Origin of the sequence: Clostridium sp. (assembly GCF_029267215.1) — a bacterium.
Classification (GTDB): Bacteria; Bacillota; Clostridia; order Clostridiales; family Clostridiaceae; genus Sarcina.
In genome coordinates this window covers 1-94,013 of record NZ_JARIDH010000026.1, presented here as the reverse complement: position 1 = coordinate 94,013, position 94,013 = coordinate 1, and the positions used below count along the sequence as shown (strand labels likewise).

At 26.8% G+C, this 94,013-nt stretch carries 70 protein-coding genes and 2 pseudogenes; 65 read left to right on the top strand and 7 right to left on the bottom strand.

Going from position 1 to position 94,013, the window contains the following annotated elements; translation table 11 throughout:
* The 8 genes from Q1K13_RS04200 to Q1K13_RS04165 all read left to right on the top strand — a co-directional run.
* Positions 1-362, top strand: a 362-nt coding sequence (locus tag Q1K13_RS04200; RefSeq protein WP_300347914.1) for a DUF5692 family protein, incomplete at its 5' end; no start/stop codon positions are given.
* A 370-nt stretch (positions 363-732) separates the two neighbouring features.
* Positions 733-2,820 carry an efflux RND transporter permease subunit gene (locus Q1K13_RS04195; protein ID WP_300347913.1) on the top strand — a complete coding sequence of 696 codons (2,088 nt, stop codon included), beginning with the start codon at positions 733-735 and terminating at the stop codon, positions 2,818-2,820.
* The gene (locus tag Q1K13_RS04190) at positions 2,813-5,398 is read left to right on the top strand and encodes a phage tail tape measure protein (RefSeq protein WP_300347911.1); all 2,586 of its coding nucleotides are present in this window, start codon (positions 2,813-2,815) and stop codon (positions 5,396-5,398) included. The genes Q1K13_RS04195 and Q1K13_RS04190 overlap by 8 nt, the downstream gene beginning before the upstream one ends.
* 509 nt (positions 5,399-5,907) lie before the next feature.
* On the top strand, positions 5,908-7,089 hold the full coding sequence (gene fliB / locus Q1K13_RS04185) for a flagellin lysine-N-methylase (RefSeq protein WP_300347910.1): 1,182 nt from the start codon (positions 5,908-5,910) through the stop codon (positions 7,087-7,089).
* A 206-nt stretch (positions 7,090-7,295) separates the two neighbouring features.
* Positions 7,296-8,294, top strand: coding sequence for a TRAP transporter substrate-binding protein (locus Q1K13_RS04180; RefSeq protein ID WP_300347909.1), 999 nt, complete (start codon positions 7,296-7,298; stop codon positions 8,292-8,294).
* A 22-nt stretch (positions 8,295-8,316) separates the two neighbouring features.
* Positions 8,317-8,835 (top strand): TRAP transporter small permease, encoded by a 519-nt coding sequence (locus tag Q1K13_RS04175; RefSeq protein WP_300347908.1) that lies wholly within the window; start codon positions 8,317-8,319, stop codon positions 8,833-8,835.
* An 18-nt stretch (positions 8,836-8,853) separates the two neighbouring features.
* The gene (locus tag Q1K13_RS04170) at positions 8,854-10,161 is read left to right on the top strand and encodes a TRAP transporter large permease (protein WP_300347906.1); all 1,308 of its coding nucleotides are present in this window, start codon (positions 8,854-8,856) and stop codon (positions 10,159-10,161) included.
* A 355-nt stretch (positions 10,162-10,516) separates the two neighbouring features.
* A complete protein-coding gene (locus tag Q1K13_RS04165) occupies positions 10,517-17,584 on the top strand; it encodes a hypothetical protein (protein ID WP_300347905.1) in 7,068 nt (2,355 codons plus the stop codon).
* Positions 17,585-17,726: 142 nt separating this feature from the next.
* Here the strand turns inward: Q1K13_RS04165 and Q1K13_RS04160 are convergent, their stop codons facing one another.
* On the bottom strand, positions 17,727-19,091 hold the full coding sequence (locus tag Q1K13_RS04160) for a DUF4317 domain-containing protein (RefSeq protein ID WP_300347904.1): 1,365 nt from the start codon (positions 19,089-19,091) through the stop codon (positions 17,727-17,729).
* A 736-nt stretch (positions 19,092-19,827) separates the two neighbouring features.
* On the opposite strand from Q1K13_RS04160, the gene Q1K13_RS04155 reads away from it, so the two are divergent.
* From Q1K13_RS04155 to hisJ, 8 genes are all read left to right on the top strand, one after another.
* Positions 19,828-20,325 (top strand): hypothetical protein, encoded by a 498-nt coding sequence (locus Q1K13_RS04155; protein WP_300347902.1) that lies wholly within the window; start codon positions 19,828-19,830, stop codon positions 20,323-20,325.
* A 48-nt stretch (positions 20,326-20,373) separates the two neighbouring features.
* Positions 20,374-21,303, top strand: a complete 930-nt coding sequence (locus Q1K13_RS04150) for a 2-dehydropantoate 2-reductase (RefSeq protein WP_300347901.1) — start codon at positions 20,374-20,376, stop codon at positions 21,301-21,303.
* Positions 21,304-21,626: 323 nt separating this feature from the next.
* The gene (locus Q1K13_RS04145; RefSeq protein ID WP_300347900.1) at positions 21,627-22,718 is read left to right on the top strand and encodes a glycerol dehydrogenase; all 1,092 of its coding nucleotides are present in this window, start codon (positions 21,627-21,629) and stop codon (positions 22,716-22,718) included.
* Positions 22,719-22,855: 137 nt separating this feature from the next.
* A complete protein-coding gene (locus Q1K13_RS04140; protein ID WP_300347899.1) occupies positions 22,856-23,773 on the top strand; it encodes a phosphotransferase enzyme family protein in 918 nt (305 codons plus the stop codon).
* Positions 23,774-24,010: 237 nt separating this feature from the next.
* A complete protein-coding gene (fliB, locus tag Q1K13_RS04135; protein ID WP_300347898.1) occupies positions 24,011-25,255 on the top strand; it encodes a flagellin lysine-N-methylase in 1,245 nt (414 codons plus the stop codon).
* Between the two features lie 88 nt (positions 25,256-25,343).
* The gene (locus Q1K13_RS04130) at positions 25,344-25,973 is read left to right on the top strand and encodes an HAD family hydrolase (protein ID WP_300347897.1); all 630 of its coding nucleotides are present in this window, start codon (positions 25,344-25,346) and stop codon (positions 25,971-25,973) included.
* A 63-nt stretch (positions 25,974-26,036) separates the two neighbouring features.
* Positions 26,037-26,507, top strand: a complete 471-nt coding sequence (locus Q1K13_RS04125; RefSeq protein WP_300347896.1) for a hypothetical protein — start codon at positions 26,037-26,039, stop codon at positions 26,505-26,507.
* Positions 26,508-26,572: 65 nt separating this feature from the next.
* Positions 26,573-28,420, top strand: a complete 1,848-nt coding sequence (hisJ, locus tag Q1K13_RS04120) for a histidinol-phosphatase HisJ (RefSeq protein WP_300347895.1) — start codon at positions 26,573-26,575, stop codon at positions 28,418-28,420.
* Between the two features lie 51 nt (positions 28,421-28,471).
* On the opposite strand, the gene Q1K13_RS04115 is transcribed toward hisJ, so the two are convergent.
* Both Q1K13_RS04115 and Q1K13_RS04110 read right to left on the bottom strand, forming a co-directional pair.
* On the bottom strand, positions 28,472-29,866 hold the full coding sequence (locus tag Q1K13_RS04115; RefSeq protein ID WP_300347894.1) for a DUF4179 domain-containing protein: 1,395 nt from the start codon (positions 29,864-29,866) through the stop codon (positions 28,472-28,474).
* A 1-nt stretch (position 29,867) separates the two neighbouring features.
* Positions 29,868-30,404, bottom strand: a complete 537-nt coding sequence (locus Q1K13_RS04110) for a sigma-70 family RNA polymerase sigma factor (protein WP_300347893.1) — start codon at positions 30,402-30,404, stop codon at positions 29,868-29,870.
* Positions 30,405-30,745: 341 nt separating this feature from the next.
* Between Q1K13_RS04110 and Q1K13_RS04105 the strand changes: the two genes are divergently transcribed.
* The 4 genes from Q1K13_RS04105 (at position 30,746) to Q1K13_RS04090 (ending at position 34,111) form a co-directional block, all read left to right on the top strand.
* Entirely contained in the window at positions 30,746-30,940 is a 195-nt protein-coding gene (locus Q1K13_RS04105; RefSeq protein WP_300347892.1) for a hypothetical protein, read from the top strand.
* 324 nt (positions 30,941-31,264) lie between these two features.
* Entirely contained in the window at positions 31,265-32,557 is a 1,293-nt protein-coding gene (locus tag Q1K13_RS04100) for an L-cysteine desulfidase family protein (protein ID WP_300347891.1), read from the top strand.
* Positions 32,558-32,840: 283 nt separating this feature from the next.
* Positions 32,841-33,398 (top strand): tetratricopeptide repeat protein, encoded by a 558-nt coding sequence (locus Q1K13_RS04095; protein WP_300347890.1) that lies wholly within the window; start codon positions 32,841-32,843, stop codon positions 33,396-33,398.
* 149 nt (positions 33,399-33,547) lie between these two features.
* Positions 33,548-34,111: a hypothetical protein gene (locus Q1K13_RS04090; protein WP_300347889.1), complete on the top strand. Its 564-nt coding sequence runs from the start codon at positions 33,548-33,550 to the stop codon at positions 34,109-34,111.
* A gap of 191 nt (positions 34,112-34,302) precedes the next feature.
* On the opposite strand, the gene Q1K13_RS04085 is transcribed toward Q1K13_RS04090, so the two are convergent.
* Positions 34,303-37,095 (bottom strand): endo-beta-N-acetylglucosaminidase, encoded by a 2,793-nt coding sequence (locus Q1K13_RS04085; protein ID WP_300347887.1) that lies wholly within the window; start codon positions 37,093-37,095, stop codon positions 34,303-34,305.
* A 363-nt stretch (positions 37,096-37,458) separates the two neighbouring features.
* On the opposite strand from Q1K13_RS04085, the gene Q1K13_RS04080 reads away from it, so the two are divergent.
* The 25 genes from Q1K13_RS04080 to uhpT all read left to right on the top strand — a co-directional run bounded on the left by Q1K13_RS04080 (position 37,459) and on the right by uhpT (position 68,056).
* Positions 37,459-38,286, top strand: a complete 828-nt coding sequence (locus Q1K13_RS04080; RefSeq protein ID WP_300347886.1) for an HAD family hydrolase — start codon at positions 37,459-37,461, stop codon at positions 38,284-38,286.
* A 156-nt stretch (positions 38,287-38,442) separates the two neighbouring features.
* Positions 38,443-38,967, top strand: coding sequence for a hypothetical protein (locus Q1K13_RS04075; protein WP_300347885.1), 525 nt, complete (start codon positions 38,443-38,445; stop codon positions 38,965-38,967).
* Positions 38,968-39,157: 190 nt separating this feature from the next.
* A complete protein-coding gene (locus tag Q1K13_RS04070; protein WP_300347884.1) occupies positions 39,158-39,505 on the top strand; it encodes a hypothetical protein in 348 nt (115 codons plus the stop codon).
* A gap of 138 nt (positions 39,506-39,643) precedes the next feature.
* Entirely contained in the window at positions 39,644-40,588 is a 945-nt protein-coding gene (locus Q1K13_RS04065) for a polysaccharide deacetylase family protein (protein ID WP_300347883.1), read from the top strand.
* A gap of 281 nt (positions 40,589-40,869) precedes the next feature.
* Positions 40,870-41,889, top strand: coding sequence for a spore photoproduct lyase (gene splB / locus Q1K13_RS04060; RefSeq protein WP_300347915.1), 1,020 nt, complete (start codon positions 40,870-40,872; stop codon positions 41,887-41,889).
* A gap of 194 nt (positions 41,890-42,083) precedes the next feature.
* Positions 42,084-42,983: a hypothetical protein gene (locus Q1K13_RS04055; RefSeq protein WP_300347882.1), complete on the top strand. Its 900-nt coding sequence runs from the start codon at positions 42,084-42,086 to the stop codon at positions 42,981-42,983.
* Between the two features lie 332 nt (positions 42,984-43,315).
* Positions 43,316-45,016 (top strand): FAD-dependent oxidoreductase, encoded by a 1,701-nt coding sequence (locus Q1K13_RS04050; RefSeq protein ID WP_300347881.1) that lies wholly within the window; start codon positions 43,316-43,318, stop codon positions 45,014-45,016.
* 100 nt (positions 45,017-45,116) lie between these two features.
* Entirely contained in the window at positions 45,117-45,752 is a 636-nt protein-coding gene (locus Q1K13_RS04045) for a Crp/Fnr family transcriptional regulator (protein WP_300347880.1), read from the top strand.
* Positions 45,753-45,956: 204 nt separating this feature from the next.
* Entirely contained in the window at positions 45,957-48,371 is a 2,415-nt protein-coding gene (locus tag Q1K13_RS04040) for a glycoside hydrolase family 2 protein (RefSeq protein ID WP_300347879.1), read from the top strand.
* 598 nt (positions 48,372-48,969) lie between these two features.
* Positions 48,970-50,466, top strand: coding sequence for a glycine betaine uptake BCCT transporter (locus Q1K13_RS04035; RefSeq protein WP_300347878.1), 1,497 nt, complete (start codon positions 48,970-48,972; stop codon positions 50,464-50,466).
* 281 nt (positions 50,467-50,747) lie between these two features.
* On the top strand, positions 50,748-51,497 hold the full coding sequence (locus Q1K13_RS04030; protein WP_300347876.1) for a hypothetical protein: 750 nt from the start codon (positions 50,748-50,750) through the stop codon (positions 51,495-51,497).
* A 17-nt stretch (positions 51,498-51,514) separates the two neighbouring features.
* Positions 51,515-52,252, top strand: coding sequence for a bactofilin family protein (locus Q1K13_RS04025; protein ID WP_300347875.1), 738 nt, complete (start codon positions 51,515-51,517; stop codon positions 52,250-52,252).
* Positions 52,237-52,866, top strand: coding sequence for a DUF4004 family protein (locus Q1K13_RS04020; RefSeq protein ID WP_300347873.1), 630 nt, complete (start codon positions 52,237-52,239; stop codon positions 52,864-52,866). Before Q1K13_RS04025 ends, Q1K13_RS04020 begins: the two co-directional genes overlap by 16 nt.
* A gap of 75 nt (positions 52,867-52,941) precedes the next feature.
* Positions 52,942-54,756, top strand: a complete 1,815-nt coding sequence (locus Q1K13_RS04015) for an ABC transporter ATP-binding protein (RefSeq protein WP_300347872.1) — start codon at positions 52,942-52,944, stop codon at positions 54,754-54,756.
* Positions 54,756-56,546 (top strand): ABC transporter ATP-binding protein, encoded by a 1,791-nt coding sequence (locus Q1K13_RS04010; RefSeq protein WP_300347870.1) that lies wholly within the window; start codon positions 54,756-54,758, stop codon positions 56,544-56,546. Before Q1K13_RS04015 ends, Q1K13_RS04010 begins: the two co-directional genes overlap by 1 nt.
* Positions 56,547-56,716: 170 nt before the next feature.
* Positions 56,717-57,220 carry a PH domain-containing protein gene (locus Q1K13_RS04005; RefSeq protein WP_300347869.1) on the top strand — a complete coding sequence of 168 codons (504 nt, stop codon included), beginning with the start codon at positions 56,717-56,719 and terminating at the stop codon, positions 57,218-57,220.
* A 2-nt stretch (positions 57,221-57,222) separates the two neighbouring features.
* On the top strand, positions 57,223-58,839 hold the full coding sequence (locus tag Q1K13_RS04000) for a PH domain-containing protein (protein ID WP_300347868.1): 1,617 nt from the start codon (positions 57,223-57,225) through the stop codon (positions 58,837-58,839).
* A 340-nt stretch (positions 58,840-59,179) separates the two neighbouring features.
* Positions 59,180-59,464, top strand: a complete 285-nt coding sequence (locus Q1K13_RS03995) for an ArsR/SmtB family transcription factor (RefSeq protein WP_300347867.1) — start codon at positions 59,180-59,182, stop codon at positions 59,462-59,464.
* Positions 59,465-59,505: 41 nt separating this feature from the next.
* Positions 59,506-59,904, top strand: coding sequence for an arsenate reductase ArsC (locus tag Q1K13_RS03990; protein WP_300347866.1), 399 nt, complete (start codon positions 59,506-59,508; stop codon positions 59,902-59,904).
* A 357-nt stretch (positions 59,905-60,261) separates the two neighbouring features.
* Positions 60,262-61,584 (top strand): MATE family efflux transporter, encoded by a 1,323-nt coding sequence (locus Q1K13_RS03985; protein ID WP_300347865.1) that lies wholly within the window; start codon positions 60,262-60,264, stop codon positions 61,582-61,584.
* A 109-nt stretch (positions 61,585-61,693) separates the two neighbouring features.
* The gene (locus Q1K13_RS03980) at positions 61,694-62,362 is read left to right on the top strand and encodes a response regulator transcription factor (RefSeq protein WP_300347863.1); all 669 of its coding nucleotides are present in this window, start codon (positions 61,694-61,696) and stop codon (positions 62,360-62,362) included.
* A complete protein-coding gene (locus Q1K13_RS03975; RefSeq protein ID WP_300347861.1) occupies positions 62,359-63,369 on the top strand; it encodes a sensor histidine kinase in 1,011 nt (336 codons plus the stop codon). The genes Q1K13_RS03980 and Q1K13_RS03975 overlap by 4 nt, the downstream gene beginning before the upstream one ends.
* A gap of 271 nt (positions 63,370-63,640) precedes the next feature.
* Complete coding sequence (locus tag Q1K13_RS03970; protein ID WP_300347860.1) at positions 63,641-64,408, top strand: ABC transporter ATP-binding protein; 768 nt, start codon at positions 63,641-63,643, stop codon at positions 64,406-64,408.
* Complete coding sequence (locus tag Q1K13_RS03965; protein WP_300347859.1) at positions 64,398-66,443, top strand: FtsX-like permease family protein; 2,046 nt, start codon at positions 64,398-64,400, stop codon at positions 66,441-66,443. The genes Q1K13_RS03970 and Q1K13_RS03965 overlap by 11 nt, the downstream gene beginning before the upstream one ends.
* Before the next feature lie 191 nt (positions 66,444-66,634).
* Complete coding sequence (gene uhpT, locus Q1K13_RS03960) at positions 66,635-68,056, top strand: hexose-6-phosphate:phosphate antiporter UhpT (protein ID WP_300347858.1); 1,422 nt, start codon at positions 66,635-66,637, stop codon at positions 68,054-68,056.
* A gap of 198 nt (positions 68,057-68,254) precedes the next feature.
* Here the strand turns inward: uhpT and Q1K13_RS03955 are convergent, their stop codons facing one another.
* Positions 68,255-68,557, bottom strand: a complete 303-nt coding sequence (locus Q1K13_RS03955; protein ID WP_300347857.1) for a Dabb family protein — start codon at positions 68,555-68,557, stop codon at positions 68,255-68,257.
* A 755-nt stretch (positions 68,558-69,312) separates the two neighbouring features.
* Between Q1K13_RS03955 and Q1K13_RS03950 the strand changes: the two genes are divergently transcribed.
* On the top strand, positions 69,313-72,390 hold the full coding sequence (locus Q1K13_RS03950) for an alpha-mannosidase (protein ID WP_300347855.1): 3,078 nt from the start codon (positions 69,313-69,315) through the stop codon (positions 72,388-72,390).
* A gap of 111 nt (positions 72,391-72,501) precedes the next feature.
* Here Q1K13_RS03950 and Q1K13_RS03945 read toward each other — a convergent pair whose 3' ends face one another.
* Complete coding sequence (locus Q1K13_RS03945; RefSeq protein WP_300347854.1) at positions 72,502-72,918, bottom strand: helix-turn-helix domain-containing protein; 417 nt, start codon at positions 72,916-72,918, stop codon at positions 72,502-72,504.
* A 265-nt stretch (positions 72,919-73,183) separates the two neighbouring features.
* Here Q1K13_RS03945 and Q1K13_RS03940 point away from each other — a divergent pair, with 265 nt between their 5' ends.
* The 17 genes and pseudogenes from Q1K13_RS03940 to Q1K13_RS03860 all read left to right on the top strand — a co-directional run bounded on the left by Q1K13_RS03940 (position 73,184) and on the right by Q1K13_RS03860 (position 90,859).
* Positions 73,184-75,184, top strand: a complete 2,001-nt coding sequence (locus Q1K13_RS03940; RefSeq protein ID WP_300347853.1) for a beta-galactosidase trimerization domain-containing protein — start codon at positions 73,184-73,186, stop codon at positions 75,182-75,184.
* Positions 75,185-75,383: 199 nt separating this feature from the next.
* Positions 75,384-76,262: an ROK family protein gene (locus Q1K13_RS03935; RefSeq protein ID WP_300347852.1), complete on the top strand. Its 879-nt coding sequence runs from the start codon at positions 75,384-75,386 to the stop codon at positions 76,260-76,262.
* A gap of 278 nt (positions 76,263-76,540) precedes the next feature.
* Positions 76,541-77,515: a glycosylasparaginase gene (locus Q1K13_RS03930; protein WP_300347851.1), complete on the top strand. Its 975-nt coding sequence runs from the start codon at positions 76,541-76,543 to the stop codon at positions 77,513-77,515.
* Between the two features lie 119 nt (positions 77,516-77,634).
* Entirely contained in the window at positions 77,635-79,005 is a 1,371-nt protein-coding gene (locus Q1K13_RS03925) for a Sapep family Mn(2+)-dependent dipeptidase (protein WP_300347849.1), read from the top strand.
* 663 nt (positions 79,006-79,668) lie between these two features.
* Positions 79,669-80,043 carry a hypothetical protein gene (locus Q1K13_RS03920; RefSeq protein WP_300347848.1) on the top strand — a complete coding sequence of 125 codons (375 nt, stop codon included), beginning with the start codon at positions 79,669-79,671 and terminating at the stop codon, positions 80,041-80,043.
* 24 nt (positions 80,044-80,067) lie between these two features.
* Positions 80,068-80,280, top strand: a complete 213-nt coding sequence (locus Q1K13_RS03915) for a sugar diacid recognition domain-containing protein (protein ID WP_300347846.1) — start codon at positions 80,068-80,070, stop codon at positions 80,278-80,280.
* Positions 80,281-80,284: 4 nt separating this feature from the next.
* A pseudogene (locus Q1K13_RS03910) lies at positions 80,285-80,810 on the top strand (cysteine hydrolase family protein).
* A gap of 440 nt (positions 80,811-81,250) precedes the next feature.
* A complete protein-coding gene (locus Q1K13_RS03905) occupies positions 81,251-81,475 on the top strand; it encodes a hypothetical protein (RefSeq protein WP_300347845.1) in 225 nt (74 codons plus the stop codon).
* Positions 81,476-81,749: 274 nt separating this feature from the next.
* The gene (locus Q1K13_RS03900) at positions 81,750-82,658 is read left to right on the top strand and encodes a hypothetical protein (protein ID WP_300347844.1); all 909 of its coding nucleotides are present in this window, start codon (positions 81,750-81,752) and stop codon (positions 82,656-82,658) included.
* Positions 82,659-82,846: 188 nt separating this feature from the next.
* Positions 82,847-83,470: pseudogene (locus Q1K13_RS03895) on the top strand (IS607 family transposase).
* On the top strand, positions 83,448-84,572 hold the full coding sequence (locus tag Q1K13_RS03890) for an RNA-guided endonuclease InsQ/TnpB family protein (RefSeq protein WP_300347843.1): 1,125 nt from the start codon (positions 83,448-83,450) through the stop codon (positions 84,570-84,572). The pseudogene Q1K13_RS03895 and the gene Q1K13_RS03890 overlap by 23 nt, the downstream one beginning before the upstream one ends.
* 167 nt (positions 84,573-84,739) lie before the next feature.
* Positions 84,740-85,861: a glycerate kinase gene (locus Q1K13_RS03885; RefSeq protein ID WP_300347842.1), complete on the top strand. Its 1,122-nt coding sequence runs from the start codon at positions 84,740-84,742 to the stop codon at positions 85,859-85,861.
* A 46-nt stretch (positions 85,862-85,907) separates the two neighbouring features.
* Positions 85,908-86,639 carry a YybI family spore inner coat protein gene (locus tag Q1K13_RS03880; protein WP_300347840.1) on the top strand — a complete coding sequence of 244 codons (732 nt, stop codon included), beginning with the start codon at positions 85,908-85,910 and terminating at the stop codon, positions 86,637-86,639.
* 192 nt (positions 86,640-86,831) lie between these two features.
* Positions 86,832-88,268 carry a DEAD/DEAH box helicase gene (locus tag Q1K13_RS03875; protein ID WP_300347839.1) on the top strand — a complete coding sequence of 479 codons (1,437 nt, stop codon included), beginning with the start codon at positions 86,832-86,834 and terminating at the stop codon, positions 88,266-88,268.
* Positions 88,269-88,338: 70 nt separating this feature from the next.
* Positions 88,339-88,605 (top strand): hypothetical protein, encoded by a 267-nt coding sequence (locus Q1K13_RS03870; protein WP_300347838.1) that lies wholly within the window; start codon positions 88,339-88,341, stop codon positions 88,603-88,605.
* A 385-nt stretch (positions 88,606-88,990) separates the two neighbouring features.
* Positions 88,991-90,367, top strand: coding sequence for an MATE family efflux transporter (locus Q1K13_RS03865; protein WP_300347837.1), 1,377 nt, complete (start codon positions 88,991-88,993; stop codon positions 90,365-90,367).
* Between the two features lie 318 nt (positions 90,368-90,685).
* Positions 90,686-90,859 (top strand): small, acid-soluble spore protein, alpha/beta type, encoded by a 174-nt coding sequence (locus tag Q1K13_RS03860; protein ID WP_300347836.1) that lies wholly within the window; start codon positions 90,686-90,688, stop codon positions 90,857-90,859.
* Between the two features lie 97 nt (positions 90,860-90,956).
* Here Q1K13_RS03860 and alr read toward each other — a convergent pair whose 3' ends face one another.
* On the bottom strand, positions 90,957-92,117 hold the full coding sequence (alr, locus tag Q1K13_RS03855) for an alanine racemase (protein WP_300347835.1): 1,161 nt from the start codon (positions 92,115-92,117) through the stop codon (positions 90,957-90,959).
* A 246-nt stretch (positions 92,118-92,363) separates the two neighbouring features.
* Here alr and Q1K13_RS03850 point away from each other — a divergent pair, with 246 nt between their 5' ends.
* Both Q1K13_RS03850 and Q1K13_RS03845 read left to right on the top strand, forming a co-directional pair.
* Positions 92,364-92,858: a DUF1648 domain-containing protein gene (locus tag Q1K13_RS03850; RefSeq protein WP_300347833.1), complete on the top strand. Its 495-nt coding sequence runs from the start codon at positions 92,364-92,366 to the stop codon at positions 92,856-92,858.
* A 215-nt stretch (positions 92,859-93,073) separates the two neighbouring features.
* The gene (locus tag Q1K13_RS03845; protein ID WP_300347832.1) at positions 93,074-93,988 is read left to right on the top strand and encodes a hypothetical protein; all 915 of its coding nucleotides are present in this window, start codon (positions 93,074-93,076) and stop codon (positions 93,986-93,988) included.
* Positions 93,989-94,013 lie beyond the last annotated feature (25 nt).

Sequence of the window (94,013 nt, the reverse complement as noted above, 5' to 3'; positions counted from 1 at the left end):
CTTATACTTATAACTGTATATCAGATCACTCAATTTACTGTGGAGTTGCATTATTACTTTCATGTACTATACCAACTTTCTTTATAAAAAAAGGAGCTTGGTTACAACATAGAGCTCAAACATTAGCACTTTGGATTATGTTTGTTATGACTATTCCACAATTTGCTGATAGAATAGCACCAGTTCATACAACACATAATAAGACTGCTTTCTTTGTAGTAAGTTTAATATCTTTAATTGCAAATGCTTCTTTAGCAATTTATCAACTTAATAAGATAAGAAAGAATAAACTTAATCCATTAAAAGATGAAATTTACAAAGATACTAAGGTATATAAAGATTTAATTTTAGAAAACAAATAGAGATTAAATTTAATATTAAAAGTTGAATTTTTTAGACTGCATTGAAAACTTTAAACTCAATTTTATTATGAGTTTTATAAGTTTTCAATGCAGTTTTTTTCATAAAAATTTATTAATATAAATATATTGTAATATTATTCCAAATTAAAATGGAGAAAAATGCATTATAATCTGTTAAGTTTTTTGAAAATTTTTTAGCTAATAAAATTAGTATTTATTTTAATTTCATATAAGCTTGGTAAATATTTTTTTAAAATTAACACTCTCTTAAAACATAGCCCAATTTTAATTTTATTGTATTTTAAAAGATTTAAGAGGAAAATATTCATTTAACTTAACGGATTTAGTGAAATGAAAGGAGGGAATATTTATGAAAAAATTATCACAAATGATAACTAAAAATAGAGTTATTGTAATAGTATTATCATTAATCTTATTAGTGCCTTCAATCTTTGGTTATTTTAAAACAAAAGTAAATTATGATATATTAAGTTATTTACCAAGGGATTTAGAAACAAGACAAGCACAAGCAATTTTAAAAGAAAAATTTGGTTGTGGATCCTTAGCCATGCTTATGGTGGATAATATGGAGAATAAGGATGTAGAAAAACTAAAGAAAAAAGTAGAAGGGGTAGAGGGAGTAAATGAAGTTATATGGATAAATAATTTTTTAGATATTTCAGTTCCTATGGAAATTTTACCTTCTAGCCTTAAAGATATGATGTTTTCTGAAAATTCAACCCTTATGATTGTTAAATTAAATGAAAGTGATGCAGATATATCTACTCAAAATGCTATACAAGAGATAAGAGATATAACTGGAAAGCAAGCTTTTTTAAGTGGAATAGCAGGAGTTATAAAAGATACTAAGGACTTAGCAGACAATGAGGCACCAATATATATACTAATAGCTGTAATTCTTTCATTGATAATTTTGGCATTAACTATGGAGTCTTTCTTAACACCAGTAATATTTTTAACAAGCATAGGAATAGCAATTGTATATAATATGGGAACTAACATATGGTTTGGAGATATTTCCTATATTACAAAGGCTTTGTCAGCAGTATTGCAACTTGGTGTGACAATGGACTATTCAATATTTTTACTTCATAGATATGAGGAGGAAAAATTAATTGAGAAAGATAATGTAAGTGCTATGGCTATTGCTATAGAAAAAACAATTGGCTCAATTTCAGGTAGTTCACTAACTACTATAGCTGGATTTTTAGCTTTATGTATTATGCAATTATCCTTAGGTAAAGATATTGGCTTTGTTATGGCCAAAGGGGTTATATTGGGATTGATATGTACAATTACAGTATTACCAGCATTTATATTAGTATTTGATAAATATATTAATAAGTTTAAACACAAGACGTTATTACCTAAGTTCAATAAATCATCAAGTTTTATTATAAAACATCATAAAATTATTGTTTTATTTGGAGCTTTATTATTAATACCTTCATTAATTGGATATAAAAATACAGATGTATATTATAACTTAGATGATTCACTTCCTAAAGATTTACCATCTATAGTGTCTAATAATAAATTAAAAACAGAATATAATATGATGTCTACAAATATTATTCTTATAAATGAAGATTTACCTTCTTATAAAGTTAATGAGATGATTAAAGAATTAGAAGAGGTTAAGGGGGTTACTTCTGTAATTGGACTTGAGAAAATAGTAGGAGCAAGAATACCTGAAAGTTTCATTCCAGATGAGTTTTTAAAGAAAATTAAAAATGGTGGATATGAAGAAATAATGCTTAACTCAGAGTATAAAGCAGCCTCTGAAGAAGTTACTATTCAACTTAAAGAAATTAATAATATTGTTAAAAAGTACGATAAAGAAGGGTTAGTTGGTGGAGAGGCCCCATTGACTGATGATTTAATAACTATAGCAGATCGTGATTTTAAGATGGTTAGCATTGTATCAATAATAGCAATATTTATAATCATATTAATAATATTCAAATCTCCCACAATACCTGTGATTTTAGTTTTAGCTATAGAGCTTGCAATATATATAAATCTTGGAATTCCATATTACACTAAGACAAGTATTCCATTTATAGCATCCATAGTAATTGGGACTATACAATTAGGTGCAACAGTTGATTATGCAATATTATTAACTTCAAGATTTAAAGAGGAACTAGCTAAGAATAAAGATAAATATGAAGCAATGAAAATATCACTTCAAGGATCAACAATATCAATTGTAACAAGTGCTTTAACATTTTTTGGAGCAACAGCAGGAGTAGGAATTATTTCTGACATGGAAATGATTAGTTCTTTATGCACATTAATGGCAAGAGGGGCCATAATCAGTATGTTTGTTATATTGTTTATACTTCCAGGAATTTTGTTGATTTGTGAAAACTTAATAGTTAAAACAAGTAAAAGCTTTGTTGAATGTGTTGAAGGAGGAAAACACAATGAATAGAGGATTATCAAAAAAAATTATATGTTTAGTAGCTTTATTAACAACCACAACATCAGGAATTGTATTTGCAAAAGATATTAAAAAGGATGAAACGGTTTATGTAATATTAGATGAACAAGGAAATCCAAAGGAACAGATAGTTAGTGATTGGATAAGTAGTGACAAAAATTTAGGAAGTTTTAATGATAAATCAAATTTAGAAAATATTAAAAATGTTAAGGGAGATGAGAAACCTACAGTAAGTGGAGAGGAATTAAATTGGAATATAGATTCTAATAATCTTTATTATCAAGGGGAAACAAATAATAAATTACCAGTATCCTTATCAATTAAGTATGAGTTAAATGGAAAGGAAGTAAATCCTAAGGAGATTTTAGGAAAGTCAGGTTCTTTTAAAATAACATTGAGACTTACTAATAATGAACATAAGACTAAATCTATAAATGGAAAGAATAGACTTTTATACACTCCATTTTTAAGTGCTACAGAATTAATTTTATCTAATGATAATTTTTCAAATATCAAAGTGAATTCAGGGAAAATTATAAATGATGGAAATAATTCGCTAATAACTTTTATTTCTTTGCCAGGACTTAAGGAATCTTTAGATTTAGATAATTTAATTGATAGTAAAAATATAAATTTAGATTTAAAAGATTCCATAGAAATAACTGGTGAAACAACAAATTTTGAAATTCCAGCAGTTATGATGGTTGTAACAACTTCAAGTGAAGGGTTAGAAACACTTAAAGGGGCAGACACTTTAAATGATTTGAAAAATTCTTTAAATGAGCTTAAAAATGGTGGGGAAGAACTTTTATCAGGAAGTAAAAAATTATTAGAAGGACAAAAAGATTTAGCAAGTAATTATAAAGCTTTTCATAATGGAGTTAATGATTTATCAGGGGGAGCTAATAAATTAAATGAGGGAATAAATCAATTATCTAGTAAAGTTCCTGAATTAATTAAGGGAACAAATTCTCTAAATGATGGAGCAGGAAAAATAAAAAATAATTATGAAGTATTTAATGAAGGTGTATCATCCTTATCAGAGGGAGCAACATCTTTAAATAATGGAGTAAATAAATTAAATAATAGTGTTTCATCCTTAGTAAATGGTTCAAAACAATTAGGTGATGGTTTAGGAGAAATTAAAAATAATTACGAAGCATTTAATGAAGGAGTTTCTAAAACATCAAAGGGTATGAATGATTTAAATGATGGATTGGCTAATTTAAGCAAAGATGCACCAACTTTAATCCAAGGAATATTAGATTTAAATAAGGGGCTTGGATATTTAGAAAAAAATAAACAAGCTATTATTAATGGAGTAAATGAATATGTTGATAATTCAGTTAAAATTCAAGGGGGATATTCTAAGTTAAATGAAGGAATAGGAGAAGCTTCTTTAGGTGCAAAAAAATTAAGCGATGAACTTTCAAAAGGAAGTAATGGGGTAGAAAACTTAATTAATAGTACAGGAAATTTAGATGGACTTTCTTCTAATTTAAACTCAATAATAGAAGGCCTTGGAGATTCTAATCCAGAATTAACAGAATCACTAAAAAAAATAAGTGGAGGAATATCTAAGGTATCAGAAGGTCAAAAAAATGGATTGAAGGCTTTGGAAAATAATTTAGGCGTGGCAGCTAATTCAGCTAATACATTGTCAGGAACATTAAACAAGGCTTCACAAAGTTCTCAATATTTAAACAATCAATTTGAAATCTTAGTTAATAATGGAGAAAATTTAAAATCAGGAGTAGATAATATGGCAAAAGGCCTAGGTGCTGCTTATTTAGGTAGCAAAAAATTAGCTGATTCTACTGGAACTTTAGAAAATGGAATTTCAAAGTTGAAAAATGGAAGTGAGACTTTGTTAGCTGGAACAAATGAATTGAATTTAAATTCTGGGAAAATAAATAAAGCTTTAGGTGATTTATATAAAGGAAGTACAAAGTTATCCTTTGGAACAAAAGAATTACAAGAAGGAACGGAAGTATTAAAAGAAGGTAGCAATAAAGTTTCTAATGGGGCTAATGATTTGAGTGTTAATTCTAAGAAGATAAATCAAGCAGTTGGAGATTTATATAATGGAACTACTAAATTAAAAGAGGGTGGATTAGCTTTAAGTGAAGGGGCTAGAGAATTAGCTAAGGGAGGAAATATTTTAGCAGAAGGTACAAATTCTTTAAAAACATCATCAGCTAAAATATTAAAAGGAACAGAAAAATTAGAAAATGGTACTAGTGATTTATATAAAGGTGTTTCAAAGCTTAAAAAAGAAGGCTTAGATCAAATAAGCAATAAAGGAAATACTGCCTTAAATTCTATAGAGGGATTTTTAGAAGTTAAGGATGAATTGATTAAAATGTCAAAAGATTATGGAGTATATTCAGGTTTATCTGATGATATGGATGGTACAGTAAAATTTGTTATGAGAAGTAATTCAGTTAAAAGTAATAAAGAGAATAAAAAGTCTGAAGTAAATTCAACTGATATTAATGAGGATAATAAATCAAAAGCAAATACTAAAAAGGATACTATTTTAACAAAAATAAAAAATTTTTTTAGTTAAATGTTATCTTCGGCAATTACTACATTTGTAAGTCAAAATATTGGTACTAAAAAATTTGAAAGAGTAAATTATTTTCTACTATCCTTCTCACATTGTTTATCAGGGGTTTTAAGATGGGCTGGAAAGTCAAAGATACCTATGTTAACAATGTTGAGTTGTTTTTGTATAATACGTGTTTTATATATAAATATTGTTACAAGTTTAGTACATGATATAGCATTAGTATTTTGGGCATATCCTATTACTTGGTTTTTAAGTTCTATTATGTTTTTTATATATTATAAAAAATCTAATTGGTTTGAAGATTTTGAAAAGAAAAAATTATTAAATTAGTAGATTTAAATATAAAATTAGTTGAATTTTGGGTTTAAATATAAATTAAGACTAAATACATTTTAATCTTAATAAATTAAGGTTTAATATTATAAAAATTATATAAGTATATATTGTGATAAAATAACAATGAAATAAGATGGCTAGAATAAAATATGGAGAGGGGAAAAAAAAGTTTGGAGAAAAACAAAGGTGAAAAGAATGAGTTTTTTATAGATAAAAGGATGACAGGGTATGATGAGTTTTCATGCATAGCAGATAAATGTAAGTTTACCTGTTGTTCTGGATGGGATATTAATATTGATTATGATACTTATAATAAGCTTAAAAAAGAGGGAGATGAATGTAAGTATATTCTTGACAAGTTAAAAATTATTGAAGAAGAAGAAAATATAATAATTGATAAAGAAATAAGGGATGCGTGTCCTTTTTTAGATAATAAAGGACTCTGTAATATTGTTAAAAATCATGGAGATGATTATTTATCAAAAATATGTAAGACTTTTCCTAGACTTGAAAATATATTTGAAGGGGTAAGGGAGCTTACATTATCTTGTTCATGTCCAGAAGTTGTAGATATTGTAGAAAAAATTAAAGGAGAAGTAACATTAAAATCCTTTCATAAAGAAGATGAAGAAAATATAAATAATTTGTCAGTAGAATTTAAAATAAGAGATACTATTATAAAAATAATTAAAGAAAAGGATATAAAATTTGAAGATAAACTTATTATAAGTTATGGTATGATACTTAATATTTTAAATAGTGATGAACTTACAGAAAAGTTTGTTTTAGAAGAAATTAATAAGTATAATAACAGAATTTATATTGATGACTTAAAAAATCAGTTAAGAAAAAATGTTGATTATAATAAATCAATTAAAACTATTAATAATTTATTTTTAGATATTATAGAAAACTATAAAAATGTTCCTGTATTAAAAGAGGCTTTAAAAGATATTTCAAATATTTCTATGAAAATTTATAAAGGAAAAATAAAAATAAATGAATTAGTAGGGCAGATAGAAATTTTTAATGAGTATTTAAATAATTATAATTCATTAATTGAGAATTGTATTGTGGTTAAAATTTTAGGGGACTGTCTTAATGAAGATATTGAGGAAATAGCAATATCACTTCAATTAATATTATTAGAATATTTATTGGTGAAATATAGTTTGTTTTTAAAGATGTTTTTAGGAGATAAGGGTAATTTTGCACAAAATATTAAGGATTATATAGTTGTTTTCTCAAGAATCATAGGGAATAATTCTGATGCAGTTATTGAATTTATTGAAGAAAAATTTGGAGATATATTAATTACAGAAGAATATTTAGAGTTAATTTCAGTCTTATAATTTATTTATATGAAAAAGGTCTGTGTCATTATGATACAGACCTTTTGGGTTTATATAGATGAATTATTTTTTTATGAAAATCTACAATAATTTTGAAAAAATGTAATATATATTGTTTTGGCGGGAAAGATATGCTAGTATACTAGTATATAAATAATTTATTAATGTTATTGTAAATTGAAAAATTGTAGGGGGAGGGTTTATAGATGAGAAAATTTATTAAGATGATTTTTTTTACATCCATAATAAGTTTAATTTTATCAGGATGTAGTAATGCTAAAGACAATGATGTTAGAGTAATGAGAGTTGCTCATAATCAAGGAGAAAGTCATCCAATACATTTGGCATTAAAAGAGTTTGAAAATATTGTTGAAAAAAACACTAATAGTAGAATTGATATACAAGTATATCCAAATGAATTACTTGGTGGACAACGAGAAGTTGTTGAACTTACTCAAACTGGAGCTGTTGATATAGCAGTAGGAAGTATAAGTTTGTTGGAAAGTTTTAATAAATTATATAGTGTATTTAACTTACCATATTTATTTGATAGTAAAGAGCATTATCATGCTGTAATGAATGATGATGAAATAATGAATGAAATATATGAGTCTACTAGAGAATCAGGATTTGTTGGTCTTATCTGGTTTGATGCAGGATCAAGAAATATGTACACCACAGATAAGCCAATAATGAAACCAGAAGATTTAAAAGGTAAAAAGATAAGAGTTCAACAAAGTCCAACTAATATAAGAATGATGGAATTATTAGGTGGAGCAGCAACTCCAATGAATTTTGGTGAAGTTTATACAGCGCTTCAACAAAAAGTTATAGATGGGGCAGAAAATAATGAGTTAGCATTAACTAATAATAAGCATGGTGAGGTTGCTAAGTATTATTCATACAACCAACATGCAATGATACCAGATATATTAATAATGAATTCTAAATTATTAGATAATTTAAATGAAGAAGATAGAAATATAATATTAGATGCAGTTGATAAAATAAATAAATTTGAAGTTGAAGCATGGGAGGAAAAGGTGGAAGAAGCTAAAAAACAATCAGAAAAAATGGGTGTTGAATTCTATTATCCAGACTTAAAACCTTTTAAAGAAAAGGTTTTCCCTCTTCATGAAGAACTTATTAAAAATCAAAGGTTGAAAACTCTATACAATAATATACAAAACAAAGGAAGTAAGTAAATATTATTATGGAGGAAGCGATATGAAGAAATTAAGAATTTTACTAAACAAAACAATAGAAATCATATGTATGACACTAATGGGATTTATGGTTATTTTAGGAACTTGGCAAATAGTAACTCGATATATATTAAATAATCCAAGTACAATATCAGAAGATTTATTAATATATTCATTTGTATGGATGTCTTTACTTGGTTCATCTTATGTATTTGGGAAAAAAGATCATATGACTATGGTATTTTTTAGACAAAAATTAGAGAATAAGAGTCCTAAAGCTAAATTTATATTAGGTTTAATTACAGAAATAGTGGTATTAATATTTTCATTATTAGTATTGGTTTTAGGTGGATTACAAATAAGTAATCTAGCAATGGGACAGATATCACCAGCATTAGGGATACCAATGGGATATATATATATAGCTTTACCATTATCTGGAATGATAACTATAGTATACAATATTCTAAATTTAATTGATTTGAAAAGAAATTTTAAAAGTAATTCAATAAAATCAAGTAAAGTTATAAATAATAATTAATCTAAGGGAGAGAAGATTATGGGATTAGCATTTCAAGCAGGTATGTCTATAGCGATTGTATTTCCAATATTACTTTTATTAGGAATACCAATATCTATAACAATAGGAGTAGCATCTATATTTGGAATATTAACTACATTGTCATTAGATGTAGCAGTATTAACTGGAGCACAAAGAATATTTACAGGAATAAGTAGTTTTTCATTGCTTGCAATACCTTTTTTTGTTTTAGCTGGAATTATAATGAATAACGGTGGTATAGCTTTAAAATTAGTGAATTTTGCTAAGGTTTTAAGTGGTAAATTACCAGGTTCATTAGCACATACAAATGTAGTTGGAAATATGTTATTTGGGGCTGTAAGTGGATCCTCAGTGGCAGCTGCGGCGGCAATAGGAGGAACTATGGCACCTCTTCAAGAATCAGAAGGATACGATAAAAATTATAGTGCGGCAGTTAATATTGCTTCCGCTCCAACTGGATTGTTGATACCTCCAAGTAACTCACTTATAATATATTCATTAGTAAGTGGAGGAACATCTGTAGCAGCTTTATTTATGGCAGGTTATATACCAGGTATATTATGGGGAATATCTATAATGGTAGTTGCATTTATATTAGCAAAAAAATATAAATATTCATCTAAATATAAAATAACTTTTAAAGAAGCAATGAAAATCTTTATAGATGCACTTCCAAGTTTATTATTAATTTTTATAATAATAGGGGGTATAATAGGAGGAATATTTACAGCTACAGAGGGAGCTGCGGTTGCTGTTGTATATTCATTCATTTTATCATTTTTCTTTTATAAGTCTATAAAATTAAAAGATATACCAAAAATTTTATTAGAAACAGTAGAAATGACAGGAATAATAATTTTCTTAATAGGAGTTTCATCAATAATGTCTTGGGTTATGGCATTTACAAATATACCAAATGCTATAACTGAATTATTATTAGGAATATCTTCAAATCCGATTATAATATTATTAATAATGAATTTAGTCTTATTGATAGTTGGTACTTTTATGGATTTAACACCAGCTATATTAATATTTACTCCTATATTTTTACCAATAGCTAAAAATTTTGGTATGAATTCTGTACAGTTTGGTATAATGCTTATATTTAATTTATGTATAGGTAATATTACTCCACCTGTTGGAAATACTTTATTTATTGGATGTAAAGTAGGGAAAACTAGTATAGAAGAAGTTATAAAATATTTATTACCATTTTATTTAGGAATATTAATAGTACTTATTTTGGTAACATTCATACCAGAGATAAGTTTATTCATTCCTAAACTTATGGGAATTATATAAGGAATTAAATTGTTTAAATTCAAATTAGGATTAAGTGTTTTGTAAGGGTAATTTAAAGAAGTAGTTAAAAATATTTATTATAATAAGTATTCTTAAGATATACTTTATGAAAAGGAGTCTGTGTCATTTTGACACAGACTCCTTTTCATAAAGTAAAATTCATAATTATGTATGGTAAACATTATCTTAAATAAAAATAATTTTTGAAATCTGTTCATAAAATGTACATAATTATGATATAATGGATTAATTGCTAGAGATTATTAATAGGTTAAAAATGTAATTTATAAGAGAATTATATCAAAAAACTATGTAAGACAGAGTTTTATATAGTTTATATATTAAGAGGTGAAATATGAATAAAAAGAAAACTGCAGGTGCTTTAGGAATTGCTATGATAGCTAATTGTATAGCTACACCTTCTATTAATGTATTTGCAGAGAATATAAATCATAAAGAAAGTCAAGAAATTAATATTCAAGATAAAGTTGAAGTTAATAAAGTACAAAACAAACCTAATTCAGATTTAAATAAAAATAATGAAAATAAATTAACAAATGACAATAAAAAGAGTGATAATTCAAAGAAAGAAGTATTAAAAAGTGAAGAAATAACTTCAAGTAGTAAAAATCCTAGTAATTTAGAGATGAAAACAGATAAAAACTTAAATAATTCTAAGGAATCTAATAATTTAAGTTCAAATAATAAAGAAATTAAACCTAGTGTATTAATTGCCTCTAAAGAATCTAAAACTTCTGAAATAGAAAGTCTTTTAGATAAGGCTTCTATATCAATTAATAATGTTTGGTGGCAACATATAGGAACATTAACATTCAATTCAAAAACAATGAAAATGGGATTTTCAAAAAGTTGGGCAGAAACGAATCCTTATGCAAGTAAAAATGATCTTTTATTTTCAGTTTCATTAATCAATAAAGATGGAACTATAAATAAGACTATAAATATACATGGAGGAGGAGAGCATCCTCAAAATGAACTTTATAACCAATTAAATAATTTAAGTTTTGATTATGGAGAGAAGATAGTAATAGATTATAAAAAGTCTTCTAGATTAGCCATAAATGGATTGTTAAATAATGGGGAAATTCAAAAATCATATAATGTTAATAAAAGAACTATACTTAATATTGAAAAATCAGGATTAACTTTATTTACTAATGAAAAATTAAGTGTAGACCCACTTCCAATTGAAGGGGTTTCAAATAAGGTTACATCTTGTACTGTAAAAGGTATTACAACTCCAGAGTCTTTAGTAACAGTTTTTCTTAATGGAAAGAAGTTTACTAGTCAGTCAAATTATGTTGGAACTTTTGAAATTCCTGTAAAGGATGAAAATGGAATAAAAGGAAGTACCCCTATAATAGTTTGTGTAGCAGGACAAGCCCCTGTAACAGTTTATCCAACATCAGCACCTAACCTTGGTATAAGTAAAGCAAGTGTAGTTACAAGTTATAATGCAGGTTTAACAGGAGAAAATTTAAAATTTGATACATCTAAGCTTAGTATTAAAATTAGTAAAAATGGAGCAGATCAATTCTCAGCAAATCTTATAAATAATGAAGGAAAACCAGTAGCAAAGGCAGAAAATACTTATTTTAATGGATTTTCAGGAGAGAAAAACTTAAATGGAGCAAACTTTGAATATGGAAATATTTTAAGTGTATATCAAAGTAAAAAATCACAAATAAACTGGAACAATCCAACTGTTAATACAGGTAAAGATTCAAAAAAATTAGAGCCTGAAAATTTTTATTATTATAAAATAACAGTTGATGGTTTAGTACCTATTTCTAATAATAATTTAAAGGTTAATAAAGCTTCTTATGATGGAGATTCAACAGTTGATATAACAGGAAAAACTACTCCTAACACCTTTGTTACAGTAAGTGGAGGAAGTTATAGCAAAAAAGTCAAATCAGATTCTACTGGAAATTATTTAGCTAAGATTCCAGAAGAGGATGTAAATGTTGGTGATGTTATATCTATATATGTTAATGAGGATAATTTTAAGCAGATAATATATAATTATTCAAAAAGTTATGATTTAGGAAATAGCAAAATTCAGGTGTCAAGCCAATATACTCAGCCAATTTTTTATATTGGATTTAGTCCAGAATCTAAGAAATTAATAGCTAAAAAGAATATAATATACAACAATTATTCTGGAAGTCCTGTTTCAGGAAATAGTGTGGGTACATTCTATACTAATAGGTTTAAATTTAGCGTAATAGATTCTAAAACAGGGGATTATAAATACAGTGTTTCAACGACAAAATTAAATGATAGTAATTATTTTGTTAATAACATAAATGGAAAGAGTTTTGTAAATGGAGATATTATAGAACTTACATATAATCCATCACTTATAAATGTTGGCATTGAAAATGGAGAAAAAAGTATAGGAAATCAAGAACTTGGAACTCAATATTTTGAGGTAACTGACAAAGGACTTTTAGATGTTAATAATAAATTTATAAGCATTAATCCTGTAAACATATTAGGAAGTGGGATAAATAAAACAACTATACAAGGAAATGTTAAACCTAATGAAAATGTAAATATAAATTTAGATGGAAAGAATTTTTCAGGAAAAGCAGATTCACAGGGAAAATTTAGTGTTCCTATAACTAATTCAACTAATTTTAATAAGAATACAAAGATTATTGTTTCATCAGAGGGATATATACCTACAAGAATAAAGCTAGGATATGAAAGTCAGATTAATCTTCAAAATAGTCATATTAACTTTTACAATAATTCTTGGGCTTTAGATTCAATTCAATCAAGTATTGGTTTTGATATAACTAATATGAAGTTTACTGTTCAAAATTATATGGATAGCTTTGGAAATGGGAAAGAATCATATTTTACTTTAGGAGTCTATGGAAGTGATGGAAAGACAATCATAAACCCTAAAGATATTAAAAATGGGGAAACAGAGGAAGTTTCTAAATTACTAAATGGAAAATCATTTAATTATGGAGATATAATAAGTCTTTCTTATAATTCTAAAATATCTATACCAGCAATTATTAATGGAAATACTGTTTTAGGTAATGTTGATGGAAAGGCAGAATATTTTAAAATTACAAAGCATGGGCTTGAAAAAGTTAATTTTGGAGAGAAAGCTTATACAAATAATCTTACTTGGAGTAATGGAGAATTAAGTATAAAACTTGGTCTTGCTACAGGAAATACTTTAAGTTTAGAAAATGGTCTTATTGAAATAGTTGATTCATCTAATAAGGTAGTTTTAACAGGAAAGATTTCTAAGGGATTAGCTTTAATAGAGGAAAAAGAACTAGATAAACTAAAAAAAGATGAAAGTTATACTTTTAAAATTAAGGTGAATAACAAAGTTATACCACTATGTATTTCATCTAATACTGAAAGCTATGGCACTTATAAATTGTTTGGAGATAGTTATAATAACCTTTGTATAAAAGTAGAAAAACCTAAAGTTAAAATAAATAATGAAAATGATATAAAGTCTTATAGTGAAGTTGTTAATGATGAAATATCAAAGAAGATTACAAGCGATGAAGAGATAGTAGATTCATTAACTAATGAAAAGATGATGACTGATATTATAGCAAATGCATTTATAAATAGATTTGGACTTGAAAATATTCAAACTTTTTATAAAAATAATAAAAATAACACAAAATTTATAAGCTGGTTATTAAATAATGATGTTGCAATGAGTGAATATTTACAAGCAACTAATATTTCAGAGAGTAATATTAATGGCCTTCAAATATGGTCTGATATTTGGAATACATACACAAACTCACATTATGGATTTAATTTAAAGCTTGCAATGGCAACGGCTCTTGCTACTCAAACAAAAATAACTGACTGTTTTAATGGTAAACCTATTGGAAGTTCTGTTGAAAGATATAATATTTTTGAAACTTTAAATGAAGAAGGTGGAATGGTTCAAGGGTTTGAAAGTCTTAATGTTAAGCTTTTAGAGGCTGTAGTAAATGTTCCAATAACTAATCCACAGATTAGAGAAATGAGAGCTTTAATTCTTCAAAATCATAATAATCTTGTTAGTGGAAATCATCTGCCAACTGCAGACTATACAATAAACTACAACTTTAGGAATCCATATAATGGAGCGATTATATTTGGAAGTTGGGCAGATTTTTATGGAAAAGATGAAACTGTTGCTGATGTATTTAAAATAGGAGGAGTTTGTGGTTCCATATCAAGGATTGGATCAATAGCTTGTAGAGTGTTTGGACAACCAGCTCATCAAATGGGTGAACCAGGACACGATGCCTTTTATAGCTATAACATACAAAGTGGAAATTGGTCATCACAATATGGAGAAACTGTGGTTGCTAATGCTTCAGGATTTGATGTTAGCAATTGGTCAAAAGGATTGGCCTTAAATGGAAATGTAGTTACTTACACAGATTTGTATGCAGCTGCTAATAATGAAAATCTAGTAAAATCAAATAAATATTTATGGGTAGCAAGTTCATCTATTCCATATGATTTAAAATTAAAAGCAATAAATGAGGCAATAAAAACTCAACCATTAAACATTGAAGCTTGGCTTTTTAAAATTAATTTGTTAAATAATAATGAAAATGTTAGTGCAAAAGATTATATAGATTTATCTAATGACATAATGAAATCATTAAAAGACTATCCAGAGCCTATGTTTGATTTACTTGTTAAGTTTAATAGAAATATGCTTCAAGTTTCTACAACAAGTCAATATAATGACTTTGTAAAGAAGGTTAAAGAGGAATTAAATGATATAAATAAAAATGGAAATGCTAATGAAAAAGTTCAAGCTAATAGAATTTTAACAGGTGGATATTTAGAAAAGTATGGATTTGTAGAAAATCAAGCTAAAATACTTGGTAAAATTAATATTAATAGTTGGAATAGAACTTCACCTACAGATTCTCTTACTTTTGAAAGTAATGGAAATATAAAAGTGGATGCCTTACATACTTGGATTGGAACAAATGAAAGAAATAGTGGAATAAATATTAAAATATTCTCTTCAAATATGGAACAATTAAAAGAGGTAAATACATCAGGAACAGAGTTTGGTACAAATAAAATAGCTAAATCCTTTAACAACAGTAAGTTTAATATTGGAGATATAATTGAGATTATTTATAAACCAGGATTAGCATCAAAAGGATATTTAACTCTTGAAAATGATCTTCTTAAAACATCGAAGGTATCTAATACTATAGCAGTTCAAATTACAAAAGATGGATTAAAAGTATTAGATGGAAAATATACATCACCAAATGGTAAAGAGTATAATTTCCATAGTGGATTTTTAAAAGATTCAAAGGGAACTAAGTATGAGATATTTGGTGAAGCTCAAAAAGGAATGCAGTTTATAGATAATAAAGAGTATTATTTTAATGAGGATGGCTTAATGGAAAAAGGTCTTCAAAATATAGATAATAATGGATATTATTTTAATAATGATGGAGTTCTCCAAACTGGATGGCAAAATATAAATGGAGAAAAATATTATTTTTCAGAGAATGGGAAAGCTACTCCAGGATATAAAACAATAGATGGGAAAAAATATCTTTTTGCTAATAATGGTTTAGAGATTCAAAATATAATTCCTAATTCACAAATGAAAATTGTGTCATATTCAACTGAACAAAATAAAAAAGAATACTCAGCTAATAATATTATTGATGGAAAATTAAATGATAACTGGCAAAATATTTGGAATAGATCAGATAAAAATCCATATGTAACCATAGAATTAGATCATCCTTATAATTTAAATGAACTTTTATGTTTCCCAAGACAAGATGGTGGATGGAATGGTGATATTGAAGAATATAAAATATTAGTGAGTATGGATGGAAAAAACTTTAAGGAAGCGACATCAGGAAAGTGGATATACTCAACATCAAATGAATCTCAATATGCCAATTTAAATGGAGTTAAAGCTAAGTATATAAAGATAGAAAGTAAAAAAGGAATATATAACCTTGCAACAATTGCAGAGGTAATTCTTAGTGGAACTGATATAAATAAAACAGGTCTTGAAGATGAAATAACAAAAGCAAAAGAAAAATTAAATAAAGTTAATGGCTACACAGAAGAGAGTATAAATAATTTAAAAGACGCTATTTCAAAAGGAGAAAAGGCCTTAAGTAATAAAAGTTTAACTCAAGAGCAAATTAATAGTTTAATTAATAATATAGAAAATTCAATAAAAGACTTAAAAGCTGATAAAAGTGGACTTCAAGAAGCATTAAATAAAGCTAAGGATATTATGAAAAATAAAGATCAATATACAGAATCAAGTATTAAGCCTTTAAATAGTTTTATTACAGCTGGAGAAAGTGTTATGAATAATAATAAGGTAACACCAATACAAGTTAAAGCTGCTACAATTAGTATTTTAAGTGGAATAAACGGACTAGAAGCCAATAAAGATGGACTTCAGTCTGAAATAAATAAGGCAAAGGATGTCTTAAAAAATTCAGATTCTTATACTAAAGAAAGTGTAAGTAAGCTAAAAGAAAGCCTTGAAAAGGCAGAAAGTCTTATGAATAATAAGAAAGCAACTCCGAAAGAAGTTAATGGTTGCATACAAGGCTTATCACAGGCAATTAAAGGACTTAAAAAATTACCAGTAGTTGTGAAACCAAAGGAAAATAAAAATACTGATAAAGATAAAAATTCTGGAAATGAAAATACAGGAAAAGTAGTGGATAATACTAGGTATAAAAATGGTGAAAATATTAATTCTAAAAATAATAGCCAGGATTCACAATCAAATACTCTAGAAAAAAATGATTCAACTTCAAAAATACCTAATAATACTTTAAATTCAAGTGATTCTAAGGAAGGTATTTCTTCTTCAAATAGTGTAAAAGATAAGAAATCAAATTCAAATGAGAAGAGTAATACTAGCTCACAATCAGTAGAAAATAATAAAGTTGAGAAAAGTAAAAATATTTCTAAAACTGATAATAAAAAATCAACTATCATAAAAAATAATGAGGATTCAGGAAAAAGTGGAAGTTATAATACTAAATCAAAAAATAACAATATTTCAAGTAGAGTTGTTAAAAAGGATTCAAATAATGTAGAGGGTAGTAGTGAAGCTAAAACTTTAAATAACAGTAAAAAAGACTCTAGTTTACTTAATGAAGTAGAAAATAAGATTAAAAATACATTTAATAGTGATAATGATAAAAATGAAAAAGTATCACAAAGTGATAATAAAGCGAAAGTAGCAGATAAAGAGAAGGATAATTTAAATAAAAAAGATTCTTTAAATACTAATTCTCATATTTTAAAAAGCAAAGGTGTTTATGGAATTTTTGGATTCTTAGTAGCTTTTGTTGTAGCTATAGCAGTATTTTTAAAATTTAAAAAGAAAAAATAAAAGAGATTTTTAACAAAGTTAATAATAAAAAATAGAAGTGTTTTTGTTTTTACAAAAGCACTTCTATTTTTTATGAATTAATTTCCTTTTTAGTAGGGGAAGTTTGTCAAGGAAAAACATTTGTTTAAAATAGACAATAATTTTAAATTAAATCATCTATTCCATTAACAGTGGCCTGTTCATCCTCTTCAATAGGAATTATTATGCACTTTTTGCCATCAATTATTTGTGATTTCACTTGTGATATTTTTTCTGGTTTTACATGAAGGACAACATCATAATTATTATTAGCTTGAAGTTCTTCTTCTAAAACTTCTTCTAGAGCTTCCTCTAAGATTTCAGTATCCTCATCAATTATAATATCTTCTATTATTTCGCCATTTTCATCAATAGATAATTCTTCAGTGTTTTCACTGTTTAAAGAAGTTTCTTGTTCAAATTCTTCAATTCTAGCCTTTAATACCTGTACTTGCTTTTCTAAACGTTCTTCTTTTTTTCTTTGTTCATTTGCTTTAAGTACTTTTTTATCAATTAAGCTTTCTGCCAATGGAACATCTTCATTAAAGTTTTCTGAATAGTTTTTTTCAATTTGTTTTGCCACATCTTCAGTAACTCCATTTTCTATTAATATGTTTTCAACATCCTTGTTTGTTAATAACATAGGTTCCTCTTCTAGAGTATCTTCATACATAGAATTATGCTCTTCAACCATATTATTTAAACTTTCTTGAACTTCCATAAATACTTTTTCAGCTTTTTCTTCATTAACAAAGGAATCCTTAATTATTGATTTGAAAGTTTGTTTTTGAATAGTGGCAGTTTGTTTTTCAGGACATCCTAATATATTTTCCATTAATTCAGGATGAGTGTCTTTAGTATTTTTAGTGTAATACATAACAGAGTTAATATCTGTACTACGATTAATAAATGCTGGGAATACAAAACCATTAGATGGGTTTTCAACAACCCAATCTCTAATACGAGCTTTTATTGAGTTTTCCTCTTCAAAATATCTAAGTCCTGGTTTTGAAAGAGAAACTGGACATATTGCACATAAAATATATTCATAAACTTCCTCTGATTCATCAACTTTAAGATTATCCTTAGTTTTAGTAATAACATCATAAGCATCATGGAAAAGAAGAATTAAAAAGTTACCTGTATAATCGTAATTTTCTATAACTGAATTATAAAATTCATCAAGAATAGTATCATCTTTTAACTTGCTATTTTTTAGTTTAACAAGAGAAACTTGTTTTTCATTTACTGAGAATTCGTTAAGTGGAAAGTTAAGTTCTAAAATATTATTTCCTATTGTTCCAGACATAACTTTTTTAGCAATTTCTAAGTATTTAAAGTATTCATCTTCTTCTAAATTTAAGAAAGTCTCCCTAAACTTTAAAATTGTATTTTTCTCTCCATTAACATAGCACCCACACATTTTAGTGAAAGTACAATAATCTTTCTTTAAACGCTTTTTTAGTTCTAGTATATCTTTTTTTTGCATGTATAAAAAACCTCTCATTTCTAATCAAATTAACAAATTACAATATTAAGTATATTATTTTTTTTAGGTTAATTAAAGAATTTCTAAGTAATAAATTAATTATATATTAAAATAGAAGTAGGTTTTTCAAATACTTTTTACAAAATTTCCACTCAATAAATTAATTATACATATGAAAAATCTTTGAAACTTATATTTTTCTTATTAAGTTAGGAATGCAAAAATAATTGTAGCAGTATCTATTTATATTTAGTGGTGATATAATAAACTTAATAAAGTTATTTGATAAAATACAAATAAAACTCAGAAAGGTGAACTACTCACCACTTAGCTAAAGCTTGAAGTGTGAGCTTCTTTGTTAATATAACTAATGTTATAAGTTCACCCAAAATAACCTAGTTTTACTAAGGGGGTTTTTTAGTAAAAACAACTTAAAAAGATATTAAAAGAATAGTTAGTCATAGATATGAAATGAATAAATTTGAAAGTGAGGTGAAAAACCGTTGTCAATTTTAAAAGACTAACAATGTTGTAAAGTTTGAAATAGATATATTAGATTGCTTATAAAATTTAATATGATGAACAAGGAATTAAAAAAATTATAAATTTTTATAAAGTTTTGGCAACGGAGAGGCTACTATATAAAATATCACTAGGCTATAATAATAATTTTAAAAAGAAGTGAATTTTATTATGTTAATACGCTTAAGAATATTTTTAGTAGCAACATTAAATTATGAAAGAATTACATATAAAACATATGACAGAAGAAGAATTTAAGGAAAAATTTAAAATAGATAAATTAGAAAATGTTGCTCATCATGAAATAAGTGAATTAAAAGAGCTTGTTAAAAAAGCAGAAGGTGAATATTATTATTTAGTCACTGACCTATTATTTGAAGATCCAAGTGCTGATTATGATGAGGAAGATTTATCAGAGGAAGAAATTAAAACTATTGAAGATTTAAATGATGAGTTTAGAGATTCTTTAATAGAATTAAGAGAATTTTTATGCCATAATAATGGATCATTGGATTCAGAAAAGGCTAAAGAACTTCAAATTTCAATGAATAAAAATATAAAAGAAGCTAAGGAAATACTAACTAAACATAATATTTCTAATAAAGAAGAACTTAAAAAAATGAGTAATAAATTCTTTATGCCAGACTTTTTGAATGGAGTATTTGGAGAGGAAGAATATAATATTGAAAATGAAGTAGATTGTGGATTATAAGAAAATTTATTAATATCTTAACTTAAGATAAAAGGAGAGTTGATTTTAATGAAAATTACAATTGTTGGCGCAGGAGCCATGGGATCACGTTTTGGATATATGCTACATGAATCAGGTAATAATGTTCAGTTAGTAGATGGATGGAAAGATCATGTAGATGCTATTAATGAAAAAGGATTGTGCATAGAAGAAAATGGGAATTTAAAATATGTAAAAATTCCAGCAATGTTACCTAAGGATGCTAAAGAAATTCCTGAATTAATAATATTATTTACTAAGTCAATGGGATTAGAATCAATGTTAAAATCAGTTGAGCATATAATAGGAAAAGAAACAAAGGTATTATGCTTATTAAATGGATTAGGACATGATGAAACACTTGAAAAATATATAGACAGAAAAAATATTCTTATGGGAGTAACTTTATGGACAGCTGGATTAAAAGGTCCAGGTCATGCTCTATTAAGTGGTGGTGGAAGCTTAGAAGTACAAAACTTACATAAAGATATGGAATCTGAAGCAAGAAAAGTATGTGAGGTATTAAGTGAAGCTGGATTAAATGCTCATTATAGCGAAGATGTAATATTTTCAATATGGAGAAAAGCTTGTGTTAATGGAGCATTAAATAGTACTTGCACAATATTAGATTGTAATATAAAAGAGTTTGGAGGATTAAAAGAAGCTTCAGAACTTATACGTAATATAATAAAAGAATTTTCAAAAATAGCTGAGAAATTTAATGTTACATTAAATGTAGAAGAGGTTGCAAAAGTAATAGAGAAGACATATGATCCAAGTGAAGCTGGAGAGCATTACCCTTCAATGCATCAAGACTTAATTCAAAATCATCGTCTTACTGAGATTGATTATATAAATGGGTATGTATCTAGAAAAGGTAAAGAGTTTAACATAAGCACACCATATAATGATTTACTTACAACTTTAGTACATGCTAAAGAACAATTATTAATAAAATAATTGCTTCTATAAGATGTAAAATATAAGTTTATAAAATGTTATTAATTTTATAAAGCAATAATTTATCAAAATGTTGATAAAACAAACCAGTATAATTTTCATACTGGTTTATTTTATTTTAGAATATAAAACTTATATTTAAAAAGTTAGCCAAAATATATTGAAATTTATTGATAAAAAGTTAATTTAATTTTGTTTATAATAAGTTTGTATTTTCTTTAAAATATTTACAAATTTAATAAAAAAATATATAATTTTATATGTTGGATCATTTTTCATAAACACTTAAGAAATACAAAAATAAATTATTTGGAGATGATTAAATGCTTAAAGTTATGAGAGCGCCTTCAAGATATGTACAAGGTGAAAATGCAATTTTAGAATTAAAAGATCATGTTAAAACACTAGGCGAATCTTTTCTTGTTTTAGCTGATTCATTCGTTATGAATATGATGAAGGATACTGTTGAAAAATGTTTTGAAAACTCTGGGAAAAATATTTTTTTTGAAACATTCAATGGTCAAAGTACTAAAAAAGAAATTGAAAGACTACAAAAAGTTATAAAAGATAATAAATGTGATTCAATAATAGGTATTGGAGGAGGAAAAACTTTTGATACTGTTAAAGCTGTTGCATATTTTGAGAATATACCAGTTATTATAATACCAACAATAGCAGCCACAGATTCCCCTTGCACTGCACTTTCAGTTGTGTATACAGAAGAAGGAGAGTTTAGTGAATATCTATTCTATCCAAAAAATCCAGATCTTGTATTAGTCGATAGTACAATAATTTCTAAAGCACCGGTTAGATTTTTTGTAGCTGGGATGGGAGATGCACTTGCAACATTTTTTGAGGCGAGAGCTTGTTTAAATGCAAAGTCACCTAACCTTGTTTCAGGTGAGGTTTCACAGGCAGGTTATGCTCTTTCAAAACTTTGTTATGAAATGTTAATAAATTATGGATTAAAAGCTAAGTTAGCTGTTGAAAATTCAGTATCTGTTCCTGCGGTTGAAAAAGTTTTAGAAGCAACAACTTATTTAAGCGGAGTTGGAGCAGAAAATGGTGGTCTTGCTGCAGCACATTCAATATATAATGGATTTACTGTTCTTAAAGAATGTGAAAAATATATGCATGGAGAAATCGTTGCATTTGGTACATTAGTACAATTAGTATTAGAAGATAGTCCGATGGAAGAAATAGAAGAAGTTATAAACTTCTGTTTAGATGTAAATCTTCCTATAACTCTTGGTCAAATTGGATTAAAAGAAATTAATAAAGAGGATATAATGAAAGTTGCAATGGCAGCTTGTGCTGAAGGAGAAACTATACATAATATTTTAGGAGACGTTAAAGTTGAAGAAGTATTTAATGCTATACTTACAGCTAATTCATTAGGAGAACAATATATTTAAAATTATAGAATTTATAAATAGAGCGTCGATGAAAATCGATGCTCTTTCTTTTATATTAATTAAAAGATAAGTAATTTTAAGAAATAAAATTAATTCTTCAAATTTACTTATTTATTTTAAAGGAGTAATAAAAAATTATGACTTATATAAAAGACATAAAGAATATAGTAAGTAAACATACTAAGTCTAGTTGTAATATTAATATAGAACCTATAGGGAATCATGAAATAGGAAGACATTTAGTTTATAAAACTGAAGAGGGTAAAAACAAGTATGTATTTAAAAGTTATTATAGAAACGATAAAAGAGAAAGAGAATTAAATTCTTTAGAGTTTTTAAAAAACTGTGATGTTAATGTTCCTAAAGTAATAGATTTTGGTGAATATAATAATCATCAGTGGATTTTAATGGAATATATAGATGGCGAGGTTTTTGAACATATATATTTAAATTTAGACATGCATAGTAAATTAAAGTTGTTTAGTAATCTTGGAGAATGTTTAGGAAAAATACATTCTTATAAAATTTTTGATTATGCCTTGGATTGGAACAAAAGTATTAGAAAAGAAGAGTTCAAATTAAATAAGATTAAAAAGTTTGAAGAGAGAGTAATTGAAATTGAAAAGCAAAATTCACCTTATAAGGAACTTTTGTTTAGTATAATGGAAGAAATACGAAAAAACTTTGAAGAGTTATTTTCTATAGAAAGATTTAGATTTACTCATAATGATTTTGATGGAAGAAATGTTTTGGTTAAGAGTGAAAAAGGTGTTTATATTGTTCAGGCTATAATAGATTTTGAACAGAGTTATCCAGATGATTATTGTAATGATTTAGCTAATTTATATTTTAAATATTTTATGGAAAATAAAGATTATGAAAAAGCATTTTTACATGGATATAATAAATATATGACTTTAGATAATAAGTTTTATGATATTTTAAGAATATATTTAATGCTTATGATTGTAGAACATTGTAGTTGGTCTTATGAAAAGGCTAATGATTATTATATGGAAAATATAGAATTCTTAAAGAGGTTTTTAATAAAATAAAAGCTTATAAAAAATATATAATTTTAATTAAGTGAAGTTATGAATTTAATTTTACTTATTGGCTCTGTTTTAAACTAGTGTTGATTTTAGATATAACTTTGTTAAATTAGGTAGGTTTGTGAAGGAATAGCTAAAATCAACACTTTATTAAAATATAGATAAATATTAAGTAGAAAAATTAAAAAGTTATTGTAAAATATATGAGTGAGTTAAATAAAGAGAAAAGGAAGTAATTTAATGAGTAAGAGTGTTAAAATGAGATATCTAAAATACTTAAAAGAATTTAAGTGTATTGGTGGAACTTGTGAAGATAGTTGTTGTATAGGATGGGATGTTGACATTGATAAGTTTACTTTTCAGCAATATGAATTTCTTGAAGAAGGAGAAATGAAAAATATTCTTAAAAGTAATCTTATGAAAAATAAAAATTCTCAATGTGATGAAATAGATTTTGTGAAGGTTAAGCTTAGAGAAGATAAGAGGTGTCCATTTTTAGATTGTGATAATTATTGTATTATTCATTCTAATTTAGGAGAGGGATATCTTTCAAATGTTTGCACATCATTTCCAAGAATGCTTAATAAAATTGATGGAATATATGAAATGTCTCTATCAGTAGCTTGTCCTGAAGCAGCCAGAAATTTTCTTTTAAAAGAAGAGGGGATTGACTTTAGTGAAAGTGAGGAGATTTTAGGAAAGCATATAGTTTCTAGTGAGGTAAATACTGCATTTTTAAAAGAACAAGCACTACCTATAGAATTTTTAAAGGAAATTAGAGAAGTAAGTATAAATATAATTAAAAATAGAAAATTTACTTTAAGTAAAAGATTATACATATTAGGTGAATTCATAAATGGATTAGAAGAGGAGTATGATAACAATAAAGAAGAAATATTAGAATATATAAAGTCATATGATATAGATTCTATAAAAGAAGAGTATTTTGAAAATCCACTTAATTATGCTATTCAGGTTGATTTCTTTAAGAAAATATTTACTATGCTTAGGGTAGAAAAAGATGTAGATAGTGAAAGATTTAAGGAATATTCAAGGGAAGTAGTAGAAGGATTTAGTTTAAATGAGGAAGATTATCTACAAAAAAATATTCAAAGGTTTGTAAAGGCTTTTGAAGAATATGAAGAGAAATTCTTAGAGCCTAATAGCTACATATTTGAGAACTTCTTAGCAAACTTTATGTATAGTAATCTATTCCCATTTTGTGAGATAAAGTCAGTTTTTGATAGTTATATAATGCTGCTTATAAGATATACATTTATGAGATTTTACTTAGTTGGAATATATCTTAATAATGAAAATAATGAGGAAAATAAATCACTTTCAAAAGAAGAAGTAGTAAGATTTATTCAATGCTTTGCAAAGAGTGTTGAACATCACAAAACATATCTTAAAGATCTTTTAAACTATATAAAAAGCCATGATTATAACAATTTAGAGTTTGTAAAAACATTATTAGCTAAATAAAAATTCTATTTATTAAAGTATTATTTAAAAGGTTCCTAAAATATATTTAAAGATAAGTAGCAATATTAAAAATAGAAGGGAAAATAGTGTGAAGGATTATAAGTATATAATATGGGATATAGATGGAACGCTTTTAGATACTATAAGTATAAATGTTAATACTTTAATGAGGATAGTAAAAGAGGAATTAGGAGAGGATAAGTCGTATGAAGAATTAGCTAAATATATGAGTTATCCTGGGAAAATAGCATTAAAAGTCCTTGGAATAGAGAATGTTGATGAGGTTCATAAAAGATGGGTTAAATATGTTAATGAGGATGAAATTGGAGCATTACCATATGAAGGAATAAAATATGTTTTAGATAAATTATTAGAGAATGGATATATACAGGCTGTTACTAGTTCAAAAACTAGAGCGCAGTACGAGATAGATATGGTTAGAAATAATCTTCACAAATATATGAAAGCTAAAGTTCTTTTTGAAGATATAGAAAATAGTAAACCACATCCAGAACCTCTTATAAAAACAATGAAAATTTTAAAGGCAAAACCAGAGGAATGCTTATACATAGGAGATATGAAATCAGATTATCTTTGTGCTAAGGCTTCTTCTGTTGATTTTGCCCTAGCACTTTGGGGGTGTTTAGATAAAGAGGGAATAGAAGCTCAGTATGAATTAGAAAAAGCCATAGATTTATTAAACATAGTAAGCTTTTAGATGTTTACAAAAAATCTTTAAATTGATAATATTTAAGTGTGATTTAAAGTTATGGAGGAATTTATGAAAGCTTACGAAAGAAAATTAAAAATAGAAATACTAACTTTTATGGTTACAATCTCATATTTTTTTATGATAAGAGATGATAATACCCTATTAGAAAGCAGTGTTTTATTAGGATTATTTACATTATGGACATTATTTGCTTTAGGTTATCATATTTGGGATTTCAAAAGCAGAGGACTAAGCTTTAAAACATGGAGTATTGGTTTTAAGGAAAAGTGTAAGAATGGACAATCAGATATTTCAAGAGTATATAAATATTTTAAGGTTATAGCTATAGTTTTTTCTGTGTTAGTTTTATTATTAGCCATTACAATACTTTTGGTTGGTATTTTTGAAAAATCAAGAATAGTTGATTTAAGTATTGTTATAATAAGTATTATTATAGGATTAATTGCATCCTTAGAATGCTTAGCTTTTTTAATAGCATGTTTTGCTAGAATAAATCAAAAATATAAAAATTTAGATTAATTATTTTAAAATGCTTCACAAAGGTGGAGTGTTTTATTTTTATAATTGTATTAACTGGAGGTCTAATGAAAAAAGAGTATTTATATAAGTCATTGGAGCATAATGAAAATTATAGAGATGATTCTTTAAATATAGAGTGGAAAGAATATTTGGAAGATTTAGAAAATAAATCTTCTATAAATAATATTAAGATGAAAAACTCAATTAAATATATAAAAAAGATTTTAAATCAGTATGAAATAATTTTTAATGGAACTCAGGATGCTTTATTTTTAGTACAAATGCTTGAAGATGGAAATTTTTTATATATAAAAAATAATGATTCTTATCTTGAAAAATTTAATTTGAAAAGAGAAGATATTATAAATAAAACTCCTTTTGATGTCTTTGGTGATGAGTTAGGTAAGAGAGTGTCAGACCATTATAGAGAGTGTATTTTAAGTGAGAAAGTTATTATTTTTGAAGAAGAGTTAGATTTGCCAATTGGGAGAAAGGTACTTTTAACAAAGCTTACACCAATAATAGATGAGGAATATGGAAAGTTTGTAGTTGGTTCTAGAAGTGATATTACAGATATAAAAGAAATGGAATTAAAATTAAACCAAATGGCAAATTATGATAAGCTAACAAGGATTCCTAACAGAAGAATGTTCTTTAAAGAATTTAATAGAGTTTTAGAAAAAGCTAAGATGAAAAATAAAAATTTCGCAGTTTTATTTATGGATTTAGATTCCTTTAAAGAGGTAAATGATACATATGGCCATGAGGCTGGAGATAAAGTACTTGTTTCTATAACTAAGAGGATAGAATCTTGTATAAGGGAAAGTGATATTTTAGCTAGATTAGGTGGAGATGAGTTTGCAATTATACTGGATAACATAAGGAATAAAGAAGATATAGAGAGAATTATTAATAGAATTCAGTCTGAAATAAAAAAAGATATTAAACTTTTTAATGGATATTCTTGTAATGTAGATTCATCAATAGGGGTAGCTTTATATCCTGTTGATGGGAATAATATGAAAATTCTCATGAAAAATGCAGATGTTGCCATGTATAAAGTTAAAAATAATACTAAAGGAGGATATAAATTCTTTAGTAATATAGATGAATATAAGTTTAAAAGTAAAGATGGACACGTACATACTTCATATTGTCCACATGGAACAGATGATGAAATGGAAAGTTATATAATAGAAGGAATTAAATTAGGATTAAGTGAAATAAGTTTTACAGAGCATTTACCTCTACCAAGAAATTTTGATGATCCATCTCCTCTTAAGGATAGTGCTATGGATTTTAATGACTTACAGCCTTATTTAGATGAATGTGAAGAATTAAAGCTAAAGTATAGTAGTAAAATTAAAGTTAACATAGGTGTTGAAGTTGATTACATAGAGGGATATGAAGAGGAGATTAAAAAAGTTTTAGATGATTATGGTTCTTTTTTAGATGATGGTGTATTATCTGTTCATATGATTAAAGGAAGAAAAGATAAATATTACTGTATAGATTTTAGTGCTGAAGAATTTCAAAAAATTATTGATGATTTAGGTTCCTTAGAAGAGGTTTATAATAAATACTATGATACATTAATTTTAGCCTTAAATAAGGATTTAGGAGAGTATAAGCCAAAAAGAATAGGACATCTTAATTTAATAAGAAAGTTTAATAAAAATTTTCCTTATGACTATAATAAGTTTCTTCCTAAGATTGAGAATATATTAGATATTATAAAAGAAAAAGGATATGAGTTGGATTTTAATATATCAGGTTTAAGAAAAGAGGAGTGTGGAGAGCTTTATGTAGAAAAAGAAATACTTAAGCTAGCTATGGATAAGAAAATACCAATGATTTTAGGAAGTGATTCCCATTCATCAAAATATATTAAAACATTAAAAGATTTTTTGTAGATTATGATGGAGACTAAAACAAATAGTAAGTAGTAAAAAACTACTTACTATTTATTTTATTTTTATTTCTTGTAAAAAATCATATTGATTTGAAAAAATTCCATGATTTGAAATTGAAACATTAAGATCATCACTAATATTAGAGAATTCAATTATATATTCATTTTCAGAATTAGAATTTAAATAAACTTCTGGGTAATAAAGAACTTTCCCTTCATTTGTAGTAGCTATTATATTTGTTAATAAGTTTATATCAGAAGAATCACTAAGTTTAGCATGTAGCTTTAATGTTTTGTTTTTTCTTTCTAGGTTATAGAATTCTATTTTTCTATCATTAAATAATTTCAGGGTTTCATAGTAAGAAACACCATTAGTTGAGACTTTATTAGTTGAAGATTCATTAAATTCTATTAATTTTTTACCTTTTTCACTTTCATATATTTCCGAAATATCTTTTTGTGAATATTTAGGTTTAAAAACACTTAAGCCTATATTTTGGATATGATCAAAATTAGATGTCTTAAGTCCATTAAAACTTGTGGAAAATTCTCCATAAGAAATAATATTGCCTAAACTTGAAAGGGATAATGATGAAACTCCACCATACATTTTCCCATCAACAGAAAGAATAAAATTTAAATTCATAGCTGAGTCAATATAATCTTCAGAATCTTTAAATGTGAAAATATCTCCTAATATTTCACTTCCAAGAATACTTGAGTTTAATTCTTTTAATTTTATTCCATATCCTTTTAACCTTCCATTTTTTATAGGAAGATAATCAAATTCTGAGTAGCTTTTACCAAAATCAACTTTAATGTTAAAGTTACCTTCTCCAAAATCTAAAGGGGTTTCACTATCACCCAATTCATTAATATTTATATTAACAGGTGACTTTTTAGGAATTTTAGAGCTATATTTTCCCTCTATAACTTGAATTATATTATGGTCATCTATTTTATAGATTGATGAGTAGGAACTTTCTAAATATGAATTTCCAATTGAGGAAGAGATAGAAAAATTAGTATCATTCTCTTTAATAGGTTTATCACCTGTTATCTTTATGGCAATTAGTGATTTATAAGGTGTTATAAGGATTTCTTCTAAGGTATATTTTCCACCTTTAACCTCTATGGAATCTCCAATATATTTACTATAGCTAATATACTCATCATATCCTCCAAGCATTTCATATATATTACTTAAAATAGGAATATCATTAGCTTTTACTTTGGAAGTATAAAATAGAGAAGTTCCAACAAATAAGGATAATCCAGCAATTATGGCTACTTTTTTTAATTTATATTTATGAGTTTTAATATTCTTTCTATAGGTTTTTCTAATACGTTTTTTTTCTAAATCATTTAATTCTATATCTAAATTATCAAATTCATTTTCATCAACATCTAAGTTTTCTAATGCTTTAAGAAGTTCTTTGTCAGTCATTTTAAAAATCCTCCTTTTTAAAAAGATCTAAAAGTTTAATTTTACCTCTACGTATTCTATTGCTTATGGCATTTTCACTTATACCAGTTGATTTGCTTATATCTCTTATAGAGTAATCAAGAAAAAATCTTTTAAAGAATATATCTTCATTTTCTTTATTAAAGCTTTTTATTGCAGAAAGGAGTTTATCCTTAATTTCTTTATTTTCTAAGTTTGATTCTAAGTATGTTGATTTTTCTTCTTGAGCTTCAAAATGGACTGTATTTCCATGTTTTTTTTCTTTTCTAAGTAAATCTATAGCTGTATATTTTGTTATAACTATAATCCAAGCTTTAAATTTTTCATTCCCTTTATTAAAAGTATTTATATTTTTCCAGATTTTCATTAGTACATCATTTACACATTCTTCACTGAGTTCTCTATTATTTAAAATAGTATAAGCAACTTTAAAAATTAAATTTCCGTATTTATCAAAAACATAATCTAAAGCCTTAGGATTTTCTTTTTTTAGTTGTTCTATGAAATTATCATCTTGCATAAGAGAATATCCTCCTTTATTTATTAGAAAGTACATTCATAAAGTAAGTCGTAAAAATAACAAGAAATCTTTTGCCTAAAGAAATATTTTTATTTTATTTAAAATATTTCTTTTAAGAGAGGTTTAATTTTAGCTATTATTTAAAATTTACTTGAATTTTCATCTAGTTTCTTAGTTTATATAACTTTAAAGTTAAATATATTTTACAAGTTTATATAGGATAAAAATGTAAAGTTTTTATTTTGTTGTTTGAAAAAAGTTAACATAACTTTACTTTAGTAATTCAAAAAAATAGTGTATGCTTATTTTATGGTAAAATTTTACAGAAAAGAGGTGGGTTTATGATAGAAAGTAGGGTATCTAAACTTAGAAGATATAAAGCGCGGAATTTAAGATTTATTGTTTATGCTTTATGGATTATGATATTTATACTAGATATAATATTTTCAAAAGAAAATAAATTTTTAATTTTAGGAATAAATAGTGTTATATTAAGCATTTTAGTTTATTTAGAGATATATTCTAAGAAAAAATAATAGATTTAAGGCTGTTTTAAGCAGCTTTAAATCCAAATAGATAAACTTTTAAAGGGTTTATTGAACTTATAAAATTTATAAAAGTTATTGAAAGTTTTCACAGTTTATTATCTTGATTAGTTGTTATTTTTCATTTTTAATTAATGTGTAAATTATAATATATAATTCTTGTAATTGATTACAAGAATAGTTTTAAATGATATAATTAAAGTAGATTTAAAAGTAATAGGAGTCAAATAATTTTATTTATAATTATTTAACAAATTATTACATAGTTTAAAATGGTATAGAAATATTATTTACTAAGATATAGAAGGTGAGAATGTGAGAGAATTATATTTAAAAACATTGAAAAAAGAAGTAGTACCATCAGAAGGATGTACAGAACCAATAGCAATAGCTTATGCAACATCCTTATCGTCAGAACATGTAAATGGAGAAATAAAGGAAGTAAATATTTATTTAAGTAAAAATGTAATAAAAAATGCAATGGGAGTTGGAATACCAGGCACTGGTGGAGTTGGAATAGAAATAGCAGCAGCCTTAGGGATCTCAATTCAAAAATCTTATAAAAAGCTAACTATACTATCAAATTTTACAAAAGAAGAACTTAAAAAAGCAAAAGAAATTGTAAGTAATAATATTATAAACATAAATCAAAAAGACATAGATAAACCTCTTTATATAGAAGTTGAAGTTAGTGATGGAAAAGATAAATGTAAAGTAATAATTGAAGATACTCACACAAATGTTACATTAATAAAGAAGAATGAAGAGGTTATTTGTGATAATAATTGTGGTAAATGCTGTGATGAGGTTGAAGATGATTATAAGCTTTTTAGAATAAAGGATATATATGAGTTTGCTAAGAATATTGATTTTAGTGAGATAGAATTTATATTAGAAAGTGCTAGAATGAATGAGAAAGTTTCAGAAGAGGGATTAAAAAATGATTATGGACTTCAGGTTGGAAGTAAGATTCTTCAAAAAGGAACTTTTAACCTTTTTTCTAATGATGCTTCAAATAAAATAATAGCAGCCTCTGCTGCGGCTTCAGATGCAAGAATGGATGGTTGTCCAATGCCTATAATGACAACTGCTGGAAGTGGTAATCAAGGAATAGCTTGCTCAATACCAGTTTCATCAACTTCAAAACTTTTAGGAAAAAACAATGAAGATTTAGCAAGAGCTTTAGTTTTAAGTAATCTAGTTACAATTAGAATAAAAAAACATATGGGAAGATTATCTCCTTTATGTGGTGCTGGAATTGCAGGGGCGACAGGTGCTTCTTGTGGTATAACATATTTACTTGGAGGAAATTTAGAAAATATAAATTATTGTATAAATAATATGATTTCAGATTTGTCAGGAATGATATGTGATGGTGCTAAGGAAACTTGTGCATTAAAAATAGCAACAGGAACAAATGCCGCAATACAATGTGCAAATCTTGCTATAAATGGAATATCAGCAACTTCGAATGATGGAATAATTTCACAAGATGTAGAAAAAACTATAGAGAGCATAGAAACTTTAATTCAAAATGGGTTTAAAAATGTAGACGATACAATTCTTAACATAATGTTAGAAAAAAAGAAGAAAAATAATAGTAAGTAAAATAAATATTTAAGGCTATACAAAAATTTATTGGTATAGCCTTTTTATAATATAAAAATATAGAATATTTATACATAAATAGTTTTTATTAGGTATAGGGGACGTATTTAAGTAGGTCTTTGTTTAACGTTTACAATATGTTATACTTTATATAAGGAAATATTTTTTTAGTATTTTGATTAAATTTAGTATTAATAATATATTTAAGAAACTAATTTTTATATTATTAAAAAATTAGTTAGCACACGAAGGGTTAAGTTGTCACTTTTGGAGATGATAAATTATGAGAAAAGTTATAAAATGTTTAATTACAATAGGAATTATAGCAGTTTTGGGAGTTATGATTTGGAGGCATTATATTAATTTAAAAGACGAGAGGTTTAATAAATATATAGAAAATGCAAATAAGGCAATTAATAATAAAGAGTATAAGATTGCAGAAATGCTTCTAGAAAAAGCTAAAAATATTAATTCCAAAGACAAAGAAATATATATAATGCTTGATGAAATACAGTTTGATCAGGAGCAAAATCAAATATTTGATAGAGCAATTGAACTTGAAAAAATGCAAAATTATTATGAGGCTATAAACGTTTTTGAAGAAATAAGTCCAAAAGCAGAAAATTTAAGTCGTATAAGTAAAGAAGAAATAAAGAATTGTAAAAAGAAAATTATAGATGCATATGTTGAACAAGCTAATCAAGTTTTAAGTCAGGGAAACGTAGAGTATGCAAATTATTTATTAACAAAAATTAGAAATGTTGATAGTAATAGTCCTGAAATTGGAATTTTAGAGGAGAAAATAAAGAATAATATTAATAATCAGGAAAATAATAACTAAAGTATGTGTAATATTTATAGATTTAAAATATTATTTTAGTTATAATATTTTATAAAATAAATTGTTTGAATTTATTAATACACTTGATAAATAGTGAATTCAAAATTATTAATAGATTATTTAAGACAACTTAGGAGGAGAAAGAGTTAATGAAGTTACTTTTAATATATTCATCAAGAGGATTTTCATTGTCAGGAGAACAAACAGTGATATTACTAGCAATAATTTTACTTGTTTTATGTGTAATTTTTAAAATATCATCTAAAAAAACAAAAAAGTTACGTGAAGAGCTAGAAAGTATGAGAGAAGAGTATAAGAGAAAAGGTCTCGATTTTATTGATCCATATGGTTCTACCATATATTCAGGATTTATAAATAAAAATACTGATTATTACGCATACTTATTGTTATTTAGAGATAGAATTATTTTTGAGATATTAGAGGAGAAGAAGGAAGTTTTATTTAAGCATGTAAAGGAATGTAGATGTTTAACATTAGAAGAAGCAAAGGAAAAAGGGCTTTTAAATAGTTCTAACATTTCAGAGGAGAATAAAGAAAAAAAAGTAATTTACTTAAAACTAGATTCTGAAAAAAATTTATTATTTCAAGTAAATATGGAAGTTGGAACAGAAATTTTCTATAGAGAATTATGTGATTTAATAAATGAAAATAATAAAAGTGCAATTGTAGTTAAAATTTTTGAAGAGGATTAGATTTTATAAGAAAAGTATGAATTTAAAGATTTTAGTTATATTTTTATAAATACAAAAAGGACAAGTATTAGAGAAACTTGTCCTTTTATATTTAGATTAACAATTAATAAAATTCATTTGAAATTTATAGATTAAGTAAAATAAAATCATAGTCTTAATAATATTCTACTGTTTTTATTTAAATTAAAATATTATTTTAGGCTTCCTTTTACTCCTAAAACTTCAACTTCGTATATTCTTGCAGCAGAGTCTGAGCCTTGAGTTGGTTTATTTACATTAAGTCTTATATATCTAGCCTCTGTAGCTTTGAAAGAGTGAGTTGATTCTCCTAAGTTATTTCCTTCTATTTTTGCAAGTGGTTCAAAATTTTCTCCATCAAGGCTATATTCAAATGAAAAGTCTTCTGTATTCATACCAGGATTTTCTCCTCCAGCTTCAGCATGAAGTACTTTTACTCCACTTACTGTGTTAATATCACCTAAATCAATTGTTAAGGTATGAGGAGCCTTTCCAGTTGCACACCACTTAGTATCAGATTTTCCATCAACAGCGAATTTATCAGCTTCATTAGTATTTACAAAAGATGAAGCTTCAGTTTTTGCATTAAGACTTAAATTTGAAAGTCCATCAGTTATTTTATCAGAAACAGTTATGAAGTCTTCTAATATGAATTCAGTTTTAGCATGATTATTTTTAGCAACTATCTTAACATCATAAGTTCCAGGAGTTTCATATTTTATAGTTGGTGAATTTTCTGTACTTGAAGTAGTTGAAGCTCCTTCAAATGTCCACTCAACTGACTCTGTAACCTTTGAACATAGACTTTCAAACTTTATTTCTTCTCCTGGGGCAACAAGAGTTTTTGAGGCACTAAAATTAGCCTTTGGAATATTATTGTCTGGCCATTCAAAACTTGATGTAGCAGATTTTCCTCTTTCTCCCTTATTATTTACACCAACAACTTCTATATTTGTTACATTAGAAGATTCATCTCTTTGAAGAGAGTTTATGAAGAAATTTTTTGAAGGAGTAGCACCTAAGAATGATTTAGTTTTATCTGGATTTATTCTAAATATTTCATAGTGACTTAAGTCCTCTGTACTTGAAGCTTCCCATGAAAGTTTAACACCAGCTAAAGTATCATCATCTTCAAATATAGTATCTAAAACATTGACTTTTGTTACATCAGCCTTTTTAACACTAGCTTTTGAATCAAATATTTCTAATGAACCTAAGTTAATAGCAGTGTTTTTCGCATCATCTTTAGACGAAATTTTATATCCAATTGATTGAATAATTTTTCCGTCAAACTTAGAAACATCATAACTTAAAGTTTGCCAATCTTTAGTAAGAGTTTTATCAGCTTTAATAACCTCTGTTTTTCCATCTTCAAATTGAAGAACTAAGTCAAGAGATGTTCCATCTAATCCACTAGCTGCGGTTTCAAACTTTGTATTTTTAGTTATAGGAAGTTCACTGCTAAATAATTTTATTGTAGATGATGTATTTTTATTAAGATTTCCAAATAACTTAATTGAGTTACCACCATAGTATGCATTAGAAAAATCTAAAGAAGCTTTTAATTTATTTTCACCTTCATTTTCTATTATCCATCTATAAGTTGGCATTACATCAGCCATACTTCTATTATTCCAGTCAAGTTTTGAAACAAGTTTTCCATCTATAAAGAAGTTGTATCCATTACCTATATTATAATTTGTATTAAATGGAAGTGATTTAATAACTGTGTTTTCAGTTTTATAAGTAGAAATTCCTCTCCACTTAGTATCAGTAGCCTCAGTTTTTATTGATGGATTTCCATGTTCATTTACCCAGTATGAACTTTCTTTCATTTGGAATGTTTCAGGTGAATCTGATGAGAAGAAAGTCCAACTTGGACAATATAATCCAAGAGAAGTATAAGTATTATTAGCTTTTTCTTCAAGTAAATCCCATCTTACTTGAGTATTAGTACCATTAGCTTGAGTATCTATGCCAGCATAAACATCATATGGGTTGATTCCTAAATTTTCTGCAAGAACTTTAGAATTTTTTAGTAATTCTTTTTCAACAAACTTTTTATTTGTCCACCAGAAGTTTAAGAACATACTATCTGAAACTTTATTTTTTTCTCCATCAACTAAGAAGAAATCATTTTTCTCAGTAAGACCATTTTGCCAATCCATTTCTCCATCCTTTGTCATTGAGTCATACCACATAATTTCAAGCTTATCTTTGGCTTTATCTTTAAATTGTTTTATGAATTCTTGCATTAAGGTAGCGTGTTCAGCTGTTAAAGGGGTATCCTCTGTGCCTTCAGTTTCTTGGTTTATAAACCAGCCATCAAAGCCAATTTCTTCAGCAACTTTAATAAGTTTATCTATTATAGGAAAGTTTCCATTTCCATCTTTAGTAAGGAAAGTATTAAGCCATTCTATTTTTCCACCGTGTGCTGTCATTGGGAAAAATACCGTACCTAAAACAGGAACTCCGTTTGTATGAGCTGAATCAATTACATCTGGTGATGGAGGAACTATAAGACCTTCTCCAGAAGAACCTCCCCAGTAAACTAGTTTATCTATATACTGCCAATAAGAGAATGTGTTTGATGCAAATTTAGTAGTACCACGAGATGGGTTACCACTAGTATTACCATTCATTATTGATATGGCAACAACATTCATATCCTTATTTTGAGTATCATTTACTGTTTCTAATTTTTCTCTTTCAACCTTATCCTTAAGTGGAATAACACTTTTATTAAAATCTAAATTCTTATCATTTTCTGGAGTCCAGTTTAATAATTCATCTGGGAACCAGTGTGGTGAGAGAACATTGTTTGGCATAAGAAATTCTACGCCCTCTTCTGTAACTTTATATTTTGTTGAATTTGAAGTAGCTTCACTAGTTTTAGTTCCACATCCAACCATACCAAGACCAATTGAACTAACTAAAGTCAAGGCTAAAATTTTGTTTCTCTTCATAATAGTAAATCTCCTTGTTAAAAATCTTTTAGCTTAAATAATATGGATTAAATTTATCATGAAAACATTTACTGTATAAGTGGAAAAATTCTAAAAATAGTGGGTAAAAATTAAAAATAGAATTGAGTTTTTAGTTTATTAACTAAATCTTTTTATTATACTAGTTAAATTTTAAAAAAGATTTACAAATTAAAATTGATTTTATGAATTGTGAACTTTCTATAAGTTTTATTGAAAAAGAATATTAACTAATTTTTATTATATTAAGATATTGGATAAAGATTTGTAATAATAAGTATTAATGGTGTATATTAAATTAAAAAGGTAAATAATATTTAATTTATATAGAAAAGAGGGGAAAATATGGATTTATTTGTATCAGATTTAGATGGAACTTTATTAAATAAAGATCAAATCATATCAGAGTATTCAAAGAAGGAACTAAATAGGCTTATAAATACTGGGGTAAACTTTGCAATTGCAACAGCTAGAAGTCCAGCTACAGTTTCTGATATTTTAAATGGAATAGATATAAAAACTCCTGTTATTCTTATGAATGGAGTTGTAATTTATGACATTGAAAACAATAGGTATATAGATGTAAAAGAAATAGAAAAGGAAAGTGTAAAAAAAGTAATAGAAATATTAGAAGATTATAAAAAAACATTTTTTTTATATGGAATAAAAGATGATCATTTATGGGTTTATCATAAGAATTTTACATATGATTTTGAGGAAAAGTATTACATAGATAGATGTAATAAGCCATTAAAAACATTTAAAAGAGTAGAAAACTACTTAGATCTTTTAGAGGAAAATCAAATTATAAATTTTGTGTTTTTTGAAAGTGATGAAAACATAGCAAAGGAATTATTTTCTAAGATAATAGAAGTAGATGGAGTAACAGGAAATTGCTATAAGGATATATATAATGAAGGAGCCTTTTTCTTAGATGTATATAACGAAAATGCATCAAAGGCCAATGGTATAAAATTTTTAGCTGATTATATAGAACATAACAAGGTTATAACCTTTGGTGATGGAGAAAATGATATACCCATGTTTGAGATGGCAGATGAATGCTATGCATTAGATAATGCTAAAGATGAGTTAAAGTTAATTTCAACTAAGGTTATAGGAAATAATAATGAGGATGCTGTTGTTAAGTTTTTAGTAGAGAGATTGAAATAATCTATAATATAAAAGACTGAGTTATGATATTTAAAATTCAGTCTTTTATTATATTATTTTATAAAAAAAGTAAATATTGAATTAAAATGTAAATGGTGATATCATGAAGGAAATAAGTTAGTTTACTAAGTAAATTTGAGGGAAGAAGGGGTATTTTTGATTTTAAGAGTGGTTTTTTCAATATTAATAATAGTTGGATTAATTTTATATAGAAAGCATGTATTAAAAACTATTAATTTAGAGAAGAAAAATTCAGAGTCATCAGTTTTTTGTTTAGGATATGATAAGTTATCAAATTTAATGTTAATATGCTTAGCTTTTGACTTAATAGTTGGTATTATGGCAAATCCAGAGAGAGGAATTGCAAAGAATATTGTAAGTTTAGGAACGATTCTTCTTTTAGTATTAGTAATTATTTATTCCACAAAAACAAAAATAAAGAATACAATTATTATAAGAAATAAGGATTTGATCCTATTTACAAGTACAGAAAAAAGGATTAGTTTTGATGAAATTAGTGATGTAAGTATAGAAGTAACTGAAAATCCTTATGTTTATTTAATTACTTTAACTTTGAAAAATGGACAAGACTACAAAATAAGTGGTAGAGATCAATATGAAATGAATAAGACAGTAGGATTAATTAAGAAAAACATTGGTAAAGAAGTTTTAAAAGAATAAGATAAGAAAAATCTATTTTAAAGTTTAAATTTAGAGGTAATTATAATGTTTAAAATTAATCATAATTAAGTTTGATTGAGTGTTTTCATGAGAGTATAATAGGAAATAGAATAAATAATTTTATTATGTATGAAATCTTTTCTTAAAGGATATAAATATAACAATAGTATTTATATTTAAGGGGGAAAATATGTTTAGGGAAGAACTTAAAACTTCAATTATAAAGCTTGGTACAGTTGAATTTATTTTATTTGATGATGAACTAAACCTATATGCCATGACTTTATGTGAGGAATGTCAATGCGATATAATAAAAAAACTTGATATAAGTGGAAAAGATATAGAAAATTTAGAAGCAATAATAAATTCTTTAGGATATGATTTTATTTCTTTAAAACATTATTATGAAAATGGAATTTATGATGAATATGGAAATAAAATGAGTTGTTGTTGTAACAACCATTCTTATAAGATTATTAAAGTTAATTTTAACAAAGAAAAAGAAGAAGATTATTATATGGCATGGGCATCACTTTAAAAGCTACTTAAGTTAAGTAGCTTTTTGTTTTTATATTTTAGTTAAATTTTAAGAATTTTGTTTCTAAAATGTTTTTTTTTACACCTTTTCTTCTTGTAAAATTGATTTGTAAGAACAAATGAAATTGGAGGGGGAACAATGAAAAAGTATATTAAATTAGTTGCTTTTTTTGGTGCATGTTTGTGTTTAACAGCTTTTGTTGGATGTAGTTCATCTAATAAGAAAACGGTACAAGCATCAGAAAAGGTTGAGGTTACAAAAAATGAAAAAGCAGAGGATGATAATAAGGAAGAAAAGAAGGATTCAGTAGAAGAGAAAAAAGGGGTTAGTAAGGAAAAAGAGAATGGGATTAAATATCCTTCTTTTGAAGAGGATAAAAATGCAGATGATGCTAAGATGGTAGCTGATAATACAAATGGGCTTTTAAAAGGTACATTACATTATCCAGTTAGAAAAGATGGAAAGAAAGTTGCATATTTAACTTTTGATGATGGTCCATCAGTAACTAATACGCCAAAAGTTTTAGATATATTAGATAAGAATAATATTAAAGGAACATTCTTTGTAACTGGAAAATCTTTAAGTATGGGAGAAGAACCTAAGAAACTATTAAAAGAAATAGTGGAAAAAGGACATGCCATAGGAAATCATACTTTTAGTCATGATTATAAATATCTTTATCCAAATAGAAAAATGAATGTAGATAACATAATGGCAGATCTTAATAAGAATGATAAATTAATGAAAGAAATTTTAGGGGATGATTTTAAAACAAGAGTGATTAGGTTCCCAGGTGGATATTGGTCTTGGAAAGAAAGAACTCCTATGAAAAATAAAATGACTGAATTAGGAATACAAAATATAGATTGGAATGCATTAAATGCAGATGCAGAAGGAAAAAAGAAGAATGCAACTGAACTTTTAGATTTTACTAAAAAAAGTGTGGAAGCTTTAGGCCCTAATGCAGATAGTGTTGTAGTTTTAATGCATGATACATATGGAAAAGAAGAAACAGTTAAGGCTCTACAAGGAATAATAGATTATTTAAAAAGCAAAGGATTTGAATTTAAAAGTATAAAATAATAAGAAAGATATAAAAGACTATATTATTTTTAGTAATTAGCATAAAGCTATATTAAAGATAATATAGTTTTTTGTTTAATAACTTAGCATTATTCTATTTAGTTTACCTTCTTTATATTAAAGATAATATAGTTTTTTTAGATTTTGTTTAAAAATAACTTAATATTAAGATGACTAATTTGGAATAATAAAGATAAATATGTTTGAACTACTTTTAGAAAGGAGGTTTAAAGCTTAGGAGTTTGATTTTAAATCAAATGAATTTTATAGCTTTAATTAATATGTTTGTTCCAAATAGAGTGATTTTTGAAAAAGGTGCTTTAGATTATGAAATTGGAAAAGAGATATATAGAAAGTTTCAAAAAACAGATGTGGAGATAATAAAACTTAATTCAAATAGAGTTAAATCATCAATTCCAGGTGATAATCTTTATAAACAATATAGAGAAGGAAAGAAAACTTTGGTTGTTGGGATTAAGAAGAGTATGAAATTTCAAAGCTGTAAGCCATCAGCTCATTACCAGTTACCACTTGTATCAGGTTGTATGGGCAAATGTGAGTATTGTTATTTAAATACGCAATTAGGAGATAAACCTTTTGTGAGAGTCTATGTAAATACTGATGAAATATTAGATCAAGCAAAGAGGTATATGAATGAAAGAAATAATGATATTACAATATTTGAGGGAGCAGCAACCTCTGATCCTATTCCTGTGGAACCATATACTCATTCACTAGCAAAGTGTATTGAATTTTTTGGAGAAGAGGACTTAGCAAGATTTAGGTTTGTAACTAAGTATAATGATGTGGATGAACTGTTAAAATTAAAACATAATAAACATACAGAAATAAGATTTAGTATAAATACAGATAAGGTTATTAAGGAATATGAACACTCTACTTCTTCCTTAAAGCTTAGGATAGAAGCAGCGAGTAAGGTTTCTAAGGCTGGATATCCAGTAGGATTTATAATAGCTCCAGTATTCTTATATGAAAATTGGAGGGAAGAATATAGAAATCTTTTAGACATGCTTAGAAAAGAAATAAACTTAGAACAGGATGAAAATTTAGGATTTGAGATTATAAGTCATAGATATACAATAAAAGCTAAGAATAGAATACTTGAAATATTTCCAAAGACAACACTTCCTATGAAAGAAGAGGATAGAAAATTTAAATATGGCCAATTTGGATATGGAAAATATGTTTATCAAAAGGAGGAAATGCAAGAAATAAAGGATTTCTTTGAGGAGGAAATAGAAAAAAGATTTCCTATAAGTGTAATTAAATATATAATATAATCAATATAGCTTTAGAATGTAGTTAATATAAATTGGGAAAAGTGGAATTTGGTAATGTATAGAGAATTATAGGAAATAGATATAGTTTAAATAATAATAGGTAAGTGGGGAGTGTGTATTAAAGTAATTTAATTTACTTTAAAAATGTTATGATTAAGGATATTAATGAAAAGATTAAAAAGTGTAAAGAGGATATGCATTTAAAGGAAATTCTTGAAAGAAAAGTTGGAGAGCTAAATGATGAGTTAGATAAAAAAGAGATTGAGTTAAAAGTTTTAGAAAAAAACTTAGAAAAAGAATTAAAGGATGTTCAAAAATTAAAATCTCTATCATTTTCAAATTTAATGGCTAGTATTTTAAGAAATAAGGATGAAAAGTTAGAAAGAGAGGAGAGAGAATATCTAGAAGCAAAACTTAAATATGATTATTTGAAAACTAATGTAGAGAGTTTAAAAGATGATATTGAAAAAATAAATAAGAGGCTTGGAGATTTAATAAATATAGAAGATGGATATAAGAATCTTATAGAAGAGAAGAAAGAGCTTATTAAAAAGTTTAATCTTAATGTTCGAGATGAAATCTTAAAAATAGATGAAGAAAGAAATTTATTAATAAGTGAAAAAACAGAAGTTACTGAAGCCTTAAGAGAAGCCCATAATTGTATAGAGATAGGGAAAATTGTTAAAAATTCTCTAGACAGTGCACATAATTGGGGTATATATGATATTTTAGGTGGAGGAATGATTTCTTCTGCTATAAAGCATAATAGAATTGATGATGCGAAAAGAGATATTGAAAGGTTAAGTTATGCAGCAGGGATACTTAAGAAAGAGCTTGGAGATGTGGATTCATCACTGTTTAATGGAGAATTAGATATTAGTGGTTTCTCATATACTTTTGATATATTCTTTGATAATATATTTAGTGATATTTCTGTTCAAAGTGAAGTTAACAGAGCTTTAGATAAGGTTAATGATTTTATAAGTAAAGTAGAGAGATTAATAATTGATTTAGAAGAAAGAGATGGGAAAATAGATATAAAAATAAATACATTGAATTATAAATTAAATGAGATAATAGAGAGTGTAGACTAAGTTTACAAGGGATGATTAAGAGTAAGTAAAAAAGACTTACTCTTTTTTTATATTATTCTAAGTTTCATTAAATTTTATCATTAAATTAAAAAGAAGCTTAGATTTTATATTAGTTCTTAATTTGTGTGACTAAGTCACATAAATTTAAAATATTTAGATTTATAATACTAACATAAGGATTAGCATCACCACCTGTATAGATGGGAGAATTCTCTAAAATTTTGTTAAATAAAATATTTAAAGATTTTTTAATATACAAATGGATAAAAAAATATTAAAACATAAAAATATAGTTATCAAGCAAAATTTATATAAGTTTGGAGGAAAAAATTATGGGAAGAAAGATTTTAATAGTTGGGGGAGTTGCAGGAGGAGCCTCAACTGCAGCAAGACTTAGAAGACTTAGTGAAGAGGATAGAATTATAATGTTTGAAAAAGGGCCTCATGTATCATTTTCAAACTGTGCACTTCCATATCATTTAAGTGGCACAATAGGAGAAGCTAATAGACTTGTTCTTATGAGTCCAGAGAAATTTTTAAAACAGTACAATATAGAAGCAAGAGTAAATAATGAAGTTATTTCAATAAATAGAGAAGATAAATTAGTTAAAATAAAGGATTTAATAACTGGAGAGATTTATGAAGAATATTATGATAAGTTGGTTTTATCACCAGGTGCAAAACCAATAATTCCTAATATAGATGGGATAGATAAGGTAAATGTATTTACTATAAGAAATGTTGTAGATATAGATAAACTAAATAGATTTATTAAGGATAATGATATTAAAGATGTTGCAGTTATTGGTGGGGGATATATTGGAGTTGAGGCTGCTGAAAATTTAAATAAAGCAGGATACAATGTAAGCTTAATAGAAGCAACTGACCAAATATTAAAGCCATTTGATTATGATATGGTTCAAATTTTGCATAAAGAAATATATGACCATGGAATAAATTTAGTTGTTGGAGATAAAGTAACTTCATTTGGTGAAAACAAGGTTTTACTTCAATCAGGAAAAGAGATTAAAGCTTGTGCTGTGGTTATGGCAATAGGGGTTTCACCTGAAACTAATCTTGCAAGAAAGGCTGGTTTAGAAATAGGAGAAACAGGGGCTTTGAGTGTAGACCAAAACTATAGAACTATTGATAAGGATATATATGCAGTTGGTGATGCAATTGAGGTTTACAATTCATTGACTAATTCTAAAGCTAAGATTTCTTTGGCTGGGCCAGCTCAGAAGGAAGCTAGAAGTGTGGCAGACCATATAAATGGATTACCAGTTTTAAATAAAGGGTATATTGGTTCATCAGCAATAAAAGTATTTGAGTATAATGGGGCATCAACTGGATTAAATGAAAGTTTAATTAAGGCTTTAGATATGAAGCTTCAATATGGAATAGTTAGAATTGCAGTTTCTGATAAGGTTGGAATTATGCCAGGAAGTAGTGTTATGCACTTTAAATTAGTTTATGAAATTCCAACAGGAAGAATATTAGGAGCACAGGCCATAGGAAAAGGAAATGCAACTAAGAGGGTAGATGTAATTGCCACAGCTATAAAATTTGGTGCAACAGTAGATGATTTAAGAGATTTAGAACTTTGTTATGCTCCACCATTTTCAACAGCTAAGGATGTAGTAAACTATGCAGGATATATAGGTTCAAACCTTTTAAGAGGAACATTTAAACAAGTGAATGTTGACAAAGTTAGAGAGTTAGTAGAATCAGGAGCTTATATTATAGATGTTAGAGAAGAAGGAGAATTTGAAAGAGGACATATAAAAGGGGCTAAAAATATTCCTTTAAGTCAATTAAGAGAAAGAGTTAATGAAGTTCCAAAGGATATACCAGTATATGTTCATTGTAGATCAGGACAAAGGAGTTACAATGCAACACTAGCCTTACAAAACCTAGGATATGATAATATAACTAATATAACAGGTAGTTTCTTAGAAATTTCTTTATATGAATATTTTAATGATAAAACTATGGATAGAAAGCCTATAGTTACAGAATATAACTTTAATTAATTGTATAATAAAAGGGCATGTATCAAAATAATTTTTATTATTATACTTTGATACAGCTCTTTTTTCATTTTTAAATTAAACAGAAAAGGTGGTATTTTACTTGGATAATAATAAGCAGATTTTATATGAAACTTATCCTTTTTTAATGGATATAAATATAAAAAGCAAGGGAGTTTTTGATGAAAAACTTATAGGCGTTAAATTAAAAAGCAATGAATTTATAAAAACTGGTGAGGAAAAAGTTTGTGCTGGAGTTCCTTTTGTAATTAAGGGAGAGCTTAAAATACAAAGAATAAATGAAGATGGAGATGAAACAAGTTTATATACAATAAAAAGAGGGGAGTTATGTCATGAGGCTTTAGGTTGTTTTATGAATTGTCTACCGCTTAATATTGAAGCTTATGCTCTTTATGATTCAGATATATTTATAGTTCCAGCTGAAGTTGTAAAGTTATTTTTATTTAATGATATAGATTTTATTAAATTCTTATATAAGGATTTATATTCAAAATTTAATAGAATTATAGATAAAAATGAGGATATAATTCATGAATCTTTAGATAGTAGATTAATGAACTTTTTGAATGGAAAAAATAGTAAGAATATATATATAACTCACAAAGAGATAGCTAAGGAAATAGGTTCTTCTAGAGAGGTTATAAGTAGAAAATTGAAGAGGCTTGAAAAAGAAGGCGTGCTAACTTTATCAAGAGGTAAAATCACTATGAATGAATAGAAAAATAAGTTTACTTTTAAAGTTTTAAAATAAATATATATTTGATATAAATGTTAAATTTGTATACATTTAATAAAAAAATAGGTGATTTAATATGAAGTAAGTTAAATTTAAAAGAAAGTTCATAATAAAAGAGTGTATAATTAAGATGGAAATAATTTACTTATAATATATTTAGTTAATTGAAAGATTAGGAGGTAATTTATGAGAAAAGTTTCACATCTTAATAATAAATGGTTTTATGCAAATGATTACAAGGAAGAGTATTTAGAGAATAGTTTTGATTTTAGTAGGTTTGAAAGTGTAGATTTACCACATACAAATAAAATGCTTCCATACAACTATTTTAATGAAAAAGAGTACCAATTTGTTTCTACCTATTTTAAGACATTAACTTTTGGCGAAGAGGTTAAAGGAAAGCGAGTATTTGTAGACTTTGAAGGTGTTATGATGGCTTGTGAAGTTTACATGAATGGGGTCTATGTTGGCTCTCATAAAGGTGGCTATACTAATTTTTCTATTGATATAACAGAAACTCTAAAAATTGGAGAGAAAAATTTGTTAAAGGTTGTTGTTGATTCAACAGAAAGAGGGGATATACCTCCTCATGGATATGTTGTTGATTATTTAACTTATGGTGGAATATATAGAGAAGTTTCCTTAAGAATAGTTGAACCTGTCTATATAAATAATATATATGCAAGAGCATATGACTGTTTAAAACCTGAAAAAAGATTACAACTTGATATTGAAATTAATAATTTTTATGAAGAGAGAAAAGATATTGATATATTAGTGGAATTTGGTGATGATACTTTTGACAATGTTTTAAGAATGACTTTACCAATAAATGGTGGAGAAAATTTAAAGAAGATAGAAATAGGTGAATTAAGCAGCATAGAGCTTTGGGACATAGATAATCCTAAGCTTTATGAAATTAAAGTTAAACTTATAAATGAATTAGGAATAATAGATGAATACAAGGATACATTTGGATTTAGAGAGGCTGAATTTAAAGGGGATGGATTCTATTTAAATGGAAGAAGATTAAAGCTTATAGGATTAAATCGTCATCAAGCTTATCCATATGTAGGATATGCAATGCCAGAGAGAGTTCAAAGGAAGGATGCTGATATATTAAAGTATGAATTAGGACTTAATATAGTAAGAACTTCTCACTATCCTCAATCAGTACATTTTTTAAAAAGATGTGATGAGATTGGATTGTTAGTTTTTGAAGAGATTCCAGGATGGCAGCATATAGGTGATGAAGCTTGGCAAGAAATAGCTATTAAAAATGTAGAAGAAATGGTAAAGAGAGATTATAATAGACCATCTATAATTTTATGGGGGGTTAGAATTAATGAGTCTGGTGATAGTCATGAATTCTACACAAAAACTAATAAGATGGCTAAGAGTTTAGATCCAGTAAGACAAACAGGGGGAGTGAGATATTTAACAGGTAGTGATTTCATAGAGGATGTTTATACCATGAATGACTTTATCCATAATGGAGGAGAAAAGGTATTAAGAACTCAATCAGAAGTTACTGGACAACCTAAAAAAGTACCTTACTTAGTAACAGAGTATAATGGACATATGTATCCAACTAAGACTTTTGATCAAGAGTGTAAGAGGGTTGAACATGCTTATAGACATTTAAGAGTTATAAATGAAGCTTTTGGATTAGATGAAGTAAGCGGTGCTATTGGATGGTGTGCTTTTGATTATAATACTCATAGTACTTTTGGTTCAAGTGATAAGATTTGTTATCATGGAGTTTCTGATATGTTTAGAAATCCTAAATATGCTGCATATTCTTATGGAAGTCAAAAGGAGGCAGAAAAAGGTATTATATTAGAACCAATTTCATTAGGTGCAAAAGGTGAAAGAGATGGGGGAGCTATACTTCCTTTCTCAGTTCTTACAAATTGTGATTATATAAAAGTCTTTAAAGATGAAATTTATATAGATACCTACTATCCAAATAAAGAAAAATTCCCTAATTTACCTCATCCTCCAATAGAGGTTACTCATATTTTAGAAATGGATTCTAATCTAAAACTTAAAGATGAGGATAAGGATGAATTAAGAAAATTTGCATTAAATAAGATGGAAAATGCTAATTTAACAAATTTTACTGAAGAGGACTATAAATATATAGAAGATTTTAGTAATAGAGTTGGTGCACCAGTATTTAAAATAATGTCTATAATTTATAGAATAGCTGGTGGATGGGGAGATAAGGAAAACTCTCTATGTATTAAAGGTTTCATAAATCATAAGGAAGTAGCTTCAAAAGATATTGGAGAATTAAGATGGATGGATAAACTTTGTGTAATTCCAGATGATTTTGAACTTTCATTAAATAAATCAAGCTATGATGCAACAAGAGTAGTTGTTAAGCTTTTAGATAATATGGGAGAAGTTATGTTCTTCAATAATGATTTAGTTGAAGTTGAAATAGATGGACCAATAAGCATACTAGGACCTAGTAAATTTGGTATATCAGGTGGATCTACTGCATTCTGGGTAAGAACTCATGAAAAGGCAGGAACTTGCAAAATAAAAGTTAAGAGTATGTACTTTGAAAAAGAGGTTGTTATTGAAGTAAAATAGAAATATGTAGCCCCTATGAAATCCTAAAAGTTAGAATTAATAGGGGCTATTTTTTAGGAGGGGGCATTTATTAATGAGTTTTTTTAAGAATAAAAATATAATTACAGTTTTAATTAGTATAATAATGTTTTTGTATTTTATTTTAGCCCTAAATTATTCTCTGATATGGTTTACTAGCTTAGGAAGTGAAAATTTATCAATAGTTGATTTTTTATTAATAAGCTTAATTTCTATGTGGCCATATTTAGTAACTATATTATTAGGAGTTTTTAATATATTAAAATTTAGTTTATTAAACTATAAAGTTTTTTACTATATAACAGCTTTAGTAGTATTATGTTGCTTTTATTTAATTAATAAATTGCCTCAAAATTTTATGAGTAATTATTAAAACAGAACCTAAAAGAAAAATGTATCATACTAATTTTTATTTAGTATGATACATTTTTTATTTGAATTAAAAAGGGAAGGACACTTAACTAAAAGAAGTAAGAGGTCTATTAATAGTATCCTCAAATAAAGTATAAATATCCTATGAATATTTTTCTATTATTTAAACAAAATAAAATATGAATATTTAGAATATGGGGTGTTTTTTATGGTATTTTATATATCTGTTATTTTAATTGGATTATTTGTTTTGTGGGGATTATTATCACCAGAAGGATTAGCAAGTACTGCTAATATGGCATTAAAATTTACTACAGATAAATTTGGCTGGTTATTTTTGATAGTTACATTCACCATATTGATTTTTATAATTTGGATTGCTTGTAGTAAATATGGAAACTTGAAGCTGGGAGCAGATGATGATAAACCTCAGTTTAAAAATATAACTTGGTTTGGAATGTTATTTAGTGCAGGAATGGGAATTGGTCTTATATTTTGGGGGGTAGCAGAACCTTTAGATCATTATGTTTATCCTCCTGTAGGGGTTGTACCATTAACAGCCAATGCGGCAAACACAGCTATGGTTTATTCATTTTTTCACTGGGGATTACATGCTTGGGCAATTTATTCCTTAGTAGGATTAACAATTGCATATTTTAGGTTTAGAAAAGGAAAAAGTCTTTTAATAAGTTCAACTTTAGAACCTTTATTAGGGGCAGGAAAAAATTCTAAGACTGCAAAGTTAATAGATATATTAGCAATAATAGCCACTGCTTTTGGGGTGGCAACATCACTAGGTTTAGGGGCACTTCAAATTAATGGAGGGCTAAATAATATATTTGGTTTACCTATAAATAACCTAAATCAAATATTGATTATTGGGGCCTCTACCGTTTTATTTATGCTTTCAGCATCAACAGGATTAGAAAAAGGAATAAAAATACTTAGTAATATAAATATAGCAATAGCCATTATTTTAATGTTGTTTGTTTTTATAACAGGACCTACTTCAAATATTTTAGAGATATTTACTAATACTTTAGGTGGATATTTTCAAAATATAATAGAATTAAGCTTGAACCTTACTCCTTTTAGAGAATCAAAATGGATTTCAAACTGGACTTTATTTTATTGGGCTTGGTGGATTGCTTGGTCTCCATTCGTAGGTGTTTTTATAGCAAGAATATCAAAAGGTAGGACAATAAGAGAGTTTGTTCTTGGGGTATTACTTGTTCCATCAGTATTTAGTTTTATATGGTTTTCAGTATTTGGAGGAACAGCATTAAATCTTCAAAGAAATACAAATTTAGATTTAACAAAATTAGTTGAAACAGATATAACATCAACATTATTTGTGACATTAAGAAGTCTTCCTTTTGGTGTAATAATAAGCATTGTTGCAATAATATTAATTGTAACATTCTTTGTTTCATCTGCTGATTCAGCTACCTTTGTACTTGGAATGTTTAGTTCTAAAGGATCAATGAAACCTTCAACTAAGGTTAAATTAATATGGGGTATACTTCAATCACTAATTGCAATAGCTTTACTTTTAAGTGGAGGACTTAGTGGACTTCAAACTATGTCAATAGTTACGGCATTTCCTTTTAGTATAATTTTAATAGTTATGATGATTTCTTTTTTAAAGGAAATTAAAAAGGAAAAAATAGTTGGAAAAATAAAGTATAAAAATGAGAGAAAGTAATTTTATATAAATTATGCAACATAAGAATTCTTAAAATAACATAGAATAAGATGATTTAATTATAATTTAAATAATTAAATCATCTTATTCTGTAAAAAAATACAAAAATAAAGAAAGTATGTTTACAAAACATGGGATTTATGCTACATTAAAGATAGTTATTGAAAGTTACTGTTTTTTAGAAAATTACGTAACAATGTTACGTAATTAATCATATAAATTAGTATATAAAACTTTGAATAGGGAAATAAAATTGTTTTTACTTGAAAAGAATTGTAATAATGTTACGATATGAGGAAGGCGATGAAATAATGTCAAATGATATGAGATTATCAGGTAGGTGTAAAGTTAATGGTGGAGAGTATAATCATATAGAAATGGCTGGATACGGAAAGATAACTGGTGAGGTAAAAGCTAATTCAATAGATTTAGCGGGATATACTAAGGCTTTGAAAAATATTAATGTAAGTTATTTAAGTACAGCAGGTAAATTTAAGGTGGCTGGAAATATTAGGTCTAAAGAGGAAATAATTACTGCAGGAACTTTTAAAGCTTTGAAAAATATAGAAGGAAAGAGAATTTTCCTTGGTGGTTCATTTAAGTGTTTAGGGGATATGGCTTTTGATTTTTTAGATATTAAGGGAAATATAAAATGTAATGGGAATTGTGAAGGAAGAAAGGTTTTAGGAGAAGGAAGAATAAGAATAGGTGGATTATTATCAGCAGATGAAATTGAAATTAAGCTTTCAGGAACCTCAATTATAAATGAAATTGGGGGAGAAAAGATAAAGATAGAAGAAGGGAATAAACAAAATATAAAAATAGGAGCTTTAAAGTACAAGCAAAAAGCTTTATTAAATTGTAAAAGTATTGAAGGCGATTATATAACACTTCAAAATACTAATGCGAAAATAGTTAGAGGGAAAAATATAACCATAGGAAAAAATTGTATTATAGATAAAGTAGAATATTCAGGTGAGTTAAAGGTTAAAGAGGGATGTTTAATAAAAGAAAGGGTTAAAATTTATTAAAAGGAGTGTGTAGAGGAATGGAAAATAATAATTTACAAGATATGAGAATATTAGGTGCGGGAAGTATTTCAGAGGGAGAATATAATAATATTAAAATAGCAGGTTCTTGTGATATTTTGGGAAATATAAAAGCAAATTCTGTTTCAGGTTCAGGAAGTATGTTTTTTAGAGGCAATATAGAAGTAGAGAATATTAAATCATCTGGAAGTTTTACTTGTCAAGGAAGTGTTATTTCAAAAGGTGAAATAAAAACAAGTGGATCAGCTGAATTTAATAATAATGTAGAAGGAAAAGAAATTATTATTAATGGAGGTAGTAAAATAGATGGAAATATAAGTTTCGAAAAGATGATAACTAGAGGTAGTTGTTATATAAAAGGAGATTGTGAAGGAGAAGATTTTAGTAGTCTTGGGGAAATAAGTGTGGAGGGTCTTTTAGCTGCAGATAAAATTTTTATAGTTCCAGAAGGAAATTCTCATATAAGAGAGATTGGTGGGGCTGAGATTAATGTAAAAGCAGAAAAAAAGAAAAAGATTATGTTTTTCAATATAACAATTGGTTCAGAGGGAAAATTAAAATGTAATATTATTGAAGGTGATAAAATACATTTAGAGAATACTAAATGTAAAATTGTTAGAGGTGAGAATATTACTATAGGAAAAGGGTGTAATATAGAAAGAATAGAATATACAGAAGAACTAAATATAGAAAATGAAAAAAGCACAGTAGGTGAGAAAGTATGCATGAAGATCTAATATCAAAAAAAGATTTATTATCCTTAATGAACATATCATATGGACAGTTATATAGATGGAAGAGAAAAAATCTTATTCCAGAAGATTGGTTTATTAAGAAAAGTGTTTCAACAGGACAGGAAACATTCTTTCCAAAGGAAAAGATTATAGAAAGAATTAACACCATAATAGAACTTAAGGATGAAGCTTCTTTAGATGAACTAGCAGAAAAGTTTTCAAATGAGGCAAAGAATATATATTTAAAAAGAACTTATATAGTGGAACGTAACATTGTTCCAGAGACAGTTTTAAATATGTTTGAAGGTTTTTCAGGAAGAGAAGAAAGTTACAATGAAATAAACTTATTTTCTTTGCTTATATATAGTGAACTTATTTTAAGTGGACTTATAAATGGAGATGAAGCTAGGAATATAGCACTTGGACTAAAGAGAGAGTATGAAAAAATTGAAGAAGCAATGATATTAGTAATAAAGAGAAAGCTAGGAGTTTGTTTTTATTATTTAGTGAATGAAGGAAAAGAAATTGAATTAGATGAAATAGCAGTAACAATTCACAAGATAAATTTAGATAAAGTAAAAGAATCTGTAATGAAATATAGTTTGATTAAGATTTAAATTTTAATAGGTGTTAATTTAATAACATATATGGATATATATTTTTCAAAATAGGGAATTAGGAGATGAGAATTTATGATTGGTTACAAGAAAAAGGGTACTCTTATTAGTAATTTAAAGTATATTTTAGGATATGCTTGGAAAAAGGATAAAATCTTATTTTTACAATGTGGTGTTTATACAATTTTATCACCTGCAGTTACATTTTTAGGGATATTCTTACCTAAATTTTTGATTGATGAGCTTATGGGACAACAAAGAATTAATGTGGTTTTAGGAATTCTGGTTGGATTTTTCTTAATGACATCCTTTGCTAATTATACTGTTACATGGCTTAAAAATTCATATTTTCCAAGGGTTGTTGAGCTTAGATTAGATTTTATTACTATGTTATGTGATAAATCAATGAGAATGGATTTTAAAAATACTGAAGATCCTGATGTTTTAAATAAAATAAATAGTATTTATTCTTCTGTTGGAAGTAATAATAGAGGAGTGGAGGGAGTATATCACTTAGTTTTAGGGCTTTGTGGTAAGCTTACTGCATTTTTAGGATATATATCTATATTATTATTTCTAAATCCTTTTATTTTAATATTTTTAATGTTAAACGTTTTAATAAGTTACTATTTAACATTGAGGGTTAAAAAATATGAGTATAGTCTAAAAGAAAAGGTAGCAGATAAGGATAGAAGAAGTTTTTATGTATTTAATACTATGTATGATTTTGCATATGGAAAAGATATAAGAATATATAATCTTAAAAATATACTAATAAATAAGTTTAAAAAATTTAGAGGAGAAAGAATTGATATTTCTAGAGATTTAAGAAGAAAAGAGGTAAGGGTTAATCTTATAGATGTAGGACTTATTTTAATAAGAGAAGCTGTTGTTTATGGATATTTAATATATAGGGTGTTATTTTCTACCATGAGTATTGGTGATTTCACTATGTATTTTGCTACAATAAGTGGATTTGGAGAGTGGATGAAAGGAATACTAGAGGATTTTGCAAATATTAAAGCACAAAATATGTATCTAGATGACATGAGAGAATTCTTAGAGGATAAAGATGAAGAGGTAACAGAAAATCCAATAGATATTCCAGAGGATACTTCTTATGAAATAGAATTTAAAAATGTATCATTTAAATATCCAAAAACAGAGAGATATATTTATAAAAATCTTTCACTGAAGATAAAAAAGGGGCAAAGGCTTGCTATTGTTGGAATTAATGGTGCTGGAAAAACAACTTTTATTAAACTTTTATGCAGACTTTATGAACCAACAAGTGGTGAGATATTATTAAATGGAGTTAATATAAATAAGTTTTCTAAGGAAGAGTATTTTAAAATTTTCTCAATAGTATTTCAAGATATAAAAACTTTTGCATTCAGCATAGCAGAGAATGTTTCATTAAAGCATGAACATGATACTGATAAAGATAGAGTTTTAGAGTGTATAGAAAAAGCAGGGGTAGGAGATAAGATTAAATCACTTCATAAAGGAATAGATACCTCTCTTCTAAAGATTTTAGATGAAGATGGAATTGAACTTTCTGGAGGAGAAAATCAAAAATTAGCCTTAGCAAGGGCCTTATATAAAAATGGGAAAATAGTAATATTAGATGAGCCTACATCAGCCTTAGATGCGGTAGCAGAATATAATATTTATAAAGGATTTGATGAATTAATTGGAGAAAAAACAGCAATTTATATATCACATAGGTTAGCTAGTACAAAATTTTGTGATGTTATAGCTTTCTTCGAAGGTGGGGAAGTTGTTGAGTATGGAACACATAATGAGCTTTTAAGCAAAAATGGAAAGTATAAAGATATGTTTAATATACAAGCACAGTATTATAAAGAAGAAAGTGAGGCTTTAGCATAATGGAGAAAAAAGATAAATATACTAGAGATTTAGTAATAATAAAACATTTCTTAAAAACAGCACATGGAATATCTAAAACCTATATACCTATATTAGTCTTTTCTTCATTATTTGCAGCGGCAGTTCCTTTCTTAAATATAATAATGCCAAAATATATTATAGATGAATTATTAGGTGAAAAAAGAATAAATGTACTTATTCTTTTGGTTTTAGCTACAGTAATTGGTAACGGAATATTAAATGCAATAAATAGAATTTTGGAGAATAAGTGTAGTCTTAAAAATGAAGAAATAGTTGCAGGATTTGATTTAATTATAGGAAAAAAGGTTATGGATTTAGATTTTGAAAATATAGAAGACCCAGAAATCTTAAATTTAAAGGAGAGAGCTTTATTTCCTATAAGAAATCAAGGAGCTATTTGGCAACTTGTGGACAATCTATCAAAAGGATTAACTGAAATTTTAAAATTAATAGGATTAGCAGGTTTAATCTTAACTTTAAACTGGGTAATAATAGGTATGATTATTGTTATAGTTCTTTTAAATTCATTGGTTTATAAGAAATCACAAAGGTTACAACATAAGTTTTTTGATGGATTAATTCCTTTAAATAGAGAGTTTGAATATTATTTGGACACAGTAAATGATTTTAGTTCGGCTAAAGATGTTAGACTTTATAATATATCACCACTTTTAGTTAGTAAAATAGAAAATTTTAATAATAATAGCATGAATATATGGAGGAGGATGTTTAATAAAATTGGAATGTTTGAAGGGGTAAATGAAATTTTTATTCAAGTTCAAATGCTTGTTGTATATGGATATATTACCTATAAAGTTTTAGTAAGGAGTATAGGTATAGGTGATTTTACAATGTACACAAATGCTGCAATTAACTTTAGTACATCATTTTCAAACCTATTTCGAAATTATATAACATTAAAACAGATGTGTAGATACCTTATGGCTTATATGGAGTTTCAAGGAATAGAATCTAAGCAAATTAAAGATGGAAAGCATATTGAAGATTTAAAAGAGGTTAATATAAAATTTAAAGATGTTTCATTTAAATATCCAAGAAGTAAAGAATTTACTTTAAAGAATGTTTCAATAAATATTCATGAAGGAGAAAAACTTTCTGTGGTTGGGTTAAATGGAGCAGGAAAAACAACATTTATAAAACTTTTAGCAAGATTTTATGAGCCAACAGAGGGAGAAATACTTTTAAATGGAGTAAATATAAATGAATATGATTATGATGAATATATGAAGCTTTTGTCAGTTGTATTCCAAGATTATAAACTTATGGCTTTTTCAATAAAAGAAAATATTGTATTAGGAGAAAATAAAGAGGGAGATGAAAAAAGGGTAGAAGAGGTTTTAAAAAAAGCTGGATTTTATAAGGATTTAGAAAAATTACCTAAGGGAATAGATACTCCAATTTATAAGAGTTTTGATAAGGATGGAATAGAATTTTCAGGTGGACAATCTCAGAAACTAGCCATAGCAAGGGCAATATATAAAGAATCGCCAATAGTAATTTTAGATGAACCAACAGCAGCCTTAGATCCAAAGGCTGAATATGAAATATATAGTAAGTTTAATGAACTTATAGGAAAGAAAACAACTATTTATATTTCTCATAGACTATCTAGTTGCAAATTTTGTGATAGAATAGCTGTATTTCATAAGGGAGAACTTATTCAATGTGGAACTCATGATGAACTTATTAAAGATAAGGGAAATGAGTATGAAATAATGTATAATGCACAAGCTAAGTATTATGTATAGGTAATTATGGTTCTATGATATAGAGAATATTATAGTTAATATATATATATATTTTAGTATGGGAATATAAACCTTAAACTTATCTTAATTATTAAAGGAGTTAATTGAATATTGATAATTGATATGGTAATGTAAGGAATAATTAATAAATTTTTGAATGGGGGATGAAAGTGGATAAGAAACTTAGTAGTAAAGCTATTAAGTCATGGATTTTAGGGAGAACTATTGGGTTAGTGGTTTTAATAGCTATTTATTTAGGAATAATATTTATCTTACCTAAGCTTGAAATTGGTTGGATTGATTATATTATGAAAAATCATATGACTTGGGTAAATTCAATTAGTTTTATTATAATTGGATTAACTTTTATAAGCGCTTATATTGAACCTTTTTTTGAATATAAGCAATGGAGCTACAGAATAACTGAAGAAGAAATATTCTTTAATGAAGGTATTTTCTTTAAGAATAATGTAACAATACCCATAGTAAGAATTCAAAATATAAATTTATCAGAGGGGCCAATAAACAGAAGATTTAATTTAGCTGATATTGAAATTGGTACAGCAGGTGGAAGTTACACAATACCTAATATTGATAAGGAAGAAGTTGAAAAAATAAGAGAATTTTTAAGGAAGAAAATAAATGAAAATGTTAGAGAGGAGCTTTATAAATAATTATGAGTGAAAAATTAAAAATTAAAGAGAATCAATCTAATTATGAAGAGAAAAGCTTAAAATCTAACTATAAAAAGATAAAAAATAATTGGAAGGGGACAACCTATATTACTGTTAAATCAATAATAAGCAATTTAGCTTTCTTGTTAGTAGGAATAGCTTTTTTTAAAAGATGGTTTTTATTAGTAGTCTTTTTGATTATAACTTTAGAAATATTATATGTAATATTAAAGTGGAATTATGAGTATTTGGTTTTAGAGGAAAATGAAGCTAGATATTACAGAGGAGTACTTTCAAAAGAAATATTAATAATACCAGAAAAAAGCTTTAAATCAATGGATTTATCTCAAAATTTAATAGAGAAAATTTTAGGGTATAAAAAGGTTAAAATAGAGAGTCCCTCAAAGAAATTAGAAATTGAAGATATAGAATTACTACTAAATGATGAACAAATAAAATTGTTAAAGAACTTTGCTTTAGGAGAAAAGAATAAATTAAACAATGAAATTAATTTAGAAACTATTAATAAAATAAATACTGAAGAAGGTAGGAGCCAACTAAAAGTATATGATGAATATAATAGTCAGGATGAGAAAAGTAGCCAAATTAGTCACATGTCTTCAAATTTAAATGAAGTTGATTCTTTAAATAAAGGGAAAGATAAAGATTGTGTTTTAAAAGAGAAAAAAGTAAGTACTAAGGAATTAATTCTTTATGGATTTACTAGCTTTAATTTATTTGTAGCAATAGTTTTTTTAGAGAATTTTAGAAATAAGATGAAAAATTTTATAAGTGAAGATTATTTAAATAATTTCTTTGGAGGAGATATTGAAAATATATTAAATGGATTTTCTTTAGTTTTAATAATTATAGGGGCTTTAATTTTATTAATTACATTAAAGGTGATCGTTAGTATATATTATTTTATTAAGTATTATAATTTTACTTTAAGGAAAGAAAGGGATAATATAAAGATTAATTATGGTTTTTTCAGTACTAAGGAGTTTTCATTTAAAGAAAATAATATAAAATTAATAAAAATAAAATCAAATCCATTAAGGCAGCTTTTAAAAAGGTGTGAGATAAACGTAGTTATAAAAGGTTATTCTGGAAGTGGAAATGAAAAGATAATAATGTATCCCATAGCATCTAAGGAAGAAACTCAAGATATTTTAAAGGAATTTACGCCAGAATGGGTTTTTGATGAAGAGGTTAATAGAATAAATTGTGGAAAGCTAGTTATGGTAATTAAACCTTGTTTAATTGTATTTATAATATCTGTAATAGCTTATTTAATCTTCAAGATTAGCTGGATTTTCATGATAAATTTAATAAGTATTGTAATAATACCTAATGCTATTTTAAAAGGAAGAAATTTAGGATTAAAATTTGGAGAAAAACTGGTTAAAGCAATAAAGGGTGGTTTTTTTAAAACAATTTATATTTTAAAAGGAAAAGATATACAAGCAGTCTTATTCAAAACAAATCCAATACAAGTTAGAAATGGTGTAGGAAAAATAACCATTGATTATTATAGTGAAGTATCAGAAGAAATAGAATTACCATATATGAAAAAAGAATACATAAAAGAACTTTTAAGAATTTCTAAAGGAAAATAAAACTTAAAAATATAAGAAACTTTGCTAAAACGTATTTTTAACATAGTCTATTTGTGTTTATTGAGTCTATTAGGTTGTTACGAAATAGTAGTCTAATTATTTCTTTAATTTCCAGTTATTCTAAAATTATATAAGTTTAAATAAAAGTTTAAGAGGTTAGGTGAAATTTTTACCTAACCTTTTTAAGTTTTTATAATTATTTAGTTTGGGGATGAAAGTTTTAATATATTGTTCAATGGTTTTTATATGTATCATGCAGAGGTTATATTGACAAATATCAATTTATATAAATATAATGAGTGTATAAAGTTTGATTTTAAGTTGGAGTGTGAATTTGATTATGGAAGATATATTTGAGAAAAGTTCAAAGGTTTTCAAGGCTTTAGCTGATTCTAACAGATTGATGATAATAAATTTATTATCAAGTGGAGAAAAATGTGTCTGTGAAATATTGAAGAGTTTCGATATTTCACAATCAACATTATCACATCATATGAAGATTTTAAGTGAGTGTGGGTTAGTTAGTTGCAGAAGAGAAGGAACTTGGAGTTATTATAGTTTAAATTTAAATGAAGCAAATAAAGTTGTTATTTCTTTTATGGAGTTAATAACTAATGGGAAATAATATTTTATGAAGTGGGATAGGAAATTAGGAGGATTTTAATTATGAAAAAAGTTGCATTTGTATGTGTGCATAACTCTTGTAGATCACAGATGGCTGAGGCCTTTGGAAAGTTGTTGGGATTAAATATTTTTGAGAGTTATTCAGCAGGTACTGAAAAAAGAGATAAAATAAATCAAGATGCTGTTAGAATAATGAAAGAAATTGGAGTTGATATGGAATTAACTCAAAAACCTAAACTTTTAAATGAAATTCCAGAGGTTGATATTTTAATAACTATGGGATGCAATGTTCAGTGCCCAACACTACCTTGTAAATATAGAGAAGACTGGGGGTTAGATGATCCAAGTGGAAAAAGTGATGAGGAGTTTATATATACAAGAGATAAAATAAAAGAAAAAGTTGAAAATTTAGTTGAACGCATAAAAAGTGGAAAAATTTAATTGGATTTTTAAATTTTAATAAGATTTAAAGAGTATATAGTCTTTTATTAGTGTTTATTTTAGATAGAACTGTAAGGCTATCTTAATAAGCAGTTTAGAGTTTCATTGAATATGGAATAATAATATCGTTAAGAAGAGAAGTTGTTTGACCTTTATTTTTAAGGAATACAAATTCACTAAAGTTCCATTGCATAAGTTCAAGATGCCAAATTAAAAATTTGGACTTTCACTTAATCCTTAGCTATTATTCTTGGAATATTCAATAGAAACTCTCTGTGAAATTAATTAGGTCTTAAGGGCTATATAAAATAAACATTAACTTAATGAAAAGCTTATATGTTTATAGGAGAAAATTGTATGAAGAAGATAGATTTAACAAAAGGAAAGGTTCTTTTGGTACTTACAAACCTAGCTTTACCTATTATGGGAAGTTCTCTACTTCAATTTGCTTATGGACTTATTGATATGTTCTGGGTTGGTGGCCTTGGTAGCAGTGCTGTTGCAAGTATTGGTTCCTCAAGTTTCTTTTTAGGACTTGGATATTCAATAAATGCCTTAGTTGTAACTGGAACGGGAATAAAGGTTTCTCATGAAGTAGGTAGAAAAAATGATGATGCTACTTATGAATACATAAAAAGTGGGCTTTTTATGAATTTTATAATAGGAATTGTTTATGCAATAATTCTTGTTTTATTTGGTAAATATTTTATTGGATTTTTAAATATACATGATAAGGTTGTTTATAGAGATTCATATATATATTTAGCAGTAAGTGCACCAGTTTTATTTTTTACTTTCTTTAATTATATGTTTATTAGAATTTTGGCTAGTTTTGGGAATAATAAATTAGCATTAAAAATTAGTGCAATAGGTATCATTATAAATATAATTTTAGATCCAATACTTATTTATGTATTTAAATTAGGGGTATTTGGGGCAGCTTTTGCTACATTGATTTCTAATGTGGTTATATTTTGTTTATATTTATATAATGGAAAGGAATTATTTAAGATTGATTTAAAGAGAAAATTAGATTTTGAAAAAATAAAAGAGATTGCAAGACTTGGTTTTCCAATGGCTTCACAAAGAATTTTATTTACAGTGGTTAATATAATTTTAGCTAGAATAATAGCAAGTTTTGGAGCAGATGCAATTGCGGCTCAGAAGATAGGACTTCAAATAGAGTCTGTAAGTTTTATGGTAATTGGAGGTTTAAATGGAGCAATTTCAGGATTTACAGGGCAAAACTTTGGAGCTAAGAAGTTTAAGAGAGTTAATGATGGATATAAGACAGCTTTGCTTTTAGGCGGAATCTATTCACTTTTAATATCCTCTTTATTTATTTTTATTCCAAATCAATTAGTGGGTATTTTTGTTAAGGATCAATCAACAATTGAAATTGGAGTGAGTTATTTAAGGGTTTTAGGGATGGTTCAGATATTCAGTAGTTGTGAGATGATATCAAATGGAGTGTTCTCAGGATTGGGACTTCCAAAGATTCCTTCAATAATAAGCATAACATTTACTATTATGAGAATTCCTATGGCATTAATTTTAGTTGAATTTTTTGGAATAAATGGAGTGTGGTTTAGTATAGCTTTATCTAATATAATGAAAGGAAGTATAGCTTTCTTAATTTATAGAGTTAAAGTGTATAAAATATATGTAGCTTTAAATTAGATTACATAAGTTAGAAAAGAATACAGAATTTTGTCAAGTTTTAAATTGCTGTTTATTATGGTATTCTAAACTTAAAGAGAATTAAATAATAAATAGGAGTTGATTTTAAATGAAGAGAATTCTTATTATTGAGGATACAGAAACTATAAGAGAAGAGCTTACAAAACTTTTAGAAAGATATGGATATGGAGTTTTGGCGCCAACTGATTTTGAAAATATATTAGACTTCATAAAAGAAAACAATGCCGATTTAATACTTTTAGATATAAATCTTCCTTATTTTGATGGGTATCATATTTGTAGAGAGATTAGAAAATATTCAAATGTGCCTATAATAATAGTTACAAGTAGAGATAGTGATATGGATGAAATCATGAGCATGAATTTAGGCGCTGATGATTTTATAACAAAACCTTATAATACTCAAGTTTTATTAGCTAGAATAGGTTCTATTTTAAGAAGAACATATTCTTTATCAGATCAGGATATTTTAACTTATGATGATTTAAAACTTAATCTATCTAATGGAAAAATTTCCTGTAAAGAAAAAGAAGAGGAACTTACTAAAAATGAATTTAAAATATTAGTTTGTCTTTTAAAGAGTAGAGGAAAGATTGTTTCTAGGGAAGATTTAATGGATTATATGTGGAATTCAGATATTTTTGTAGATGATAATACTCTATCTGTTAATATGACTAGACTTAGAAAGAAGCTTGAGGAAGTTGGTATGAAAGAAGTTATAGAAACTAAAAGAGGATTGGGGTATATAATTCCATGAAAATAAAAGAATATTTTAAAGATAAGTTTTTATTTTTAACAGTTAATTTAATCATATTTATAACAATATCTGAAATTTTACATTTGGGTAAAGTTGGAAGTTTAATAATATTTCTAGTTGGGTGTATATGGTTTTTCCCTATTACTTTTTATATAATATTAGATTTTTTTAAAAGCAAAAAATACTATGATAATATAATTTCTGTTTTAGATGGATTAGATAGAAAGTATTTACTGCCAGAACTTATAGATGAGCCAAACTTTTATAATGGAGAATTTCTTTATGAAGTTTTAAAGGAAACTGATAAGGATATGCATGAGCATGTTAAAACATATAAAATGAAAGAAAAAGAGTACAGAGAATACATAGAAACATGGGTTCATGAAATAAAGACGCCTATATCATCAATAAATCTAATACTAGAAAATAATGAAAGTGAAATTACATTTAGTATTAAAAGAGAGATTAAAAAAATTGAAGAATATATAGATCAAGTATTATATTATGCACGAAGTAATGATGTGAGCAAAGATTATTTAATAAGAGAATTTTCTTTAGAAAAATCCATTAAGAATGTAGTGAAGAGAAATTCTAGGGATTTTATAAATAAAAGAATATCTTTAGAATTAGGTGATTTAAATTATTTAGCTTATAGTGATGAAAAATGGGTTGAGTTTATAATTGGTCAAATTTTAAATAATGCTATAAAATATACTAAAGTAGGGGGAAAGATAAGCATTTCAAGTTTTAAAAATAAAAATAGTATAATTTTAAACATAAAAGATAATGGAGTAGGAATAGCAAAAAAGGATTTAGGAAGAGTTTTTGAAAAAGGATTTACAGGAGATAATGGAAGAAAGTTTTCAAAATCAACAGGGATAGGACTTTATCTTTGTAAAAAACTTTGTGATAAATTAGGGCTTGGATTAAAACTTTATTCAAAAGAGAATAATGGAACGGAAGTTAATTTAATATTTCCAATAGGAAATGCTTTATTAGCTAAATAAATAAATTTATTAATATTTATTACATAATAAACTAGATTTATAAGATTAAGCCCTATTTATATAGGTTTTAAGATTATAAATCTAGTTTTTTTATATTATTATTTAAATAAATTAGTTTTTTCTTTAAATTAATACTAAACTAAAACAGAGATAAATAATAAAATGCTTTTAATCTTACAAATTTGTAATATAAGTGAAAGATAAATAAATATGTGAAATTTAATATTGGGGATAAAATAAGTTTGTAAGATGAAAAGAGGAGGAACAAGATATGAAAAATGTTTTAAATGTTGAAAATATAGAAAAATATTATGGAAATAAGGATAATATAACAAAAGCAATTGATAATATTAGTTTTAAGGTTGGTAAGGGAGAGTTTGTTGGGATTATGGGTCCCTCTGGAAGTGGAAAGACAACATTATTAAATTGTATATCAACAATTGATACTGTTACAACAGGGAATATTATAATTAATGAACAAGATATAACAAAGCTTAAATCTAAGAATTTAGAGAAGTTTAGAAGAGATGAACTTGGATTTATATTTCAAGATTTTAATCTTTTAGATACTTTAACAGCTTATGAAAATATAGCTTTAGCTTTAACAATTCAAGGAAGAAAAGCAAGTGAGATAGATAAACTTATAAATAAAGTTGCTGATAATTTAGGGATCAAAGAGATATTGAATAAATTTCCATATCAAATATCAGGAGGACAAAAGCAAAGGGTAGCATCTGCCAGGGCCATAGTTACAAATCCAGCCTTAATATTAGCAGACGAACCAACTGGGGCTTTAGATTCAAAGGCAGCTAGGATGCTTTTAGATTCTTTTGAAAAATTAAACAAAGAATTAGAAGCGACAATACTTATGGTTACTCATGATGCCTTTACAGCAAGTTATGCACATAGAATCTTATTTATAAAGGATGGGAAAATATTTAATGAGTTAATAAGGGGAACAGATTCAAGAAAAGAATTTTTTGATAGAATAATTGAAGTTATAACACTTCTTGGAGGTGATAATAGGGATGTATTTTAAAATTGCATTAGGTAATGTTAGAAAAAGCTTTAAGGATTATTCAATTTACTTTCTTACACTTACATTAGGCGTATGTATATTCTATGCTTTTAATTCTATAGGAGATCAAAAAGCATTTCTTGAAATGGGAAAAAATCAAGCTGAATATATTAAGTTTTTACAAAGCATTATATCTGGAGTGTCAGTTTTCATATCATTTATTTTAGGAGGACTAATAGTTTATGCTAATAACTTTCTAGTTAAAAAGCGTAAAAAAGAATTAGGTCTTTATATGACTTTAGGTATGGGAAAAAATAAAATTTCGAAAATACTTACATATGAAACAATTTTAGTTGGAATTATCTCTTTACTTGTTGGACTTGGAATTGGAATAATTGTTTCACAAGGTATATCAGCTTTTTCAGCAAAATTATTTGAAATTCCTTTAAGTAACTATAAATTCTTATTCTCTATGGGGGCTATGGTTAAGACTATGGAATATTTTGGAATAATATTTGTTTTAGTAATGATTTTTAACTCAATTGTAATTTCAAAATATAAACTTATAGATATGTTAAATGCTAATAAGAAAAGTGAAAATATTAAGGTTAAAAATCCTATCATAATATTTTCTATATTTTTAATGTCTTTAATTCTTTTAGCAGCAGCTTATTTTGTAGTTATAAAAATAGGGTTAAGACCTGATTTAAAAACTTTTTGGGTTACAATTATTTTAGGTATATTAGGAACGTTGCTATTAATATTTAGTTTAGCAGGATTTACTCTTTATATGGTTCAAAAAAATAAAAATATTTATTTAAAAAACTTAAATGTCTTTGTATTAAGACAAATAAATAATAAAATAAATACAAACTTTGTATCTATGACTGTAATATGTCTTATGTTATTTTTGACAATAAGTGTATTATCAACTGGTTTAAGTTTTAAAAATGCATTATCAAGCGATTTAGAAGAAACAACTCCTTTTGATGCTTCAGCTACATTATATATAGATAATAATAGTAAGGTAACGAGTGTTAAGGAATCTTTAAATTTAGCAGGCTTTAAATTTAATTCTAGTGATAAAGTTGTATATTATAATGAATACGAACTAAAAGATACAGATTTTTATAATGTATTTAATGATAATATTAATGACACAAAGAAGGTTAATAAAAATTCAGGGCATAGATATGGTATAACTACAATAGATATAACTTCATATAATAAAATTAGAAATTTAAAAGGTGAAAAGGAAATTAATTTAAATAATAATGAAATTTTACTTTCTAGTAATTCTGATAAGGTGATACCAGTTTTAAAATCTATAGTAGAGAAAAAAAGTGAGATAACTATAAATAATAAAAAATATAAAGTTGCTAATTCTAGTCTAATTGGAAAAGATAAAGTTATTACAGGATCTCTTGAAAGTTCAGGTATGAAAAGTAATGATTTAACTTTAATAGTTCCAGATAATGTGGTTACTAACTTAGAAAAAATATCAAGTAAAGTTAATATAAACTATGGTAAAGATAAAAAGGTTGAAAATGAAAGGGTAGAAAATATATTTGAAAAATATATATCAGGTAAGCTAGATACAGAAAAAATTGGCTATGTAAGTGGATATACTAGATCAATGATATATGAGAAAAGTAATGTTATGTCTAGTTTAATTTTGTTCTTAGTTATATACTTAGGAATAATATTCCTAATATCAAGTACAGCAGTATTAGCTCTTCAACAATTATCAGATGGTAGTGATAGTGTTGAAAGATACAAATCTTTAAGAAGAATTGGTGTTCCTCAGAAAATGATAAATAAATCAATATTTACTCAAGTAAGTATATACTTTGGATTACCTTTAGTTATTGCTTTAGTTCATTCAGTGGTAGCAATAAAAGTTATTAATGAGTTTGTATCAAAAATTAATAAAGTAGATATAGTTAGTTCATCTTTAATAACTGTATTAATAATGGTAATTGTATATGGTGGATATTTTTACGCAACATATTCAGGTTATAAGTCAATAGTAAAAAATGCTTTAAAACAAAAATAAAAAAATATATATATGGAAAAACAACAATCTCTTAAATGTTACATTTATGAAACATTTAAGAGATTGTTTTGTTTATATTCTGTTTTATACTTTAATAGTAATCTGATTTAGAAAACGTTTAATAGTTTTTAAAATTGATTATATGTTTATTTAACTTAACAGATCGAAAAAATTAAACAGGAGGAATAATAATGAATGCAATAGGTAACTTTTTTGCACTTAAAAAGAAACCAGCCACTGTTCCTATGGAACAACAAAGAAAAAGCTGGTTTAAGGAATTCCTAAAAGCTTTTTTAGTAGTTTTTGTAGTTTATGCTTGTATGTATTTAATAAGAAATAACTTCAAAGCAGCTCAACCACTTTTAAAAGAGCAATTAGGATATACTACATCTGAACTTGGATATATAGGATTTGGATTTTCAATTACATATGCCATAGGTAAAACTTTATTAGGATACCTTATTGATGGTAGAAATGCAAAACGTATAGTTTCATTTTTACTAGCAATGTCTGCTACTATGGTATTAATAATAGGACTTTTATTATTACATGGAAAACAACCTTCAGGAATTATATTATTATTATGGGGATTAAGTGGATTCTTCCAAGCACCAGGTGGTCCTTCAGCATATTCAACAATATCAAGATGGACACCAACTATTAAAAGAGGTAGATACTTAGGATTTTGGAATATGTCTCACAATATAGGTGGAGCAATTGCTGGAATCTTAGCATTATGGGGAGCTAACACTTTCTTCCATGGAAATGTTGCAGGAATGTTTATATTTCCAGCAATTATAACACTTTTTGTTGGAATAGGATTTATGTTCTTTGGTAAAGATGAACCAGAAGAATTAGGATGGAATAGAGTTGAGGAAATATTCGACGAGCCAGTAGCAAATGATAATATAGAAAGTGAATCTATGAGTAAATTTGAAATATTTAAAAAATATGTTTTAAAAAATCCATGGATTTGGATACTTTGTGTAGCTAACGTTTTTGTTTATATAGTACGTATAGGTATAGATAACTGGGCACCACTTTATGTTACAGAACATTTAGGATTTAATATGACAGATGCAGTTGATACAATATTCTATTTTGAAATGGGAGCACTTTTAGGAAGTATGACTTGGGGATATGTATCAGACCTATTAAAAGGAAGAAGAGCTATTCTTGCAGCTTTTTGTTTAGGAATAACAGCCTTCGCTGTGCTTGGATATAGATATGCAACTAGTGTTGTAATGGTAAATACATCATTATTTTTCTTAGGAGCATTAATATTTGGACCACAACTTTTAATTGGTATATCTATTGTTGGATTCTCCCCTAAGAAAGCAACCACAGTAACTAATGGATTAAGTGGAACATTTGGATACTTATTTGGAGATTCAACAGCTAAGGTTGCACTTGCAAAAATAGCCGACCCTAAATCAACTGGTATCACATTATTTGGATTCAACCTACATGGTTGGAATGACGTTTTCGTAGTATTTTATGGAGCACTTATAATAGGGGTTATATTACTTCTAGTTGTAGCAATAGGAGAAGAAAAAAGACTTAAAGCTCTTAAAAAAGAGAGAGAAATGAAGACTAAAAGTATGGCAAGCTAATAAGTTTGTAAACTTAAATATAAATAAAGGTTAAATGTTTATCTTAATATAAAAAAGCACCAAGAATTTGATATATATCAAATTCTTGGTGCTTTTATTTAGTTAAAAACTAAAAATTAAACTTCATATTAATTAAATATGTTTTAAACTACTTATCACTTATAGAAGTGGGATAGTTTTTTGATGTTTTTTAATTAATTAAGCTTCATAGTCAACAACAACTCTTGATTTCACTACACTTCTTACAAAAGTAGCTACTTTAAGATGTTCAGGATGTTTTTGATATTTTTCTAAACCTTCTAAGCTATTAAAGGTTGAGTAAAGAACTACATCATAAGCTTGCTCTGATTTATTTAAGTTTATTCCAACTTCTATATCTATTAAGGTTTCTACTTTGTCTTTTAATCCTTCTAAAGATTCTTTTATTATCTTAGCATTTTCAGCCTTTGTTTTCCCTTGAACTTCATCTTGTAATTTCCACATAACTATGTGTTTAATCATTAAAATCATCTCCTAATTATAATTTTTATTTAAATTAGAGTATAGAATATTATAAATTTATTATATACCAATATTAAGTGAAAAAGGAGAGCCTTTATAATTTTGTTTAGCTAAAAATTAAAATATAATTTTTAGAATATAAAACTTAAAAAGGGGAAAAATTAAATTATATTATGATTTATTAAGAAGATTTTATTAAGCATTTAACTTCTTCCGCAATTAGTCTAAATAAGGCATAATAAAACTTCTTTTTAAATAAATTAATAGGTCTATTTTGACCTAAAGGTCAGAAGTGTTTTTGTTATATAAAAAATACTTCTGACTTTTAAAATTTTAAGAGGTATTATATTTTTAATTAAGTTAAATATTAAAAATTTGACACATAAAACTAATATTTATCCACTTTACACACAATCTCTCATGATATATCTTTAGAGTATGGAATACTGATAAATCTTAAAAATAAATTTTTTAGTTTGGTTATTTCTTGAAAAAGAAGTTTTAAAAGGAGTTCTTCAAAATTATCACTTAATGGGTAGTTGAAGGAGTTCTAGTAGCATAGGTTTTAAAAGGAATTATTCGAAATTATCTAGTTTATTAAGCTAATTTTAAAATAAAGTTTAAGGAATTTTAGAACTTATAATAGTTTTTATAAGTTTAGAGTGGTTTATTAAGATAACTTTAAATTTGAAATTAGTGAGGATTTATTATGTAAGATTTAGTTTAGGAGTTTAAATTTACTAAGGAGTGAAAAGATGTTATTTCAGATAAATGAATATAAAAATATTGTAAACGGTTTATGTGAAAAGCTAGAAAAGGCAATATATAGTGTTGTGGCACCATTAGATATAGATATGTACCTAACTAAGGAGCCTGTAAGTTATGAAAATAGATTAAGTGGAGAATATAAAAGAGGAAATATAGAAGAGTCTTGGGGAGAACTTTGGGACTGTGGATGGTTTAATTTTAAAGGGGAAGTGCCACCAAGTTGTGAAGGTGAAAAGATTGTTCTTTTAATAGATATAAGTGGAGAGGCTTTTATAGTAGATGAAAAGGGGGCACCAGTTAGAGGACTTACTACTTTAAATTCAGAGTTTGATTTAAGTTTAGGAATGCCTGGTAAGAGGGAAGTTCCTATGTTTGAAAAAGCTAAGGGAGGAGAAAGTATAGATATATGGGCAGATTGTGGATGTAACGATTTGTTTGGAAAATATAGAGATAATGGAGTTATAAAAGAGGCATATATTGCAACTTGTAATGAGGAAGTAAAGGCTCTTTATTATGATATAGAGGTATTACATGAACTTATGAATCAACTTCCAGAGAATAGTGCAAGGTATCATACAATTTTAAATGCTTTATATGAGGCATCAAAGGTTTTAAGTATTAAAACAGGAATGAGTGGATGTGACTTTTTAAAGGATGGAGTTGTTACTCAGCAAGAAGTTACAATCTTAAATAAAGAAGAGGTTAAAAAAGCTAGAGAAATATTAAAGAGAGAATTAGATAAAAAAGGAGGAGATCCTTCACTTTCAATTTCTGCAATTGGACATGCTCACATAGATTTAGCTTGGTTATGGCCAATAAGAGAAACTATAAGAAAAGGAGCTAGAACCTATTCAACAGTTTTAGCTAATATGGAGAAATATCCTGAGTATGTATTTGGTGCAAGCCAACCTCAGCTTTATGAGTGGATGAAGGAATATTATCCAGATTTATATATGAAAATTAAAGAGAAAATTGAAGAAGGAAGATGGGAAGCACAAGGAGGTATGTGGGTTGAGCCAGATACTAATGTTCCATCAGGAGAATCTTTAGTTAGACAATTATTATATGGAAAGAGATATTTTAGAGAAGAATTCAAAAAGGAGATGGATACTTTATGGCTTCCAGATGTATTTGGATATTCAGCAGCTCTTCCTCAAATTCTTAAAAAGAGTGGAGTAGATTATTTTATGACAATTAAGTTATCATGGAATAATCATAATAAATTCCCTCATCATACATTCCTTTGGGAAGGTTTAGATGGAAGTAGAGTTTTATCTCATATGCCACCAGAGGGGACTTATAATAGTTCTGCAGCACCAAGGGCAGTCTTTAAATCTGAGAAAGACTTCTTAGATAAGGGATTGTCAGATCAATGCTTAATGTTATTTGGAATTGGTGATGGAGGTGGTGGTCCAGGAGAAGAACACTTAGAAAGATTAAGAAGAGAAAAAAATATAAGTGGACTAGCACCTGTTAAACAAGAAGTTTCCAGTAAATTCTTTAAGAGAATAGAAAAAGATATGGATAAATATAGTGTGTGGAGTGGAGAGTTATATTTAGAAAAACATCAAGGAACTTATACAACACATGGTAAAAATAAAAAATATAATAGAAAGATGGAGATAGCTCTTAAAAACTTAGAACTTGCAGCTATGCAAGCTGAAATTTTAGGAAAAGCTAAATATCCAAAAGAAGAAATAGATAAGATTTGGAAAGAGGTTCTTTTATATCAATTCCATGATATTTTACCAGGTTCATCAATAGGAAGAGTATATGATGAGTCAGTAGAAGCTTATGAGAAAATGCTTGCTAAGGTCTTAAGAATGACTGAAAAGTTATATAGAGATATATTAGAAAGTAAAGATAAAAAAGAAGAGGGAGCTATATTAATTAACTCCTTATCATGGAATAGAGAACAATGGATTAAGCTTTATGATAGATGGACAAGAGTTAAAGTTAAATCCTTAAGTGGAGAAATTATTAAAAAAGAAGAGGTTTCTCCATATTGTGAAGTTTCAACTTTAAAGGTTTCAGAGAACAACTTAGAAAATAGTTTGATTAAGGTTGAGTTTAATGAAAATGGAACGATTTCAAGAGTTTTTGATAAGGAATTAAATAGGGAAGTTTTAAGAGATAATAAAGGAAATGAATTAAGAGTTTATGAAGATAATGGAGATGCTTGGGACTTCTCAGGTGTCTATGAAGATAGAGCATCTCAAATATTTGAGTTAGTAAAGTCAGAAGTTTTAGTTAATGGACCAAAGGCTACTATTAAACAGAGCTACAAGTATGGAAATTCTACTTTAGTTCAAGAAATAAGTATTTTAGAAGGAAGTAAGAGGATTGATTTTAAGACTAATGTAGACTGGCAAGAAAATGGAAAGATGCTTAGAACATCATTTAATACAAATGTCTATACTAGGGAAGCAAATTGTGAAATACAGTTTGGAACAATAAAGAGACCTACTCATGGTAATACTTCATGGGATATGGCTAAGGGAGAAATCTGTGCTCAAAGATGGATAGATTTATCACAGAGAGATTATGGAGTTTCATTAATAAATGATTCTAAGTATGGTCATAATGTTTCAGAAAGTAAGATTGACTTAAATCTTTTAAGAAGTCCAGGATATCCAGATCCAGAGGCTGATAGAGGAGAGCATGAATTTACTTACTGCCTATTCCCACATAAAGGTGATTATATTGAAGGAAAAGTAGTTCATGAGGCTCATGAAGTAAATGCACCAATTCAGGTTATATATAGTGAAAATCTAGGTGAAAACCTAGTTAAGGAATCAATAGTTACAATTGATTGTGAAAATGTAATAATTGATACAGTTAAGAAATCTGAAGATGGAGATGACATGATTATAAGACTATATGAGTGTCATGGAGAAGATGCTAAGGGGAAAATTAACTTAAATATTCCATATGAATCAGCAAAATTGGTTAATTTAATAGAAGATGAAATTGAAGAAGAGTTAAATAAGGAAACTATGAACCTAGAGTTTAGACCATTTGAAGTTCATACTTTAAAAGTAAAATTAAAATATGATTTAAAGTAGATTTATATAAATTTATTATGATATGAAAGTAATATGCCCTTATGAGGCTTAATAAATACCACCAGCTTAGCTGGTGGATTTTTATTTTGGTTTTAATACTTATAAAGCTTTTTAATGAGTATTATAATTAAGCTGTTTAAATTTAAGTGGGGAAATCCCAACATATTTTTTAAAAAGTCTACTGAAGTAGTAGCAGTCTAAATATCCTACCTTTTCTGAAATATCACTAATTTTTAAGTCTGTATTTAATAAAAGTTTTTTTGCTTCATTTATTCTTTTTTTAGTTATATATTCAATTAATGTTTCAGAAGTAACTTTTTTAAAGGTTGAACTTAAATGGCACGAATTAATATGAAAATTATCTGATATATATTTTAAAGTAAGACTATTAGAGGCATAGTTTTCATCTATAAATTTTTTTATATTGCATATTAAAAGATTATTTTCTGAAGAAGTATTGATGTTTTTATTTTCTTCTTTTGAGCAAGTTATAATATTTTTTGTTTTAATTAGTTGATTATCATTCATTTAAAATATCCTTTCTAAATTTCTATCTTTTATTCTGTAAAGCTTTCTTTAAATTTTTTAAGCTAAAAATAATACAAAAATACAAAATAAATCCATTTTTTTACTTTTATGTAAATGATAACATAAAAGTAAGATTAAAGAAATGATTTTTTTATTTTATAATATGAAAATTTATAGATTGAGGGTATAAAACCTCGTGGCTTTATGCCCAAGTTAGTTGAAAGTGAAAAATGAACTTCGGAATGTGGATTTAGGAGGAGAATTTATGAGTTATAAAATAAGAAGTAGACAAGTGCATTTAGATTTTCATACTAGTGGATTAATTGATGAAATTGGAAAGGATTTTAATAAGGATGAGTTTGGGAATATTCTTGAGAAAGCAAGGGTAAATTCAGTAACCTGTTTTGCTAGATGTCATCATGGATATTTATATTATGATTCAAAGGTTAATCCTGAGAGAGTACATCCTAACTTAGTAAATAAAAATCTTTTGAATGAGCAAATAGAAGCTTGTCATGAAAGGAATATAAAATGTCCAATATACTTAACTATTCAATGGGATGAATTCACTTATAGAGAGCATCCAGAGTGGGCTTGTAGAGATTTAGAAGGAAATGTTTTAAGGGGAGAAGGAGGAAAAGCAGGATTTTATGAATTCCTTTGTGTAAATAGTCCCTATAGAGAGTTTTTAAAGAATAATGTAAGAGATATATTAGAGAATTTTAAAGAGGCTGATGGATTATTTTTTGATATATTAATGCTTATGCCTTGTGCTTGTAAAAATTGTATAAAATCAATGGGAGAAAAGGGCATAGATTACACCCTTAAAGGGGAAAGACTAAAGTTTTATCAGTGTATGTTAGATGATTTTAAAAAGGAAATGAGTGATTTTATTCATGATATAAATCCTAATGTAGGTATTTTTTATAATGGATCACATATTTCACCTAGTTTAAAAAATTCATTGGATTGTTATAGCCACATAGAAATAGAGTCACTTCCAAGTGGGGGATGGGGATATATGCATTTCCCTATAACTGTTAGATATGCTAGAAACTTAGGAAAAGATTGTATGGGTATGACAGGTAAATTCCATACTTACTGGGGAGATTTTCATTCATTTAAAAATCAAGCTGCCTTAGAGTATGAGTGTTTCCATATGTTGGCTCAAAATACTAAGTGTTCAATAGGAGATCAGTTAGAACCAAATGGAAAAATATCTAAGTATGTTTATGATTTAATAGGCAAGGTTTATAGTCAAGTGGAAGCAAAAGAACCTTGGTGTGAAGAGGCTAAAGCAATTTGTGAAATAGGATTATTCACAACTGAGGAATTTATAAACTACAACGAAGAAAGACCTTTTAAACTTCAAGAATGTATTATTGGCGCAGTAAGAATGCTTCAGGAAGCTTCACTACAGTTTGATGTTATAGATAGTACTATGGATTTTTATAAGTACAAGTTATTAATACTTCCAGAAAGAATTCCTGTTAATGATGAATTTAGAAAGAAAATAGAAGACTTTGTATCTAAGGGTGGAAAAATAATTGTTGTTAATGAAGCTGCTTTAGATAAGGAGAAAAAAGAATTTAATCTTCCATTATTAAAGTTTAAATATGAAAAATTAGGGGAATTTACTCCAAGTTTTATAGTTCCAGAAGGAAAGATTGGAAAAGGGTTATACAATACAGAGTATGTAATGTATGAAGACTCACTTAAGGTAGAAGCAGAAGAGGGAGGAGAGGTTTTATCAAATATAGTAGAATCTTATTTTAATAGAACTCCTGAACATTTTTGTTCTCATCAACATTCACCAAGTAGTGGAAAGGTTTATGGACCTGCAATAATAAAAACTGAAAAGTCAGTTTACTTTGCCCATAAAATTTTTACTCAATATAATAACTATGGCTCAATATGGTGTAAAAAACTTTTACTTAATGCAGTGGATATGTTGTTAGAAGATAGATTAGTAAAACACAATGGTCCAAGCTCCTTAATTGTGACTTTTAATGAGCAAGAAAAAGAAAAGAGATATGTATTACACTTACTTCACTATATACCAGAGAGGAGAAGTCAAAGATTAGACATTATAGAAGATATAATTCCTCTATATAACTTAGAAACAGAAGTTTTAGTTAATAAGAATGTTAAAAGTGTTAAATTAGTTCCATCAAATGAAAAATTAGATTTTAAATTAGAAAATGGAAAAGTTAAATTTAAAGTTCCTAAAATAAATGGACATGAAATGGTTGAGATAAAATATTAGGATTTTATATGTTATGGAATTAAAAAATTTTTAATAATTGACATGAGATGGTTTAGATAAAATATTAAGATTTCTTTTGAAAATTCTGGACTTATTTTAAGTAAGTCTTAAGGACTAGCAAAAATAAATGCCATTTAAAAGAAAGCTAAATTTTTAAGTAATAGAGAACTATATGTGGGGAAAAGAAGGGGGAAAATTTATGAAGAATATTGTTGCTATAGATATAGGTGGAACTTATGTAAAACATGGGGTAATTAATGAATTGGGTGAAATTATAAAAATTGGGGAAAAGGTGCCAAGTAGTGACAACCTAAAGGGATTTATAAATACTTTAATTAATATAGTTAATAAATATAAAGAAAATTATTATATTGATGGAGTTTCAATAAGCACTCCAGGTTTTGTTGATTATAAAAAAGGGGTTGTTAATAACTGTACAGCTTTTAGATTCATAGAGAAGTACCCATTAAAAGAGAAACTTCAGAGAGTTTTAGAAATTCCTGTTATTATTGAAAATGATGCAAATTGTGTTGCCCTTGCAGAAAAATTTACTGGAAATGCTAGTGAATGTTCTGATTTTATTTGTTTAACAATTGGAACTGGAGTAGGTGGTGGAATTTTTCTAAATGGAAATTTAATAAGAGGAAAAGAATTTAAGGGGGGAGAGTTTTGTTATATGATAACTAAGGATGAAGAGGGATATATGACAGCTAACCAAAATTCATCAATGACAGCTCTTTCTAATATGTATTGTGATTATAAAAATTTACCAAAGGATACAATGGTTTTAGGTAAGAAGATTTTTGAGGAGGCTGAAAATGATGAAGGGCTTAGGAAGGTTATAGATAATTGGTATAAAAATATTGCTAGAACTATTCATAATATAGCTTCCATAGTGAATCCAGAGAAAGTATTAATAGGTGGAGGAATAAGTGCTAGAAAAGACTTACTAGATAAAATCTCAAAAGAACTTTATGAAATACCTTCATGGAAATATGTTAAATGTAAATTAGAAATTTGTAAGCATGAAAATAATGCAGGAATTATAGGAGCGGCATATAATTATTTTCATAGTTAATATTATTATTTTAACATTTTAGATATATTTGGATTATAACTATTTTAAAATTTAATAAAGAAATAGAGTTTTAATTTTTAATTGGAAAATTTCATTTTATAAAGTTTTAAATAAAGGCTATGTTTTAAAGCTGGGTTGATTTTAGATGAAACTTTATGACCATATTAATAAGAAGTTTAGAGTTTTATTAAAAAATATTTACTGGTTTATATGAGAGGGTAAAAATTTATATATAATAAGGGTTATTTTTATATATAGGGTATTAGGAGGAATTTTTTATGAAATATGGAATTATAACCACATGGAGAATGGGGATAGATGGCATAAAAGAAATAGAGAATGATTTAAAAGAGGGAAAGTTAGAAGCTGGAGATATGGTTGAGAAGGTTATAAATGTTGCTGAAAACTTTGAATTTTTTAAGTCAGTTGGATATGGAGGACTTCCAAATGAGCATTGTGAGGTTGAATTAGATGGGGCTTATATGGATGGAGATACTTTAGATGTGGGAGCTGTTGCCTCAGTTAAAGATTTTGCGAACCCTGTTTCAATTGCTAGAAAGCTTAGTAATAGACAAGTTAACTGTTTTTTAGTTGGACAAGGTGCTAATGAGTATGCAAAAATCAAAGGCTTTGAAGAAAAGGAAATGTTGACTGAGAGGGCAAGAGAATTTTATGAAGAGAAGAGAAAGCTTATATTAGAAGAAGGTTTAAGTCCTTATGATGGCCATGATACAATTGGGGCAGTTTCTTTAGATCAAAATGGAAAAATGGCTGTGGCAACCTCAACAAGTGGATTATTTATGAAGAAGAGAGGGAGAGTTGGTGATTCCCCTATAATAGGATCTGGATTTTATGTTGATAGTAAAATAGGAGGGGCAACAGCAACAGGTCTTGGAGAAGATTTAATGAAAGGCTGTGTTTCCTATGAAATAGTAAGACTTATGGAAGAAGGATTAACTCCTCAAGAGGCTTGTGATAAGGTTGTTATTGATTTAGATAGAAAGTTGAAAGAAAGAAGAGGAGAAGCTGGAGATTTATCAGTTGTTGCAATGAATAAAGAAGGACAATGGGGAGTTGGGACAAATATTAAAGAATTTACTTTTGCTCTTTGCACCCATAATGAGGAGCCAACAGTTTATATAACTAATTTAAAAGAGGATGGAAAGACCTTGTATGAAGTTGCCACAGAAGAATGGCTTGAGAATTATTTAAAGAGAATAAAATCACCAGTTAAAAACTTAGTAACTAACTAGGCTTACTATATAAATTCTTAGCAAAATCTAGTGATTATCAGAATATACTTGTAAGTTTTATTATTATATTTTGAGATAGCTTAACTTTCTATGAAAAATTTATATAAGAGGGGGACAATATGGATTTTAGGGAAAAAGTATTAGAATATGAAGAGGATTTTTTAAAAAATTTAAGGAGATTAGTTAGAATACCTAGTTTTGAGGGTGAAAAAGAGAGGGAGGCACCCTTTGGAATGAATCCAAGACTTGCATTAGAAGAGGCTTTGAAGATTTCAGAGGAGTTAGGTTTTAAAACTAAAAATATAGAAAATGCAATTGGATATGCAGAGTATGGAAATCATGAAAGTGAGGATTATATAGGAATAATTGGACATATTGATGTTGTTAAAGAGGGGGAAAATTGGACTTATCCTCCTTTTGATATGACAAGAGTAGGTGACAGATTATTTGGAAGGGGAGTTTTAGATAATAAAGGGCCTACATTATCAACTTTATATGCTTTGAAGATATTAAAGGATATGGATTTAAAATTAGATAGAAATGTAAGAATTATTTTTGGAACTAATGAAGAAACTGGATTTAAGGATATAAAGTATTATTTAGATAAGGAAAAACCACCAGTTATGGGATTTACTCCAGATTGTAAGTTCCCAGTAGTTTATGGAGAAAAGGGAGTAGTACAAATTAAGTTAAGTAAAAAGTTAGAGGGTTCAAATTCTAAAATATTTGAAATTAAGGGGGAGTTTGCTAATAATATTGTGCCTAGTAGTATAGAGATTGGATTTAAAAAGTGGGATTTAGAAGAATTAAAAGGGTTAAATCATCCTTCATTAAAAATAGAGGAAAGATTAGACAAAACTTCCTTAATATTTAAAGGGAAAGGGGCTCATGGCAAATCACCTGAAGAGGGAGATAATGCAATAACTTCTTTAAGCAATATATTAGCAGATAGCAAAATGGAAGAGGGAGAAGTTAAAGAGTTTTTTTCATTTGTTAATAAGGTTTTTCATGAAAAGCATTTTGGAGAGGGATGTAATTTAGAGTTTCAAGATGAGTCAGGAAAGCTTGTTATTAATCCATATAAAATGTATTTTTTAGAAAATGAAATTGGATTGGTACTTCAAATAAGATATCCAGTAGGACTTAAATATGAGGAGATATATAATAAGTTGGAATTTTTATCAAAAGAAAACAACTTAGAAATTGAAATTCTTAAAAGATTAGATTCTGTTAATATGGATAGAGAGGGAAAGCTTATTAAAACCTTAGAAAGAGTTTATGAATTTGTTACAGGAAATGATGGAAAAGCAGTTCCTACAACAGGAGGAACATATGCAAAAGTAATGCCTAATATAGTGGCTTTTGGACCTTCAATTGGAGGAATGGATGGAAATCCTCACATGGCAGATGAGTTTATAGATATTGAGGAATTAAGAATTAATATGGAGGTTTTCTGCAGGGCTATTTATGAACTAGCAAATACAAAATAAGTTTAGTAAGGATTTATAAATTTAGGTTCTGTTTTAATAGAGTGTTGATTTTAGACATAAATGTAAGATTATCTTAATAAGTTGTTTAGAGTTTATTTGAATATGGATGAATAATAGAGTTAAGAAGCCAAATTTTTTGACTAAAGTGAGTTTCTTTACTTTAGCTATTTGGAATATTTAATAGAAACTATATGTGAAATTAAGTAGGTATGAAGTCTAAAATCAACAATAGTTTAAAACAAAGCCTAAATTTAAAATAGTAAATAGGTAGTTTAAAAAAAATAATACTTATTTGCTATTTTATTAAGTAAAATGTTTTTATATAGAATCTGAATCAAGTGTTTTGTATTTATTTACATTAGGAATTTTAACTTTAGTATTGTTTCAAAATTTTACTTGAAAAATCGATTAGCATTTATAGTGACTTGTTTTAAAGATATAAAAGGATTTTTTTAATTAGAAAAGAATATATATAAGAGAAATATAGTATTATTCTGTAATATTCAAACTTAAATAGGAAGTATATTCATTTAAGGTGTAAATTCAAACTTAAAATTTTCAATTAGGCTTAAGCAGGTCTTATGGGTTAGATAAAATCAACACCTATCTAAAACAGGGCTTATTATTAAAATAAATTTAAGAGATTTTAGGAAAGGTTAATTTATGAATAGGAAAAGGTCAAAAGCCTTATTAGCATCTGTGATATTAAGTACAATATATTCATTGATATTAATAAGTTTTATTGTTTATTATAGTGGAGATAGTTTGGTAAATGAAAATGATGGAGCTAGGATAGTATCCTTATTATTTGGGATTGTGGCTATACCTCATATGTTTTTAGTTGTCATAGGAACAGTATTTAACTTGTTTGCATATTTGAAAAATAGAAGAGGCTTTGAGTTAACAACCATAATACTTTATTTAATTTCATTAATAATTTTTCCAATTGGGGTATTGTTTGTTTTACCGAGTTTTATATTCAGCATAATAGGATATTTCAATATTAAGAAATTAAATGGTGAAACTTACACTGGTTAATAGTGTAAATTGAGGATGTTTTTATTGAATGGTACGGAGGTAATACAGATAGGACTATTTAAATTTAGAGAGAAGGTTATAGGTGTTATAGGTATAACTGGTAACCCTAATGATGTAAGACAATTTACTCAATTGGTTACAGTTACAGCAGAACTTTTAATAAATAAAGAATATACTTTAAATAAACATGTATTAAATCTTGGAATAGATATTTCAAATATAATAATGGAGGCGTAAATAAATGGTTTTATTAGTCGTTGATACACAAAAATTATTGGTAAATAGTAAATTGCATAATTTTGAGAGATTTATTACAAATATTAGGAGGTTAATTGATGTAGCAAGGAAAAATAAGATTGAGGTATTATATGTAGTACATGATGATGGAGTAGAAAGTAATTTAACAAAAGGAAAGGATGGATTTGAAATTTACGAAGAATTTAAGCCTATGGAACAAGAAAAGGTTTTTGTGAAAAGTGTAAATAGTTCATTTAGAGGAACTGGATTGTTAGAATATTTATAGAGAAAAGGGTGAAAAAGATATAATTGTTGTTGGACTTCAAACTGATAAATGTATTGATGCTACCATAAAGTGTGGGTTTGAATATAGACTTAATATGATTGTACCAAGCTATGCTAATTCAACTGTTGATAATGACTTCTTTAGTGGAGAGCAAAGTTATAAGTATTATAATGAATTTATATGGAATGATAGATATGCTAAATGTATGCCTATTAATAAAGTATTTGATATTTTGGAAGGCTAAATGGAGTATATTAATTAATAATTTTAATATATTACAAAATGAAAATTATATATTAAATTACTTGAAATACCGTATTGTTAAAAAGTTAATATACTGTATTTTTTATTTAAATTTATATAACAAGATATGTGGTATATATGATAAACAATAAAATAAGTTTTTTTGATAAATCAAAAATAAAGTTACTGTAAAATGGGATAATGCTCCATCATTTATTAACTAAAAATGGCGTGTGGGAAGTTTTTTATAAATAAAGAATTATTACCTAAACATACAAAATTAGATTATCATGAATGTTATGCAAAAATAGTACTTGAAGAGATTTGTACAAATGAGTTTAATGAGTTAGAAATTTCAGATAAGTCAGATATTCAATCTATTGAAAAAAAGTCAAGGAAAGGAAAGAAAAGATCATAAGGATATATTAAAGGAGTGAAAATATGGAATTGAATGATTTAAAATATCAAAGTGAAACTGATGATATAAAATTTAATTACAAAAATAAAGAATATGTTATTTGTTTACTTAGAGGTAAATATTATTCCGGTGAAGCTGGAAATGATAAAGACGATAACTCATTTGATTCATTTGAAGATATGGCTGATAAATGGATTATACAAGGTAAATCATTAAAGGATGTAGTAAAAGATATAGAAGTAATATAGAGCACTTACTTATATAAATAGCAGTTTTTTTATTATACCTAAATTTAATGAAAGATAGTTATAAATTTAAGAAATAAAATATATTCCTGTAGTACTATTAAATAATAATTATAGTCTTATTATTTAAATTGTAATTTTGTAAAATCAATATATAATGTTGCAGAGGTGATTATATGGGGACTCTTTTAGAAAAATATAATGTAAAAGAATATAATATAACTGAAGAAATGGACAGGTTAGACATTGGTTTAAAAGAAAATCAAAGGTGTAAATTTTGCAAAAAAATAAAGGTGAAAAAGTGGAAGTTAATGGAAAAGGAGTACAGGTTAAATTTAAAAAAATTGCACATGCAATACCACAGTTGATTGGAAATAATAGGGTTTTTTCAAATGAAGAATGTGATATTTGCAATCAGTATTTTAGTACTCTTGAAAATGATTTAGGAAATTTTATAATTCCTATCAGAAGTATATTTGATATAAAAGGTAAGAGAGGGAATAAATATAAAAATAATCAATTGGAAATAATAAATAATAATGATAGAATCGAAATTAATGAATCTAAAAAGTTGTATAACATCGAAAAATGCTTTAAGTTTGATATTTATAATAAAAATGCTATACTTGAGCTAAAAACTTATAAATTTATACCGAGCAATGTGTATAAGACTTTTGTAAAAATGGCATTATCTTTAGCAACAGAATCAATATGTAAAAGATTAGATTTATATAATCAATATTTAATGAATAATAATATAGAAAAAATACCTAATATGTTTCTTCATATTTTTTATATTCCTGGAATGAATAAAAATAAGAAGTTAGTGGTTAAGCACATGATACGAAAAGATAGTGATGAAAGGTATCCGTTAATAATATTATCTATTAGAATGGCAGCAATTCAATTTACAGTTTATTTATATGAAAAAAATTATTACCCTATGATTAAGAAGGCTATTAGTATTTTTCCAGAAATAGATATGTTTCAATATTTAAATGGATTATTCCCAGAAGATTTAGGTATACAAAGTTTTGAAGGAAATCAAAAAGTTAGCGCTACGTTGAAAATACCATTTAAATATGAAAAAATGAGGATACTTAATTTAAAGGGAGTAGATTATGACCAAATAAAGAATATGAGTATAGAAGAAATTCTTGAATTTCAGGAGAAAAGAACGTCTTAGAAATAAGTACCTATATTAGACCTGTAAAAGCGTAAATATAGGTGGTATTCTAAAGTAGAGATTTTTATTAGATTTAAATTTAAAATGTATTAAGAAAAATTTAGGAGGTAACTAACAGTTAATATTAATATATAAATACCTATAAAAATATAGTTGTTATTTATAGATTGTGATACAACTTTATTGAGGTGATAAATTATGAATTATTACTCAATAGGAGAATAGGTAAAACAGTTCAAACTCTTAGGAATTAGGACAAAAACGGAACATTAAAACCATCACATGTAACATCTGGTGGTACAAGATATTATTCTCAAGAACAACTTAATCAATTTTTAGGTTTAAAGTCAAGAACTAAGTTAAATAAAAAAACTATTGGATATTGTAGAGTTAGTTCTCACAAACAAAAAGATGACTTAGAAAGACAAATTGAAAATGTTAAAACATATATGTATACTAAAGGTTATCAATTTGAAATCATAATAGATATAGGAAGTGGAATTAACTTCAATAAAAAAGGATTAAATCAATTAATAGATATGATAACTAATTCATAAGTAGATAAAATAGTAGTCCTGTACAAAGATAGGTTAATTAGATTTGGATATGAATTAATAGAAAATCTTTGTGAAAAATATGGAACTACAATTGAAATCATTGATAATACTGAAAAAACAGAAGAACAAGAATTAGTAGAAGATTTAATTCAAATAGTTACAGTATTTAGTTGTAGACTTCAAGAGAAAAGGGCAAATAAGGTTAAGAAAATGATTAAGGAGTTAGTAGAGGATGATACTTGCGAAGAAAGTTAGATTATATCCAAGTGAGATACAAGAACAAAAATTGTGGCAATCAGTTGGTACTGCAAGATTTATTTATAATTGGACACTTGCAAAACAAGAAGAAAATTATAAAAATGGTGGCAAATTTATATCTGATGGAATTCTTAGAAAAGAACTAACTCAACTAAAGAAAAATAAGCTAACTTGGTTAAATGAAGTATCTAATAACGTATCTAAACAAGCCGTTAAAGATGCTTGTAATGCCTATAAAAGATTCTTCAAAGGATTATCAGATAAACCAAAATTTAAGAGCAGACGAAAAAGTAAAAAATCTTTCTACAATGATAATTGTAAGTTAAAAGTTAAAGAAGGAAAATTAGTTAATATTGAAAAAGTTGGTTGGATAAAAACCAATGAACAACTACCAATTGGAGTTAAGCATAGCAATCCAAGAATAAGTTACGATAATAAGTATTGGTACATTTCAGTAGGTATAGAACAAGAAGAAATTAAAGAAGAACTAACAGATGTATCATTAGGTATAGATTTAGGTTTAAAAGATTTAGCAATCTGTTCTGATGGTACAGTTTATAAGAATATAAATAAAATTTATTTAGTTAAAAAAATCGAAAAGAGATTAAAAAGACTACAAAGGCAAGTAAGTAGAAAGTATGAACAAAATAAAAAAGGAAAGGAGTATGTCAAAACTAAAAATATTATAAAACTTGAAAAGCAGATACAACAAACACATAGAAGATTGGCGAATATAAGAAATAACTATCTTCATCAAACTACAACAAGTATAGTGAAAACCAAGCCATACAGAGTTGTAATAGAAGATTTAAATGTTAAAGGGATGATGAAAAATAAACATTTATCGGAAGCTATAAGAAAACAAGGTTTCTATGAGTTTAAAAGACAACTTGAATATAAGTGTAAATTTAGAGGAATTGAGTTAGTAGTCGCAGATAGATTTTATCCATCATCAAAAACTTGTAGTAGTTGTGGAGCTATTAAGAAAGATTTAAAGCTAAAAGACAGAGTTTATCAATGTTCTTGTGGACTAAAGATAGATAGAGATTTTAATGCTTCAATAAATCTTTCAAGATATAAATTAGCACAATATCACTAACAAGATAATGCTAATATGTAGGATGCGTTGTATCCGAATTTACGCCCTGGGAGAGTTGTATCAAAGGAAAGTAGATTGCTATTTATAGTTTTCAAAATCTGACTCGTAGAATAGGGAATCAAACAAGATTTATAGATATTTATAGATTTTTGGCAACGGAAATACGTATGAAGTTTGTATTAGCACCAGATTCATTTAAAGAAAGTATGACATCTATGGAAGCTTGTAAGGCTATGGAGAGAGGAATAAGAAAGGTTTTTTATGATGCAGAGTGTGTAAAAGTTCCTATGGCAGATGGTGGAGAGGGAACTTTGGAAGCCTTAGTCCATGCAACAGGTGGAAAAGTAGAGGGAATCATGGTTACAGCCCCTTTAGGAAATAAGGTTGAAGCTTTTTATGGAATACTTGGAAATGGAAAAACTGGAGTTATAGAGATGGCCAGTGCTTCTGGTATTCAACTTGTTAAAAGAGAGGATAGAAATCCTTTAGTTACAACAACTTTTGGAACAGGAGAATTAATTAAAAAGGTTTTAGATGAAGGAATAAAGCATTTAGTTATAGGAATTGGTGGAAGTGCAACTAATGATGGAGGAGCTGGAATGCTTCAAGCCTTAGGAGGGAAACTTCTAGATAAGGATGGAAATCAAATTTCTTTTGGAGGAGGAGCTTTAGAAAATATAGAGAGCATTGATTTAAGTTCTTTAGATGAAAGATTAAAGTCTATTTCAATAGAGGTTGCCTGTGATGTTACTAATCCTTTAGCTGGAAAAAATGGAGCTTCAGCCATCTTTGGACCTCAAAAAGGAGCTACAGAGGAAATGGTTAAAAAGTTATATTCAAACTTATCTCACTATGCTTCAATAATAAAAAGAGATTTAGGAAAAGAAGTTTCTAATATAGAAGGAGCAGGGGCAGCAGGTGGATTAGGAGCAGCTTTATTAATCCTTGGAGGAGAATTAAAAAGAGGGATAGAGATTGTTATAAAACATACAGAATTGGAAGAAAAGATTAAGGGGGCTGACTTTGTATTTACTGGAGAGGGAAGTATAGACAGTCAAACTATTTATGGAAAAACGCCTATGGGAGTTGCAAGCATAGCTAAAAAAGAAGGAGTTAAAACTTTAGCTTTTGCAGGAAAATTAGGAGATGGAGTAGAGGGTCTTTATGACATAGGAATAAATAGTATTTTTAGCATAATGACTGGGGTTTCATCCTTAGATGAGGCTTTAAAAAATGGAGAGAAAAATTTAGAAATAACAACTGAGAATGTAGTTAGACTCTTAAAATAATTTACATAGACTATAGGGAGTAGTAATTTAATAGAGAGTGATTTTTTTGAGTGATTCTATTTATAGAGAGGTTTTAGGTGAAAAAGAAGGGTATGTAGAAAATAAAGTTAATAAGAATAAGGTTTTATTGACTGGGAGGAAGCCTTTTCAAAACAGTTTATTTATTGATAAAGTGAAATTAGAGATTTATGGAGTAAATAAAAATGAGAATTTAGAGGTTTCTGTTCCTTATAGTGGATATTATTTTCAACTTTTTCTAGGTGATTTTAATAATGATGGATTAGATGAAATACTTATTAGAGGGAGTAAGATAAGAAGTGGGGGAGGAGCTATAGGGCTTGTTTATGCTTTTATTGATGGAAGGTTAAAAAGCATATTTAATCAAGAGGAGTTTAATACAAAATATGAGTATTCAGGTAAATACTTAGAAGATTATAAAGTATTTATTAAATCTGAAAACTTAGATAAAAAGTTTATAATTGATATATCTTTGAAGGCTAGACCTTATTTAAACCTTTTGTATCATAGTAATGGGAAACTTAAGGAAGAAAAATCTATTACAGTATCTCATATGAAAAGTATATATCCTGTTAAACCTATGTATTTTGATAAATATGAACTTATAATTCTACAATCCATAAATGGGGTTTCTGATGTTGATAATTTAGGGATGGTTCAAATTATTTTTAACCTTATAAATAATAGGTTTAATATAACTAAAATAGGTGTGACTAGTTATTTGGATGTAGGTGATTTTTTTAGTTTAATAGAGGAATAAATTAAAATAGACTGTGTTTTAAGAATTTGATTTAAATGGGAGATTTATTTTTAAATTCTTAAAGTATGGTCTATTATTATATATTTTTTATGATTGATGGTATAATGGGATGAAAACTATAAATAGTTTTTATTATATAAAAAAAGGAGGAATGTTACTTTAAAATATTTAATTTTGAGTAGCAGTTAATATATGAATTTTAATGAATTGAATTTAAGTGAAGATATTTTAAAAGCACTTAATAATCTAGGATATAAAAAACCATCAGAGGTACAAGAAGCCTCAATTCCAAGATTATTAAATGGAGAGGATGTAGTTATTAAATCACAGACTGGAAGTGGGAAAACAGCAAGTTTTGGTATCCCTGTATGTGAGAAAATAGATATAGAAGAAAAAAAGGTACAATGCTTAGTTTTAACACCAACTAGAGAGCTGGCAATTCAGGTTAAGGATGAATTATCAAATATAGGTAGATTAAAAAAGGTTAGATGTACGGCTATATTTGGAAAGCAACCTTTTAATGAACAGGTTAGAGAACTTAAGCAAAGAGTTCATGTGGTAGTTGGTACTCCAGGAAGAGTATTTGACCATATGGAAAGAGGAACTTTAGATTTAAGTGGAGTAAACTATGTGGTTATAGATGAAGCTGATAAAATGCTTTCTATGGGATTTATTGACCAGATTAAAGATATTTTAGGAGAATTAAGATTAAATAAGACAACTGCCTTATTTTCAGCTACTTTCCCTAAGGAGATTGAGGAAGTTTGTGAAGAGTATATGAGAAATCCAGTTTCTTTAGAGATTAAATCAAAGGTCTTTAATAGGGATAGAATTTCTGAAAGTGTAATAGAGATAGAGGAAAAGAATAAGTCTAAAGCTTTATGGAAGTGTTTATATGCATATCATCCAGAAAGTGCCATAGTTTTCTGTAACACAAGAAATAAGGTTAAATCTGTTTATAAAATGCTTAAGGAAGAGGGAATAACTTGTAATGAGCTTCATGGAGATATGGATCAAAAGAAACGTATTGAAGTTATGGAGAATTTTAGAGATAAGCATTTTAAGGTATTAGTTTGTACAGATATTGCAGCTAGAGGAATTCATGTGGATAGTATAGAGCTTGTTATAAATTATGAAGTTCCAATGGAAATGGAAAGCTATGTCCATAGAATAGGAAGAACAGGAAGAGCAGGAAAAGATGGAAAGGCTATTACCTTTTCAAATCATTATGAGAAAAAATTCTTAGAGGCTGTGGAAGAGTATATTGGATATGAAATAAAAAAGGCTTCATTACCTAGTGAGGAAGAAGTTAAGAGTGGAAGAAAAATATTTAAAGATGATCAAAGACTTAAGCAGAAAGAAAGTAGAAAACCTAAAAAAGAAGTACATAGTGATATAGTAAAAATACATATTAATGGTGGAAAGAAAAAGAAAATAAGAGCCTTTGATATTGTTGGATGTTTCAGTCATTTAGAAGGATTAACAGGGGATGATATTGGAATAATAGATGTTCAAGATGGTTTCTCATATGTTGATATATTAAATGGAAAAGGAAACTCAATTCTTAGAAAGTTTAAGGAAGTTAAGATAAAAGGAAAAGTGGTTAAAATTCAAAGAGCCAAAAAGTAAGATTAAAATTTAAGTTTTGCAAAACTAGCTTTAGAAAGAAGTAGGTTGCTAAAAGAATTCTTGTGGATTTATGCCAAAGGTAGTTCAATTAATACCTGCATATATGGATGTAATTGACACTTTTGAATATATGAATACATATGCACCTCATAAAACATATAACTCAGAAACAAATGATGTGTATATATTAGCTTTTGTTAAGTATTCAGATAAGCTTAAAAAGAATAAGCTTATAGAATACACTTATCTTCCATCAGATTTTATTGATTTTGAAACCTTAAAATTCTTAGAAACTAAAGAGGGAATTTATAAATTTAAGAATGGAAATTTAGTTTGATTTAAATAATATTGGCCTAAAGCTTAGTAATAAGCTTTAGGCTTTTTTCTATTTTTAGAAACAACTTTTTAAGATTGGACTCTGTTTTAAGTACGTATTTATTTTAGCTAGCTCTTTAGATTATTAATATGTAAGATAAACACTAATTTGAAAAATAGCTTAAGATTTAAAATAGGTTGTTCTTATTGTGAACAATAGGAGGGAATTTTTAATACATTGTTAAATTAAAGTATGTATTTTAACATGAGGGCGGGTGCTATAATGTACAGTGAATTTTTAAGAGGGACAGGTAGATTTTTAGCAAATTCATTGTATTCTCAAGTGTTGAAAAGAGCAATGTTTATTTAACTTAACAGATCGAAATTATTAAAAGGGGGAAAAGTTTATGCTTGTAACAAGGGATAAGAAATTTTATAGGTTATTAATTGGGATAGCGCTTCCTATTGCTGTTCAAAACTTAATAACATTTATGGTAAGTATGGTAGATACAATGATGGTTGGAGCTTTAGGGGAAACTCAACTTTCTGCAGTAGCCATAGCTAACAATTTATTTTTTATACTTACTATTTTAATATTTGGATTGGCAGGCGGATCTAATATTATGATTTCTCAGTATTGGGGAAAGGGGAATGTTAAAACTATTCATAAAATTTTAGCCATAATGTATAGGTTTTGCTTAGTCATAACAGGGGTATTTATTTTTATAGCTTTAATATTACCTAAGTATTTTATAGGGATTTTTACAACGGATTTAGAGGTAATAGAATTAGGAGTTAGTTATTTAAGAATAGTTAGCATTGGTTATTTATTTTACTCAATAACAAATTGTACAATAATGATGCTTCGTTCAGTTAAGACTGTTAGAATATCCATGGTAATTTATACTGCATCTTTATTGGTTAATGCAGTATTAAACTGGATCTTAATATTTGGAAAGTTTGGAGTGCCAGTGCTTGGTATAAAAGGGGCAGCAATTGCAACTGTTTGTGCTAGAATAATAGAGTTTTTAATAATTTTAATATTTATGCTTTTATATGAAAGAAAGATTTGTTTGAAATTTACGCATTTATTAAAATTTGATAAATTAATTTTAAATGATTATGTAAGAGTGGTTTCTCCAGTTTTATTTAATGAGTTGCTTTGGTCAACTGGGGCATCAATGATTTCTGTAGTAGTTGGAAGAATGGGGACAGATGTTGTTGCTGCCAATAGTATAAATACAGTAGCACATCAATTTGTAACAGTATTTATATTTGGTATGTCTAATGCAACTGCTGTTATTATAGGAAATACCATAGGACAAGGGAAAAAAGAAAAAGCCAAGGAGTATGCAAAGAGTATAGGTGTATTTGCCTTTATCATGGGGATTGTTGCAAGCCTTTTAATAAATTTAATAAAAGGTAGCATTGTTAACTTTTATAATGTTTCAGAAGGAACTAAGGTGATTGCATTACAAATAATGACTGTGACTTCAATAATAATAATATTTCAATCACTTGGTTCAAATTTTATGATGGGAGTGTTAAGAGGTGGCGGTGATGCTAAGTTTGTATTAATAAATGACATTATATTTATGTGGCTTGTGGCAATTCCAGGTGGATTTTTTGCAGCCTTTTTATTAAAGCTTCCAGTAGCCATAGTTTTCTTAGTTATAAAATGTGATGAAATATTAAAATCTTTAGTAAGCATAGTGAGAGTAGTTAGTGGAAAATGGGTTAATGATATAACAAAGGATTATGAACTTGAAGAAGTTAAGATTTAAATACAATTTAGTTACTATGCTTTTGAACTAAAGATGGTTAGCCTTTTTTACTTTTATTAAGATTTTAATAAAAGTTAGATACTATGAAGTTTATAGGATATATTTTAAAATCTTTTTATAAAGAACTTATTTAAAATTAAATTGGAAAGAGTGGAAAGTTATTTTAGTATATATAAGTGAGTTTTGTTAAATACTACTTAGGACAGAATGATCTTAAAAGACATATGGGATTTTACTAATAGTAAGAAATTACCCCATATTCTATAAGTGGTGAGTAGTTCACAAATCTGTTTAGAAATTTTGAAAGGTGTGTTTAGCTTGGCTCACAAAAATAATAAAAACAGCAAAGAAAATAAAAAAGCTGGTCAAAAAACTAAAAAAGAGTTAGAAAAAATGAAGAATGAAACAGCCAATGAGATTGGATATTCTAAAGAATCTAGAAAGCTTGGAAAGAATAAGACTAGAGAAAATCCATATATGGGACCACAATAATAATTTTAAGCATCAAAATTATTATATATAATTGATAAAAAAACAGTAAAGACTTAAAATTCTTAACTAAAAGAATTTTAAGTCTTTATTTATCTTATTAAATGTAGTTTCTAACCTTAATTATTTCATTATTTTTTTTGTATATTCTAGGAACTCTATGACTTATCATGCATAGTATTTCATAGTTTATTGTTCCCATTATTTCTGCCATGTCATTTGCATCAAATTTTACTCCATCTTCTTCTCCAAGAAGAATTACTTCATCACCTGTTTTTATATTATCTATATGAGTTACATCAACCATGCATTGATCCATACAAATTCTTCCTATAACATTTGCAAATTGACCATTTATTATAACCTTAGCTTTTCCACTAAGAAGTCTTGAATATCCATCAGCATATCCAATTGGAAGTGTAGCTATTTTGCTTTTTTTCTCAGTTTTGTGGGTTCTTCCATAACTTACATACATATCCTTGTCTAATTCTTTAACATAGGCAACGGTTGTTTTTAATGTTAAAGCTGGAGTAAGTTTTAAGTTTTCTTTTTTTACTTCTTCTGATGGGTAATATCCATAAGAAATTATTCCGCATCTAACCCCGTCTAAGTATGTTTCAGGAAGGTCTAAAATGGCACCACTATTTGAAGCGTGTTTTAGAGGAATATTTACTCCATTTTTTTCTAGTTTTTCATTGAATGCTTTTAATTTTGAAAATTGTTCAAAAGTGTAAGTTTTATCTTCTTCATCTGAAGTTGAGAAGTGAGTAAATAATCCAACAACTTCTATTCCAGGTAATTTGCATATTTCTAAGACTTTTTCTAGGCTATCATCATTTGGAAGGAATCCTATTCTTCCCATACCAGTATCTAAAGCAATGTGAATTTTAGCTTTTTTTCCTAAGCTTTCAGCAAGATGAGATAATTCTTTTGCATATTCTAAATCATATACGGTTTGTTCTATTTGATTATCTATTAAATCCTCTCCAAAGCTAAGAGGGGTGTATCCTAAAATCATGATTGGAGCTTTTATTCCAGAATTTCTAAGTTCATCAGCCTCAGTTATTATGGCAACTGCAAGTTTTGAAGCTCCATTTTCTAATAAAACAGGGGCAACATCTAAGGCACCATGACCATAAGCATTAGCCTTAACAACTGCTATTATTTCTTTATCTCCAACTAAGTTTTTAATTTCTTTCATGTTATTTTTTATTGCATCTAAGTTTATTTCAGCCCATACAGGTCTAACACATATATTCATATCTATTTAAACACCTCAAGTAATTTTTCGTTAATATTGAATTTCTATAATACTATTATAAGATATTTTAACATAAAATTAAGAACCACCCTAATATGAATTTTTAAAGGTGGTGGTTACATTTAAGACAAAAATAAGTTTTTTTCTTGTAATGGTATTTAGGAAAATCCTTTATTATAATATAGTTGAAAGTATTTTTATGAAAAGTTAATATTTAGATAAATACAATTTGTAGGAGGGGTTTCTATGAGTAAGTGGAAATGCAGTGAAGAGAATAAAAAATTTAATAAATTCTTTGATATTTTAAACTTAGCTACTATTATTATAGTAACTTTAGTAACAATTAAGTTTTGGAGTATATTACCAGGGAAAATTCCATCTCATTATGGATTAAATGGAAATGTAGATGCTTATGGATCAAAAAACACTGTATTTATAATAATTCCTTTTATGATAGGTTTATACTTATTATTTAGATTTGCAGCCAATAGACCTTATATTGGTAATTATACTGTGAAAATAACTCCATTAAATAGAGATAATCAATATAATTTGGTTTCAAAATTTTTAAGAGTATTTTGTTTTGAGATGTTAATTTTATTTACTTATGTTCAGTTTAATATAATTTATTCAACAGTTACTAAAAATGGCCATATATCATTAATATTTATTCCTTTTATTCTTTTTATTTTAATTTTAAGTACGGTTATTTATGTTAAAAAATCTAAGGCCTTAAAATAGATTTTAAAATTTAATGGATAAAAGGAGTATGATTTGTATTAATATTAAGGGGAGTCAAGAAACTTTTGAATTTCAAAAGTATAATAATTATTTATAAAAGTATTGTTTTTATATGAGGGGATTTAGAAAATGAAAAACATAAAAGAATTAAATCATTAGTTCATAATATTAGAAAATTTAATTTTAAAAATACATATGTTTGAAAGGAATAACTAATGAAGAAAAAGAATAAATTATCGCCAATTATTAAAGTTTTAAGTATAATGTTACTGTTAAGTGCCATACTTCTATGTTTTAAGATATCAGGAAAAAGACTTAGTCCAATTAAAATGGAAAATACTAAGGATTTAGAAACTAAATTTCCATATAGTATAGAAATAGATAACTATAAAGTAGAAATAAACAAGCCTAAATTATTCAATCATTATGTTCTTTTTGATTATAATGTTGAGACAAAGGATGGTTCACCTATAGAAGAAGGAGATTTTAATATTACCGGTAGTGTTAAATTTCCTAATAAAGCATATTTTATATCTTCTGATAACATATTAAATGAAATTAATAACAATAAAATGCATATTGTTAATGTCGGGATTATTGTAGCTAGAGAAAATTATGATTTATACGTAAAAAATCCTAGTTTTCTAGTAAATGCAAGAGAAAAAGGTAGTAGCAAATCGCCTTATAAAGAAAAAAGAATAGATAAAAGGATAGAAACTAAAGGAATAATTTATCCAACTAAAGAAAACTATAAAGAAATAAATAAAACAATTAAATTAGATAACATTGATTTTAATATTTTAAGTTTAGGAAATTTTGATTTTGGATCATTTATACCTATTTTTGTAGGCAATATAAGTCATGAACAAAGTGAAGAAATAAGTAATAAATATGCTATTAGGATTAAAAGTGAAAATTTAAATCAAATTTATAATTTAGAAAAATGGACTGGATTTTATGAGCAAGCTATAAAACAATATAGTAGAATAGATTCTAGTTATAATAAAAATTCTAAATATGATCAATTTTATATGGCAAAACTTCTTTATAATCCTAAAGAAGTGAATAAAGATAATCTGGAAATATATCTTGTTAATAAAAATACTAATGAAGAAGTTAAAATAAATTAATATACTAATAATTTAAAAGGTTCGC

Bases quoted from the DNA above. Each gene is read 5' to 3' on its own strand.
- Q1K13_RS03870 (WP_300347838.1), top strand. From the start codon at position 88,339: ATGCCAAAGGTAGTTCAATTAATACCTGCATATATGGATGTAATTGAC.
- Q1K13_RS03865 (WP_300347837.1), top strand. From the start codon at position 88,991: ATGCTTGTAACAAGGGATAAGAAATTTTATAGGTTATTAATTGGGATA.
- Q1K13_RS03975 (WP_300347861.1), top strand. From the start codon at position 62,359: ATGAAAATAAAAGAATATTTTAAAGATAAGTTTTTATTTTTAACAGTT.
- hisJ (WP_300347895.1), top strand. From the start codon at position 26,573: ATGAAAAAAGAGTATTTATATAAGTCATTGGAGCATAATGAAAATTAT.
- Q1K13_RS03970 (WP_300347860.1), top strand. From the start codon at position 63,641: ATGAAAAATGTTTTAAATGTTGAAAATATAGAAAAATATTATGGAAAT.
- Q1K13_RS03935 (WP_300347852.1), top strand. From the start codon at position 75,384: ATGAAGAATATTGTTGCTATAGATATAGGTGGAACTTATGTAAAACAT.
- Q1K13_RS04025 (WP_300347875.1), top strand. From the start codon at position 51,515: ATGGAAAATAATAATTTACAAGATATGAGAATATTAGGTGCGGGAAGT.
- Q1K13_RS04035 (WP_300347878.1), top strand. From the start codon at position 48,970: ATGGTATTTTATATATCTGTTATTTTAATTGGATTATTTGTTTTGTGG.
- Q1K13_RS04160 (WP_300347904.1), bottom strand. From the start codon at position 19,091: ATGCAAAAAAAAGATATACTAGAACTAAAAAAGCGTTTAAAGAAAGAT.
- uhpT (WP_300347858.1), top strand. From the start codon at position 66,635: ATGAATGCAATAGGTAACTTTTTTGCACTTAAAAAGAAACCAGCCACT.
- Q1K13_RS04170 (WP_300347906.1), top strand. From the start codon at position 8,854: ATGGGATTAGCATTTCAAGCAGGTATGTCTATAGCGATTGTATTTCCA.
- Q1K13_RS03980 (WP_300347863.1), top strand. From the start codon at position 61,694: ATGAAGAGAATTCTTATTATTGAGGATACAGAAACTATAAGAGAAGAG.
- Q1K13_RS04175 (WP_300347908.1), top strand. From the start codon at position 8,317: ATGAAGAAATTAAGAATTTTACTAAACAAAACAATAGAAATCATATGT.
- Q1K13_RS04080 (WP_300347886.1), top strand. From the start codon at position 37,459: ATGGATTTATTTGTATCAGATTTAGATGGAACTTTATTAAATAAAGAT.
- Q1K13_RS04155 (WP_300347902.1), top strand. From the start codon at position 19,828: ATGAAAGAATTACATATAAAACATATGACAGAAGAAGAATTTAAGGAA.
- Q1K13_RS04090 (WP_300347889.1), top strand. From the start codon at position 33,548: ATGAAGTTACTTTTAATATATTCATCAAGAGGATTTTCATTGTCAGGA.
- Q1K13_RS03885 (WP_300347842.1), top strand. From the start codon at position 84,740: ATGAAGTTTGTATTAGCACCAGATTCATTTAAAGAAAGTATGACATCT.
- Q1K13_RS04125 (WP_300347896.1), top strand. From the start codon at position 26,037: ATGAAAGCTTACGAAAGAAAATTAAAAATAGAAATACTAACTTTTATG.
- fliB (WP_300347898.1), top strand. From the start codon at position 24,011: ATGAGTAAGAGTGTTAAAATGAGATATCTAAAATACTTAAAAGAATTT.
- Q1K13_RS04015 (WP_300347872.1), top strand. From the start codon at position 52,942: ATGATTGGTTACAAGAAAAAGGGTACTCTTATTAGTAATTTAAAGTAT.
- Q1K13_RS04165 (WP_300347905.1), top strand. From the start codon at position 10,517: ATGAATAAAAAGAAAACTGCAGGTGCTTTAGGAATTGCTATGATAGCT.
- Q1K13_RS03955 (WP_300347857.1), bottom strand. From the start codon at position 68,557: ATGATTAAACACATAGTTATGTGGAAATTACAAGATGAAGTTCAAGGG.
- Q1K13_RS04085 (WP_300347887.1), bottom strand. From the start codon at position 37,095: ATGAAGAGAAACAAAATTTTAGCCTTGACTTTAGTTAGTTCAATTGGT.
- Q1K13_RS03905 (WP_300347845.1), top strand. From the start codon at position 81,251: ATGGAATTGAATGATTTAAAATATCAAAGTGAAACTGATGATATAAAA.
- Q1K13_RS04190 (WP_300347911.1), top strand. From the start codon at position 2,813: ATGAATAGAGGATTATCAAAAAAAATTATATGTTTAGTAGCTTTATTA.
- Q1K13_RS04020 (WP_300347873.1), top strand. From the start codon at position 52,237: ATGCATGAAGATCTAATATCAAAAAAAGATTTATTATCCTTAATGAAC.
- Q1K13_RS04010 (WP_300347870.1), top strand. From the start codon at position 54,756: ATGGAGAAAAAAGATAAATATACTAGAGATTTAGTAATAATAAAACAT.
- Q1K13_RS04115 (WP_300347894.1), bottom strand. From the start codon at position 29,866: ATGACTGACAAAGAACTTCTTAAAGCATTAGAAAACTTAGATGTTGAT.
- Q1K13_RS04070 (WP_300347884.1), top strand. From the start codon at position 39,158: ATGTTTAGGGAAGAACTTAAAACTTCAATTATAAAGCTTGGTACAGTT.
- Q1K13_RS04050 (WP_300347881.1), top strand. From the start codon at position 43,316: ATGGGAAGAAAGATTTTAATAGTTGGGGGAGTTGCAGGAGGAGCCTCA.
- alr (WP_300347835.1), bottom strand. From the start codon at position 92,117: ATGAATATATGTGTTAGACCTGTATGGGCTGAAATAAACTTAGATGCA.
- Q1K13_RS03845 (WP_300347832.1), top strand. From the start codon at position 93,074: ATGAAGAAAAAGAATAAATTATCGCCAATTATTAAAGTTTTAAGTATA.
- Q1K13_RS03995 (WP_300347867.1), top strand. From the start codon at position 59,180: ATGGAAGATATATTTGAGAAAAGTTCAAAGGTTTTCAAGGCTTTAGCT.
- Q1K13_RS04000 (WP_300347868.1), top strand. From the start codon at position 57,223: ATGAGTGAAAAATTAAAAATTAAAGAGAATCAATCTAATTATGAAGAG.
- Q1K13_RS04095 (WP_300347890.1), top strand. From the start codon at position 32,841: ATGAGAAAAGTTATAAAATGTTTAATTACAATAGGAATTATAGCAGTT.
- Q1K13_RS03990 (WP_300347866.1), top strand. From the start codon at position 59,506: ATGAAAAAAGTTGCATTTGTATGTGTGCATAACTCTTGTAGATCACAG.
- Q1K13_RS03965 (WP_300347859.1), top strand. From the start codon at position 64,398: ATGTATTTTAAAATTGCATTAGGTAATGTTAGAAAAAGCTTTAAGGAT.
- Q1K13_RS04195 (WP_300347913.1), top strand. From the start codon at position 733: ATGAAAAAATTATCACAAATGATAACTAAAAATAGAGTTATTGTAATA.
- Q1K13_RS03850 (WP_300347833.1), top strand. From the start codon at position 92,364: ATGAGTAAGTGGAAATGCAGTGAAGAGAATAAAAAATTTAATAAATTC.
- Q1K13_RS04140 (WP_300347899.1), top strand. From the start codon at position 22,856: ATGACTTATATAAAAGACATAAAGAATATAGTAAGTAAACATACTAAG.
- Q1K13_RS03875 (WP_300347839.1), top strand. From the start codon at position 86,832: ATGAATTTTAATGAATTGAATTTAAGTGAAGATATTTTAAAAGCACTT.
- Q1K13_RS04055 (WP_300347882.1), top strand. From the start codon at position 42,084: ATGCATTTAAAGGAAATTCTTGAAAGAAAAGTTGGAGAGCTAAATGAT.
- Q1K13_RS04105 (WP_300347892.1), top strand. From the start codon at position 30,746: ATGATAGAAAGTAGGGTATCTAAACTTAGAAGATATAAAGCGCGGAAT.
- Q1K13_RS04065 (WP_300347883.1), top strand. From the start codon at position 39,644: ATGAAAAAGTATATTAAATTAGTTGCTTTTTTTGGTGCATGTTTGTGT.
- Q1K13_RS03890 (WP_300347843.1), top strand. From the start codon at position 83,448: ATGATACTTGCGAAGAAAGTTAGATTATATCCAAGTGAGATACAAGAA.
- Q1K13_RS03925 (WP_300347849.1), top strand. From the start codon at position 77,635: ATGGATTTTAGGGAAAAAGTATTAGAATATGAAGAGGATTTTTTAAAA.
- Q1K13_RS03930 (WP_300347851.1), top strand. From the start codon at position 76,541: ATGAAATATGGAATTATAACCACATGGAGAATGGGGATAGATGGCATA.
- Q1K13_RS03945 (WP_300347854.1), bottom strand. From the start codon at position 72,918: ATGAATGATAATCAACTAATTAAAACAAAAAATATTATAACTTGCTCA.
- splB (WP_300347915.1), top strand. From the start codon at position 40,870: ATGTTTGTTCCAAATAGAGTGATTTTTGAAAAAGGTGCTTTAGATTAT.
- Q1K13_RS04110 (WP_300347893.1), bottom strand. From the start codon at position 30,404: ATGCAAGATGATAATTTCATAGAACAACTAAAAAAAGAAAATCCTAAG.
- Q1K13_RS03950 (WP_300347855.1), top strand. From the start codon at position 69,313: ATGTTATTTCAGATAAATGAATATAAAAATATTGTAAACGGTTTATGT.
- Q1K13_RS04040 (WP_300347879.1), top strand. From the start codon at position 45,957: ATGAGAAAAGTTTCACATCTTAATAATAAATGGTTTTATGCAAATGAT.
- Q1K13_RS03985 (WP_300347865.1), top strand. From the start codon at position 60,262: ATGAAGAAGATAGATTTAACAAAAGGAAAGGTTCTTTTGGTACTTACA.
- Q1K13_RS04150 (WP_300347901.1), top strand. From the start codon at position 20,374: ATGAAAATTACAATTGTTGGCGCAGGAGCCATGGGATCACGTTTTGGA.
- Q1K13_RS03940 (WP_300347853.1), top strand. From the start codon at position 73,184: ATGAGTTATAAAATAAGAAGTAGACAAGTGCATTTAGATTTTCATACT.
- Q1K13_RS04030 (WP_300347876.1), top strand. From the start codon at position 50,748: ATGTTACGATATGAGGAAGGCGATGAAATAATGTCAAATGATATGAGA.
- Q1K13_RS04180 (WP_300347909.1), top strand. From the start codon at position 7,296: ATGAGAAAATTTATTAAGATGATTTTTTTTACATCCATAATAAGTTTA.
- Q1K13_RS04145 (WP_300347900.1), top strand. From the start codon at position 21,627: ATGCTTAAAGTTATGAGAGCGCCTTCAAGATATGTACAAGGTGAAAAT.
- Q1K13_RS03920 (WP_300347848.1), top strand. From the start codon at position 79,669: ATGAATAGGAAAAGGTCAAAAGCCTTATTAGCATCTGTGATATTAAGT.